This is a genomic window from Pseudomonas paraveronii, assembly GCF_963681955.1.
Lineage (GTDB): Bacteria > Pseudomonadota > Gammaproteobacteria > Pseudomonadales > Pseudomonadaceae > Aquipseudomonas > Aquipseudomonas paraveronii.
In genome coordinates this window covers 5584530-5695443 of sequence record NZ_OY817130.1, presented here as the reverse complement: position 1 = coordinate 5695443, position 110914 = coordinate 5584530, and the positions used below count along the sequence as shown (strand labels likewise).

Annotated in this window: 116 protein-coding genes and 1 pseudogene (2 of these 117 only partly in view); 60 read left to right on the top strand and 57 right to left on the bottom strand. The window is 61.6% G+C overall.

Annotation, left to right across the window (positions count from 1 at the left end; genetic code table 11):
- Nucleotides 1-26, top strand: partial view of a trans-aconitate 2-methyltransferase gene (gene tam, locus U5A08_RS26380; protein WP_253399578.1) — the 3' portion only. It extends 736 nt beyond the left edge of the window; the window shows 26 of its 762 coding nt (coding positions 737-762); its start codon lies off the left edge, out of view; its stop codon occupies nucleotides 24-26.
- A gap of 21 nt (nucleotides 27-47) precedes the next feature.
- On the opposite strand, the gene U5A08_RS26375 is transcribed toward tam, so the two are convergent.
- Nucleotides 48-608, bottom strand: a complete 561-nt coding sequence (locus U5A08_RS26375) for a cysteine hydrolase family protein (RefSeq protein ID WP_253399577.1) — start codon at nucleotides 606-608, stop codon at nucleotides 48-50.
- Between the two features lie 96 nt (nucleotides 609-704).
- Between U5A08_RS26375 and U5A08_RS26370 the strand changes: the two genes are divergently transcribed.
- Nucleotides 705-1676 (top strand): GlxA family transcriptional regulator, encoded by a 972-nt coding sequence (locus U5A08_RS26370; RefSeq protein ID WP_253399576.1) that lies wholly within the window; start codon nucleotides 705-707, stop codon nucleotides 1674-1676.
- A 61-nt stretch (nucleotides 1677-1737) separates the two neighbouring features.
- On the opposite strand, the gene U5A08_RS26365 is transcribed toward U5A08_RS26370, so the two are convergent.
- Nucleotides 1738-1941 carry a hypothetical protein gene (locus tag U5A08_RS26365; protein WP_253399575.1) on the bottom strand — a complete coding sequence of 68 codons (204 nt, stop codon included), beginning with the start codon at nucleotides 1939-1941 and terminating at the stop codon, nucleotides 1738-1740.
- Nucleotides 1942-1992: 51 nt separating this feature from the next.
- Here U5A08_RS26365 and U5A08_RS26360 point away from each other — a divergent pair, with 51 nt between their 5' ends.
- Nucleotides 1993-2877, top strand: coding sequence for a sugar nucleotide-binding protein (locus U5A08_RS26360; RefSeq protein WP_253399574.1), 885 nt, complete (start codon nucleotides 1993-1995; stop codon nucleotides 2875-2877).
- Nucleotides 2878-3013: 136 nt separating this feature from the next.
- Here U5A08_RS26360 and U5A08_RS26355 read toward each other — a convergent pair whose 3' ends face one another.
- From U5A08_RS26355 to U5A08_RS26335, 5 genes are all read right to left on the bottom strand, one after another.
- A complete protein-coding gene (locus tag U5A08_RS26355; protein ID WP_321849161.1) occupies nucleotides 3014-3712 on the bottom strand; it encodes an OmpW/AlkL family protein in 699 nt (232 codons plus the stop codon).
- A gap of 94 nt (nucleotides 3713-3806) precedes the next feature.
- A complete protein-coding gene (locus U5A08_RS26350; RefSeq protein WP_253399572.1) occupies nucleotides 3807-4328 on the bottom strand; it encodes a DUF3299 domain-containing protein in 522 nt (173 codons plus the stop codon).
- An 11-nt stretch (nucleotides 4329-4339) separates the two neighbouring features.
- On the bottom strand, nucleotides 4340-5605 hold the full coding sequence (locus U5A08_RS26345; RefSeq protein WP_253399571.1) for an ABC transporter permease: 1266 nt from the start codon (nucleotides 5603-5605) through the stop codon (nucleotides 4340-4342).
- Between the two features lies 1 nt (nucleotide 5606).
- On the bottom strand, nucleotides 5607-6317 hold the full coding sequence (locus tag U5A08_RS26340) for an ABC transporter ATP-binding protein (RefSeq protein WP_253399570.1): 711 nt from the start codon (nucleotides 6315-6317) through the stop codon (nucleotides 5607-5609).
- A gap of 6 nt (nucleotides 6318-6323) precedes the next feature.
- Nucleotides 6324-6932, bottom strand: a complete 609-nt coding sequence (locus tag U5A08_RS26335; protein WP_253399569.1) for a DUF2796 domain-containing protein — start codon at nucleotides 6930-6932, stop codon at nucleotides 6324-6326.
- 131 nt (nucleotides 6933-7063) lie between these two features.
- Here U5A08_RS26335 and U5A08_RS26330 point away from each other — a divergent pair, with 131 nt between their 5' ends.
- Nucleotides 7064-7414: a hypothetical protein gene (locus U5A08_RS26330; protein ID WP_321849160.1), complete on the top strand. Its 351-nt coding sequence runs from the start codon at nucleotides 7064-7066 to the stop codon at nucleotides 7412-7414.
- A gap of 101 nt (nucleotides 7415-7515) precedes the next feature.
- On the opposite strand, the gene trxA is transcribed toward U5A08_RS26330, so the two are convergent.
- The 3 genes from trxA to U5A08_RS26315 are packed head-to-tail and all read right to left on the bottom strand — an operon-like array spanning nucleotide 7516 to nucleotide 9535.
- Nucleotides 7516-8388 carry a thioredoxin gene (gene trxA / locus U5A08_RS26325; protein ID WP_321849158.1) on the bottom strand — a complete coding sequence of 291 codons (873 nt, stop codon included), beginning with the start codon at nucleotides 8386-8388 and terminating at the stop codon, nucleotides 7516-7518.
- Between the two features lie 32 nt (nucleotides 8389-8420).
- Nucleotides 8421-9083: a class I SAM-dependent methyltransferase gene (locus tag U5A08_RS26320; protein WP_253399556.1), complete on the bottom strand. Its 663-nt coding sequence runs from the start codon at nucleotides 9081-9083 to the stop codon at nucleotides 8421-8423.
- A complete protein-coding gene (locus tag U5A08_RS26315; protein ID WP_253399554.1) occupies nucleotides 9080-9535 on the bottom strand; it encodes a YbaY family lipoprotein in 456 nt (151 codons plus the stop codon). The genes U5A08_RS26320 and U5A08_RS26315 overlap by 4 nt, the downstream gene beginning before the upstream one ends.
- A gap of 139 nt (nucleotides 9536-9674) precedes the next feature.
- Here U5A08_RS26315 and nrdR point away from each other — a divergent pair, with 139 nt between their 5' ends.
- The 10 genes from nrdR to U5A08_RS26265 all read left to right on the top strand — a co-directional run bounded on the left by nrdR (nucleotide 9675) and on the right by U5A08_RS26265 (nucleotide 17129).
- Nucleotides 9675-10145 carry a transcriptional regulator NrdR gene (gene nrdR / locus U5A08_RS26310; protein WP_253399552.1) on the top strand — a complete coding sequence of 157 codons (471 nt, stop codon included), beginning with the start codon at nucleotides 9675-9677 and terminating at the stop codon, nucleotides 10143-10145.
- Nucleotides 10142-11278, top strand: coding sequence for a bifunctional diaminohydroxyphosphoribosylaminopyrimidine deaminase/5-amino-6-(5-phosphoribosylamino)uracil reductase RibD (ribD, locus tag U5A08_RS26305; RefSeq protein ID WP_321849155.1), 1137 nt, complete (start codon nucleotides 10142-10144; stop codon nucleotides 11276-11278). The genes nrdR and ribD overlap by 4 nt, the downstream gene beginning before the upstream one ends.
- A gap of 47 nt (nucleotides 11279-11325) precedes the next feature.
- Complete coding sequence (locus tag U5A08_RS26300) at nucleotides 11326-12003, top strand: riboflavin synthase (protein ID WP_321849154.1); 678 nt, start codon at nucleotides 11326-11328, stop codon at nucleotides 12001-12003.
- Between the two features lie 15 nt (nucleotides 12004-12018).
- Nucleotides 12019-13110: a bifunctional 3,4-dihydroxy-2-butanone-4-phosphate synthase/GTP cyclohydrolase II gene (gene ribBA / locus U5A08_RS26295; protein ID WP_321849153.1), complete on the top strand. Its 1092-nt coding sequence runs from the start codon at nucleotides 12019-12021 to the stop codon at nucleotides 13108-13110.
- A gap of 88 nt (nucleotides 13111-13198) precedes the next feature.
- Nucleotides 13199-13675: a 6,7-dimethyl-8-ribityllumazine synthase gene (ribH, locus tag U5A08_RS26290; RefSeq protein WP_017849577.1), complete on the top strand. Its 477-nt coding sequence runs from the start codon at nucleotides 13199-13201 to the stop codon at nucleotides 13673-13675.
- Nucleotides 13672-14172, top strand: a complete 501-nt coding sequence (gene nusB / locus U5A08_RS26285) for a transcription antitermination factor NusB (protein ID WP_247408426.1) — start codon at nucleotides 13672-13674, stop codon at nucleotides 14170-14172. Before ribH ends, nusB begins: the two co-directional genes overlap by 4 nt.
- A gap of 18 nt (nucleotides 14173-14190) precedes the next feature.
- On the top strand, nucleotides 14191-15156 hold the full coding sequence (thiL, locus tag U5A08_RS26280; protein WP_321849151.1) for a thiamine-phosphate kinase: 966 nt from the start codon (nucleotides 14191-14193) through the stop codon (nucleotides 15154-15156).
- A gap of 142 nt (nucleotides 15157-15298) precedes the next feature.
- Nucleotides 15299-15916 (top strand): GTP cyclohydrolase II, encoded by a 618-nt coding sequence (gene ribA, locus U5A08_RS26275; RefSeq protein WP_247408202.1) that lies wholly within the window; start codon nucleotides 15299-15301, stop codon nucleotides 15914-15916.
- Nucleotides 15913-16332, top strand: coding sequence for an MFS transporter (locus U5A08_RS26270; RefSeq protein WP_247408200.1), 420 nt, complete (start codon nucleotides 15913-15915; stop codon nucleotides 16330-16332). Before ribA ends, U5A08_RS26270 begins: the two co-directional genes overlap by 4 nt.
- The gene (locus tag U5A08_RS26265; RefSeq protein ID WP_321849148.1) at nucleotides 16329-17129 is read left to right on the top strand and encodes a cobalamin-binding protein; all 801 of its coding nucleotides are present in this window, start codon (nucleotides 16329-16331) and stop codon (nucleotides 17127-17129) included. The genes U5A08_RS26270 and U5A08_RS26265 overlap by 4 nt, the downstream gene beginning before the upstream one ends.
- Nucleotides 17130-17157: 28 nt before the next feature.
- On the opposite strand, the gene U5A08_RS26260 is transcribed toward U5A08_RS26265, so the two are convergent.
- The 9 genes from U5A08_RS26260 to U5A08_RS26220 form a co-directional block, all read right to left on the bottom strand.
- Complete coding sequence (locus U5A08_RS26260) at nucleotides 17158-19023, bottom strand: TonB-dependent receptor domain-containing protein (protein ID WP_321849147.1); 1866 nt, start codon at nucleotides 19021-19023, stop codon at nucleotides 17158-17160.
- Between the two features lie 139 nt (nucleotides 19024-19162).
- Nucleotides 19163-21061, bottom strand: a complete 1899-nt coding sequence (dxs, locus tag U5A08_RS26255; RefSeq protein ID WP_321849145.1) for a 1-deoxy-D-xylulose-5-phosphate synthase — start codon at nucleotides 21059-21061, stop codon at nucleotides 19163-19165.
- Between the two features lie 110 nt (nucleotides 21062-21171).
- Nucleotides 21172-22059, bottom strand: coding sequence for a (2E,6E)-farnesyl diphosphate synthase (gene ispA / locus U5A08_RS26250; RefSeq protein ID WP_253399516.1), 888 nt, complete (start codon nucleotides 22057-22059; stop codon nucleotides 21172-21174).
- Nucleotides 22056-22298, bottom strand: a complete 243-nt coding sequence (locus U5A08_RS26245) for an exodeoxyribonuclease VII small subunit (protein WP_003176346.1) — start codon at nucleotides 22296-22298, stop codon at nucleotides 22056-22058. Before U5A08_RS26245 ends, ispA begins: the two co-directional genes overlap by 4 nt.
- A gap of 179 nt (nucleotides 22299-22477) precedes the next feature.
- Nucleotides 22478-23089, bottom strand: coding sequence for a helix-turn-helix transcriptional regulator (locus U5A08_RS26240; protein WP_253399514.1), 612 nt, complete (start codon nucleotides 23087-23089; stop codon nucleotides 22478-22480).
- Nucleotides 23090-23147: 58 nt separating this feature from the next.
- Nucleotides 23148-24116: a Rossmann-fold NAD(P)-binding domain-containing protein gene (locus tag U5A08_RS26235; RefSeq protein WP_321849141.1), complete on the bottom strand. Its 969-nt coding sequence runs from the start codon at nucleotides 24114-24116 to the stop codon at nucleotides 23148-23150.
- Nucleotides 24117-24236: 120 nt separating this feature from the next.
- Nucleotides 24237-24608: a MerR family transcriptional regulator gene (locus tag U5A08_RS26230; protein WP_253399504.1), complete on the bottom strand. Its 372-nt coding sequence runs from the start codon at nucleotides 24606-24608 to the stop codon at nucleotides 24237-24239.
- Nucleotides 24547-25191: an NAD(P)H-dependent oxidoreductase gene (locus U5A08_RS26225; protein WP_321849139.1), complete on the bottom strand. Its 645-nt coding sequence runs from the start codon at nucleotides 25189-25191 to the stop codon at nucleotides 24547-24549. Before U5A08_RS26225 ends, U5A08_RS26230 begins: the two co-directional genes overlap by 62 nt.
- A gap of 80 nt (nucleotides 25192-25271) precedes the next feature.
- On the bottom strand, nucleotides 25272-26144 hold the full coding sequence (locus U5A08_RS26220) for a BrxR family helix-turn-helix transcriptional regulator (protein ID WP_253399502.1): 873 nt from the start codon (nucleotides 26142-26144) through the stop codon (nucleotides 25272-25274).
- 119 nt (nucleotides 26145-26263) lie between these two features.
- Here U5A08_RS26220 and U5A08_RS26215 point away from each other — a divergent pair, with 119 nt between their 5' ends.
- The 8 genes from U5A08_RS26215 to U5A08_RS26180 all read left to right on the top strand — a co-directional run bounded on the left by U5A08_RS26215 (nucleotide 26264) and on the right by U5A08_RS26180 (nucleotide 34492).
- A complete protein-coding gene (locus tag U5A08_RS26215; RefSeq protein WP_247404833.1) occupies nucleotides 26264-26521 on the top strand; it encodes a hypothetical protein in 258 nt (85 codons plus the stop codon).
- Nucleotides 26522-26706: 185 nt separating this feature from the next.
- A complete protein-coding gene (locus U5A08_RS26210) occupies nucleotides 26707-27837 on the top strand; it encodes a YcjF family protein (RefSeq protein WP_247404836.1) in 1131 nt (376 codons plus the stop codon).
- A gap of 98 nt (nucleotides 27838-27935) precedes the next feature.
- The gene (locus U5A08_RS26205) at nucleotides 27936-29063 is read left to right on the top strand and encodes a GTPase (RefSeq protein ID WP_321849138.1); all 1128 of its coding nucleotides are present in this window, start codon (nucleotides 27936-27938) and stop codon (nucleotides 29061-29063) included.
- A 41-nt stretch (nucleotides 29064-29104) separates the two neighbouring features.
- The gene (locus tag U5A08_RS26200; RefSeq protein WP_247404843.1) at nucleotides 29105-29917 is read left to right on the top strand and encodes a GTPase; all 813 of its coding nucleotides are present in this window, start codon (nucleotides 29105-29107) and stop codon (nucleotides 29915-29917) included.
- Nucleotides 29918-29920: 3 nt separating this feature from the next.
- Nucleotides 29921-30334, top strand: coding sequence for a hypothetical protein (locus tag U5A08_RS26195; protein WP_321849132.1), 414 nt, complete (start codon nucleotides 29921-29923; stop codon nucleotides 30332-30334).
- Between the two features lie 102 nt (nucleotides 30335-30436).
- Nucleotides 30437-32146: a GTPase gene (locus U5A08_RS26190; protein WP_321849131.1), complete on the top strand. Its 1710-nt coding sequence runs from the start codon at nucleotides 30437-30439 to the stop codon at nucleotides 32144-32146.
- The gene (locus tag U5A08_RS26185; protein WP_321849130.1) at nucleotides 32143-33690 is read left to right on the top strand and encodes a GTPase; all 1548 of its coding nucleotides are present in this window, start codon (nucleotides 32143-32145) and stop codon (nucleotides 33688-33690) included. The genes U5A08_RS26190 and U5A08_RS26185 overlap by 4 nt, the downstream gene beginning before the upstream one ends.
- An 82-nt stretch (nucleotides 33691-33772) precedes the next feature.
- A complete protein-coding gene (locus U5A08_RS26180; protein WP_247397336.1) occupies nucleotides 33773-34492 on the top strand; it encodes a hypothetical protein in 720 nt (239 codons plus the stop codon).
- 88 nt (nucleotides 34493-34580) lie between these two features.
- Here U5A08_RS26180 and ycaC read toward each other — a convergent pair whose 3' ends face one another.
- Entirely contained in the window at nucleotides 34581-35213 is a 633-nt protein-coding gene (gene ycaC, locus U5A08_RS26175; protein ID WP_247397339.1) for an isochorismate family cysteine hydrolase YcaC, read from the bottom strand.
- A 452-nt stretch (nucleotides 35214-35665) separates the two neighbouring features.
- Here ycaC and U5A08_RS26170 point away from each other — a divergent pair, with 452 nt between their 5' ends.
- Nucleotides 35666-35902 carry a DUF6124 family protein gene (locus U5A08_RS26170; protein ID WP_253399490.1) on the top strand — a complete coding sequence of 79 codons (237 nt, stop codon included), beginning with the start codon at nucleotides 35666-35668 and terminating at the stop codon, nucleotides 35900-35902.
- Between the two features lie 298 nt (nucleotides 35903-36200).
- On the opposite strand, the gene U5A08_RS26165 is transcribed toward U5A08_RS26170, so the two are convergent.
- From U5A08_RS26165 to exaC, 9 genes are all read right to left on the bottom strand, one after another.
- The gene (locus tag U5A08_RS26165) at nucleotides 36201-36974 is read right to left on the bottom strand and encodes a LexA family transcriptional regulator (RefSeq protein ID WP_253399488.1); all 774 of its coding nucleotides are present in this window, start codon (nucleotides 36972-36974) and stop codon (nucleotides 36201-36203) included.
- Nucleotides 36975-37188: 214 nt separating this feature from the next.
- Nucleotides 37189-37716 carry an inorganic diphosphatase gene (gene ppa / locus U5A08_RS26160; RefSeq protein ID WP_048724712.1) on the bottom strand — a complete coding sequence of 176 codons (528 nt, stop codon included), beginning with the start codon at nucleotides 37714-37716 and terminating at the stop codon, nucleotides 37189-37191.
- Between the two features lie 107 nt (nucleotides 37717-37823).
- Complete coding sequence (locus U5A08_RS26155) at nucleotides 37824-38639, bottom strand: M90 family metallopeptidase (protein WP_321849129.1); 816 nt, start codon at nucleotides 38637-38639, stop codon at nucleotides 37824-37826.
- A 6-nt stretch (nucleotides 38640-38645) separates the two neighbouring features.
- Complete coding sequence (locus U5A08_RS26150) at nucleotides 38646-39302, bottom strand: DedA family protein (protein ID WP_321849127.1); 657 nt, start codon at nucleotides 39300-39302, stop codon at nucleotides 38646-38648.
- 310 nt (nucleotides 39303-39612) lie between these two features.
- Nucleotides 39613-40071, bottom strand: coding sequence for a GNAT family N-acetyltransferase (locus U5A08_RS26145; RefSeq protein ID WP_253399483.1), 459 nt, complete (start codon nucleotides 40069-40071; stop codon nucleotides 39613-39615).
- Between the two features lie 94 nt (nucleotides 40072-40165).
- Nucleotides 40166-40999: an ethanolamine ammonia-lyase subunit EutC gene (gene eutC / locus U5A08_RS26140; protein ID WP_253399482.1), complete on the bottom strand. Its 834-nt coding sequence runs from the start codon at nucleotides 40997-40999 to the stop codon at nucleotides 40166-40168.
- Nucleotides 40996-42390: an ethanolamine ammonia-lyase subunit EutB gene (locus U5A08_RS26135; protein WP_253399474.1), complete on the bottom strand. Its 1395-nt coding sequence runs from the start codon at nucleotides 42388-42390 to the stop codon at nucleotides 40996-40998. The genes eutC and U5A08_RS26135 overlap by 4 nt, the downstream gene beginning before the upstream one ends.
- 63 nt (nucleotides 42391-42453) lie before the next feature.
- Nucleotides 42454-43887: an ethanolamine permease gene (eat, locus tag U5A08_RS26130; RefSeq protein WP_253399471.1), complete on the bottom strand. Its 1434-nt coding sequence runs from the start codon at nucleotides 43885-43887 to the stop codon at nucleotides 42454-42456.
- Between the two features lie 185 nt (nucleotides 43888-44072).
- The gene (gene exaC / locus U5A08_RS26125) at nucleotides 44073-45593 is read right to left on the bottom strand and encodes an acetaldehyde dehydrogenase ExaC (protein ID WP_253399469.1); all 1521 of its coding nucleotides are present in this window, start codon (nucleotides 45591-45593) and stop codon (nucleotides 44073-44075) included.
- Nucleotides 45594-45867: 274 nt separating this feature from the next.
- Here exaC and U5A08_RS26120 point away from each other — a divergent pair, with 274 nt between their 5' ends.
- From U5A08_RS26120 to U5A08_RS26100, 5 genes are all read left to right on the top strand, one after another.
- Nucleotides 45868-47784, top strand: coding sequence for a sigma-54-dependent Fis family transcriptional regulator (locus U5A08_RS26120; RefSeq protein WP_321849125.1), 1917 nt, complete (start codon nucleotides 45868-45870; stop codon nucleotides 47782-47784).
- Nucleotides 47785-47995: 211 nt separating this feature from the next.
- Nucleotides 47996-49060, top strand: coding sequence for a hypothetical protein (locus U5A08_RS26115; protein ID WP_321849124.1), 1065 nt, complete (start codon nucleotides 47996-47998; stop codon nucleotides 49058-49060).
- Nucleotides 49061-49273: 213 nt separating this feature from the next.
- Nucleotides 49274-50623 (top strand): UDP-N-acetylmuramate:L-alanyl-gamma-D-glutamyl-meso-diaminopimelate ligase, encoded by a 1350-nt coding sequence (gene mpl / locus U5A08_RS26110; protein ID WP_253399462.1) that lies wholly within the window; start codon nucleotides 49274-49276, stop codon nucleotides 50621-50623.
- Entirely contained in the window at nucleotides 50620-51249 is a 630-nt protein-coding gene (ubiX, locus tag U5A08_RS26105; RefSeq protein WP_010206807.1) for a flavin prenyltransferase UbiX, read from the top strand. Before mpl ends, ubiX begins: the two co-directional genes overlap by 4 nt.
- Complete coding sequence (locus U5A08_RS26100; RefSeq protein WP_253399460.1) at nucleotides 51242-51526, top strand: YceK/YidQ family lipoprotein; 285 nt, start codon at nucleotides 51242-51244, stop codon at nucleotides 51524-51526. Before ubiX ends, U5A08_RS26100 begins: the two co-directional genes overlap by 8 nt.
- 108 nt (nucleotides 51527-51634) lie before the next feature.
- On the opposite strand, the gene U5A08_RS26095 is transcribed toward U5A08_RS26100, so the two are convergent.
- From U5A08_RS26095 to U5A08_RS26085, 3 genes are all read right to left on the bottom strand, one after another.
- Nucleotides 51635-52276: an oxidoreductase gene (locus U5A08_RS26095; protein WP_247401437.1), complete on the bottom strand. Its 642-nt coding sequence runs from the start codon at nucleotides 52274-52276 to the stop codon at nucleotides 51635-51637.
- A 29-nt stretch (nucleotides 52277-52305) separates the two neighbouring features.
- Complete coding sequence (locus tag U5A08_RS26090; RefSeq protein ID WP_253399458.1) at nucleotides 52306-54024, bottom strand: C13 family peptidase; 1719 nt, start codon at nucleotides 54022-54024, stop codon at nucleotides 52306-52308.
- A 105-nt stretch (nucleotides 54025-54129) separates the two neighbouring features.
- Entirely contained in the window at nucleotides 54130-54585 is a 456-nt protein-coding gene (locus tag U5A08_RS26085) for a MaoC family dehydratase (RefSeq protein ID WP_253399455.1), read from the bottom strand.
- A 159-nt stretch (nucleotides 54586-54744) separates the two neighbouring features.
- Between U5A08_RS26085 and U5A08_RS26080 the strand changes: the two genes are divergently transcribed.
- The 4 genes from U5A08_RS26080 to U5A08_RS26065 all read left to right on the top strand — a co-directional run bounded on the left by U5A08_RS26080 (nucleotide 54745) and on the right by U5A08_RS26065 (nucleotide 56750).
- Nucleotides 54745-55107: a CidA/LrgA family protein gene (locus U5A08_RS26080; protein ID WP_253399453.1), complete on the top strand. Its 363-nt coding sequence runs from the start codon at nucleotides 54745-54747 to the stop codon at nucleotides 55105-55107.
- Nucleotides 55104-55820, top strand: coding sequence for an LrgB family protein (locus tag U5A08_RS26075; RefSeq protein ID WP_253399451.1), 717 nt, complete (start codon nucleotides 55104-55106; stop codon nucleotides 55818-55820). Before U5A08_RS26080 ends, U5A08_RS26075 begins: the two co-directional genes overlap by 4 nt.
- A 21-nt stretch (nucleotides 55821-55841) precedes the next feature.
- Complete coding sequence (locus U5A08_RS26070) at nucleotides 55842-56432, top strand: LON peptidase substrate-binding domain-containing protein (RefSeq protein WP_247408691.1); 591 nt, start codon at nucleotides 55842-55844, stop codon at nucleotides 56430-56432.
- Nucleotides 56433-56534: 102 nt separating this feature from the next.
- Entirely contained in the window at nucleotides 56535-56750 is a 216-nt protein-coding gene (locus U5A08_RS26065; RefSeq protein WP_253399449.1) for a hypothetical protein, read from the top strand.
- On the opposite strand, the gene U5A08_RS26060 is transcribed toward U5A08_RS26065, so the two are convergent.
- Nucleotides 56744-58060 carry a bifunctional DedA family/phosphatase PAP2 family protein gene (locus U5A08_RS26060; protein ID WP_321849122.1) on the bottom strand — a complete coding sequence of 439 codons (1317 nt, stop codon included), beginning with the start codon at nucleotides 58058-58060 and terminating at the stop codon, nucleotides 56744-56746. The genes U5A08_RS26065 and U5A08_RS26060 overlap by 7 nt on opposite strands.
- Nucleotides 58061-58177: 117 nt before the next feature.
- Nucleotides 58178-58861, bottom strand: coding sequence for a DNA-3-methyladenine glycosylase (locus tag U5A08_RS26055; protein WP_321849121.1), 684 nt, complete (start codon nucleotides 58859-58861; stop codon nucleotides 58178-58180).
- 174 nt (nucleotides 58862-59035) lie between these two features.
- On the opposite strand from U5A08_RS26055, the gene U5A08_RS26050 reads away from it, so the two are divergent.
- The 13 genes from U5A08_RS26050 to U5A08_RS25990 all read left to right on the top strand — a co-directional run bounded on the left by U5A08_RS26050 (nucleotide 59036) and on the right by U5A08_RS25990 (nucleotide 71510).
- On the top strand, nucleotides 59036-60301 hold the full coding sequence (locus U5A08_RS26050) for a glutamate-5-semialdehyde dehydrogenase (protein ID WP_253399443.1): 1266 nt from the start codon (nucleotides 59036-59038) through the stop codon (nucleotides 60299-60301).
- Nucleotides 60301-60945: a nicotinate-nucleotide adenylyltransferase gene (gene nadD, locus U5A08_RS26045; RefSeq protein ID WP_253399436.1), complete on the top strand. Its 645-nt coding sequence runs from the start codon at nucleotides 60301-60303 to the stop codon at nucleotides 60943-60945. The genes U5A08_RS26050 and nadD overlap by 1 nt, the downstream gene beginning before the upstream one ends.
- A gap of 69 nt (nucleotides 60946-61014) precedes the next feature.
- Nucleotides 61015-61509 (top strand): ribosome silencing factor, encoded by a 495-nt coding sequence (gene rsfS / locus U5A08_RS26040; RefSeq protein ID WP_058412893.1) that lies wholly within the window; start codon nucleotides 61015-61017, stop codon nucleotides 61507-61509.
- Between the two features lie 9 nt (nucleotides 61510-61518).
- On the top strand, nucleotides 61519-61986 hold the full coding sequence (gene rlmH, locus U5A08_RS26035) for a 23S rRNA (pseudouridine(1915)-N(3))-methyltransferase RlmH (RefSeq protein WP_003176297.1): 468 nt from the start codon (nucleotides 61519-61521) through the stop codon (nucleotides 61984-61986).
- Between the two features lie 15 nt (nucleotides 61987-62001).
- Nucleotides 62002-63900, top strand: a complete 1899-nt coding sequence (gene mrdA, locus U5A08_RS26030) for a penicillin-binding protein 2 (protein ID WP_321849120.1) — start codon at nucleotides 62002-62004, stop codon at nucleotides 63898-63900.
- Between the two features lie 31 nt (nucleotides 63901-63931).
- Entirely contained in the window at nucleotides 63932-65035 is a 1104-nt protein-coding gene (gene rodA / locus U5A08_RS26025) for a rod shape-determining protein RodA (RefSeq protein WP_017848344.1), read from the top strand.
- A 17-nt stretch (nucleotides 65036-65052) separates the two neighbouring features.
- Entirely contained in the window at nucleotides 65053-66063 is a 1011-nt protein-coding gene (gene mltB / locus U5A08_RS26020) for a lytic murein transglycosylase B (RefSeq protein ID WP_253399432.1), read from the top strand.
- Nucleotides 66063-67061 (top strand): septal ring lytic transglycosylase RlpA family protein, encoded by a 999-nt coding sequence (locus tag U5A08_RS26015; protein WP_253399424.1) that lies wholly within the window; start codon nucleotides 66063-66065, stop codon nucleotides 67059-67061. The genes mltB and U5A08_RS26015 overlap by 1 nt, the downstream gene beginning before the upstream one ends.
- Before the next feature lie 183 nt (nucleotides 67062-67244).
- A complete protein-coding gene (locus U5A08_RS26010) occupies nucleotides 67245-68402 on the top strand; it encodes a D-alanyl-D-alanine carboxypeptidase family protein (RefSeq protein ID WP_253399422.1) in 1158 nt (385 codons plus the stop codon).
- Between the two features lie 85 nt (nucleotides 68403-68487).
- Nucleotides 68488-68763 (top strand): DUF493 domain-containing protein, encoded by a 276-nt coding sequence (locus U5A08_RS26005; protein ID WP_247398640.1) that lies wholly within the window; start codon nucleotides 68488-68490, stop codon nucleotides 68761-68763.
- Nucleotides 68763-69410 (top strand): lipoyl(octanoyl) transferase LipB, encoded by a 648-nt coding sequence (gene lipB / locus U5A08_RS26000; RefSeq protein ID WP_253399420.1) that lies wholly within the window; start codon nucleotides 68763-68765, stop codon nucleotides 69408-69410. The genes U5A08_RS26005 and lipB overlap by 1 nt, the downstream gene beginning before the upstream one ends.
- A 26-nt stretch (nucleotides 69411-69436) precedes the next feature.
- The gene (gene lipA, locus U5A08_RS25995; RefSeq protein ID WP_321852286.1) at nucleotides 69437-70438 is read left to right on the top strand and encodes a lipoyl synthase; all 1002 of its coding nucleotides are present in this window, start codon (nucleotides 69437-69439) and stop codon (nucleotides 70436-70438) included.
- 151 nt (nucleotides 70439-70589) lie between these two features.
- Nucleotides 70590-71510 (top strand): S66 peptidase family protein, encoded by a 921-nt coding sequence (locus tag U5A08_RS25990; RefSeq protein WP_321849117.1) that lies wholly within the window; start codon nucleotides 70590-70592, stop codon nucleotides 71508-71510.
- A gap of 116 nt (nucleotides 71511-71626) precedes the next feature.
- On the opposite strand, the gene U5A08_RS25985 is transcribed toward U5A08_RS25990, so the two are convergent.
- From U5A08_RS25985 to leuS, 5 genes are all read right to left on the bottom strand, one after another.
- Entirely contained in the window at nucleotides 71627-72952 is a 1326-nt protein-coding gene (locus tag U5A08_RS25985; protein ID WP_321849115.1) for a lytic murein transglycosylase, read from the bottom strand.
- Nucleotides 72953-73013: 61 nt separating this feature from the next.
- Nucleotides 73014-73178, bottom strand: a complete 165-nt coding sequence (gene arfA / locus U5A08_RS25980) for an alternative ribosome rescue factor ArfA (RefSeq protein WP_003176285.1) — start codon at nucleotides 73176-73178, stop codon at nucleotides 73014-73016.
- Nucleotides 73179-73334: 156 nt separating this feature from the next.
- Entirely contained in the window at nucleotides 73335-74372 is a 1038-nt protein-coding gene (holA, locus tag U5A08_RS25975) for a DNA polymerase III subunit delta (protein WP_253399414.1), read from the bottom strand.
- A gap of 39 nt (nucleotides 74373-74411) precedes the next feature.
- Nucleotides 74412-75017, bottom strand: coding sequence for an LPS-assembly lipoprotein LptE (locus U5A08_RS25970; protein ID WP_253399413.1), 606 nt, complete (start codon nucleotides 75015-75017; stop codon nucleotides 74412-74414).
- Nucleotides 75018-75106: 89 nt separating this feature from the next.
- The gene (leuS, locus tag U5A08_RS25965; protein WP_321849114.1) at nucleotides 75107-77713 is read right to left on the bottom strand and encodes a leucine--tRNA ligase; all 2607 of its coding nucleotides are present in this window, start codon (nucleotides 77711-77713) and stop codon (nucleotides 75107-75109) included.
- 262 nt (nucleotides 77714-77975) lie between these two features.
- Here leuS and U5A08_RS25960 point away from each other — a divergent pair, with 262 nt between their 5' ends.
- Together U5A08_RS25960 and U5A08_RS25955 are read left to right on the top strand one after the other, a co-directional pair.
- On the top strand, nucleotides 77976-78293 hold the full coding sequence (locus U5A08_RS25960; protein ID WP_247398652.1) for a hypothetical protein: 318 nt from the start codon (nucleotides 77976-77978) through the stop codon (nucleotides 78291-78293).
- Nucleotides 78294-78401: 108 nt separating this feature from the next.
- Complete coding sequence (locus tag U5A08_RS25955) at nucleotides 78402-79163, top strand: YdcF family protein (protein ID WP_253399407.1); 762 nt, start codon at nucleotides 78402-78404, stop codon at nucleotides 79161-79163.
- A 114-nt stretch (nucleotides 79164-79277) separates the two neighbouring features.
- On the opposite strand, the gene lnt is transcribed toward U5A08_RS25955, so the two are convergent.
- The 5 genes from lnt to miaB form a co-directional block, all read right to left on the bottom strand.
- Nucleotides 79278-80801, bottom strand: coding sequence for an apolipoprotein N-acyltransferase (gene lnt / locus U5A08_RS25950; protein ID WP_321849113.1), 1524 nt, complete (start codon nucleotides 80799-80801; stop codon nucleotides 79278-79280).
- Nucleotides 80802-80809: 8 nt separating this feature from the next.
- Nucleotides 80810-81649: a CorC family transporter gene (locus U5A08_RS25945; protein ID WP_253399404.1), complete on the bottom strand. Its 840-nt coding sequence runs from the start codon at nucleotides 81647-81649 to the stop codon at nucleotides 80810-80812.
- A 42-nt stretch (nucleotides 81650-81691) separates the two neighbouring features.
- Entirely contained in the window at nucleotides 81692-82150 is a 459-nt protein-coding gene (gene ybeY / locus U5A08_RS25940; RefSeq protein ID WP_253399402.1) for an rRNA maturation RNase YbeY, read from the bottom strand.
- Nucleotides 82143-83144 carry a PhoH family protein gene (locus tag U5A08_RS25935; RefSeq protein ID WP_017848326.1) on the bottom strand — a complete coding sequence of 334 codons (1002 nt, stop codon included), beginning with the start codon at nucleotides 83142-83144 and terminating at the stop codon, nucleotides 82143-82145. The genes ybeY and U5A08_RS25935 overlap by 8 nt, the downstream gene beginning before the upstream one ends.
- A 181-nt stretch (nucleotides 83145-83325) precedes the next feature.
- On the bottom strand, nucleotides 83326-84654 hold the full coding sequence (miaB, locus tag U5A08_RS25930) for a tRNA (N6-isopentenyl adenosine(37)-C2)-methylthiotransferase MiaB (RefSeq protein WP_321849111.1): 1329 nt from the start codon (nucleotides 84652-84654) through the stop codon (nucleotides 83326-83328).
- Between the two features lie 131 nt (nucleotides 84655-84785).
- Here miaB and U5A08_RS25925 point away from each other — a divergent pair, with 131 nt between their 5' ends.
- Nucleotides 84786-85112 (top strand): DUF1820 family protein, encoded by a 327-nt coding sequence (locus tag U5A08_RS25925; RefSeq protein ID WP_003194436.1) that lies wholly within the window; start codon nucleotides 84786-84788, stop codon nucleotides 85110-85112.
- Between the two features lie 42 nt (nucleotides 85113-85154).
- Here the strand turns inward: U5A08_RS25925 and U5A08_RS25920 are convergent, their stop codons facing one another.
- The 4 genes from U5A08_RS25920 to U5A08_RS25905 all read right to left on the bottom strand — a co-directional run bounded on the left by U5A08_RS25920 (nucleotide 85155) and on the right by U5A08_RS25905 (nucleotide 88674).
- Nucleotides 85155-85709 carry a tetratricopeptide repeat protein gene (locus U5A08_RS25920; RefSeq protein WP_247403760.1) on the bottom strand — a complete coding sequence of 185 codons (555 nt, stop codon included), beginning with the start codon at nucleotides 85707-85709 and terminating at the stop codon, nucleotides 85155-85157.
- Between the two features lie 224 nt (nucleotides 85710-85933).
- A complete protein-coding gene (gene hemL, locus U5A08_RS25915) occupies nucleotides 85934-87217 on the bottom strand; it encodes a glutamate-1-semialdehyde 2,1-aminomutase (protein ID WP_321849109.1) in 1284 nt (427 codons plus the stop codon).
- A gap of 11 nt (nucleotides 87218-87228) precedes the next feature.
- Complete coding sequence (gene thiE, locus U5A08_RS25910) at nucleotides 87229-87858, bottom strand: thiamine phosphate synthase (RefSeq protein ID WP_253399396.1); 630 nt, start codon at nucleotides 87856-87858, stop codon at nucleotides 87229-87231.
- An 18-nt stretch (nucleotides 87859-87876) separates the two neighbouring features.
- Nucleotides 87877-88674, bottom strand: coding sequence for a hydroxymethylpyrimidine/phosphomethylpyrimidine kinase (locus U5A08_RS25905; protein WP_253399394.1), 798 nt, complete (start codon nucleotides 88672-88674; stop codon nucleotides 87877-87879).
- Nucleotides 88675-88962: 288 nt separating this feature from the next.
- Between U5A08_RS25905 and U5A08_RS25900 the strand changes: the two genes are divergently transcribed.
- The 4 genes from U5A08_RS25900 to U5A08_RS25885 all read left to right on the top strand — a co-directional run bounded on the left by U5A08_RS25900 (nucleotide 88963) and on the right by U5A08_RS25885 (nucleotide 95455).
- Nucleotides 88963-91356, top strand: coding sequence for a hybrid sensor histidine kinase/response regulator (locus U5A08_RS25900; protein WP_321849107.1), 2394 nt, complete (start codon nucleotides 88963-88965; stop codon nucleotides 91354-91356).
- Nucleotides 91357-91423: 67 nt separating this feature from the next.
- Complete coding sequence (locus U5A08_RS25895) at nucleotides 91424-93076, top strand: acyl-CoA dehydrogenase family protein (RefSeq protein WP_253399390.1); 1653 nt, start codon at nucleotides 91424-91426, stop codon at nucleotides 93074-93076.
- 199 nt (nucleotides 93077-93275) lie between these two features.
- On the top strand, nucleotides 93276-94748 hold the full coding sequence (gene amn, locus U5A08_RS25890) for an AMP nucleosidase (protein WP_321849105.1): 1473 nt from the start codon (nucleotides 93276-93278) through the stop codon (nucleotides 94746-94748).
- A 71-nt stretch (nucleotides 94749-94819) separates the two neighbouring features.
- Nucleotides 94820-95455, top strand: a complete 636-nt coding sequence (locus tag U5A08_RS25885; protein ID WP_321849104.1) for a pseudouridine synthase — start codon at nucleotides 94820-94822, stop codon at nucleotides 95453-95455.
- Here U5A08_RS25885 and U5A08_RS25880 read toward each other — a convergent pair.
- Nucleotides 95450-95659, bottom strand: a complete 210-nt coding sequence (locus U5A08_RS25880; protein ID WP_026140189.1) for a DUF2788 domain-containing protein — start codon at nucleotides 95657-95659, stop codon at nucleotides 95450-95452. The two genes, U5A08_RS25885 and U5A08_RS25880, sit on opposite strands and share 6 nt — an antisense overlap.
- A 128-nt stretch (nucleotides 95660-95787) precedes the next feature.
- On the bottom strand, nucleotides 95788-96267 hold the full coding sequence (locus U5A08_RS25875) for an Lrp/AsnC family transcriptional regulator (protein ID WP_003194418.1): 480 nt from the start codon (nucleotides 96265-96267) through the stop codon (nucleotides 95788-95790).
- Nucleotides 96268-96682: 415 nt separating this feature from the next.
- Here U5A08_RS25875 and U5A08_RS25870 point away from each other — a divergent pair, with 415 nt between their 5' ends.
- A complete protein-coding gene (locus U5A08_RS25870; RefSeq protein WP_321849102.1) occupies nucleotides 96683-97765 on the top strand; it encodes a DUF6515 family protein in 1083 nt (360 codons plus the stop codon).
- On the opposite strand, the gene U5A08_RS25865 is transcribed toward U5A08_RS25870, so the two are convergent.
- Together U5A08_RS25865 and U5A08_RS25860 are read right to left on the bottom strand one after the other, a co-directional pair.
- Nucleotides 97762-98655 carry a cation diffusion facilitator family transporter gene (locus U5A08_RS25865; RefSeq protein WP_321849101.1) on the bottom strand — a complete coding sequence of 298 codons (894 nt, stop codon included), beginning with the start codon at nucleotides 98653-98655 and terminating at the stop codon, nucleotides 97762-97764. The two genes, U5A08_RS25870 and U5A08_RS25865, sit on opposite strands and share 4 nt — an antisense overlap.
- Nucleotides 98656-98670: 15 nt before the next feature.
- Nucleotides 98671-99090, bottom strand: a complete 420-nt coding sequence (locus U5A08_RS25860) for a periplasmic Zn2+ metallochaperone PmcY (protein ID WP_253399378.1) — start codon at nucleotides 99088-99090, stop codon at nucleotides 98671-98673.
- 184 nt (nucleotides 99091-99274) lie between these two features.
- Between U5A08_RS25860 and hrpB the strand changes: the two genes are divergently transcribed.
- A complete protein-coding gene (hrpB, locus tag U5A08_RS25855; protein ID WP_253399376.1) occupies nucleotides 99275-101782 on the top strand; it encodes an ATP-dependent helicase HrpB in 2508 nt (835 codons plus the stop codon).
- Between the two features lie 32 nt (nucleotides 101783-101814).
- Here the strand turns inward: hrpB and U5A08_RS25850 are convergent, their stop codons facing one another.
- Nucleotides 101815-102903, bottom strand: a complete 1089-nt coding sequence (locus tag U5A08_RS25850; RefSeq protein ID WP_253399374.1) for an endonuclease/exonuclease/phosphatase family protein — start codon at nucleotides 102901-102903, stop codon at nucleotides 101815-101817.
- Between the two features lie 40 nt (nucleotides 102904-102943).
- Nucleotides 102944-103603 (bottom strand): DUF7847 domain-containing protein, encoded by a 660-nt coding sequence (locus U5A08_RS25845; RefSeq protein ID WP_253399365.1) that lies wholly within the window; start codon nucleotides 103601-103603, stop codon nucleotides 102944-102946.
- A gap of 180 nt (nucleotides 103604-103783) precedes the next feature.
- Here U5A08_RS25845 and U5A08_RS25840 point away from each other — a divergent pair, with 180 nt between their 5' ends.
- The 3 genes from U5A08_RS25840 to U5A08_RS25830 all read left to right on the top strand — a co-directional run bounded on the left by U5A08_RS25840 (nucleotide 103784) and on the right by U5A08_RS25830 (nucleotide 105800).
- Nucleotides 103784-104536, top strand: a complete 753-nt coding sequence (locus tag U5A08_RS25840; RefSeq protein WP_253399363.1) for a DUF2076 domain-containing protein — start codon at nucleotides 103784-103786, stop codon at nucleotides 104534-104536.
- A 129-nt stretch (nucleotides 104537-104665) separates the two neighbouring features.
- Nucleotides 104666-105142: a LabA-like NYN domain-containing protein gene (locus U5A08_RS25835; RefSeq protein ID WP_017848308.1), complete on the top strand. Its 477-nt coding sequence runs from the start codon at nucleotides 104666-104668 to the stop codon at nucleotides 105140-105142.
- Between the two features lie 46 nt (nucleotides 105143-105188).
- Complete coding sequence (locus tag U5A08_RS25830) at nucleotides 105189-105800, top strand: 3'-5' exonuclease (protein ID WP_253399361.1); 612 nt, start codon at nucleotides 105189-105191, stop codon at nucleotides 105798-105800.
- Nucleotides 105801-105955: 155 nt separating this feature from the next.
- On the opposite strand, the pseudogene U5A08_RS25825 reads toward U5A08_RS25830, so the two are convergent.
- Nucleotides 105956-106126, bottom strand: a pseudogene (locus U5A08_RS25825) (DUF3077 domain-containing protein); the annotation flags it as partial.
- Between the two features lie 270 nt (nucleotides 106127-106396).
- Between U5A08_RS25825 and U5A08_RS25820 the strand changes: the two are divergent.
- Nucleotides 106397-106669, top strand: a complete 273-nt coding sequence (locus tag U5A08_RS25820; protein ID WP_253399359.1) for an acyl carrier protein — start codon at nucleotides 106397-106399, stop codon at nucleotides 106667-106669.
- A 99-nt stretch (nucleotides 106670-106768) separates the two neighbouring features.
- Here U5A08_RS25820 and U5A08_RS25815 read toward each other — a convergent pair whose 3' ends face one another.
- A complete protein-coding gene (locus tag U5A08_RS25815) occupies nucleotides 106769-107230 on the bottom strand; it encodes an Lrp/AsnC family transcriptional regulator (RefSeq protein WP_247405006.1) in 462 nt (153 codons plus the stop codon).
- Between the two features lie 160 nt (nucleotides 107231-107390).
- On the opposite strand from U5A08_RS25815, the gene yedA reads away from it, so the two are divergent.
- Nucleotides 107391-108287 (top strand): drug/metabolite exporter YedA, encoded by an 897-nt coding sequence (gene yedA / locus U5A08_RS25810; protein ID WP_321849100.1) that lies wholly within the window; start codon nucleotides 107391-107393, stop codon nucleotides 108285-108287.
- Nucleotides 108288-108347: 60 nt separating this feature from the next.
- Entirely contained in the window at nucleotides 108348-109682 is a 1335-nt protein-coding gene (gene rhlE1 / locus U5A08_RS25805) for an RNA helicase RhlE1 (protein ID WP_321849098.1), read from the top strand.
- 111 nt (nucleotides 109683-109793) lie between these two features.
- Here rhlE1 and U5A08_RS25800 read toward each other — a convergent pair whose 3' ends face one another.
- Nucleotides 109794-110914 carry the 3' portion of a TIGR03862 family flavoprotein gene (locus U5A08_RS25800; protein WP_253399350.1) on the bottom strand. 118 nt of this gene lie beyond the right edge of the window, so only the last 1121 of its 1239 coding nucleotides appear in the window; its start codon lies off the right edge, out of view; the stop codon is at nucleotides 109794-109796.

The following is a 110914-nucleotide window of genomic DNA, read 5'->3' as shown; positions in this document are numbered from 1 at the left end:
GCCTGTTCATCATTGCGACCCGCTAGCGCCACGCCCGCACGTGGCGGTCAGGCCGCCGCTTGGGCCTGCAAGTATTCTTGCGTCGACACCACGCTCGCATACCCAAACGCCAGCGACGCCATATACGCCCCATGCACCTGCGCCGCCGGAATCACTTGCCCGTTGAATTCCTGATCCCGCGTGGCGCAGGCGTCATGGATCAGCGTGACCTTGTAGCCCAGGTCCGCCGCCGCCCGTACCACCGCGTCGATGCACATATGGCTCATGCTGCCGACCACCACCACGTCAGTGATGCTGCGTTGCTCCAGCACCGTGCGCAGTTGGGTTTCGCGAAACGCATTCACAAAGTGTTTAAGCACCACCGGCTCACTGCCTTCGTTCAGCACCTTGGGATGCAGGTGCGCGCCTTCGGAGCCTGGGGTGAAGAACGGTGCATCGTCCGAGGTGAACTCATGACGCACATGAATCACCGCATCGCCCGCCCGGCGAAATGCCTGCAGCACCTGCGCGGCCTTGTCTGCCGCAGCCTCCACGCCGTCGAGAGGCCACTTGCCCTGGGGGAAGTAGTCGTTCTGGATATCGATTAGGATGAGCGCTTGCTTGGCCATGTGTGTTGCCTCGTGATGGGTTGATGGGGCCAGTATCTTAGCTGGCGCGCAGAGCGGGGATTGGCTGCACCGACAATAACAGGGGGAAAACTGACAATGGCCGTGGAGCGCTCGATCATCGAGCTGGGTGTGTTGATCTACCAAGGCGCGCAACTGGCGGCGGTGCATGGCTTGACCGATCTGTTCGGGGTGGCCAATCGGATTGCCGCCGCGCACCAATCCGCGCAATTGCCGCTGCTGCGGGTCAGTCATTGGCAGGTGGCGCCGGATGGCACGCCCGTGCGCATATTCGCCAGCCATCCCGGCCCAGGCCAGCCACTGATGGCCGTGCTGGTGCCACCGTCGATCGGCGAATTCACCGAGGAACAGACGCCCCCCGCGCTGCTGGATTGGCTACGTCAGCAACACGCAGCGGGCACCGTGCTCGGTGGCGTGTGCATCGGCTCGATCATGCTGGCGCGCAGTGGTCTGTTGGACGGGCGCAGCGCCACTACCCACTGGTCTTCCGCCAGCACCTTCGCTGCGCGTTACCCGGCGGTACGTCTGGAAGCGGATAAACCCATCGTCGATGACGGCGACCTGATCACCACCGCCGGGCTGATGGCGTGGTCCGAGCTGGGCCTACGCCTGGTCGACCGCCTCATGGGGCCGAGCGTTGCGGCGGACACGGCGCGCTTTTTGGTGATCGAACACAGCGACAGCGCCAGCCAGTGCGGCAGCAACTTCGCGCCGATTCTCGGGCATGGTGACGGCGCGATCCTGAAGGTCCAGCACTGGTTGCAAGCGAGCGGCGCGGTGGATGTCTCGGTGGTGGCGATGGCGCAGCAGGCGGGCCTCGAAGAGCGCACGTTCCTGCGGCGCTTTCGCGGCGCGACGGGTTTGAAACCCACTGAATATTGCCAGCACCTGCGAGTCGGCAAGGCCCGGCAAATGCTCGAATTCACCAATGGCACCATCGACCATATCGCCTGGACCGTGGGGTATCAGGACCCCAGCGCGTTTCGCGCCACGTTCAAGAAAATCACCGGCCTGGCGCCCAGCGAGTACCGCAGCCGGTTTGGCGTGTGAATCATGCAGAACGCCTCGCCGTTAATACGTCATCGTGCAGAATCAAACAGGTCAAGTGCTATCAGACTTTTGCTAACTGATTGATTTGAAAACCATCCATCAAAGATGCCTCGTCACCCGCTGCGTAGGCCAGAGCTTTATCGGCAATCACGTGTTCAGCTACTGCGGCGAGCAATACCTGGCAAGCCCGCAGTTTATCCGTGACGGTTGCGCTACAAACCCGCAAAATGCAACGATTCTGGCAAACACCCACGGCAAGGCTCAAACGCCTGTCGATACTAACCATCGTTCCAAACAGACCGGGCCTGCTCAATCTATGCGAATGCGCCTTATGTTATTGGGCGGCGGGAATGCCCTCGGGCAGGCGCTGATTCGCCTCGGTGCAGAGGAAGACATCGGTTTCCTCGCCCCCAAACCGCCCCAAGACGGCTGGGATGCCGCGAGCCTTACCCAATTGCTCGACGACACCCGTCCCGATGCGTTGATCAACCTCGCCTACTATTTCGACTGGTTCCAGGCCGAAGCGGTCAGCGAAAGCCGTCTGGCCGCCCAGGAGTCTGCGATTGAACGCCTGGCCGAACTGTGCCAGCACCACAACATCACCTTGCTGCAACCGTCCAGCTACCGCGTGTTCGATGGCTCCCGCGCCACCGCCTACAGTGAAAAGGACGAGCCGGTGCCCCTGGGCCTGCGCGGCCAGGCGTTGTGGCGTATCGAGCAGAGCGTGCGCGCCACGTGCCCGCAACATGTGTTGCTGCGCTTTGGCTGGCTGCTGGATGACAGTGTCGACGGCACCCTCGGGCGTTTCCTGGCGCGGGCCGAGAAGACTGAAGAATTGCTGATGGCCGACGACCGTCGCGGCAACCCGACGCCGGTGGACGATGCAGCGCGGGTGATCATCTCCGTGCTCAAGCAACTCGATTGCGCGGCGCCGCTGTGGGGCACTTATCACTACGCCGGTCACGAGGCGACCACGCCGTTGGCGCTGGGCCAGGCAATCCTCACCGAAGCGCGCAGCTTCCGTGCGCTGGCCATCGAAGCCCCCACCGCCCAGGCCCATGCGGCTCGGCCGGATGCCGGTGAAGAACCACAACACGCGGTGCTGGCCTGCAAGAAAATCCTGCATACCTTCGGCATCAAGCCGCGGGCGTGGCGAGCGGGGTTGCCAGCGTTGCTGGATCGGTTCTACCGCCGTAGCTGAAACACCCCAAAGCAAAATGTGGGAGGGGGCTTGCCCCCGATAGCGGTGGCTCAGTCAATGAATCTGTTGACTGACGCCGCGCTATCGGGGGCAAGCCCCCTCCCACATTGGTTTTGCGGTGTTTGTGAAATATCGCTTAGAACTTGTAGCCGATACCGACCATGTAAACGAATGGATCAACGTCAACATTGACCTTGGCGCGAGTGCCTTGGCCCAGTGCGTTGTTGTCCACGGTGGCCGTGGTGCTGATGTCGATATAACGTACCTGGCCGTTGATCATCCACTTGTCGGTGATCATGTAGTCAGCACCGATCTGTGCGGCCCAGCCCCAGGAGTTGTCGGCCTTGAAGTTGCTGAAACCGCTTTGTTTCGCGCTGCCGCTGAGGCTCTCGTCATAGATCCAGGTGTAGTTGATACCGGCACCCACATACGGTTGGAACTTCGACGCGCTGTCCAGCGGGTAGTACACGACGCTCAGGGTTGGCGGCAGTTGTTTCAGGGAGCCGAGCTTACCGTTGGCTGCGCCCACGGCGGTGCCCTTGAGCTTCACGTCATGCGAGAACGGGGAGGCCGCCAGCAGTTCGATACCCCAGTGGCTGGAGAACATGTAGGCGAAGTTCAGACCCAGTTGCGTGTCGCTGCTCAAGGTCGCTTTGCCGCCCAGGTTTTGGCCTGCCGATGGGCCCTGGTCAACTTTGACGTTGCCGCTGTCGGTATTCGGGTTCACGGTGATTGCACCGGCACGAACCAGGATGTCACCGGCCTCGTAAGCGTGGGCAACGGGGGCAGCGAGGGCGAGGGCGAAGAGGGACGCACCGAGCAGGGACTTGTTCATGGGAGCTCCAGAGGACATTTAAAGGTTGTACATCCAATGGTAAAGATCGTTCCGCTTGGTCTTTTGACGCAGCTCAATGAAAGGGTGATAAGCGCTATTCCGGTAATTCGTAGATGTAAATCTTCTCGGCGTCCATCTGATAGCCCGCGTCAGCCAACTCACTGGACGACGGTTTGACCTGCATCGCGCCCTCGATCCAATACGGCTGATACAGCTCATCGAGCTTTACGCCGACTTCGCTTTTCACATGCACGATCTGATTCGACGGCGGCGGCGGTACGTGGATGCACGCGCCGAAATACGGCACCAGCAGGAACTCGGTGGTGCGGCCTTCTTCACTGACCTCCAGCGGCACGATATAGCCCGGCAGGCGAATATGTTGGCCGTCGAGGCTCTGCACCACCGGCGCGTTGGGCAAGTCCTGCTTGGCCGCTGGTGCGGCCTCGACCGACAAGGCATCGGCCATCTTCGACAGGTCGTGCAGCGGTTTCATATTGGGGATTTCCGGCGGCGCGTCCGGCGGAATCATCTCCTGCCAGGACAAATCCTTGGGCTGATCCTCCGCCCAGGCGGGTGCGGCCAGCAGCAACAACAGGGTAAACAGGGCGCGACGCATCGAAGCCTTCCTCATAAACGTATGGACAGGCCATCGGCCAAGGATTGTCGATAGGCACGCCACGCGGGCACGCTGCCCATCAGCAGCGCCGCCGCCAGGATACCGGCGAGCAAGGTCCACTCATATTCGCTGGGCCAGGCCATCGGCAGGTCCAGGCCGTAGTTGGCCTGCAAATACCCGCGCGAAGCCGCGATGCACACGTACAGCAAACCCACGCCTGCGATCACGCCGGACAGCGCCAGGGCAAAGGCTTCGAAGATCAGCAGCGTCGCGATATGCCACGGGCGTGCGCCCACCGAGCGCAGGATCGCCATTTCGCGACGGCGCTCGTTGAGGCTGGTGAGAATCGCGGTGAGCATGCCGATCAAGCCGGTCAGCACCACGAATAGCGAGATCACAAACAATGCCTTTTCCGCAGTGCCCATCATGCTCCACAGCTCTTGCAGCGCCACGCCGGGCAGAATCGCCAGCATCGGCTCGCCGCGGAATTCATTGATCTCGCGTTGCAGGGCGAAGGTGGAAATCTTGTTGTTCAAGCCGAGCATGAAGGCGGTGATCGCTTGCGGGGTCAGGTCCATGTTGCGCGCCTGATCGGCACTGATGCGGCCTTTGCCCTGGGCCGGCACGCCGTTGTGCCAGTCGATATGGATCGCTTCCATGCCGCCGAGGCTGATATGCAGCGTGCGGTCCACCGGGGTGCCGGTGCGCTTGAGGATGCCGACCACGGTGAACGGTTTGTCATCGTGCTTGACCAGGCTGACCACCGCCACGCCGTGGGCCAGCACCAGCTTGTCGCCGAGCTTGTAGTGCAGCGCTTCGGCGACTTCGGCGCCGAGCACCACTTCGAACGGATCGGTGGCGAAGGCGCGGCCGCTGGCCAGTTCGAGGTTTTGCTTGCGGCCGTACTGGTAGTGCTCGAAGTAGGACGCGTTGGTGCCCATCACCCGGTAGCCGCGATGGGAGTCGCCGAGGGAAATCGGAATGGCCCATTTCACCTGGGGGCTGGCGGCGAAGTGTTCGTAGCTGTCCCAGCGGATGTTGTTGGTGGCGTTGCCGATGCGGAACACGGAATACAGCAGCAGGTTGACCGAGCCGGAGCGCGCGCCGACGATCAGGTCGGTGCCGCTGATGGTGCTGGCGAAACTGTTGCGCGCTTCAACGCGTACCCGCTCCACGGCCAGCAGCAGGCACACCGAAAGGGCGATGGCGAAGGCGGTGAGGATCGCGGTAAAGCGGCGGTTAGCCAGGCTGGCCATGGCTAGACGGAACAGATACATCTCAAACCTCTGCGGGCGTGGCGGCGCGATTGAGTTCGGCCAGCGACAGGTGGCGGTCGAACAGTGGGGCCAGGCTCTGGTCATGGCTGACAAACAACAGGCTGGCGCCGGCGTCGCGGCATTCGGCGAACAGCAGTTGCAGGAAGGCTTCGCGGGCGTCGTAGTCCAGGGCCGAGGTCGGCTCGTCGGCGATCACCAGCTCCGGCTGGCCGATCAGCGCACGGGCGGCGGCCACCCGTTGTTGCTGGCCGATCGACAGCGAGTCGGCGCGGCGCTCCAGCAAATCCTTGTCCTTCAGGCCCAAGTGCGCGAGCAAGCTCGCAGCGGCCTGGTCGACGCTGCCGTGGCGCTGCTTGGCCCGCTGCGCGCGCAGCTTGGAAAAGTGGCACGGCAGCTCGACGTTTTCGCGCACCGACAGGAACGGCAGCAGGTTGAACTGCTGGAAGATGTAGCCGGTGTGGTCGACACGAAAACGGTCGCGGGCACCGGCCGAGAGGTCGGTCAGTTCCTGGCCGAGCAGGCGGATACTGCCTCGGCCGGGTGTCTGCACGCCGCCCAGCAGGCCGAGCAGGGTGGTCTTGCCGCTGCCGCTGGGGCCTTTGAGAAACAGGGTCTCCCCCAGTTCCAGGCGAAACGCGGGGATGTCCAGCAACTGTGGGTGCCCGGGCCAGTTGAAGCCCAGGTCGGACAGTTCGATCAATGCGTGGCTCATGGCTACTCAGAACTTCAGGGTGGCTGCTGTGACCGTCGCTTCCACACCTTGCTGGCCGCTCGGGCCGATCAGTTGTACCTGAATTTTCTGGGTGGCGGGGAAGGTCTTGAACACTTGGCTCAGGTCGAGGTTGCTCAAGGCCGTCGGCGTGGCGCAGGTGAATTGGTAGTGGGCGTGGATTTCGCTGTGGTCGTGATGATGCTCGTGGGCAGCCACGCCTTTGCTGTCGGTGGCGTGGTCGTCATTGTCGTCGTCGTCATGCTCGACTTCGGGCTTGTCGCCGAACAGCGGGCTGTTGAGTTCCTGGGTGCTGACCACGCAACCGGCGGCCTTGGGCAGGTTGAACAGGGCCAGGGGATTTTCCAGCTGTTTGCGCACGGCGGCGACCTTGGCTTTGTCGGCGGCGCTGCTGGCCAGGTGTTCGAAACCCACCAGGTTCATCGCCGGGCTGTCCAGCTCAAGCTCCAGGGCCTGGCCGTCGAGCACCGCATTGAGACGGCCGACCCCGTGTTCATGGGCGCCGAGGCTGGCGTGCTCATGATCATGCTCGTCAGCGGCGTGGGCGATAGCCAGTGGCAGCAGGGCAAACGGCAAAGCAAGCAGCAGACGGCGCATGGGGAAGCTCCAGAACATGAAAGTTATGTTATGTAATCTTATAACAATAATGCCGAGAGTTTGACCGTCCGCTTGGCGTTGCGCAAGCCGCATGGGAGCATGCCCGTCGGAAAAATGCAGGAGTAAGGACGATGTTGCGAATTCGTGGAACCGTCGGCGACCTGCCAGTGGACTTGACCCTGGAGCTGGATGACGCTGATTGGGCGCGACTGAGCGCGCAGTTGCAGGCGACGCCCGTGGCCAGCGCGACCGCCGCGCCGGCCATTGCGGTCAAGCGCAATGATGACCTGTGGCAGAGCGCCCAGGACCTGTTGCGCGCCGCCGGCCAACTCAATGGGCTGGAATTGCTCAATCAACTCGAAGGACTGGCCGGCGATGCGGCGACAGGCAAGCGCCTGCTGGTGCGCCTGCGCCATAGCGGCCAGGTCAAGGTCAGCAGCGGCGGTGATACGCCGCTCTATACCTGGATTGATCCCTCGTAGTAGCGAGCTTGCTTGCGAAGAGCGTCAACCACAACGCGCCCATCCTGAATGAATGCGGTGTCCTTGCGTTTTTCGCGAGCAAGCTCGCTCCTACAGGGCGATTAGTACAGCGCGGCGAACAGCTTGCGGCGGTATGCGGTCACCAGTGGGTGATCATTGCCCAGCAGTTCGAACACCTGCAGCAAGGTCTTGTGCGGCAGGCCCTCGCTGTAGCTACGGTTGCGGATAAACAGCTTGAGCAAGCCTTCCAGCGCGGCGTCGTACTGCTGGCGCGCCAGTTGCTGAATGGCCAACTGATAGGCGGCTTCATCGTCCTGCGGGTTTTGCGCCAGGCGGCTTTTCAGGTCGGCGGCGTCCGGCAGGTCGGCCGCCTGGCGCAGGAAAGTGATTTGCGCCTTGGCGCCGGCGAGGGCGGCTTTGTGATCGTCGCTCTTCACGGCGTCGAGAACGGCTTGGGCTTCACCCAGTTCACCGCGTTCGGCCAGGCAGCGTGCGTACAGAATCAGCGCGGCGGCGTTGCTGTTGTCCTCGCCCAACAGCGCGACCAGCACGGTTTCAGCTTCGCTGATGCGGCCGTCGGCAAACAGCGCCTGGGCCTGCTCCAGTGGGGCCGCCGCGGCTGGCGGCGGCATCTGCACGTGAGGTTCGAGCATCGCCCGCACCGCCGACTCCGGCTGCGCCCCGGCAAACCCGTCCACCGGTTGGCCGTCCTTGAACAGCACCACTGTCGGCAGGCTCTGAATACCAAAGCGCGCAACGATGTCCTGCTCGGCCTCGCAATCGACCTTGGCCAGCAGCAACTCGCCCTGATAACTCTCGGCGATTTTCGCCAGCATCGGCATCAACGCCTTGCACGGCGCGCACCACTCGGCCCAGAAGTCCACGAGCACGGGCTTTTCGAAGGAGTTCTGGATCACCGCCTGGTCGAACGTGGCAGTGGTGGCGTCGAAGATATACGGCGTGGGCTCACTCATGGGGCGTCTCGAATAAAGCGGGAATGGGGCAACTATAAGGGCTGGCGCCGCGAATGGTACAGGCTCACCTTGCGAAACTCCCAAGGCTCCGCCAAGTCCGGCAATGTCAGCGCCTCCAGTATCGCCAGGCGCTGATAATCCGGGTGCTGAAAATCCCGTACCCGCGAATCCGCCACCAGCGCTTCACGCCCGCGCGTGAGGAACTGGTCGAGCAGCGGCAGGTTGGCGCGATCGTAGAGTACGTCGGCCACCAGGATCAGGTCGAAACGGTCGGCCTCGGCGAAAAAGTCCGCCGAATAACCCAGTTCAACCCCATTGAGTTCGGCATTCGCCCGGCAGGACGCCAACGCGAGCGGATCAAGGTCGCAGGCCACCACTTCCAACGCACCGGCTTTGACGGCGGCAATCCCGGCGACGCCGGAGCCGGCGCCAAAATCCAGCACGCGCTTGCCCGCGACCCACGTCGGGTTCGCCGCCAGGTAGCGCGCCAGTGCCAGGCCGCTGGCCCAGCAGAAACTCCAGTAGGGCGGCTCATGCAGGATGCGCCGGGTTTCTTCGGGGCTGAAGGCGCGGTCCATGTTGTCGGCGTCGAGCAGCCACAACGCCAGGTCGGTGCCCGGCAGCGGGCAGGGCACCAGGTGTGCGTCGCCGATCAGTTCGCTCAGCGCCCGTTGCAGGTCCTGCGGTGGCGTCATGGTGCTGTGACGAGTTGCAGGGGGCCGGTGGTCTGGGTGATCGCCTGGGTGATGCGCACGGCGGGCAGGTGCAGGATCAACTGGCCGGACTGGCTGGCGCGCCCGCGCAGTTCAACCCGCGCACCGGCCGGGAACGCGTCGGGGCTGAAGCGCAGGCGGAAGGCCAGGGGTTTGCCGTTGCCGCTCAGCACGCTGCTGGCGAGCAGTTGTTGCGGGCGGCTGCGGTCGTCGATCACCAACAGCGCCATCTCGACTTCGGCGCCGGCGGGCACGTTGGTCAGGCTGCCGTTGATTTCACGCTGGTAGGCCGGTAGCGGGCCGAGGTCTTCAATGCCGGGGACTTTTTTCTCTTGCGCCGGCTGAGGCTGCGGCGTCGAAGGTTTTGGGGCTTCGCTGCTGCAGGCGACCAGAAAACCGAACAAGGTGAGTAAAACGAGTGGTCGTAACTGCATGTACGGCTCCAGAAAGGACAATATCCGTGGCTTAAAAAACATGAAACATAATCGTCAGCCTATATACCGCAAAGGCTATGGCTTGTCTTGCCACGGGGATGCGCTACCATGGCCCTCCCTTTTTTTGTTGCCTGCCACCATGCACTGTCCCTTCTGCGGTGCCAACGACACCAAGGTCATTGACTCGCGTCTGGTCGCCGAGGGCGATCAAGTGCGTCGCCGGCGCGAATGCCTGGCCTCTGGCTGCGGTGAACGTTTCACCACCTTCGAAACCGCCGAACTGGTATTGCCACGTCTGATCAAATCCGACGGCAGCCGCCAGCCTTTCGACGAAGAAAAATTACGCGCCGGTATGCAGCGCGCCCTGGAAAAACGCCCGGTGAGTGTCGAGCGGCTGGAGGCGGCGCTGGCGCACATCAAGCACCAGTTGCGCGCGACCGGCGAGCGCGAGGTCAAGTCCCTGGTGGTTGGAGAGCTGGTGATGGGCGAGCTGCAAAAGCTCGACGAAGTCGCCTATATCCGTTTCGCTTCGGTGTATCGACGCTTCCAGGACCTCAATGAGTTCCGCGAAGAGATCGACCGCCTGGCCCGTGAGCCGGTCAAAAAATGAATCCACCTTCTGCTGAGCAGGCCGTCCTCGACGCCCATTACATGGCCCGCGCCCTCGAATTGGCGCGCAACGGCCTGTACACCACCCATCCCAACCCGCGTGTGGGCTGCGTGATCGTGCGTGACGGGCAGATCGTCGGCGAAGGCTGGCACGTGCGTACCGGCGAGCCCCATGCGGAAGTGCATGCCTTGCGCGCTGCCGCTGACAAAGCCCGCGGCGCCACGGCCTACGTCACCCTCGAGCCCTGCAGCCATTACGGTCACACCCCGCCGTGCGCCGATGCGCTGGTGAGTGCCGGGGTGGCGCGGGTGGTCGCGGCGATGCAGGACCCCAACCCGGACGTCGCCGGACGCGGTATGCAGCGCCTGGCCCAGGCCGGCATCGAAGTACACAGCGGTGTGCTCGAGGTGGATGCGCGGGCGCTCAATAAAGGTTTCCTCAAGCGTATGGAACACGGCCTGCCATTTGTGCGGGTCAAGCTGGCGATGAGCCTGGACGGCCGCACCGCGATGGCCAGTGGCGAGAGCCAATGGATCACCGGCCCCGCCGCCCGCGCCGCCGTGCAGCGCCTGCGCGCCGAGGCCAGCGTGGTGCTGACCGGCGCCGACACCGTGCTGGCCGATGGCGCTCGGCTGACCGTGCGCGCCGCCGAACTCGGCCTGGACGCGCAAACCACCGCCCTGGCCATGTCGCGTCCGCCGCTGCGTGTGCTGATCGACGGGCGCCTGCGGGTGCCGCTCAATGCGCCGTTCTTCAAGGCCGGCCCGGCGCTGGTGATTACCTGCGTCACGGCGGAAAACCAGTTTCCCCGTGGCCCCGAGTGCCTGGTGGTGCCCGGTGTCGATGGCCAGGTCGACCTGCGCTCGGCGCTGGTGGCGTTGGCGGCCCGTGGTGTCAACGACGTGCTGGTGGAAGCCGGCCCAAGCCTGGCGGGCGCGTTCGCCCAGCAGGGCCTGGTGGACGAATACGTAATTTTCGTCGCCGGCAAGTTCCTCGGCTCTGCGGCCCGGCCTTTGCTGGACTGGCCGCTTGAGAAACTGGCCGACGCGCCCCAACTCAAGATCACTGAAATGCGCGCTGTGGGCGATGACTGGCGAGTCACTGCCATCCCTGTGCCAGCAGCGAGCGTATAATTCTGACCGGGCGCTCAAGCGCCCGCCCCGTTTTCCAGGAGAAGGCCATGTTCACCGGCATTATCGAATCCATCGGCAGCATCCGTGCCATGACCCCCAAGGGCGGCGACGTGCGCCTGCTGGTTGACACCGGCAAGCTCGACCTGGGCGACGTCAAGCTGGGCGACAGCATCGCCGTCAGCGGCGTCTGCCTGACTGTCGTCGACTTGCCGGGCAACGGCTTTGCCGCCGATGTCAGCCGGGAAACCCTGGACTGCACGGCGATGAGCGATCTTGCGGCCGGCAGCCCGGTCAACCTAGAAAAAGCCCTGACCCCGACCACGCGCCTGGGCGGTCACCTGGTCAGCGGCCACGTCGACGGCGTCGGCGAAGTGGTGGCCCGCAGCGAAAACGCCCGCGCTGTCGAGTTCCGCATCCGTGCGCCCAAGGCGCTGGCCAAGTACATCGCCCATAAAGGCTCGATCACCGTCGATGGCACCAGCCTGACCGTGAACGCCGTGGACGGCGCCGAATTCGCACTGACCATCATTCCCCACACCCTGAGCGAAACCATCATGGCGTCGTACCAGCCAGGTCGCCGGGTGAACCTGGAAGTCGACTTGCTTGCCCGTTACCTGGAGCGCCTGCTTATGGGCGATAAGGCCGCAGAGTCTGACTCTCGACAAAAGCCTGCCGGGAACATCACCGAAAGTTTTTTGGCCGCTAATGGCTACCTGAAATCCTGACCAAGGGGGTGCCCTGTGGCGCTCAATAGCATCGAAGAACTGGTTGAAGACATCCGCCAAGGCAAGATGGTCATCCTGATGGATGACGAAGACCGTGAGAACGAAGGCGACATCATCATGGCCGCCGAGGCGTGCAAACCCGAGCACATCAACTTCATGGCCAAGCACGCCCGTGGGTTGATCTGCATGCCCATGAGCCGCGAGCGCTGCGAGTTGCTCAAGCTGCCGCTGATGTCGCCGCGCAACGGTTCCGGGTTCGGCACCAAGTTCACCGTGTCGATCGAGGCCACCACGGGCGTCACCACCGGGATCTCCGCCGCCGACCGTGCGCGCACCGTGCAAGCCGCTGCGGCGAAAGACGCCAAGGCCGAAGACATCGTCAGCCCGGGCCACATCTTCCCGCTGATGGCCCAACCGGGCGGCACCCTGGCCCGTGCCGGCCACACCGAAGCCGCCTGCGACCTGGCGCGCATGGCCGGTTTCGAGCCGAGCGGGGTGATCTGCGAAGTGATGAACGACGACGGCACCATGGCCCGTCGTAGCGAGCTCGAAACCTTTGCCGGCGAACACAACCTGAAGATCGGCACGATTGCCGACCTGATTCACTACCGGATGATCCACGAACGTACCGTTCAGCGGATTGCCGAGCAGCCGCTGGACAGCGAACTGGGCCAATTCAACTTGGTGACCTACCGTGATTCGGTGGAAGGCGACGTCCACATGGCGCTGACCCTGGGCACCATCTGCGCCGACGAACCGACCCTGGTGCGCGTCCACAACATGGACCCGCTGCGCGACCTGTTGATGGTCAAGCAACCGGGGCGCTGGAGCCTGCGCGCCGCGATGGCTGCGGTGTCCGAGGCCGGCAGTGGGGTGGTGCTGTTGCTGGGTAACCAGGTGGATGGCGACGTCTTGCTCGCGCATATTCGCGAGTCTGCCGAGCAAACCCAGGTCAAAACGCCGACCACCTACAGCATCGTCGGCGCCGGTTCGCAGATCCTGCGCGACCTTGGCGTGCGCAAAATGCGCCTGATGAGCGCACCGATGAAATTTAATGCGATATCCGGTTTCGACCTGGAAGTTGTAGAATACGTGCCCTCCGAATAAAGGCTGGCGATTGTTGCGCCTTGTTCGCGGTTAAATCATCACTGAGGGACGCACTTTTAGCGTCCCGGCTCTTTAAGAGATTTGTCGAATGACCCTGAAGACCATCGAAGGTACCTTCATTGCCCCCAAAGGCCGCTATGCCCTGGTGGTTGGCCGCTTCAACAGCTTCGTGGTTGAAAGCCTGGTAAGCGGTGCCGTGGACGCCCTGGTTCGCCACGGTGTGAGCGAGAGCGACATCACCATCATCCGTGCCCCTGGCGCCTTCGAAATTCCACTGGTTGCGCAAAAAGTTGCGCAACGCGGTGAATACGCGGCGATCGTCGCCCTGGGCGCGGTCATTCGTGGCGGCACGCCGCACTTCGAATACGTGGCTGGCGAATGCACCAAGGGCCTGGCCCAGGTGTCCATGGAGTTCGGCGTACCGGTTGCTTTCGGCGTGCTGACCGTGGATTCGATCGAACAAGCCATCGAACGTTCCGGCACCAAGGCCGGTAACAAAGGTGCTGAAGCTGCCCTGTCCGCCCTGGAAATGGTCAGCCTGCTGGCGCAGTTGGAGGCCAAGTGATTTCCGACGAGAGCGATCGTTTCAACCCGCGCGACGAGCGTCCGGCGGACGCCGGTAAGCCATCGAAAAGCGAAAAGCGCCGTGCTGCCCGTCAGCTCGCCACCCAGGCGCTGTACCAGCGTCACATGGCCGGCACTTCGCTGAACGAGATCGAAGCGCAATTTCGCGTCGACAATGACTTCGCCTTCGCCGACCAGAGTTACTTCCACGACATCCTGCACGGTGTTCCGGCCAACCTGACCGAGATCGACGCTGCATTGACCCCGTGTCTGGACCTGACTATCGAAGAGCTGGACCCGGTTGAACTGGCCGTACTGCGCCTGTCTACCTGGGAACTGCTCAAGCGCGTCGACGTGCCGTACCGCGTGGTGATCAACGAAGGTATCGAACTGGCGAAAGTCTATGGTTCGACCGACGGTCACAAGTTCGTCAACGGCGTGCTCGACAAGCTGGCCCCGCGCCTGCGTGAAGCCGAAGTGAAGGCGTACAAGCGCTAACCTGCGCTTGAGTCCTGAATGGGCGAGTTTGAGCTGATCCGCAAATACTTCGCCGCCGCGCCCTGTGCGCAGGGCGGCGAGGGCATTGCCCTGGGGATCGGCGATGACTGCGCCTTGCTGGCGCTCCCCGCTGGGGAGCAGTTGGCAATCTCCACCGATACCTTAGTGGCCGGCGTGCATTTTGCCGACCCCTGTGATCCGTTCCTGCTCGGCCAGCGCTCGCTGGCCGTGGCAGTGAGCGATCTGGCCGCCATGGGCGCCCACCCTGTCGCATTTACCCTGGCCCTCACCACCCCCACCGTCGATGCCGACTGGCTGCAACGCTATGCCCAGGGTTTGAACGCCATGGCGCAGAACTGCGGCGTGGGCCTGGTCGGCGGCGATACCACGCGCGGGCCGCTGAGCCTGACCATGACTGTGTTCGGCCGCGTACCGGCCGGCCAGGCGCTGACCCGCAGCGGTGCGCGGCCGGGTGACTTGCTGTGTGTGGGCGGGGAATTGGGCAACGCGGCGGGCGCGCTGCCGTTGGTGTTGGGCCAGCGCAGCGCCGAGGCCAGCATTGCCGATCCGCTGTTGGCGCATTACTGGTCGCCGCAACCGCAGCTGGCCTTGGGGGTGGCCCTTCGGGGCAAGGCGACGTCTGCGATGGATATCTCCGACGGGTTATTGGCCGATTGTGGGCATATCGCCAAAGCATCGGCTGTCAGCCTGCTTGTCGAGCGTCAGGCGCTGCCGTTGTCCCAGGCTTTGCTCGCGTTTGTCGGCGATGACGCGGCGCGGGTGGCGGCCTTGAGTGGGGGCGACGACTACGTGTTGGTGTTCACCTTGCCGCCGGCCGAGCTCGCGCCGTTGCTGGCGGACGGCTGGCCGGTGCATGTGATCGGTCGGGTCGAGGCGGGGCAGGGCGTGACACTGCTCGACGCGAACGGGCACGACATCACCCCGGCCATTCGCGGCTATCAGCATTTTCGCGAGACATCCTGAGCCAGTGTTCTGGCTTGCATAGAACCGAGACGAAGGCCAATCGAACCGATTGATCTTTATCAGTGATAATTCAGCTTAAGCGTCTGTAGGAACGTGCTGTTACAATGCGTGCCTCTGTGAAATCTGAAATCAGGAGCACACGGTGCCCGTCGTTTTCGTCGCTGCTTCCAAGCTGCCTACCCCTTTTGCCTCGTTCACCATGCATGGCTTCCTCGAAGGCGCCAACGGGCGCGAGCACGTTGTGCTCACCCTGGGCGATATCGCCGATGGCGCGCCGGTGCTTGGTCGCATTCACTCCGAGTGCCTGACCGGTGACGCGCTGTTCAGTCAGCGCTGCGACTGCGGTTCGCAACTGGAAGCCGCGATGCGCGCCATCGCCCATGAAGGCCGTGGCGTCTTGCTGTACTTGCGCCAGGAAGGTCGTGGCATTGGCCTGCTGAACAAAATCCGCGCCTATGAGTTGCAGGATGGCGGCGCCGACACCGTTGAAGCCAACGAGCGCCTGGGCTTTGCCGCTGACCAGCGTGACTACGGCATCTGCCTGCCGATGCTGGAGCACCTGGGCGTGAAATCCCTGCGCCTGATGACCAACAACCCGCGCAAGGTCAAAGCCTTGACCGAGATGGGCATCACCGTCGCCGAGCGCGTGCCGCTGCACACCGGGCACAACCCGCACAACAAGCTCTACCTGGCGACCAAAGCCAGCAAGCTCGACCACATGATGGGCAACGAGCATCAGGGCGAGGTCGACCGCGCGTGACCCGAGGCCAGGTGAAACGGCGATTGACCTTCAATTGGTGGCAATACCTGGCGCTCGCGTTGCTGCCTTTGTTCGTGATCAACCTGTTGTTCGGTCGGGCCGAGCCGCTGTTGCCGGTGCTGGCCATGCCGTTCTTCATTGCCGGCGTGGCCTCGATGTTTCTCAGCCTGCGGTATTTCCATGGCTATAAACATGCGTTGATCGCCACGTCCAAAGCCCTCGATACCGCCGAGGAGCCGGCAGCCTGGCTCACCCTTGCCGCCCGTCGCCGCATGGCCTTGCTGATTGCTGCCGTGCCGGCCTGGATTGGCGCGCTGGCGGTGTTTGTCGGCCTGGAAGCGGTGCCGTTGTTTCTGCTCGTGCTGTCGACCCTGGTGTTGTTTTACCTTTACCGCATCCCGCGTCAGTTGGGATGAGGCTTCGCTGGCTGGCGGTCCTGCTGCTGGCGTTCGGTGCCCAGGTGCTGGCGGTCGAGCGGGTGGTCAGCCTGGCGCCGTCGCTGTCGGAAATCGTGGTTGAACTGGGCGCTGCCGACCTGCTGGTGGGCGTGCTCGATGGCGGCGATCGGCCGGTGGCACTGGCGAAGGTGGCGTCGGTAGGCCGCTACGGGCAATTGAATATCGAGCGTTTGCTCAGCCTCAAGCCCGACTTGATCCTGCTCTGGCCCGGCAGTATCGGCCCGGCGCAACGTGAACAGTTGCAGCGCCTGAATATCCCCGTCTATGTCGCCGAACCCCATAACCTCGAACAACTGACCCAGCAGGTCCAGGCCATCGCCGAGCAACTGGGGCGCGCCGACGCCGGCCGGCAATTGTCTACGCAGTTGCGCCAGCGCCTGGCCGAGTTGCGCCAGCGCTATCAGCGTGCCGAGCCCTTGCGGGTGTTTTACCAGGTGTGGAGCCCGCCGCTGTACACCGTGGGCGGTGGGCAGATCATCAGCGATGCGCTGAGTGTGTGCGGCGCACGCAATGTGTTCGACGACCTCACGCTGCCCGCGCCGCAGGTCAGCATCGAGTCGGTGTTGCAGCGCAATCCCGAGGTGATTCTGGCGGCGGATCAGCCGCAGTTGGATGCCTGGAAAGCTTGGCCGCAGGTGGCGGCGGTGGCGCAGGGGCGGTTGCTGTTGGTGCCGGATAAAGGCCTGGAGCGGCCGAGTGGGCAGATGCTGGAGGCGTTGGCGCGGTTGTGTCAGGTGATTGCGCCGAACCGCTGAGGCAATCGCAGGCAAACCGACGTTTCGATCAGAGCGCCGGCGTCCAGGTCACCCCAACCTTCCACACCCGGCCTTCTTCCCGATAGTCCTGATTGTTCAGGAACGCCGGATCGTCATAGCTGTAACGCGCCCGTGCGTAAGTCTTGTCCAGCAGGTTATCGACGTTCAGCGACAGCGCCACCTCCCGACTTACCGCCCAACTGCTGCGCAGCCCGAGCAAGGCATAACCGCTCAGGCGATTGCGATTGGCTTCGTCGTCGTAGCTGCTGCTGATCGCCTGCCAGCTCGCGCCCACGCCGAGTTGATCGAATTGCCGATCCAGGTCCAGGCTTAGGGTGCGTCGCGCGCGGCGGGCCAGGGTGTGGCCGCTGTCGCGGTCACGCGGGTCGATGAACGAGACGCCCAGGTTGCCCTGCCAGCCGAACAGCTCGTGCTTGAGCGCGGCTTCAAAGCCATTGATCCGCGCCGCTGCGACGTTTTGCGGTTTGCCGCCGTCGAGGATGATCGCGTCGCTCAAGTCGGTGCGGTACAGCGAGGCTTCCAGGCGCGTGTGGTCGCCGAGTTGGCTGCGCCATTGCAGTTCGTAACTCTTCGATGTCTCGGGCTGAAGGTTGGGGTTGCTTTTGCTGTACTGCGTTTCCGGGTAATAGAGGTCATTGAAGGTCGGCGCGCGGAAGCCTTCGCTGTAGCTGAGCAGCACATCATTGTCGGGATTGATCGGCACGGTGAGGGTGCCGCTCCAGCTGTTCTGGCTGCCAAACTGTTGGTTCTGATCATGGCGCAGGCCCAGTTCGGTGGAAAACCATGCGCTGTGGAACCGATGCTGCACAAACGCGGCGCGGTTCCAGCGGCTGTTTTCGGTGAAGGTGGTGGAGCCGTGGAAGCGGTCTTCGTACCAGTCGCCGCCGAGGATCAGGCTGTTGCGGTCATTCAGCGTCAGGTCGTTCTGCCAGTTGAGCGAGTCGCGGTAGGTGTTGAACACACTGAACTCATCGCTGAGCGTATCGCGCTTGGTATCGCGGTTCTCGCTGTGGCCCAGCTCCAGGCGCGATTGCCAGCGCTCGGTGAGGCTGGCGTCGACATAGCCGCTGGCGCTGCTCACGGCGTAGTCGGTGTAGGGTTTCTGGCCGAAGCTGACGTCGTACTCCGACTTGCCGCGGCTATCCAACAGATTGAAACCGGCTTCGAATTCGTCACTGAAGCTGTGGCTGAGGTTCAGGCTGACGGACTGGTTGCGGTAGGCATCATGGTCGCCATCGCTGGGAAACGAGGTGCGCGTCGAGTTGATGCCGGCGGTTTCATCCAGGCTCGCGCCCAGGTTGAAGCGCGTGTGTTCGTCGCCGCCGGACAGCCCGAGGCTGCGTTCCCAGCTCTGGTGGCTACCGAAGCCCAGCTTCAGGCGCGGCTGCAGGCCCTGTTCGGCATTGCGCCGGGTGAACACCTGGATCACCCCGCCTATCGCATCGCTGCCGTAGATCACCGAGCGCGAGCCGCGCAGCACTTCGACCCGTTCGATCTGATCGACGTTGAGGTACTGCAGGCCGCTGTCGCCGGAGGTGGTATTGGCGATGCGCTGGCCGTCCACCAGCACCAGGCTTTGCGCGGACTTGGTGCCGCGTATATAGATGCCCGGCAAACTGCCACGGCCTCCAGTGGGCGCCACTTGCACGCCGGGCACGCGGCTGAGCAGGTCGGTCAGGCTGGTGGGTTGCAGGCGGTCGATGTCGTCGCGGGTAAAGACGGTGTTGGCGGCGCTGCTGTCGTTGCGCGCCTGGACCTGGCGGTTGGCGCTGATGACCACGTCGGGGAGTTTCAGCGCGTCGTCGCGGGAGTCGGCGAGCAGGTCGTGGGCTGGCAGAAGCAGCAAGGGCAGGACAAAGCGAAGGTGATTCATGGCTGTCCACAGCGTTGAAAGTTGGCACAAAACCAATGTGGGAGGGGGCTTGCCCCCGATAGCGGTGTACCAGTTAACGTATCTGTCACTGACCCACTACCATCGGGGGCAAGCCCCCTCCCACATTTTGATCCGGTTTCTACAGGCCCAGCAGCGCCATACGTTCGCGTACCGACGCCTCGATCCCGGCTTCATCCAGGCCGCACTCGGCGAGCATCTGCGCCGGCTTGGCGTGTTCGACGTACATGTCCGGCAAGCCCAGATGCAGCACCGACTTGAGGATGTTCTCGCGTGCCAGGAACTCGCTGACCGCCGCTCCGGCACCGCCCATGATGGCGTTTTCTTCGACCGTCACCAGCAATTGATGGCTAGCGGCGATCTCGCGCACCAGGGCTTCATCCAAGGGTTTGACGAAGCGCATATCGACCACGGTGGCGTCGATTTTCTCGGCCACTTTCAGGGCTTCGGCCAGTTGCACGCCGAACACCAGGAATGCGGTCTTGCTGCCTTGGCGTCGCACGATGCCCTTGCCGATTTCGATCGGCGCCAGGTCTTTTTCGATCACTGCATTCGGGCCGGTGCCGCGCGGGTAGCGCACGGCGGCCGGGCCGTTGTAGAGGTGGCCGGTGCTGAGCATCTTGCGCAGTTCGTTTTCGTCGCTCGGCGTCATCACCAGCATGCCGGGGATGCAACGCAGGTAGGACAGGTCGAAGCTGCCGGCGTGGGTCGGGCCGTCTTCGCCGACCAGGCCGGCGCGGTCGATGGCGAACAGCACGTCGAGGTGCTGCACCGCGACGTCATGCACCAACTGGTCATAAGCGCGCTGCAGGAAGGTGGAGTAGATCGCCACCACCGGCTTGGCGCCTTCGCAGGCCATGCCTGCGGCGAATGTCACTGCGTGCTGCTCAGCGATGGCGACGTCGAAGTAGCGCAACGGGAAACGCTCGCTGAACGCCACCAGGTCGGAACCTTCCTTCATCGCCGGGGTAATCCCCACCAGGCGCGGGTCGGCGGCGGCCATGTCGCACAGCCACTCGCCGAACACACCGGAATACTTCGGCCCGCTGGCTTTTTTCGGCGCGGCGGCGGGGGCGTCCAGGGGGTCGAGCTTGGTGATCGCGTGGTAACCGATCGGGTCGACTTCCGCCGGGGCGAAGCCTTTGCCTTTTTTGGTGACGATGTGCAGGAACTGCGGGCCTTTGAGGTCACGCATGTTGCGCAGCGTGGCGATCAGGGTCGGCAGGTCGTGGCCGTCGATGGGGCCGATGTAGTTCCAGCCCAGCTCTTCGAACAGCGTGCCGGGCACCAGCATGCCCTTGGCATATTCTTCGGTGCGCCGGGCGATTTCCCACGCGCCGGGCAGGCGCGACAGCACTTTCTTACTGCCTTCACGCATGCTGGCGTAGGTCCGGCTGGACAGGATCTTCGCCAGGTAGTTGGACAGGCCGCCGACATTGCGCGAGATCGACATGTCGTTGTCGTTGAGGATCACCAGCATGTTGGCGTTTACTTCCGGCGCATGGTTCAGCGCTTCGAAAGCCATGCCGGCGGTCAGCGCGCCGTCACCGATCACCGCAATCGCCTTGCGATCACTGCCTTGCAGGCGCGAAGCAATCGCCATGCCCAGTGCGGCACTGATGGAGGTGCTGGAGTGGCCGACGCCAAAGGTGTCGTACTCGCTCTCGGAGCGGCGCGGGAAGGCGGCGATGCCGTCCTTCTGGCGCAGGGTGCTCATGCGCTCGCGACGGCCGGTGAGGATTTTATGCGGATACGCCTGATGGCCCACGTCCCACACCAGCCGGTCGTCTGGGGTGTCGAACACGTAATGCAGCGCGATGGTCAGCTCGATGACGCCCAGGCCGGCACCGAAATGCCCACCGGTCTGGCCGACCGTGTAGAGCAATTCCAGGCGCAATTCATCGGCCAGGGTTACCAGCTCGGTTTCACCCAGACGCCGCAGGCCGTCCGGCGTGGCAGCACGGTCGAGCAGGGGCGTGGACGGGCGTTTGCGGGGAATCTCTTGAAACGTCGTGGGCATCAGGCGAATCGTTATAGGTATAGAAGAGGCGGCAGTTTACCTCAAGCATCGCAAACTGCCCACGCAGAGCGCCGAACTTGACCGATATGCGGCCGTAATGGCCGCTGTTATCAGTAGCGACGTTCGACGATGTACCGCGCCAGGTCACGCAGGGGCTCGGCCGCCGCGTCGAAAGGTCGCAGGGCGGCCAGGGCCTGGTCGCGCAGTTCCAGGGCGTAGGCCTTGGCGGCATCCAGCCCGAGCAGCGCAGGATAAGTCGGTTTGTCCCGTGCGATATCGGCACCCTGGCGTTTGCCCAGGGTGGCGGTGTCACTTTCTACGTCGAGAATGTCGTCCTGCACCTGGAACGCCAGGCCGATGGCCCGGGAGTAGACCTGCAAGGCCGCCAATTGCGTGGCGTTGGCACGACCACTGGCCAGGGCGCCCAAGTGGACGGCGGCTTCGATCAGGGCGCCGGTCTTGTGCCGGTGCATGTGTTCGAGTGCCGGTTGATCGAGCTTCTGGCCCACCGAACCAAGATCGATGGCCTGGCCGCCGACCATACCGGCAGGGCCTGCGGCCACCGCCAGGGCAGTGACCATGCGCAAACGGATCTCGGCGTTCACGCTGCTCAAGCTCGGGTCCAGCAGCGCGCTGAACGCCAGGCTTTGCAGGCCATCACCGGCGAGAATCGCGCAGGCTTCGTCAAAGGCTTTATGGGTGGTCGGCTGACCGCGACGCAGGTCATCGTCGTCCATCGCCGGCAAATCGTCATGCACCAGCGAATAGGCGTGAATCAACTCCACCGCACAGGCCGCGCCATTGGCTTGTTCGGCGGGCGCGCCGAGGGCTTCGCATGCCGCATACGCCAGCAACGGGCGCACACGCTTGCCGCCATTCATGACGCTGTAGCGCATGGCCTCATAGAGACGTTTGATTTCGGGGCTTGGCGCAACAAACAAGGGCTCCAGCGCCGCATTGACCCGGGCTTGGCTACTGGCCTGATACGCGTCGATCATTCCGGCTGTTCCGCATCGAAAGGTTCTTCGGCCAACTCCCCGTCGCGTTCCAGCAACACCTGGACCTTCTGCTCCGCCTGCGCCAACGCGCTCTGGCAGTCACGGGTCAGGCCGATGCCTTGTTCAAACGCGGTCAGCGAGTCTTCCAGCGACAACTCGCCGTTCTCCAGACGCTCGACCAGGGTTTGCAGGTCGGCGAGGGATTGTTCGAAATCGAGTGCAACTTTTTTGCGGGCCATGGCGGCTATTCCGGTAGACGGTAAACCGGCGCGACACTAGCAGACATGGGGGATGGGGGCAAATGAGCGGGGGGGGGGGCAGACGACCCGGCCATCGCCTGCTGCAGGCTGTGCAACAGGGGTGAGCCGAATACACCGTTTATTCGGCTCATTTTGTGAGCCGATTGTGCGCTCGCCTATTACTGCACCGCAGCGGCACGCAAATAGTTATACACACTGGCCCGGGAAATCTTGAAGTAATCGCCGACGTAGTCGACAAAATTACGCACATCCAGCAAGCCGTGCTCCCGTGCCTGTACCAGCACCTGGATGATTTCCCCTCGGCCGAAATCGGCGGGTTTCAAATGATTCGCAGCGGCGAGGGTTTCGATGATCTCATTGAGTTTTTCCCGCCAATCGCCACTGAACAGCGATTCTGGGCGCGCCTGGGACTGCTGGCCTACGGCAAAGCCGCTGAGCAGTTTCTGCACTTGGGCCAGTGCGGTTACATCGAAGTTCAGGCACAACAAGGCGTTGGGCTCCCCGTTTGCCGCGCGGGCGACGAGGGAGATCGAACGCAACTGACGGCTGTTGAGGCCGGTCTTTTCATACGGCCCGACTACGTCGGGTCCGGCAGCCAACTCAGCCAAATCGGTGATCAGCGATTCATCTCCGACCTGACGTCGGGAAAAGCCATTGGCGATGTGGGCAATACGCCCGCTGCGCAGGTCGTGTACCACGGCTTCCAGGTCCGGATAGAGCAGGGCGGCGATGCCGTCGGCGGTTGCCTTGATGAACGCGATATCGACCATGGGTTAACCGGGCACAGGGAAAAGGAACGGTGATTGTACGCAGGCGTCCGAACAGTTGTCAGTTCACGGCCTGCATGCGCTGCACCGCGAGGGTGGCCAGCGCGATGTCCTGAGCGGCCAGGCCGGTCAAGTCGGCGAGGGTCAGGTCGTCGTCGCTGAAACGTCCGCACGCCTTGCCGGCCAGCACATGGCCGAGGGAAACGTCGGCGTGGTCGCTGATCAAATGGGCCCGTACTGCGTGGCTCATTTCGCCATGGTCGACGCATTGGCTGCGGTCATCGGTCATGAGCACGCGTGCCCGTTGCAGCAGTAGCGGGTCCAGTTCCTGTTTGCCAGGGCTGTCTGCACCCAGGGCGACAATATGCGTGCCTTTACGGACCACGGCGGCCGGCACGAGTGCCTGGGTCGACGGTGTGCAGGTAATCACCAGATTGCACTGTGCGAAAACAGCCTCAACGCTGTCGGCTGTTTGGGCCTTGAACCCCTCTTGAGTCAGTGTCCTGGCGAGATGTTGCGCCTTGTCAGGGGAGCGTGCCCAGATCACTACACGCTCGATTCCCAGCAGTTCGCAGGTCCAGCGTGCCTGCAGTTGCGCCTGATGCCCGCTGCCGATTATCCCTAACGCGCTCACCCGCCGAGGCGCCCCGGCCCGCGCAGCCAGGGCACCGGCGGCGGCAGTGCGGCAACTGGTCAGCCAGCCTTCGTCATTGAGGACGGCGCGGGTCTTGCCGGTGTGAGAATCGAACACCAATACCAGGCCATTATTGGTCTCCAGGCCGTGGGAAGGATTCTCGTAAAAGCCCATCGCCAGCTTGACCACAAACACCGAACCGTCTTTCGCATAGCCGGACTTGATATGACAGTCCCCCGGCGGGTTTTCAAACAGCAACACCCCCGGCGGCGGGGCCACGATGCGGCCGTCGGCGTGGCTGATCAACGCCTGTTCCACCGCGTGCAGCATGTCTTGGCGCGACAGCGTGGCGCGTAACGCACTGAGCCCGTAAACCGCCAGTGGTGCCGCGCTCATCAGGCACGCTCCCACGTGGAAAAGCAGGTTTTGAGCTTGAAATCCGAGGGTGTGGCCATGGCGCGTTCCTGACGATCAGCGGGGCGAAAGCGCGACACTAGCCTGATTTATATTGTTTGTCTAATTTGTATTTATTGTGCAATTGTCGTTTGAGTGTTTAAGCATTGCGTCAAACTCGGCCAGCCCCGCCTGCATCTTCTGCAGTGCCGCCATCTGCCGCGCCAGCTCCTCTTGCTTGCGAGCAATCGCCTGGCTCGCGCGCTCCCAAGGCAGCGCGTCGCCCTGGTGCCCCTGCAAAATGGCTTGCAGCTCCTTGAGTTTGAAACCCAACTGCTGAGCACATTTGATCACCATCAGCCGCTCGACACTCTGCGTCGAATAGACCCGATACCGTCCCTCTCTCTGCGGGGTGGGCAGCAGGCCGATCGCCTCATAGTGACGAATCGCCTTGATGGTCGTGCCCGACAGTTGCGCGGCTTTGCCGATGAACATGAAAACGCCCTTTTTCAAATAATCCGCCGGCCCGCGTCAGCCAGCGATTGCGCTGCGCGGACGTGGAGCCCAGCACCGGGCCGAGCAACAAGGTCTTGGTCACCGTGATGCCGCAAAATTCCAGTGTCGTCTTACGCATCTGATGGATGCCCGGCATGCGGTAGAACCAGCGGTAATACCACGGCGGCGTGTCCATGGTCACCAGTAAATGCGCGGTTCGGCCATGCAATAGTTTGTCAGGAAATGCCTTGCCTGCACGGTACTTGAAGGCAAAGCCGGGTAGGAAAACTCTATCTATGAAGCCCTTCATCAAGGCCGGAATACCACCCCACCAAATCGGGAAGACAAACGCCAAATGGCTGGCCCAAAGGATATCTTCCCGGGCGTCGAGCAAATCGGGCTCCAGGGCTTGAATGTCGTTGTAGCCGTTATGCAGGACAGGGTCGAAAGCCAGCGCGCCCAGCCGTAGGACGCGTACTTCATGGTCAGCGTTTGTTGCCGATTGGATGTAGGTGTCTGCCAGCGCCGAACAGAAGCTGGAACCGCAGGGGTGACCGAGGATGACCAGAATGCGCTGAGCCATGGGGGCGAGTCCTGAAAAGGGGCCTGCAGAGTAGGGGCTGCCGTATAGGGGAGAGTCAAGCGGCGGCGCTGCGGCCTCCGTTAGTCATAGAGCCACGGCCTCAAGTCCTTGAGGTTCGTGACCACAATCTGTTGCGCTTCAGGGTTCGGGTCCAGGTTGCGTGCATCAATCTGATAACGCTGCAGGACATACTTCACCAGCGCCCTGCGGCTGGGCACAACGAGCTGGCCGTCAACCATGCCAAAGTCGGTTTCGATGATTGCCTTTTGTGCCGCGCTCAACCGCCCGTCAGGCGCGATGATCACGGGTATTTCGGTGTTCCAGTCATCGTCCAGCGCCTGGGTGTTCTCTGATCCGTCCAGCAAACCAGGCTCGCCCCGCAGCCGGCTCAGCACAAAATCCCGGTACTCTCGATTCTTCTCACAGTACGCGCGCACGTGCCAGCGCATGCCGGTGTAGACCAGGGTGTGTGGTGCGATCAGGCGGATATCGACCTGGGGCGAATTCAGCGACACATACTCGGTCTCCAGGCGCAGGCCATCGCGGCAAGCCTTCAACAGAGGGCGCAGAATTTCCGGGCGGATGGGCCGATCCGGAACATCCAGAACCTTGGTATGCGCATAGGCCAGCGCCAAACCATCAATGTGGGGCGCGCGCTCGTGGTTTTGATAAAGCAGGTGCAAATAGGCGCTCGCGCTGTCGTCGATGAACAGCGGCTTGAACGTTTTGCTTGGCACATAGCCCTTTATTTTTTTGTCATATGTAAGGTTTTTAGGCGCATGTTCGGTGATGTACGTATTGATGTCTTTGGACGCCTGCTGACGGCTGATACCAAAGCTCTGGATCAAGTGGCCCGTGGTCAGCCGGCCCTCCCACCAGACGACGGTTTCGATCAAACGATAGCGAAGTGCCAGGTCCCAGCGAACCTGTTCGATGGATTGCTTGCGTTTCATACCCTCTCCATGTGCGCGAATACTTTACCTGTATAAGTCTACATTCTAGACCTGTCGTCTATCACTACATATCGTGTGGCTGTCGTTTAAACAAATCGAACACACCCAAGGAAGTACACATGACTATGGCAGAAGCAGTCTCGACAGGGGCGCTGGTAGTGCTGGGGAGCATCTTGCTGGTCCTCCTGCTGCAATACTTGCGGCTGCGTGAACTCTGGAAAATGGCGCTTACCTGCCGCAGAGACGCACGCTGGGGGCGGATCTGGGAGGCTGAGAACCGGGAGCTGCGTTCTGCGCTGCGCGCTGAGAAGGCGCATATCAAGCAGTTGCAGAGGAAGGTGGGGATTTTGCAGGGGGTGATTGCGCAGGGAGAGTAGGGGGATGTCTTGCTCATTGATATTCAGACGAGAGCAGGCGCCTTGAAACCCGATACCCGCAGGAGCCTACGCTTGACACGGATAGTGGCAAAATGCGATTGAGGCTTAAGAATTTTGGATCCAGGGCGAAAACCTTTTTTAGCGCGCACGTTTGCGAGCGCCACGCAGCAACGGAGAAAAGAACGATGGCAAGTATGGAAGCTCAATTGGAAGAGCAGTTCGATAAGGAAATGGCTGCGGTCAAACGCCCGAACCTGATGATTGTCGGCGGCACCGGTGTTGGAAAGAGCAGTCTGATCAATCATATCTTCGGCAAAACGATTGCCGAGGTCGGTACCGGACAGCCCGTCACTCGGGGTTGTCACCGGTACGAAGATGCCAACATCCCTTTGGTCATCTTTGATACCGAAGGTTACGAGGTGACTGAAGGCGGGCCTTCGGCAGGCAATTTTCGGGAAAAAATCATTCCCGAGATCATTCAGCGCAAATCCAAAGTGCTGGATGAGCATATCCATCTCATTTGGTACTGCCTGAGCGTGGCCAACCACCGCGTTACCGATTTTGACTTGGAAAACTTGCGACTCATTACCGGCGAACTGGATATCCCGGTGGCGGTGGTACTTACCCAGTGCGATGCCGAGCCCGTCGATGATGAAGGTCGCGGTGAGACTTCCCAGGCGTTTCGCAAAGTCCTGCGCGAGCATGGTGTTCATTGTGAGGTTTTTGAGACCTGTGCAAATAACCCCAACCATGACCCCGAGCTGAAACTGGACCTTGAAAAGTTGATCGCCTGGTCGAGCGCATCACTCAAGGACGATGCGTTGCGCCAGTCCTTTGTGGCTGCCCAGATTGCCTCGCTACCTGCCAAACGCAGCGAAGCGATGACGATCATCATGACCTACAGCGCCACCACCGCCGCCAGCGCCGGGCTTAACCCGGTGCCGATGTCGGACGCGTTACTCATTGTGCCTCAGCAGATGGCGATGGCCGCATCCCTGGCCAAGCTCTACGGGTTTGGCTCGATGGGTGAAATGGCCGTCAGCATGCTCAAAGGCCAGATCCTCAGCCTGGTGGGGCGCCAGTTGGCAGCCAGCCTGACCAAGATGATCCCCGTGCTTGGGCAGATCATTAACGCCGCTGTCGCCGGGGCGATCACCGGAGCGCTTGGCTTGGCCTTGGTCGAGGTCTATGAACGAGCCGTGGACGGCTACCTGAAGACAGGCAAGTCGCCGGACTGGGCCCGCCTCTTTTCTAATGAGCAGTTCATGCAGGCGTTCAAGATTGCGCTGGGAAAATGGGGCAATCAAAAAGCCTGAAGCCACTTGGCGCACTCTGAAGGCCGTGGCGAGAGACAGATCACGCTGTTTCTGTGCAGGTCTTCATCCCCTTTCCGCGGTTCAGGGTTTAGAGATACATGGATCAGTTCGCGATCAATATCATCGTGCTGGGTAAAAGCGGCGTCGGCAAAAGCAGCTTCTGCAACTATCTTTTCGACCAGGCGGGTTTGTTTGAGACGGGCAGCGGCAAGCCCGTCACCTCCTGGGAGAAAAACTTCCAGTCGCACACCTTCGAGCACCAGGGGCACCTGTTGAATGTGTTCGACAGCGTTGGCCTGGAAGCTGACAACTATGAGCGATGGCTCCAACAGTTCGACCGTTTCATGCAGCAACATCGTGCGCGCCCGATGGAGCCGGAAACCTGGATTCATGGTGCCTTCTATGTGATCAACGCCAGCTCGGCACGCCTGGAACCGGTGGATGTGAACCTGATCAAACGGCTCGGACAGGATGCCAGGATTCCCCTGCAAGTCATCCTGACCAATGCCGACGTTGCGGGCGATAAGGTCGAGGCTCTCCAGCGAGAAATTCACCACCTATGCCCGGGTGTATCGGTGACGCCGCTGTGTTCGGTATCGGTACGCAGGCGTGGTGGCCAGTCGACGCAAGCCTTTGGCCGCGATGAAGTGCTTTCGCTCTACCTGGAACAGTCGCACGCCTTTCTCAGCAAGCGTCTGGCAGCGATGAGCTGTTTGAACTTCAAGGGTGTACTTCGCCAAATGCGCGATACGGTCGTTGCCAAGATCGAAAAGGCAGACCTCAGCATCTTTAGAATCGCGGACCTCGATCTGGATACGGAAATCGAGTTACCCGATTTTGATGAGGTGTTTTCCGATCTGAAAGGCTTCGATGACTACCTCTCATCCTTTGGTTTCATGGGGGACTGGGAGACCAGCGATGAGTTGGAAAACGCAGTGACCCGTGTGTTTGACGACTTCCAGCGCGAGATGGAGGGCCGCTTCAAAGAGATCGAAGACGGGTTCGAGTCCGATAGCCTCCTGCGCAAGGTGGGCGCGCTCTACGAAGCGGCAAAGATCATCCTGACACTGAAGTCGACCATGATCGAATGGCTGGATGAAGGTTTTGGCCGCGTCCACGCAGCACTCGATCAGCTCTTCATCAAATATGCCGAGGACGACAACTTCTTCGCCAGTCATCTAACGGGACGCGTCTTAATCCGCCCCAAACTGTTCGGCATTTTTTAAGCACGGACTGCATCAGCGCTATTTAAGGGAGAGCAGTAACCATGGGGTTCGATACGATTTATGCGGTGCTGCCGGATCAGGTGGCCGAAATAAGCCGCTTGCAGTACCTGTTGGCTGAAGCACGGTTGCCGGTTGTGTCGGTGATCGGCAAATACAACCATGGCAAGAGCTCCTTGCTCAACGCCCTCGTGGAGCACGAGCAGTTCGCCGTGTCCGATGCTCGGGAAACCACCGTATTGAGCTACTTCGAGCATGAAGGCGTGAGGTGGTTGGACACCCCGGGGTTGGATGCTGACGTGGCGCGCGAAGACGACCGCGAGGCGATGAATGGCGCATGGCAGCAATCGGATATTCGGCTGTTCGTGCATTGCGTTCGAGAGGGCGAGTTCGACCAAAGCGAAAGCGAGATGATTGATGCGTTGCAACGGGACGCGTCAGACAGTGGGCGTCAGACCTTGATCGTACTGACCCAGATCGAGCAAGTCGAAGAACAGGCCCTGGCCAATGTTCAGGCGAGCATCAGAAAACAGGCGCCAACGCTGTCGATTATCCCCGTCTCTGCCCACCGTTACCTTCAGGGCTTACAAAGCGGTAGTGCGTTGAAGGTGAAGAAGAGTGGCGTCAAAGCGTTGCGCCAGGCTTTGCAAACGGCATTGGACGATGTGTCGCAAACCCGTCTCGATGAAGTGTCGGCGCTGGGAGAAACCCTCGGTGGCCTCATCGACCAGGGCCTGAGCAACCTGCAGGCGCAGCTTGAACATCGGCAATCCACTCAGCAAGCGCAACTGACTGGGTTTATGGATGACTACAGGCAACTGCACAGCAAACTCCATCAACAACTCAAAGGGACCTGAGCAATGCTTCCACTATTTTTGTTGGCCGGTGCTGCAATCGCTGCCGTCGCTGCGGCGGTGTCCAGCAGTTCGTCTTCGTCTTCGTCCTCTTCTTCTTCGGGGCCTTCCCGCGACTACGAACGTGAAGCGGCTGAAAAAGCGCTCAAAGTAAAACTTCAAGCCAATACCGACGCGGCGGAGCGTCAGCTCAAGGCTTTCCTTCAGAGCAAAGGCATTGAAGTGACGGCCGTGCAGTTTGCGGCATTGATTAAGTCGATGATCAGTCAGCCGGATAGATACCCCAGCGAGACGCTGAAAAAAGCCTTCCAGCGCACCGCCTCCATGCGCGCCATCGATGCGCAAGTCAGCGCATTGGAGCAGCAGATTGCGCAGCGCAGCCAAGCCAAGACCTTCCTTGACAGCTTGCCGATTGGCTGACCGCCTCTTGATACCGGTGTGACGCGTGTTTGCGCTCGCACCGCCCCTTTTTGGACTCTCTGTTCGCGACTTCGAGTGGCGTTAACAGGCAGAGGATTGTGTATGCAGGAAAAAGCATTTATCGACGCGCTCAAAGGGTTTGAATACCTGACCCAGCGCGTGGAAGCCGACGAAAGTGAATTACGCGATTGGCAGGCTGCATTGACGCGCGCGCTGAGCGTTCAGCCATCGCTGGGCAAGCTGAACCGCGATGGCCACCTCGCACGCCAAGCGCAAGGTGTGCGCGAAGTGGTGCAGGTGTGCATTAACGATTGGGGTAAGTCATGGGCGCGCAATCAGCCATCTGCCCAGCTTGCCGAAACCTTTGGCGACAAAGCTGTGATTCTGGTGTTCGGCAAGGTCAATGCCGGCAAGAGTTCGTTCTGTAACTTCATCGCCGAGCGCTTTGCCGCTCAGGGCGAAGCCGTTCAGTACTTTCATCTGGCGAACGATTCGATTGTCGACCGCGACGAGCCGTTCGCCGAAGGCGAGACGGAAACCACGTCGCAGATCCAGGGCATTCGCCTGGGGCAGAAGTTGATTCTCATCGATACGCCCGGCCTGTTGTCGGTGACGGGGGTCAATGGCGAACTGACCAAACGCTACACCGACAGCGCCGATGCGGTGCTGTGGTTGAGCAGCTCCACGGCGCCCGGGCAGGTGCAGGAGTTGGCTGAACTCGAAGGTGAACTCAAGCGTAACAAGCCACTGCTGCCCATCATCACCAAAAGCGACTTCTTCGACGAGGACGAGGTGCCGGGCCAGGACGAACTGGTCAAGGTGCTGCGCAACAAGACTGCGGCAAACCGCAAGATGCAAGAAGAGGATGTGCATAAAAGGGCTGCCGAGCAGCTCACCAACTCCCACCTCGACGCGGCACTGCTTAAGCCGGTCGTCTCTGTTTCGGTGCGCTTTGCCCGCGCACATGCATCGCAGGCGGATGCCTTGGACTCCGCTGGTTTCGAGCGCCTGTTCCAGCAATTGCAGCTGACTGCGCAAGAGGCTCGAACCTACAAAGAAGGCAAGGCGACGCAGTTGATGATCAGCCATCTGGAGAACAACGTACTGCACAGTCTGCGCAGCACGGTGCTCCCCCAGTTGGATGAACTGCGCAATGCGACGCGCACTGCGGTTCATGGCCTCAAGGTGCGTAACGATCAGATCGCCTCAGCGGTGCTCGCCGATGTGCTGCTAAAACTGGGCGACCTGCTGGAGACCCACAAGGCTACGCAGGATGTTAAGGCACTGACCCTGGATGTAAACGCGCTGTGCCAGGCAACGATCGAACATCACCTGACGCGGGAGTTGAAAGACTATGTCAATGAGCTCAAGGGTGCGCTGGTCGATATGTCCAGTGATGACATCGGCAGCTTCGAGGACCTTGGCGTTGACATTGAACGGGTGACCGGCCGAGGCAAACAAGCGGCGGCGGCGGCGAGCGCAAGTGCGATCGGCACCGCGATCGGCACCGCATTTGGCGGCCCGCTCGGTGCCCTTGCCGGTGGCCTGCTGGGTGGGATGATCGGCGGCGCCGTTGGCAAGTACATGGTCGAAACGGAGATGGTCCGGCAAGTCGTCGGCGTCAGTTATGCACGCCTGCATGCCAAGCTTGAAAGCGACCTGCGTGCTCGCTTGCCCAAGGCCGTTAACGTGGCGGTAGACACCTGCATCGAGTCGATCAACCTGGTAGAAGTCGAGGCCATGCGCCTGTTCGACATCATCGCGACCAGCGAACAGGACCTGAAGCAGTTGAAGGAGCGTATTGCGCGATGAACCCTTTTGAACGCTACAAAACCCTACTCGCCAGCGCCTGCGGCATTGCTTCGCGCTACCTGCCAGATGCATCCCAGCGTATCGAACAATTAGTCGAACAGATTGATGAACGCAAAGTACACGTGATGTTGTTCGGTGCCTACAACGCCGGCAAAAGTACGTTGATCAATGCCTTGCTGGGTGAAGAGCGCGCTGTGATTGGCGATATTCCAACCACCGATGCGGTACATCGCTACGATTGGGATGGGCATATCCTGCTCGATACTCCGGGCATCAATGCACCCATTGCACACGAAGAAGTCAGCACCGAGCAGTTGAAACGGGCCAACCTGATTTTGTTCGTGTTGCGCCAGGAAGATCAGGACGCGCAAAACATAATCGAGCGTATTTTTACCTTGATTGCCCAGCGTCGCCCGCTGTTCGTCGTGCTGAACTATGAAGACAGCGACCCTGCCGCTATCGAGCGTATCCAGTCCAGCTTCTCTCTGACATTGCTCAACCATGCGCGCAAAAATGCTATCGATGAGCGCCTGGTTCAACAGTTGCCCGTGATATTGATGAATATCAGAACGGCAAGTCGTGGCCGCCTGGAGGGCAAGGCGAAACTGCTCGAGCACTCGGGTTTTGAAGCCTTCATCGTTCGATTCAAACAATGGCTGCAGCATTTCGACAGTGAGCAACAATTGCTCAAGCAAACCTTCGGAATTATCGAAAGGGCATTGCTGGCGCCAGTGGCCAACTGCATCGACGGCGAAACACCACACGCCCAGCAGTTAGGCGCGATCGACGCTCAGTTGGAGCATATGGCTCGTCAGCAGCAACAGCTGAAAAACAGCGCCAGGCATTTGGTGCGCCGTGAGATTCTCGCGGCACGGCCGGCCATCGAGGCTGCACTCGATCAGTGTACCGATCCCGCGTCGTTGACCCGTGCATTGGAGGTTCAGGCACAGGGCATTGCCGAGAAACTGCAGCAATGGCTGGAAGGCGAGTTGCAGAGCATGCGCAAGGCGCAAATCAACGAGTTGCTGTCGGGCGCCGGGATCGACCCCAAGCTGTATTCGAACATCGAAGAAAGCGAACTGCTGGACAAGTTGTCCGGGCCGATCTTCGCTCAGCTCAAGGGCATCAACCAGGATCACCTGACCTCGTTGCTGGTACTGGGCCGCAAACTGAAGATACCGATGTTGAAAGGCCGTTGGCTCTCGACCTTGCAGAAATGGGCGGGGCGCGCAGCGCCAGTGGTTCAACTGGTATTCGCCATTGCAGAAATTTTTATGGCCGCTCGCAGCGAAGAGAAGGAGAACGAGCGCAACCACAGCCGTGCTCTTCAACGCATACAGTGGATTGAAGAAACAAGCGCCGAGGTGGAGAGCGCCTTGGTCCAAAGTGTCTGTGAGTTGATTGACCAACTCTTCCGCGAGCAGAGAACACCTTACGACGAGAGCCGTACCGCCTTGCAAGGCGCCGCCAGCCAACGTGAAAAAGACTGCAGCGACTGGCGTGAACTGACGCGCACGTTACAGGCGCTGGAGTTCCCAGCTTGAACGCCTGAGTTGAACCCGCCTTTTCGTCGTGACGCCGCCCATACGGGGCGGCTGCTTTTTTTTTGCAAAGGAATGACACTGCATGAATCGAATGTTTGTAAGCCCGTGGTTGTCGGTATCCCCCAACGGCCCGGTGACCTGTGCCCACCCCCAGGCACATGATTATGTGCATTTGCGCCAAGGCGAAATGGATGGCGCCTGTGGACCCTATTGCGTGGCGATGACCTTGATCGCGCTGGGCGTCATGTCTCGCGAGCAGGCTCAATCACTCGACAGCTATGATGGCCGAACTCGACTGGGTCGCTTTCGCGAAAGCCTGCTGGCCTTCGGCGCTCTGGTGTCGGAAGGCACCGACGATTTTGATGTGAGCTGGCTGGTTGACGTGTTCAAGCGCGCCGGGGTTGTGACCGAAGTGCTGGATGCGGCTCCGCGACGACAAACGACCATCCGCAATATTGCCGATGCCGTCGACAACCGCAAAATCCCGATCGTCGGTGTCGATTGGGACGGTGGCCTGGCGGGGCATTGGCTGCTGGTTATCGGCTATCAGGGTTACCAGGCAAACGATGACGATGAATTACAAATCACCCACCTGCTGTGCCTCGACCCCACCAGCGACGCCCCACGGGTGTCACTCTGGAATGCGGTGATCGAAGTCTTCACCGAGGAAGGTAAGTCGGTCAACGAAGGTCGTTATTACTGCCAGCATTGGGGGCCCAACGCCGCGCCGACGGCCTGCCGAATTGCTCAGAGTGTTTTGGTGGGGCTCGATAAAAAAGCGGAGTCCAACTATTTCTACTGAGTAAAGCGCGGGCGCCGCAACGTCCATAGCGGTATTTAACGAAGCAAGCCTGCTTTTTCAAGCAGGCTTATCGTTGACGGCGGTTTTCTTACTTCTGCTGCGCCGTCAGCGCCGCATAACCATTCATCAAGTTGCGATAGTTCGGAATACGCTGGGACAACAGATTGCCCAGGCCTTCGATATCGTTGCGCCAGTCGCGATGCAACTCACACGCCACCGAAAACCAGTTCATCAACTGCGCACCGGCCTGCGTCATCCGGCTCCACGCCGCCTGCTGCACCGTGGTATTGAACGTGCCCGACGCATCCGTCACCACAAACACCTCAAACCCCTCCGCCAGTGCCGACAACGTCGGGAACGCCACGCACACATCCGTCACCACACCGGCAATGATGATCTGCTTACGCCCGGTGGCCTTGATCGCTTTGACGAAGTCTTCGTTGTCCCACGCGTTGATCTGACCAGGACGGGCGATGTACGGCGCGTCCGGGAACATCGCCTTCAACTCCGGCACCAGCGGGCCGTTGGGGCCTTGCTCGAAGCTGGTGGTGAGGATCGTCGGCAGGTTGAAGAACTTGGCCAGGTCCGCCAGGGCCAGCACGTTGTTTTTGAACTCGTTGGGCGAAAAGTCCTGCACCAGGGAGATCAGGCCGGTCTGGTGGTCGACCAGCAGGACTACGGCGTCGTCTTTGTTCAAGCGGTTGTAGGTTGGCGTGCTCATGGTTGAATCCTTTTTTGTTTAAGTGGGTTGGGCGTTGCGTTCAACATGGGCACAGATTAATGGGTGGGACGCGGGGGATAAATCGGCTGGGAGGCGTCTTACTGTCAACTTAAAAGAGACAATTGGTTGAACGGCCAGCAGTATCGATCCCTTTCATTTGCAGGACGTTTCCTAGAGAATCCCAGCCGCTTGCGCCAGCGAAATTCCGTGACTAGGCTGCGGTCCGTCACTGCAAATTCAGTGATCGGGTTTAGTCGCCCGGACTTCGCTAGGCGCACGCGCCATCCCAAAGACAGGTGTCTTCTCATCTGCACTTTATGGTGGCTGTGCGCAGGGCACCTCCGGGTGCGCCGGTGCCTAGCGGCCGGTCGACTAACCTGTGCACAGCCGCCACCTCTGCTCGTTTAGTCGCGAAAGGACGGTGGTATTCACTTACTGCTAGGAGTTTTGCTATGGATAACGTTGTTTCGGATTCACCGTCATCGCCTGCGGCCAACCCCTTTACTGTCAATGAAGAACTGAGCTTCGAGGATGCCTGGGTGCGTGTGGCTGAGTTGCTGCAATGTGCGGTGGCGACATCGCAGGTGCTCGGGGAGCCGCTGGCTGCGCCGCAGAGGGCGGTGATGCATTTGGTGGAGATGGCGAAGCTGGTAGCGGAACGGGCGGTGGAGTGTTTGCAGCCTAGGTGACGCGACTTGAGAGGCGGGCAGGGCGATATGCGGCCCGCTATTGGCTGAATGTTTGGTTGGCGTTGGGTATTTGGATTTCGATGACTGCAGGCATTAAAAAGCCGGCTTGTGGCCGGCTTCTCGGGGACTGCCTCAGCTTGTTTTTGACAAACCTCAGCAGCCTTCAAATCGCTCAGCCAACATCGCGTCTGGCTGAATAGTCGGGGCATCCGCGGGCGTTTTTCCGCATCGCCTGGCAGGGTGAATAGCCTAAAACCAACCCCTGCCAAATGTGCGGCGCATGATACCCACATTCCCCTCAGTTGCCCACCTCCGGATCGGATTTAGAGCCTTCCCAGCCCAGTAGGTGTTCATCCAGCGGCACGGGTGGGCGGCGGTTGTTGAGGGTGGACCACCAGAACACCCAGCCGACGATCTGGAAGTTCTGTTCGAAGCGTTGATCGAAGGTCAGGTATTCGTCGGGGTGTTCGCCGGCGTTGTGGCTGCGCATGCGCAGGCCGCCGCCGGGGCGGTTGTAGAGGTATTTGATGCGCAGCATGTCGTCGTGTTCGACGGCGTAGATTTCGCCGTCGACGATTTGGGTGCGGCCGCGGTCGATGGCGAGCGTGGCGCCTTGTTGGATGATGTCGACCATGCTGTTATCGACCATGTAGGCGCCGAGGGCGCGGTCGGGGTTTACGTTTAAGGTGTCGAGGGTGTGACGGGAGAGGCGGATGCGTTCGGTTGAGGTGAAGGACGGATGGAGGGCGATCTCCACGTCGATGGTTTCCGGAGGACGGACGGGGCCGGTGAGGTATTTGCCGCTTTCTTCGCGGGTGGGCAATGCTTTCCTTGCATCGTGACCTTCCAACAGGAAGTTGGCCGGTGGGTGTTTAGGGCCTACGCCGGCGTGCAGCCAACGGCTGGAGACGCACAGCAGTTCTGCGATTTCGTTGAGTCGGCCCATGGGGACGCCGCGTTTGAACCAGTTGTTCACGTGTTGAGGCGTGACACCGCGGTTCTTGGCGAAGTCGGAAGCGGAAAGATGAACTTCCCGTAATAACGCTTTTAAGCGATCACCTGATGTATTCATAAACGCAGAGTTTACTGGCCGGAAAAACAGATCAAATAAACCATGCGTTCAATTGCCGGTGTAGGTTTTTGCTTAGTTGTAGCCTGATCTTTCTTTGTTGCTTGTTAGTTCAACATAGAGTGTTAAATGTTGAACTTGATGTTTAGTTTTTCCGACAAAAAAAGCCCCGAATGATCGGGGCTTTTTTGATTGCCGCAGCAATGAGGAGCAGGTATCAGCCTTTGTAGGCTGCGACCGACTTCATGATCTCGGCGCGGGCGGCGTCTGCGTTGCCCCAACCTTCGATCTTCACCCATTTGCCTTTTTCGAGGTCTTTGTAGTTCTCGAAGAAGTGCTTGATCTGTTCCAGCAACAGTGGCGGCAGGTCGGTGTATTCCTTCACGTCCACGTACAGCTGGGACAGCTTGTCGTGGGGGACTGCGATGACTTTGGCATCGCCGCCGCCGTCGTCGGTCATGTGCAGGATGCCGACTGGACGCGCGCGGATAACCGAGCCTGGGGTAACCGGGTAAGGGGTTACGACCAGCACGTCGAGGGGGTCGCCGTCGTCAGCCAGGGTGTTGGGGATGAAACCGTAGTTGGCCGGGTAGAACATCGGGGTGGCCATGAACCGGTCAACGAACAGGCAGTCGCTGTCTTTGTCGATTTCGTATTTGATCGGCGCGTGGTTGGCCGGAATCTCGATGGCGACGTAGATGTCGTTCGGCAGGTCTTTGCCAGCCGGAATCTTGCTGTAGCTCATTGGGCGTTGCCCCCGTAGTTGGCCATGGACATGGCCGGATTGGCCTAAAAGTGGCGGCGATTATAGGCATATTCTGACGCCGATGCCATGCACCAGACGTCGTACAGTCATTCGCCTTGCGGCTGATAACGCGGGTCGTGCACTTGCAGCTGGGAGAGGCGGGCTAGAGGGTCCTGGCGGTAAAAGCGGCTCAGTTGCGCGTACACCTGTGGATAACTGTGGATCAGTAAATCCGGTGCGCTGAAAAAATATTCGCTGGTGACGGCGAAAAATTCCGCCGGGTTTTCGGCGGCGTAGGGGTCGATGGCGGTTTCGGCGTCGGGGTTGGCGTCCAACTGGCGATTAAGCTCGTCGTAGGCGCCTTGCATCACGCTGGCCCAGTCTTGCACACGCATGTCGTGGTGCAGCGGCGGCAGGCCGTTGGCGTCGCCGTTGAGCATGTCGAGCTTGTGCGCCAGCTCGTGGATCACCAGGTTGTAGCCTTCCCAATTGCCGCTGGCCAGCACGCCGGGCCAGGCGAGGATCACCGGGCCTTGTTGCCAGGCTTCGCCGCTGTGCTCGCCGTCCCACTCGTGCTCGACGCCGCTGGCATCGCGATGGCGTTGCGGGCTGAGGAAGTCGTCGGGGTACAGCACGATCTCGTGGAAGCCCTGATACCAATCGAGGTCGCCGAGGTTCATCAGGGGCAGTTGCGCCTGGGCGGCGAGCAGCAGGCGTTGTTCCTGGTGCAGCTCGACGCCGGGCAGGGCGGTGAGGTGTTTTTCGGCGAGAAACACCACGCAGGCTTCGCGCAGCCATTGGTCTTGCTCGGCGCTGATGCCGTCGAGGAAGGTCAGGTGCTCGCGCACCCGCTGCCAGGTGTCATCGGCAATCGGGTGCTTGGCCAGCAGGCGCCGGCGACGCCAGGCGCTGAGGGACCACATCGCCGGTTACTGCGGCTTGGCTTCGGAGGACGCGCGGCCAAAGCGGCTGCGGAACACGCTAATGATCATCGGCACCAGCGACAGCAGGATGATGAACACCACCAGCAGCGAGAGGTTTTTCTTGATAAACGGTACGTTGCCGAAGAAGTAGCCGAGGGTCACCAGGCCGCCGACCCAGAAGACGGTGCCCAGCACGCTGAAGCCGAAGAAGCGCGGGTAGGGCATTTTCGCGATGCCGGCGACGAACGGTGCAAAGGTCCGCAGGATCGGCAGGAAGCGCGCCAGGGTCACGGTTTTGCCGCCGTGTTTGTCGTAGAAATCGTGGGTTTTTTGCAGGTAGTCGCGGCGGAAGATTTTCGAGTTCGGGTTGCTGAACAGGCGTTCGCCGACTGTTCGTCCGATCACGTAGTTGGTGCTGTCGCCGAGGATCGCCGCCAACATCAACAGGCCGCCCAGCAGCACAGGGTCCATGCCGCCGCCCGCCGCCACCGCGCCGGCAATGAAGAGTAATGAATCACCCGGCAGGAAAGGCATGACCACCAGGCCGGTTTCGCAAAAGATTACAAGGAACAGAATGGCGTAGATCCACAGACCGTAATTTTTTACCAGCAGGTCGAGGTAGACGTCGAGATGCAGGATAAGGTCAAGCGGGTTGAAATCCATGGATGGCACCTGTGTGAATGGCCCGACTCAGTAGGCCTGTGCGGAGGCTCGGGTAATAAGGCTACAAGTATTTGTCGGGCTTCTTACAACCCTGAAAGGCCGGCATTATACGGATTGGGAAGTGAAAAGAGTGTGTGGGTTTTGTAGCGGGGGATGTCATGGCACTCTGCTCCCAGAGCACCACCGAACCAAATGTGGGAGGGGGCTTGCCCCCGATGGGCACGTGTCAGTTATAAATAGTCTGACTGGCCCACCGCTATCGGGAGCAAGCCCCCTCCCACAGGGATTTTATGGCGCTTGGGGGATTGGGTCAGTCTTCGCTGATCGGCAGCACGTAGTTTTTGAACTCGGTGTCTTCGCGAAACCCCATCGACTCATACGTCTTCTGCGCCACGTCATTGTTGCTGCTGGTCGATACCCGCAGCCTCACGGCATGGGTTTCCTTGGCCATCTTCTTCGCCGTGCGCATCAGGTTATCCGCCACCAGTTGCCGGCGCGCGTCTTCGGCGACGTAGATGTCGTTGAGAATCCACACACGTTTGAGCGACAACGAAGAAAAGCTCGGATACAGCTGACAGAACCCGAGCAAGCGCTTGTCGTCGTCATCGGCCAGGGCCAGGTAGATCACCGACTCCTTGCGGCGCAGGCGCTTTTCCAGGAAGGCCCGCGAGGAGTCCGGGAACGGCAGGGCCCCGTAGAACTCGCGGTATTTGACGAACAACGGGGTCAACAGGTCCAGGTGTTCCAGGGTCGCTTGAGTGATCCGCATGCCAGGCCTCAACTTCCAAAGAGGGGGTACGACCACGCGAGCGGCCGTGACTTGATGCTGCCTAAAGACGCGAAAAAGCGCAATCGTGTGGGGATCAGTCCGTGGGCGGACTGAGCAGGAAATTGCCTTTCATCAAGTCCGGGTCATCTGACTCGAGGGTCTGAAGCTGCGCCTCATCCTTGAGATTGACCCCCGACAACTGTCGACGGCAGGCCTCGCGCATCAAATACAGCAGGCGGTGGGCTGCCATGCCATAACTCAAGCCTTCCAGGCGCACGTTGGAGATGCAGTTGCGGTATGCATCGGTGAGGCCAACCTTGGGGTTGTAGGTGAAATACAGGCCCAGGCTGTCCGGCGAACTCAGCCCCGGCCGTTCACCGATGAGGATCACCACCATCTTGGCGCCGAGTAACTGGCCAATCTCATCGGCCACCGCGACGCGGCCCTGTTCCACCAGGATCACCGGCGACAGGGACCAGCCTTCGGCGTGGGTCTGTTCTTCCATGCGTGTGAGAAACGGCAACGTATGTTTATGCACCGCCAACGCCGACAGGCCATCGGCTACCACCACGGCCAGGTCGACGCCGCCGGGGTTGGCCGCCGCATGGTCGCGCAGGGCCTGGGCCGATGCATCGCTCAGGCGCCGCCCCAGGTCCGGGCGTTGCAGGTAGCTGTGGCGATCGAGGGCGGCACTGTGCAGTAACAGGCTGTCACGCCCGCGTTCGGCAAGCTGAGTGCTGAGGCCGGCGTGGTCGAAGGGCAAGTGGACCGCGTCCCGCGCCTGGGCGTGGGCGAATTGGAAGTCCAACTGCGCGCTGGTCGGGATGCTGGTGCCGGTCCGGCCCAGGGCAATGCGCGCCGGGGTCAGGCGACGCAGTTCCAGCCAAGGGTTTTCGGGTAAGTCTGGTTGCACGGGCGGCTCCTTCATCCCAATTGCGCCAAGGCGTGGCGAAACGCCGGTGGCAGGCTGTTGCCGAAGCGCACTTTGCCGTCGGCTTGCGTGAAAATGCCCATTTTCGCCAGCCACTGTTCAAACTCCGGCGCCGGCTTTAAACCCAGTGTTTGGCGGGCGTACAGGGCGTCGTGGAACGAGGTGGTCTGGTAGTTGAGCATGATGTCGTCGGAACCGGGAATGCCCATGATGAAGTTGATCCCGGCCACGCCCAGCAGGGTCAGCAGGGTGTCCATGTCGTCCTGGTCGGCTTCGGCGTGGTTGGTGTAGCAGATGTCGCAACCCATCGGCACTCCCAGCAGCTTGCCGCAGAAGTGGTCTTCGAGGCCGGCGCGGATGATCTGTTTACCGTTGTACAGATACTCGGGGCCGATAAATCCGACCACGGTGTTCACCAAAAACGGCTTGAAATGCCGGGCCACGGCGTAGGCGCGGGTTTCGCAGGTTTGCTGGTCCACGCCGAAGTGCGCGTTGGCCGACAAGGCGCTGCCCTGGCCGGTTTCGAAATACATCAGGTTCTGCCCCAGGGTGCCACGGTTCAGGCTCAGGCCTGCTTCGTAGCCTTCCTGCAGCAGGCTCAGGCTGATGCCGAAACTGGCGTTGGCCGCCTCGGTGCCGGCGATCGACTGGAACACCAGATCCAGCGGGACGCCACGGTTGATGGCTTCGATGGAGGTGGTGACGTGGGTCAGCACGCAGGCCTGGGTGGGGATTTCGTAGCGCTGGATGATCGCGTCGAGCATCTCCAGCATGGCGCAGATCGAGGCGATGCTGTCGGTGGCCGGGTTGATGCCGATCATGGCGTCGCCGTTGCCGTACAGCAGACCGTCGAGAATGCTCGCGGCGATGCCCGCCGGTTCGTCTGTGGGGTGGTTGGGTTGCAGGCGGGTCGACAAGCGGCCACGCAGGCCCAGGGTGCCGCGAAACCGGGTGACCACGCGGATCTTCTGCGCCACCAGCACCAGGTCTTGCACGCGCATGATCTTCGACACGGCGGCGGCCATTTCCGGTGTCAGCCCTGGTGCTAATGCACGTAGGGATTGTTCATCGGCCGCATCGCTGAGCAGCCAGTCGCGCAGGCCGCCGACGGTCAGGTGGCTGACGGCGGTAAACGCCTGTTTATCGTGGGTGTCGATGATCAGCCGGGTGACTTCGTCGCTTTCATAGGGGATCAGCGCCTCTTGCAGAAAGTGCTTCAGCGGGATATTCGCCAAGGCCATTTGCGCTGCGACCCGCTCGCCATCGTTCTGTGCGGCGACGCCGGCGAGGAAATCCCCCGAACGGGCGGGGCTGGCCTTGGCCATCACGTCCTTGAGGCTGTCGAAGCGGTAGGTCGATGCACCCACCGCGTGGGAAAAACTTGCCATACAGTGTCTCCTGGATGACGCGGGCAACTGTGGGTAAGGCGCCCGCGTCGAGGTTTACGGCATTTAGTGCAAGGCGGCCTCTGCGGCCTGGATCGCCGCGAATTCTTCTTCCGGCGTGCCTGCTACCAAGTGATGCCGGCTGTAGAAAGCAAAGTAAGCAATTAATACTCCATAGATGATCGCCGCGCCAATCACCACCCGCGGGTCGACCAGAAAGCCCGCCACCACGGCCACGCAGGCCAATACCAGCGCCACGCCGGAGGTGAAGATGCCGCCCGGCGTGCGGTACGGACGATCCATTTTGGGGCGACGGATGCGCAGGGTGATGTGCGCGGCCATCATCAGCACGTAGGAAATGGTCGCGCCAAACACCGCCACCAGAATCAGCAGGTCACCCTGGCCGGTCAGCGACAGGCCGAAACCGATAATGCCGGGGATCACCAGCGCCAGGACCGGCGCCTTGCTTTTGTTGGTCTGGGACAGTTTGCGCGGCAGGTAGCCGGCGCGGGACAACGCGAAGATCTGCCGCGAATAGGCGTAGATGATCGAGAAAAAGCTGGCGATCAAGCCCGCCAGGCCGACCAGGTTGACGAAGCTGCCCATCCAGGTCGAGCCGCCATACGACAGCGCCAACGCTTCAACCAGTGGGTTGCCGGACTTGATCAGCGCGTAGGTGCCGGCGCCGCCCGGTGCAATCACCAGGATCAACAGGGCAAAACTGGTCAGCACCACAATGGCGCCGATCAGGCCGCGGGGCAGGTCGCGCTTAGGGTTCTTGGTTTCTTCGGCCGCCAGCGGCACGCCTTCTACCGCCAGGAAGAACCAGATCGCATACGGAATCGCCGCCCACACGCCGACGTAGCCAAATGGCAGGAAGGTGCTGGCGCCCTTGGCTTCGGTCACTGGAATGTCGAGCAGATTGGCGACGTTGAAGTGCGGCACCATCGCCACCAGGAACACACCCAGCGCAATGGCGGCGACGGCGGTAATCACAAACATCAGCTTCAAGGCTTCACCCACGCCAAAGATATGGATGCCGATGAAGATGATGTAGAACGCCAGGTAAATCATCCAGCCGCCAATGCCGAACAGCGACTCGCAATAGGCGCCGATGAACACCGCAATGGCGGCGGGGGCGATGGCGTATTCGATCAGGATCGCGGTGCCCGTCAGGAACCCGCCCCAAGGGCCAAAGGCGCTGCGGGCAAAACCGTAGCCACCGCCGGCGGTGGGGATCATGGACGACAGTTCGGCCAGGGAGAAGCACATGCACAGGTACATGGTGGCCATCAGCAATGTGGCGAGGAACATGCCGCCCCAGCCACCCTGGGCCAGGCCGAAGTTCCAGCCGGCGTAGTCGCCGGAGATCACGTAGGCAACGCCAAGGCCGACCAGCAGCACCCAGCCGGCGGCGCCTTTTTTCAGTTCGCGTTGTTGGAAGTAGTCGGTGCCGACTTTTTCGAAGTCGACGGAAGAACTAGTGGGTTCGCTAGGCATGGGAAAGTACCTTTCATTCTTATTGTTTTGGTCCCGACAAGTTGTCGCCGGGTAATGTAGGAGCGAGCTTGCTCGCGAAAAACTTCAGAGCACCGCGCAGAGCCAGGCTATCCGCGTAATCGTTGAGGTTCTTCGCGAGCGAGCTCGCTCCTACGGGGGGCGGTTATTGCCCCGGCGGTGTTGGGTTAGAAGAAGCCCAATGGATTGATGTCGTAGCTCACCAGCAAGTTCTTGGTCTGCTGGTAGTGATCCAACATCATCTTGTGCGTCTCGCGGCCCACGCCGGACTTTTTGTAACCGCCAAACGCGGCATGTGCCGGGTACAGGTGGTAGCAGTTGGTCCACACGCGGCCGGCCTTGATCGCCCGGCCCATGCGGTAGGCGCGGTTGATGTCACGGGTCCACAGGCCGGCGCCGAGGCCGAACTCGGTGTCGTTGGCGATCGCCAGGGCTTCGGCTTCATCTTTGAAGGTGGTGATGCTCACTACCGGGCCGAAGATTTCTTCCTGGAACACCCGCATCTTGTTGGTGCCCTTGAGCAGGGTCGGCTGGATGTAATAACCGGTGGCCAGATCGCCGGTCAGCTTCTCGACCTTGCCGCCGGCCAGCAACTCGGCGCCTTCGCCCTTGGCGATTTCCAGGTACGACAGGATCTTGTCGAACTGCTGCTCGGACGCCTGGGCGCCGACCATGGTGTCGGTGTCCAGCGGGTCGCCACGCTTGATCGCCTCGACCTTCTTCATCACCACTTTCATGAAGTCGTCGTAGATCGACTCTTCCACCAGCGCACGGGATGGGCAGGTACACACTTCGCCCTGGTTGAAGAACGCCAGCACCAGGCCTTCGGCGGCTTTCTCGATGAATTGCGGTTCGGCGTTCATGATGTCGGCGAAGAAGATGTTCGGCGACTTGCCGCCCAGTTCAACGGTGGACGGAATAATGTTCTCGGCCGCGCAATGCATGATGTGCGCGCCCACCGGGGTGGAGCCGGTGAAGGCAATCTTGGCGATGCGCTTGCTGGTGGCCAGGGCTTCGCCGGCTTCTTTGCCGAAACCGTGTACCACGTTCAGCACGCCTGGCGGCAGCAGGTCGCCGATGACTTCCATCAGCACGCTGATGCCCAGCGGGGTTTGCTCGGCGGGCTTGAGCACCACGCAGTTGCCGGCGGCCAGGGCCGGGGCGAGTTTCCAGGCGGCCATCAGCAGCGGGAAGTTCCACGGGATGATCTGGCCGACCACGCCCAGGGGCTCATGGAAGTGATAGGCGGCGGTGTGTTCGTTGATTTCGGCGCTGCTGCCTTCCTGGGCGCGGATGCAGCCGGCGAAGTAGCGGAAGTGGTCGGCGGCCAGCGGGATGTCGGCGTTGAGGGTTTCACGCACGGCCTTGCCGTTGTCCCAGGTTTCGGTGATGGCCAGCAGTTCGAGGTTCTGTTCGATACGGTCGGCGATCTTCAGCAGCACCAGCGAGCGGTCCTGGGCAGAGGTTTTGCCCCAGGCGTCGGCGGCGGCATGGGCTGCGTCTAGCGCTTTGTCGATGTCTTTGGCGGTGGAGCGTGGGAATTCGGCGATTGGCTTGCCGTTGACCGGCGAGGTATTGGTGAAATAGTTGCCATCGACCGGCGCCACGAACTCGCCGCCGATGTAGTTGCCGTACTTGGCCTTGAACGAAACGATGGCGCCTTCAGTACCGGGGTGTGCGTAACGCATGGTGGGTATCTCCTGGCTTTTTATGTTTATTGGAGTGCAGCGCGGCAAGCGCTTGATAAAGCGTAGAGCAAAGGTCGGGCCACTGCCTTGCAAGTCAGTTAAATCAGGGGGTTGGCGAGTGCTGAAAAGCGCTGCTGTGCCAGCCTTGGTACGGTCGGAGTGACAGTTTGTCCCATCAACGGTACAGCCTGTGACCGGTGGGCCGGCGCGGGATTGCAATGCCCGGGTGGCTGGGGGATGCTGGGCGTTCTCACGCAGGGAGAATAATAAGAACATGCGTCACGATCATTTCAGTCGCCATGCCCAGCAAGTCTTGACCGTCACCCGTGGGCAAGACCTTTCCCAGGGTCCCGGCAGCGACCCGTCCATCGCCCGCTCCTGGCTGCGTTGCCTGGAGGATTATCACCTCGACCCTGCGCTGACTGTCGCTCCCACGGTGCTCGAACATGGCCGTCTGCTGGAAAGCCGCGAGCGCCTGCAGCAGGTGTTGCACATTGCCGGCAGCGAGATGAACAGCCTGCATCAGCAACTGTCGGGCGCCGGCCACGCCGTGTTGCTCACTGATGCGCACGGGGTGATCCTCAACTGTGTCACCGCGCCGTCCGAGCGCAAGATTTTCGAAGGCGCCGGGCTGTGGCTCGGCGCCGACTGGAGCGAGGCCTGCGAGGGCACCAATGGCATCGGCACCTGCCTGGTGGAGCGTCAGTCGTTGACCATTCACCGCGATGAACATTTTCGCGGTCGCCACACCGGACTGACCTGTTCGGCGAGCCCGGTGTTCGATCACCATGGTGAACTGCTGGCGGTGCTGGACGTGTCATCGGCGCGGGAAGCGGTGTCGCGTCAAAGCCAGTTCCACACCATGGCGCTGGTTAACCTGTCGGCGAAGATGATCGAGAGTTGTTATTTCCTGCGTCACTTTGAGCACCACTGGCTACTGCGTTTTCACCTGCAGGCGGAGTCCGTGGGCTTGTTCAGTGAAGGGCTGCTGGCGTTCGACGGGGAAGGGCGCATTTGTGCGGTCAACCAAAGTGCCTTGAACCTGCTGGGGCAGGTGCGCGGCGGCCTGCTGGGGCAGCCGGTGGAAGCGCTTTTCGAATGCTCCCTGGATCAACTGCTGGGCCGCGCCAGCGCCAATGCCACGGCAAGTTGGCCGTTGCTTACGCGGGACGGTCGGCATCTGTTTGCGGCGTTGCGCGGCCAGCCGCGCAGTGTGCCGGTGCCGGCGTCGGTGGCTGCCGCCAAGCCTGAGCGTCGGCCCGGTATCTGCCTGGGCGATCCTGCGTTGCAAAGCGATTTTCGCAAGGCGCTACGCGTATTCGAGCGTGATGTGCCGCTGCTGGTCAACGGCGAAACCGGTTCCGGCAAAGAGGCCTTCGCCAAGGCCGTACACCAGGCCAGCCAGCGTGCGGACAAGGCTTTCGTCGCGCTCAATTGCGCCGCCATCCCGGAAAGCCTGATTGAAAGCGAACTGTTCGGCTATCGCGGCGGTAGCTTCACTGGCGCCCGCAAGGAGGGCATGCGCGGCAAGCTGCAACAGGCGGACGGGGGCACGTTGTTCCTGGATGAAATCGGTGACATGCCGCTGGCCTTGCAAACCCGGCTATTAAGGGTGCTGGAGGATCGCCTGGTGGTGCCCATCGGCGGCGAGCCCCAGGCGGTCAACGTGAGGGTCATCAGTGCCACCCACCGGGATTTGTTGCAACGTGTGCAGGACGGTAGCTTTCGTGAAGATTTGTACTACCGGCTTAACGGTTTTGAAATTGGCTTGCCAGCGTTGCGCGAACGCAGTGATAAGCCGCAAGTGCTGGATTTTTTGCTGGCCCAGGAAGTCGGTGAGCAGACGATAACGCTCGATGCTGGCGCGCGACAGGCGTTGCTGGCGTTCACCTGGCCGGGCAATGTGCGGCAGTTACGCACGGTGTTGCGCACTCTGGTTGCGCTGTGTGAGGGCTCGTTAATCCGCGTCGATGATCTACCGCCGATGATTCGTCCGACGTCCTTGGCTACGGCTGCTGCGGATGTGCCATCCCTGTCGCTGCTTGATGATGCCGAGCGTCTGGCGTTGTTGAACGTCCTGACGCAGCAGCGCTGGCACATGACCCTTGTGGCTGAACGGTTGGGGGTAAGCCGTAATACGCTCTATCGAAAGTTACGAAAACATGGCATTGAACTACGTTCTGCTTTGTAACTCGTAAGTTGTTATCGAGTGTCTATGTGCGCTTTTTAAATGTTGCTTGTAGGGGGCTTTACTTCTAATTATTTAGTTGAGGGGCGTTGCGCGAGTGTGCGCTAACTGTTTGGGTTTGTGAGTATTTTTAATGTTGTCTTGATGGAACTGAGACAGGTATTTTGTCACCCAGTGAATGCAGGTTTTTGATTGATTGACTAAGGTGATGAATATGGATATTGCAGGTATTGCAACTTACACTACAGTACCGTCCGCTGATGCTACTCAAGGTGCTAATAATGCCGGATCGGCAGGCAGTCAGCACGAGGCCGGTTCAGCGACTTGGAAAAATCTTCACGCCGAGCAAACCGACGGTTCTGAACGTTTAAATTCAGACGTACATGTTCGCAGTAAAAGAGGGCTTGGTTTCGGAGGCCTTTTCCGCAGGCCGGCATCGAGAAGGCCCAGCGTGCCGGCTTCGGGGACGCCCGGTCAATATCATCCTGTCTCGGTATCGTCTCCCCCAAACCCCCCTTCCACTCCTGCGACCACCAACACCATTCGAAATCTGATTAATACCAGCTCGCTCAAAGGCACTACCCTTCCTTCCAGGTCTCATCCAGTTCCCAAGACGTTTGGAGAGGTGGCGCAAAACCTCATCACTGCCGATCGCCTGGTCAAGGCCGGCGTGTTCAAGACCGGGCCAGATTTGAAAACCGTGACACGGGACGCTTTCGTGAATGCCGCAGTCAACGGCCTGGTCAGTACGCCATTGAGTATTGGTACTTACGCAGGCTCCGTCTGGAGTGGTGAGCACATCAAGGGGGCGTTCAGCCCGAACACCCCCTTGCTTCCTCCCGTGCATCAGCCTGCCCCGAGTCAACAGGGCAGTGTGGCGGGATCGGCGCCGAGTCCTTCAGCGTCGCAAGATCTTGAATTGCGCTTGGACAATACGGAGTTGAAACTTATCCTGGTCAGTAACACGATCCAGGCATACACCGAAGGGAACGAGGGGCAGGCCTTGGATAAAAGCCCTGATTGGCCAACCGAAACAACTGCCCGGCTTGATATGTTGGAAAAACAATACGACACCGTCGAGTCGAACTTGAAATTAATTTCTACGGAAAATGATTTTATATTCAGGCCGTTTAAACAGGATGCCAGCACTCCCGAGAAAGATCCTGTGCGCCGCCTTGAAATATTGGATCGACGCAATCAAGCGGTTTTAAATCAGATCTCCCGTATCAATACCGTGTTGGAGCCGAAGGGGCTGCCTTCTTCGACGCAGGTTGTCTAATGCAGGTGATATCGGCGCAGGGGGGCAGTTGCTGGCACCCCATGCTGACACTTGTAGATCGATGAGTTCGGTGCGGTAAAGGAATGCGCCGGCGCCGGACTCAACGACTGCACGGGTGGCCGAATTCAGCAGATTGACTCGGCGTATACCGCTAAAAGAGTGCGATTTCCCCCTCCCTGCGCTAACCTGCCTCGATGTTTTACGAGGTCGACCATGCACATTCATATTCTCGGTATTTGCGGTACTTTCATGGGCTCGATGGCGGTTCTGGCCAAAGAGTTGGGCCACCATGTGACGGGTTCCGACGCTAACGTCTATCCGCCCATGAGTACGCAACTGCAAGCCCAGGGCATCGAGTTGACCCAGGGCTATGACCCATCCCAATTCGATCCGGCCCCCGATCTGGTGGTGATCGGCAACGCCATGTCCCGTGGCAACCCGGCGGTCGAGTACGTACTGAACAAAGGTTTGCCGTATGTGTCCGGCCCGCAATGGCTGGCGGACCATGTGCTGCAAGGACGCTGGGTGCTGGCGGTCGCTGGTACGCACGGCAAGACCACCACCAGCAGCATGCTGGCCTGGGTGTTGGAGCATGCGGGCATGAGCCCGGGTTTCCTGATCGGCGGTGTGCCGCAGAACTTCTCGGTGTCGGCCCGCCTGGGCGATACGCCGTTCTTCGTGATCGAGGCCGATGAATACGACAGCGCGTTCTTCGACAAACGCTCCAAGTTTGTCCACTACCGCCCACGCACCGCGATCCTGAACAATCTGGAGTTCGATCACGCGGATATCTTCCCCGATCTGGCGGCCATCGAGCGGCAGTTCCACCATTTGGTGCGCACCATCCCAAGTGAAGGCCTGGTGATCCACCCGACCACCGAACCGGCCTTGCAGCGCGTCATCGACATGGGCTGCTGGACCCCGGTGCAAACCACCGGCGCGGGCGGGCAGTGGCAGGTCAGGTTGCTCAGTGACGACGGCTCCAAATTTGAAGTGCTGTTCGAAGGCGAAGCCCAGGGCGTCGTCGAGTGGGACATGACCGGCCAGCACAACGTCGCCAACGCCTTGGTCACTCTGGCGGCCGCGCGGCATGTGGGCGTGGTGCCGTCCATGGGTATTGCCGCGTTGAGCGCATTCAAAAGCGTGAAGCGCCGTATGGAAAAAGTCGCCGACGTGAATGGGATTACCATCTACGACGACTTTGCCCACCACCCGACGGCGATTGCCACCACCCTTGATGGCCTGCGCAAGCGTGTCGGTGATGCGCCGATCATTGCCATTATCGAACCGCGCTCCAACTCCATGAAGCTCGGCGCACACCGCGATGGTTTGCCGGAGAGCGTCAACGACGCGGACCAAGTGGTCTGGTACGCGCCGGCCAACCTGGGGTGGGACTTGCCCGCCATTGCGGCGCTGTGTCGCGTGCCGTCGAAGGTCTGCGATTCCATCGAAGGCATCATCGAATTCGTCAAGCTACAGGCCAAGCCCGGCACCCATGTGGTGGTGATGAGCAACGGCGGCTTCGGCGGCTTGCACGGCAAACTGGCCGAGGCGCTGAAATGAGCGGGCCGGAGCGCGTTACCCTGGCCATGACCGGCGCATCCGGCGCGCCTTATGGCCTGCGCCTGCTCGACTGCCTGGTGCGCGAAGAGCGTGAGGTGCACTTCCTGATCTCCAAGGCCGCGCAACTGGTGATGGCCACCGAGACCGATGTCGCGCTGCCGCCCAAGGTGCAGATGATGCAGGCGTTCCTTACCGAGTACACCGGTGCGGCGGCGGGGCAGATCAAGGTCTACGGTAAAGAGGATTGGATGTCGCCGGTGGCTTCTGGCTCCGGCGCGCCGGCGGCGATGGTGGTGGTGCCGTGCTCCACTGGCACGTTGTCGGCGATTGCCACCGGCGCCTGCAACAATTTGATCGAGCGGGCCGCCGATGTGACGTTGAAAGAACGTCGTCAGTTGATTCTGGTGCCGCGTGAAGCGCCGTATTCGAGCATTCACCTGGAGCACATGCTCAAGTTGTCAAACATGGGGGTGACCATCTTGCCCGCGTCGCCCGGCTTCTATCACCAGCCTCAGACGATCGATGACCTGGTGGACTTTGTGGTGGCGCGGATTCTCAATCTGCTGAACATTCCCCAGGACATGCTCCCGCGTTGGGGTGAGCATCATTTGAGCAGCGATGAATAAGCTACTGCTGGTCTTGTTGGCCTTGCAACTGACGGGCTGCGCCACCGTGCGCACCCTGGATGCTGCCAAGCCCGGTGCGCCGGTGGTGTACGCCGGCACGCGGCTGGACCTGTACGTCATGAACGGCGGCTGTTGTGCCATGGACCGTTTTGGCGCCGAGGCGCCGAGCTATCCCGGCGTCGACCTGCCGGCCAGCGCGTTGCTCGACACCTTGCTGTTGCCACTGTCGGTGTTGACGGTGGTGGGCGTCGGATTCAACGCCACAGGCGGCCTATAGAAGTGTATTACCTGTGCTGGCCTCATCGCCGGCAAGCCAGCTCCCACATTTGATTGTGGTTCACGCAGTTCCAAATGTGGGAGCCGGGCTTGCCCTGTCACCGCAAAATTACTTACCAAGCTTGCGCAACTCATCCGACTCAACCACGCGCACTCCATCCTGCTCTTCCAGCGCCAGCCGCCACATGGCGCGGGCCAGTTCGCACACTTCGATGCCGTGATACTTGCCGGGAATCAGCCGTGACAGCGGCCCGGCCAATTGCTCGGCCAGGCGCGGTTCGAGGCGCTCCCCCAGCAACAGTGAAGGCCGCACGATGGTCAGTTGCGGCCAACCCTGGGCCTTCAAGGCTTCTTCCATTTGCCCTTTGACCCGGTTGTAGAAGATCGAGGATTTAGGGTCGGCGCCAATCGCGCTGATGACGATCAGGTGTCGCGCGCCCATTTCCCGCGCGCGCTTGGCAAACTCCACGACCATGTCCAGGTCGACGGCGCGAAAGGCCTCTTCGGAGCCGGCTTGCTTGATCGTGGTGCCCAGGCAGCAGAAGGCGATATCCACCTGGCCGCGCAGTTGCGGCAAGAACACCGCCGGGTCGCCCACCGGGTTTTCCAGGCGTGGGTGTTCGGCCAGTGGCTTGCGGCTGGGCGCCAGCACGCGGGTCACGGTGGGTTCATTGAGCAGGCGATCGAGCAGGTGTTCGCCGGTCAGGCCAGAGGCTCCGGCGAGCAAGATATGCTGAGGTGTCAGGTACATGGTGTTTCCCCCCTATTACACGTTACAGCTTAGTTGCCTTTAGCTTCCTTGCTATTTAGTGAGACGCTTTCGAGCGCCTTTCGTGCTTGCTGCTTGCGTAATAGTTGCCAATGGGCGATCACGCCTTTGGGGGCCCAGATCTGCGGTTCGGAGGCTTCGAAGTTGTCTGCCTGCTCGCGTTCGGTCACGTGCAGTTGCGCCAGCTTGAAGGCTTGCTGCAAGTCGTCGGTCTGGTTGAAAGCCTGGGCGAAAAGGGCATCGCCGAAGTAGGTAAAGTCGGCTTCCTCGGAGCAACCGAATGACACGCGGTCGGCGCGGGAAGCGGTCATGATCAAGGTGTGCTCGTCTTTCAGTGCCGGAATGAAGCCACCGGAGTAGCACGCGGAAATCACCACGATCTTGTCGCGGTTCTTCAGCGGCGCGAGTACTGCGGTCAGCTCATCGGCCGGCAGGTCGGCCAGTTCCATGCGCGGTTGGTCGAGCACCAGTTCGTGTTCGTGGGTGCCGTGGCTGGTCAGGTAGATAAATACCAGGTCCTCCGGCCCGCTGCGTTCGGCCAGGGTCTGCACCGCACGCCGCAGGCTTTCGCGGGTGGCCAGGGGACGGTCGGTGATATGGTCGCGATGGTTGACCAGGCGAATCTGTCCGCGCGCCCCGAAGCGGCTGGCGAGCATATTGCTGACGTAATCGGCCTCGCGCAGGAACACGCTTTGTTTGCCGTCGCCGGCCAGTACCAGGGTGTACAGCTCCACGGCGGGGGTCGAGGCGGGCACGGCGGCGAGGGCGGCATCGAGCAGGCGGCCCTGGGCCAGCACGCCGATTTCCAGCGGGTCGGGCAACAGCTTGCCGTCGGCGTCGCGCACGCGCATGCCGTTGACCCAGGTGCCCGCTTGCACGGTGCCGTCGGTAAGCACCAAGGTGCCACGACCCTGGTAGTTGTCGCTGTCGAAACCGCCGATATAGAAGCTGCCGTCGGGGAGGTTCAGGCGGCCTTCGCCGCTGAAGCGCCAATCGCTGAACTGGCCGACGTAGTGGCTGCTATCGACGCCGATCAACTCGCCCTTGCCGCTGAGGGCGCCTTCCTTGAACTGGCCGATCCACACGTCGCCGTCGGCGTTTTCGTAGCGACCCTTGCCGTTCAGTTGGTTTTGTTTGAACTGGCCGATGTAGATGTCGCCGTCAGCGCTGTTGAAGGTGCCGTTGCCTTCCAGTTGGCCGTCGACGAAGTGGCCGCTGAACTGGTTGCCGCTGTCATCGTTGCGCTGACCTTCGCCGTTGGGCTTGCCGTGGGCGAACTGGCCCTGGTATTGGCTGCCGTCGGCCAGCTCCAGGCGCCCGAGACCGGAATACTGATCGTCCTTGAATTCGCCGCGATAGGTCATCTGCCCCTCTTTGAGGGTGCCTTCGCCGTTGCGCCGGCCTTGTTTGAAACCGCCGACATACTGGCTGCCCGCAGTGGTCAGGCTCCCCTGGCCGTCGAACAGGCCTTGCTGGAATTGACCTTTATAGACTTCGCCGTTGCTGCCGTGCCATTCGCCCTGGCCGTGCCACTGGCCTTTGTCGAACTGGCCGGTGTACCAGCTGCCGTTGGGGTAGTCCACGCGGCCCTGGCCCTGCAGCAAGCCATTGACCACATCACCCCGGTAACGGCCGCCATCGGGCAGGCGCGCATCGGGCGGCAACAGCGATTCGCCGTCTCCGCAAGCGGTGAGCAACAGGGCAAGGACAAGGGGAGCGAGTGGGCGCATAGCGGGATCCGGATAATTGAGCGCCGAGTATGCCGCAGCTACGACTTACATACATAAATTTACGTGCCCTGTGGTGAGTTTCAGCGCCTCACCACAGGGTGGCGCTTACACGAAGCAGAGCGACAGCGACTCGGCAATGTAAGCGGGTTTTTCCTGGCCTTGGATTTCCAGGGTGGCGGTGGCCTTGAACAGCCATTGGCCGGGCTTTTTCTCGGTGACGTCGGTGAGCGTCACGTTCAGGCGCACCTTGGAATTGACCTTCACCGGCTGGATAAAGCGCACGCTGTCCAAGCCATAGTTGACCGCCATCTTCAGGCCTTCGGGCATGATCAGGATGTCTTCCATCAACTTGGGCATCAGCGACAGCGACAGGAAACCGTGGGCGATGGTGCTGCCGAACGGGGTTTGCGCGGCCTTGACCGGGTCGACGTGGATGAACTGATGGTCGCCAGTGGCTTCTGCGAACAGGTTGATGCGGGCCTGGTCGATGGTGAGCCAGTCGGAACGTCCCAGTTCCTTGCCGACATAATCTTTGAGCTGCGCTACAGGTACATAGGGCATTGCGTCTCTCCTTGGTTCATCGGTTTTTATTGATGTGCGAGAACGATGTTAGATCATCATGGGCAACTAGCCCGGTCAATCCACCATGCTGATTGCGAATGCCTGAGCATAGCGCGGGCATGTTTATAATGCGGGCGGGTCTTGAGGGGGGAAGAACGGATGCTGTTACGCGGTCTGACATGGCTGGTGCTGTTTCAATTGATCGGCACGGCGATCAACCATTTGCTGATACCGGTGTTGCCTGGGCCGATCATCGGTTTGCTGTTGATGCTGGGTTATTTGGTGTGGCGCGGCGAAGTCGCTGAGCCCCTGAGCCTGGCGGCCAGCAGCCTGCTGCGTTACTTGCCGTTGCTGCTGGTGCCGCCGGCGGTGGGGGTGATGGTGTATGCCAAGGATATTGCCGCCGACTTCTGGGCCATCGTCGGCGCGTTGGTGTTGTCGCTGGTGATCGCCATGGGGTTCGTCGGCGTGCTGATGCAAAAGCTGGTCAAGCGCCAGGCGCAGAAGGAGGAGCAATCATGACCTTCGACTGGCAAGGCGCATGGACAGCGGTGATTCATCATCCGCTATTCGGCATCGGCATCACCCTTGGCGCCTATCAACTGGTACTCGCGGGCTTCGAGAAAACCCGCTGGATCTTCCTGCAGCCGGTGCTGGTGTCGATGCTGCTGGTGATTGGCGTGCTGCTCACCTGTGGCCTGAGTTACGCCGAGTATCGCAAGAGCACCGAGATCATGAGCATCCTGCTGGGCCCGGCGACCGTGGCCCTGGCGGTGCCGCTCTATCTGAACCTGCGACGGATTCGTCAGTTGTTCTGGCCGATTTTTACTACGCTGGTGATAGGTGGCGTGTTGGCCACTGGCCTGTGTGTGTTGCTGGGCTGGTGGTTCGGTGCCGAACACAGGATGTTGATGACCATGGCGCCCAAGTCGGTGACCTCGCCGATTGCCATGCTGGTGGCCGAGCAGATCGGCGGCGTGGCTGCATTGGCTGCGGTGTTTGTGCTGATCACCGGGGTGATCGGGGCGATGATCGGCCCGGCGTACTTGTCGCGCCTGGGCGTGCACAGCCCCGAGGCGCGCGGCATGGCCCTGGGCATGACCGCCCACGCCGTCGGCACGTCGGTGGCCCTGCAGGAAAGCGAAGAATGTGGCGCCTTTGCGGCGCTGGCCATGAGCCTCATGGGCGTGGCGACGGCGGTGTTCCTGCCGTTGGCCGTGTCGGTGATTGTTTGAATCGGGGTTAAGGAAACCTTTATGAGTCTGGCGCTGTTCCCGCTCAACACTGTGCTATTTCCCGGCTGCACCCTCGACCTGCAATTGTTCGAGGCGCGTTACCTGGACATGATCAGCCGCTGCATGAAAAAGGGCGAAAGTTTCGGCGTGGTGTGCATCCTCGATGGCAAGGAGGTAGGCACGGCTGCGGAAGGCTACGCGCTGATCGGCTGTGAAGCGCTGATACGTGACTTCAAGCAGCAGGATAACGGCCTGCTGGGCATTCGCGTCGAGGGCGGGCGCCGCTTCCGTGTCCGCGACGCCGAGGTGCAGAAGGACCAGTTGCTGGTGGCCGAGGTGCAATGGCTGGAGGAACTGCCGGACCACGCGCTGGAAGAGGAGGACGCCGACCTGCTGGCCCTGCTCCAGGCCCTGGCCGAACACCCGATGGTGGCCTCGCTGGACATGGGCACCCATGCCGATGGCCAGCAGGCCCTGGGCAATCAATTGGCGTATTTGCTGCCATTCACTGAGGCCGACAAGATCGACCTGCTGCAACTCGATGATCCGCAGCAGCGGCTGGATGCGATCCAGATGCTGCTGGATGAGTTGCAAGGCGAGCTGTTCACCTGATCTTCGGAATTGTCTGGCGCAGCTTTCAGACTTTCCTGCGTTGCTCCCATCGCACTGGCTGAAATAGTTTCCGATCACACAACCACTGATCAGGGGATGAACATGATTCGGCTAGTGCAATCGGAGCAGGCGGCCTGGGACGTTTTTTTTGCCAGCATTACTTCGCAGTTGCTTGCGCAGGATGCAACGCGTAGTCCGGAATACATCGCCGAGCGCGGCGCAGAAATTGCCGACGAAATGCTGCTGGAGCGGCGCGAACGCTGCGTCGAACGCCGAACCGCCCCAGTTGACTGGATCGGTCCGGCCAAGGGTCAGTAGGCGTACCTGAGCAGAGCGTGCGGGGTGCCGGTAAAGGCGATGAAACCGAGCGCCGCCACTACGGCGGGCAATACCAGCCACCAGGCTTTCTGCGGCATGGGTGGCAGCGGGCTGCGGTACTGAACCACGCTCAGGCTGAATGCGCAGACGGTCATCCCCAGCAGTGTTCCGGCCAGGATGTCGGAGGGCCAGTGGACGCCCAGGTAGACCCGCGACAGCGCGATGAATGCAGCGGGGATGCAGCCCAGCAGCAGCCAGGTCAGGCGCAGGCGCGTGGGTTGCCCGCGCCCGGCCAGTACCGCCAAGGCCAGGAAAAACGCGAATGCGCCGGAGGCGTGGCCGCTGGGCATGCTGAAGCTGGTCAGCGGATCGGTGAGGACTTCCGGGCGACCACGGGCAAAAAACAGCTTGCTGGCGGTATTGATCACTGCGGCGCCGCCCAGTGTGACGCCGACAAACAGTGCGTGGCGCGATTGTCGTGCCAGTAACAACAGGCCGGTGAACAAGGCGCTGGCGACAAACATCTGCTTGAACTCGCCCAGTAGGGTGAGCCTCACCATGGTCTCGTCCAGCCAGGCGCTGCGATGCTCCTGCACCAGGCTGCTCAGCCCCTGGTCGAAGTCGTTGAGGTGTGGGTAGCCGATAAACAGCGCGATCAACAGGATCAGGCTGACGCAACCGGTCCACAACGTGGCCTGGCGATGGCCGCGCAGGCTGCTGTTCAAACTCAACCCCAGCAACACCGCCAGGCATGCCGCGACAATCCCCGCTTCGGGCCAGAACCCCGCCGGCAACGGCAGGCGGAAGGCCGCGCCGGTCGCCCAGCCCGGCAGCAGGTAGGCGACCGTCCAACTGGCCGCCGCGACAATGCTGACGAGAGCAAAGCGCGGGAACGGCATGTCGCACATGCCGGCCACCATCGGCAGCATGGGGCGCAACGGGCCAATGAAACGCCCTACCAGCAGGCTGGCAATGCCGTACTTGTGGAAGTAGGTCTCGGCGCCGTTCATCCATTCAGGGTGATGCCGCAGGCCGGGCAGGCGCCGGATGTTCTGGTGGAAATGTCGCCCCAGGAAGTAGGACACCCCATCGCCTAACAGGCCGCCGAGAAAGCCCAGTAGCAGGGTTTCACTCAGGGGCAGCGCACCGCTGCCGGCCAGCGTGGCAATGGCGAACAGCAGCACCGTGCCGGGCACGATCAACCCGGCAATGGCCAGGCATTCTACGCACGCGACGATAAATACCGCCGCCGCCAGCCATTGGGGGTTCAGCGTCAGCCAGCCAGTGATGCTATCGAGCCATTGGCCCATACAATCCACTCCACTTATGCAGTTTTTTCAATTGGCAATCCACCGACGATCAGCGCCCGCAGAGGATCGGTTGCGTTGCAGGTAGCCATTTCCAGCAGGAACAGCCGGTTCAAGCCTTCAAAGCAAAAAATAGTCGCGGCCTTCGACCTGGCCCCGGCGCAGCGGGTTCCGCGTGCAATAGGGCGCATAGCCGGCATCGACGAAGCGGTACATCAAGTGTTCATCCCTGCCGCTGGGAATGCCCAGGCGAGTGGTCTGGATAATGTGCATCGGCACCTGGCCGACGTCTTCCACATAGAGCCGCTCCTGTTCGAAGCGCTTGGCATCCCACATCGGCACTTTCAGGCCCAGCGCCTTGCACAGCAAGGTCTGGCCGGCGCAGAGCTTCTGCGAGGGGCGCGGGCCGCCGTTGGCGTCCGGGTTGTTCAGCAGCATCTGCGCCAAACTCGCCGGGCCGGAGATGTCATCGACCCAGGGATAGGCGGATTTGATCAATACCGCATTGCCCGGGCCTTGGGCGCTGAAGTTCAGCGAATCGCCGCCACGGGCGTAGTACATATAGATATGCCCACCATCCAGAAACAAAGCCTTACGCTTTTCTGTGTAGCCCAGTGAGGCATGGCTGCCTTTTTCGGCCACGTAATACGCTTCGGTTTCAATAATCCGTGCCGAAAGCCAGACATCTCCGACACGATGGCGGATGACTTTGCCGAGCAATTCCCGCGCAAGGAGTTGCGCATCGCGGTCGAAGAAGCGGTCGGGCAGGGCGCTGGCGGGGAGTTGGGGGGTAGCACTCGACATGGCGTTCAGGGTAAATACGGCTAAATGTGACGGAATAATAACAACTCCAACCTTAATTACGGCTGAACCCCAGGTTTTTACAGTTCATTTCGACCATCCGCCCCTCACCGCTGTCAGTCGGGCGGCGTCACAGCTATAATCTGCCGCTTTCCTCTTTGCCAAGACTCCCTGACCATGACTGAGTCCGTTCTTGACTACATGACCCGCCTGGGTCGCGCTGCCCGTCAGGCCTCGCGGTTGATCGCCCGTGCGAGCACCGCGCAGAAGAACCGCGCCTTGTTGGCCGCCGCCGATGCTCTGGATGCTTCGCGCTCCGAGTTGACCGCCGCCAACGAACTGGACCTGGCCAACGGCCGCGCCAATGGCCTGGAGCCGGCGTTGCTCGACCGCCTGGCGCTGACCCCTGCGCGTATCGACGACATGATCGAAGGTCTGCGTCAGGTCGCCAAGCTGCCTGATCCCATCGGTGAAATCCGCGATATGCGTTACCTGCCGTCCGGCATCCAGGTCGGCAAGATGCGCGTGCCCCTGGGCGTGATCGGCATCATCTATGAGTCGCGCCCGAACGTGACCATCGACGCCGCGAGCCTGTGCCTCAAGTCCGGCAACGCCACCATCCTGCGTGGCGGTTCCGAGGCGATTCATTCCAATCGCGCGATTGCCGCCTGCATCCAGCAGGGCCTGGCCGTGGCCGAGTTGCCGGCCGAAGTGGTGCAAGTGGTGGAAACCACTGACCGCGCCGCCGTCGGCGCGCTGATCACCATGCCGGAATTCGTCGACGTGATCGTGCCGCGCGGTGGCAAGAGCCTGATCGAACGCGTCAGCCGTGATGCCAAGGTGCCGGTGATCAAGCACCTGGATGGCGTCTGCCACGTTTACATCGACATCGCCGCCGACATCGACAAGGCGATCCGCATCGCCGACAACGCCAAGACGCACCGTTACGCCCCGTGCAACACCATGGAAACCCTGCTGGTGCACGCCGGCATTGCCGATCGCGTGCTGCCGCCGCTGGCTGCCATCTACCGCGACAAGGGTGTTGAGTTGCGCGGTTGCGAACGCACCCGTGCGCTGCTCGGTGCGGACGTGATCGAAGCCACCGAGCAAGACTGGTACACCGAGTACACGGCGCCGATCCTGTCGATCCGCATCGTCGACGACCTTGACCAGGCCATCGAACACATCAACAAATACGGCTCCAAGCACACCGATGCCATTGTTACCGAGCATTTCAGCGATGCCCGGCGTTTCCTCAACGAAGTGGACTCCGCTTCGGTGATGGTCAACGCCTCGACGCGTTTTGCCGACGGCTTCGAGTATGGCCTGGGGGCGGAGATCGGTATCTCCACCGACAAGCTCCACGCACGCGGCCCGGTTGGCCTGGAAGGCCTGACCAGCGAGAAGTATGTAGTGTTCGGCGACGGTCATGTGCGCACTTGATGGGTAAACGCATCGGGTTGCTCGGCGGCACTTTTGACCCCGTGCATATCGGCCATTTGCGCAGCGCCCTGGAAGTCGCGGATGCCCTTGCGCTGGATGAATTGCGCGTGATCCCCAATGCCCGGCCGCCGCACCGCGATACGCCGCAGGTGTCAGCGCAGCAGCGCCTGGAAATGGTGCGCCTTGCCGTCGCTGGCATACCGCCGTTGGTGGTGGACGACCGCGAGCTCAAACGCGATAAACCGTCCTACACTGTCGACACCCTGGAGCTGATGCGTGCCGAGTTGGCCGCAGACGACCAGTTGTTTCTGCTTTTGGGTTGGGACGCATTTTGCGGCCTGCCCTCTTGGCATCGCTGGGAGGAACTCCTCCAGCATTGCCACATCCTGGTTTTGCAACGCCCGGATGCCGACAGCGAACCGCCGGATGCCTTGCGCAACCTGCTGGCCGCGCGGTCGGTAAGTGACCCCTTGGCCCTGACCGGGCCGAACGGGAATATTGCATTCGTCTGGCAGACCCCGCTTGCGGTGTCCGCCACCCAGATCCGTCAACTGCTGGCCAGCGGGAAGTCGGTACGTTTCCTGGTGCCTGACGCGGTCCTGGCCTACATCGATGCGCACGGACTTTACCGTGCGTCGAACTGAAAAGGCGCGCTTGAACGCACGAACAGTCGTGCAGCGAGCGCCCGAACATACGAGCAAAACGAGTTTTATATGACGAACAAAGACGTAAGCAAAGTTAAGCGCAAAGGCACCTTCAAAAGCGCGCCACTGCCGGTTGAAGCCCATGTTGGCCCGGAACTGGCTGGCGAAGAACTGGTGAAAGTCGCCGTGGCTGCCCTGGAAGACGTCAAGGCCCAGGACATCCAGGTGCTGGACGTGCGCGACAAGCAGAGCATCACCGACTTCATGATCATCGCCACCGGTACCTCCAACCGCCAGATCGGCGCGATGCTCGACAAAGTGCGCGAAGCCGTCAAAGCCCAAGGCGTGAAGCCGCTGGGTGAAGAAGGCAAGGGCGACAGCGACTGGGTGTTGCTGGACATGGACGACGTGATCGTTCACATGATGACCTCCAACGCTCGTCAGTTCTACGACCTGGAGCGTCTGTGGAAAGGCGCCGAGCAGAGCCGCGCGGCGGATGGCAAGCACCACAACCCTGAAGTGGGCCATGCGCACTTCGACAAGCTCAACAAAGACCAGGAATAAGGAACGGCTGTGCGCCTGCGTCTGATCGCTGTCGGTTCACGCATGCCCAAGTGGGTGGAAGAAGGCTGGCACGAATATGCCAAGCGTCTGCCCGCCGAGCTGTCGCTTGAGCTGGTGGAAATACCGCTCAACACCCGGGGCAAGAACGCCGACGTGGCTCGCTTTATCCGTCAGGAAGGCGAAGCCATGCTGGCCAAGGTCGGCCCCAACGAGCGCATCGTCACCCTCGAAGTCCACGGCAAGCCCTGGAGCACCGAGCAATTGGCGGTGGAACTGGATCGCTGGCGCCTGGACTCGCGCACCGTCAACTTCATGGTCGGCGGCCCCGAAGGGCTGGCGCCGGAAGTCTGTGCGCGGGCGGACCAACGCTGGTCGCTGTCGGCGCTGACGTTGCCGCACCCGTTGGTAAGGATTCTGATCGGTGAACAGCTGTATCGCGCCTGGACAGTTCTGTCCGGGCACCCTTACCACAAATAGTCTGCGCCCCTCCCGATGACTCAGCCGATCCGCATCAAGGACCACGAGAAAGACGCACGTCTGGTGCGCTCGCGCGTGGTTTTTGGCGCGATCATGGTGGTGACGTTGATCGGGGTGTTGATCGCGCGCCTGTATTTCCTGCAGGTGATCCAGTACGACTATCACTCCACTCTGTCGGAAAACAACCGGGTGCATGTGCAGCCGATTCCGCCGACCCGTGGCCTGATTTTCGACCGCAACGGCGTGGTCGTCGCGGACAACCGGCCCAGCTTCAGCCTGAGCATGACCCGCGAACGTTCCGGCGACTGGCAGCAGGTCCTCGATGTGATCGTCGACGTGCTGCAACTGACTCCGGAAGACCGGGTGATCTTCGAAAAGCGCATGAAACAGGGGCGTCGGCCGTTCGAGCCGGTGCCGATCCTGTTTGAGCTGACCGAAGAGCAGATCGCCCGGATTGCGGTGAACCAGTTCCGCCTGCCGGGCGTGGAAGTGGTGGCGCAACTGGTGCGGCATTACCCGCAAGGGCCGCACTTCGCGCACTCCGTCGGTTATATGGGGCGGATCAACGAGAAGGAGCTGAAAAGCCTCGACCCGGTCAATTACAGCGGCACCCACCATATCGGCAAGACTGGCATCGAGCGCTTCTACGAGCCCGAGCTGCACGGCCAGGTGGGTTACGAAGAGGTCGAGACCAACGCTCGCGGCCGCGTGCTGCGGGTGCTCAAGCGTACCGACCCGGTGCCGGGCAAGGACATTGTGCTGAGCCTGGACATCAAGTTGCAGGAAGCCGCCGAGATGGCCCTGGGTGGGCGCCGTGGTGCTGTGGTGGCGCTGGACCCGAGTACGGGCGAAGTCCTGGCCATGGTCAGCCAGCCCAGTTTCGACCCCAACCTGTTCGTGACCGGGATCAGCTTCAAGGCCTACGCCGAGCTGCGCGATTCCATCGACCGGCCGCTGTTCAACCGGGTGCTGCGCGGCCTGTATCCGCCGGGTTCGACGATCAAGCCGGCAGTGGCGATTGCCGGCCTGGACGCGGGCGTGGTCACGGCGTCGAGCCGCGTGTTCGACCCTGGCTATTACATGCTGCCTAATTACGATCACAAATACCGTAACTGGAACCGCACCGGTGACGGCTATGTCGACCTGGACACCGCAATCATGCGCTCCAACGACACCTATTTTTATGACCTGGCCCACAAGCTGGGGATCGATCGCCTGTCGGCCTACATGGGCAAGTTCGGGCTCGGTCAGAAAGTCTCCCTGGACATGTTCGAAGAATCCCCAGGCCTGATGCCGTCGCGCGAATGGAAGCGTGCCACCCGCCGCCAGGCGTGGTTCCCCGGCGAGACGCTGATCCTCGGTATCGGCCAGGGCTACATGCAGGCCACGCCGCTGCAACTGGCCCAGGCCACGGCACTGGTCGCCAACAAAGGCATCTGGAACCGGCCGCACCTGGCTCGCACCATCGAGGGCGAAAAGCCGGTGGATGAAAACCCGATTCCGGACATTGTGCTGCGTGACCCGTCGGACTGGACCAAGGTCAACCACGGCATGCAGCAGGTGATGCACGGCGCCCGGGGCACGGCGCGCAAGGCGGCGATCGGTGCGCAGTATCGCATCGCTGGCAAGAGCGGTACGGCCCAGGTGGTCGCGATCAAGCAAGGCGAAAAATATGACCGTTCCAAGGTCCAGGAGCGCCACCGCGACCACGCCTTGTTTGTCGGCTTCGCCCCGGCGGACGACCCGAAGATCGTGGTCGCCGTGATGGTCGAGAACGGCGAGTCCGGTTCGGGCGTCGCGGCGCCGGTGGTCCGTCAAGTGATGGATGCCTGGCTGTTGACCGACGACGGCAAGCTCAAGCCCGAATATGGCGGCGCCCCTTCAAGCACCGAGGTTACGGCCAGTGAAGAGTAATTTTGACCGCATCCTCTCCAGCGAGGATGTGATGCGTCGCCGCGCGACATTGCTGCAGCGCATGCACATTGATGGCCCGTTGCTGATCCTGCTGCTGACCCTGGCGGCCGGCAGCCTGTTCGTGCTGTATTCGGCCAGCGGCAAGAACTGGGACCTGCTGATCAAGCAAGCGTCGTCGTTCGGCCTGGGCCTGTTGTCGATGGTGGTGATCGCCCAGTTGGAGCCGCGTTTCATGGCGCGCTGGGTGCCGCTGGGGTATGTCGCCGGCGTGTTGCTGCTGGTGGTGGTGGACGTGATGGGCCACAACGCCATGGGTGCGACCCGCTGGATCAACATCCCGGGGGTGATTCGCTTCCAGCCGTCGGAATTCATGAAGATCCTGATGCCGGCGACCATCGCCTGGTACTTGTCCAAGCGCACCTTGCCGCCGCAACTCAAGCATGTGGGGATCAGCCTGATCCTGATCGGCGTGCCGTTCATCCTCATCGTGCGCCAGCCGGACCTCGGTACCTCGCTGCTGATCCTGGCGGGCGGCGCGTTCGTGCTGTTCATGGGCGGCTTGCGCTGGCGCTGGATTCTCAGCGTGCTCGCCGCCGCCGTGCCGGTGGCCGTGGCCATGTGGTTCTTCTTTATGCATGACTACCAGAAGCAGCGGATTCTCACGTTTCTCGACCCGGAGAGCGACCCGCTGGGCACCGGCTGGAACATCATCCAGTCGAAGGCGGCCATCGGTTCTGGCGGTGTGTTTGGCAAGGGCTGGCTGATGGGCACCCAGTCGCACCTGGACTTTTTGCCCGAGAGCCACACCGACTTCATTATTGCGGTGATGGGCGAAGAGTTCGGCCTGGTGGGCATTTGCGCGTTGCTATTGATCTATTTACTGTTGATTGGTCGTGGCCTGGTGATCACCGCGCAGGCGCAGACGTTGTTCGGCAAATTGCTGGCGGGTTCGTTGACCATGACTTTTTTTGTTTACGTTTTCGTCAACATCGGTATGGTCAGTGGCCTGTTGCCGGTGGTTGGGGTGCCGTTGCCGTTCATTAGCTACGGCGGAACTTCGCTGGTGACATTGATGTCAGCGTTTGGGGTTTTGATGTCGATTCATACGCATCGCAAATGGATCGCACAGGTTTGAATAAGGTGAAGATGTCAATGCAAGTAATGCGCGGCTGGGCGACTCGGCATGCGTCCTGGATGAGCCTGATTGGGCTGCTGGGCGCCATGCACGAGGCGCGGGCCGGTGACTACGATGGCTCACCCCAAGTCGCCGAGTTCGTCGGTGAGATGACCCGCGACTATGGCTTCGCCGGTGAACAGCTGATGGGCGTGTTCCGCGAGGCGCAGCGCAAGCAGGCGATCCTCGACGCCATCTCCCGCCCGGCCGAGCGCGTGAAGCAGTGGAAGGACTATCGCCCGATGTTCCTGACCGATGCCCGCGTGGCACGGGGCGTGGACTTCTGGCGCCAGCACGAAGCCGCGCTGGCTCGCGCCGAGCAGGAATATGGCGTGCCCGCCCAGGTGATTGTCTCGATCATTGGCATTGAAACCTTCTACGGGCGCAATACCGGCAGTTATCGGGTGATCGACGCCTTGTCGACCCTGGGCTTCGATTACCCGCCCCGCGCCGATTTTTTCCGCAAGGAACTGCGCGAATTCCTGCTGCTGGCCCGCGAAGAACAGGTCGACCCGCTGACCCTCAAAGGCTCCTACGCCGGTGCGATGGGCTTGCCGCAGTTCATGCCGAGCAGTTTTCGCGCCTACGCGGTGGACTTTGACGGCGACGGCCATATCAATATCTGGAGCAATCCGGACGATGCCATCGGCAGCGTGGCCAGCTACTTCAAGCGCCATGGCTGGGTGGGCGGCGAACCGGTGGTCAGCCGTGCCGACGTGAGCGGTGAGCGCGCCGATGAAGGTCTCACCCAGGGTATCGAGCCGGCCAAGACGGTCGGGGAGTTGCGGGCGCTGGGCTGGTCAAGTCATGATGCGCTGCGCGATGATATGCCGGTTACGGCTTTCCGCCTGGAAGGCGAAAACGGCCCTGAATACTGGATGGGCCTGAAGAATTTCTACGCAATCACGCGTTATAACCGCAGTGTGATGTACGCCATGGCCGTGCATCAACTGTCTGACATGCTGGTCCAAGCACGGGGCAACAAGTAATGCGGGCATCGCCGTTGAAAAAACCGCTCAAGCTGGTGGCGTTTGCCGCGTTGTCCTTGCTGGTTGCCAGTTGTTCCACCAGTCGTGCGCCGACGCAAAAGTCCGGGGGCTCCGCCGTTCGTTCCCAGCCGGGCCTGGACATCAACCGCGCGCATAAAGACGGTGCACCGTGGTGGGACGTCGACGTGTCGAAAATCCCGGATGCCACGCCAACCCTGCACACCGGCCCGTACAAGGCCAACCCCTATACCGTGCTGGGCAAGAATTACTTCCCGCTGCAGGATTCCAAGACCTACGTACAGTCGGGTACGGCGTCGTGGTACGGCACCAAGTTCCACGGCCAGAACACGGCCAATGGCGAGGTTTATGACCTGTACGGCATGAGCGCGGCCCACAAGACCCTGCCGCTGCCCAGCTATGTGCGCGTGACCAACCTGGACAACAATCGCACGGTGATCCTGCGGGTCAACGATCGCGGGCCGTTCTATTCGGACCGGATCATCGACTTGTCCTACGCTGCCGCGAAGAAACTCGGTTATGCCGAAACCGGCACCGCGCGGGTCAAGGTCGAAGGGATCGACCCTGCGCAATATTGGGCCCAGCGTGGCAAGCCGGCGCCATTGATGCTCAACGAGCCGCAGGCCGCGCAACCCCAAATGACGGCATCGACCGGCAAGATCGAGCAGTGGACGCCACCTGCGCAACAGCACGCCCCTGACACGGTCGTCGTGCCCCGCGCTGCACCGGGTGCCTCGGCTGCTGGCGGGCAATACCTGCAAGTGGGCGCTTTCGCCAACCCGGATGCGGCAGAGCTGTTAAGGTCCAAGCTGAGCAGCATGGTCAATGCGCCGGTCTTCATCAGTTCCATCGTGCGTAATCAACAGACCCTGCACCGCGTGCGCATGGGCCCGATCGGTTCGCCGAGCGAGGTCGCGCAAGTGCAGAACAGTGTGCGCCTGGCCAACCTGGGGCAGCCCAGCGTGGTCAGCGCCGAATAAACCGTAAAGGATTGATGGTTCAGGTTCGTGCGCGGGCCTGAGCCCTGGTTGTTGGCTCGTTGAACAATAAAACCCAGGGGCAAGGGGTGAGCAGGCAACCGAACACGCGACAGACTGGTAACGGGCTGTCTGAATAAGTTTTGCCCGCGAGGGCAAGTTTCCATACGTAATTTCGAGAGACGGATGAACATCATCACCTTAGCCAAACGCACGTGCCTGCTTATCTCGCTGATCATCACCCCTGCCGCCTGGGCGGTTGAAATGGTGCCGGCTTCACCGCAACTGGCCGCCAAGGCCTGGGTCCTCATGGATGCCGCCAGTGGCAACGTGCTGGTGGAAAACAACGGTGACCAGCGCCTGCCACCCGCCAGCTTGACCAAGCTGATGACAGCCTACATTGCGACCCTGGAAATCCGTCGCGGCCAGATCGGCGAAAACGACCCGGTGACCGTCAGCGAAAACGCCTGGCGCACCGGCGGTTCGCGGATGTTCATCAAGGTCGGCTCGCAGGTGACGGTCAGCGACCTGCTGCACGGCATCATCATCCAGTCCGGTAACGACGCCAGCGTGGCCCTGGCCGAGCACATTGCCGGCAGTGAAGACGCGTTCGCCGACATGATGAACAAAACCGTGGCCGACCTGGGCATGACCAACAGCCACTTCATGAACCCGACCGGTCTGCCGAACCCAGAGCACTACTCGTCGGCTCATGACATGGCGATCCTGGCGCGCGCGATCATTCGTGTCGACCCGGTCCACTACGCGATCTACTCCCAGAAGGAATTCTTCTGGAACAACATCAAACAGCCTAACCGCAACCTGCTGCTGTGGCGTGACAAGACCGTCGACGGTCTGAAAACCGGCCACACCGAAGAAGCCGGCTACTGCATGGTGTCGTCCGCCGTGCGTGATGGCCAGCGCCTGATCGCCGTGGTCTTCGGCACCAACAGCGAGCAGGCCCGTGCGGCCGAGACGCAAAAACTGCTGACCTACGGTTTCCGCTTCTTCGAAACCCAGACCTTCTACCAGAAGGGTGCTGAACTGGCGACCGCGCCGGTATGGAAAGGCGCGACCTCGCAAGTCAAGGCCGGCCTGGCTGAAGACCTGACCCTGACCATGCCTAAAGGCCAGCTGAAAAAGCTCGCTGCCAGCATGACCATGAACCCGCAATTGGTTGCGCCAATCGCCAAGGGCGACGTGATCGGCAAGGTCGAAGTGAAACTGGACGATAAAGTGGTACACAGTGCCGACCTGATCGCCCTGGACGCCGTCGACGAAGGTGGTATCTTCCGCCGCGTGTGGGATAGCATCCGCCTGTTCTTCTACAGCTTGTTCAACTGATAAGTGTGCACCTGCAAAGCCCCGTGTTGATCCGACACGGGGCTTTGCCCGTCGCCACGGCTTACGCTTACGAGGCCGTTACGCCATGACCGATAAAGAAGTAAAGGCGCCAAAGATCGAATTCCCAAACGTGGATTATCCCGTCAAGGTGATCAGCGATACCGGTGTGGGCAACAAAGACACGATTATCGACATCGTGCGTAAACACGCGACGATCAATGACAACCGGGTGGACGAGCGTTTGAGCTCCAACGGTAAGTACACCACGATCCAGTTGCACATCGTTGCGACCGGTCAAGACCAGCTCTACGACATCAACAGCGAACTGCGGGCCACCGGCTTCGTACATATGGTGCTGTGATGCCACAGGTCCTGGGCTTTCGCGAGCTCGGTCGGATGGACTACGAGCCCGTCTGGCATGCCATGCAGCGCTTCACCAACGAGCGCGGCAGCTCGGCTCCCGATGAAATCTGGCTGGTGGAGCACCCGCCGGTGTTCACCCAGGGCCAGGCCGGCAAGGCCGAGCATCTACTACTTCCGGGTGATATTCCGGTGGTGCAGGTCGACCGAGGGGGTCAAGTGACTTACCATGGGCCCGGTCAACTGGTGGCGTATCTGCTGCTGGACGTGCGCAAGCTGGGGTTTGGCGTGCGCGACCTGGTGAACCGCATGGAGGCTTGCCTGATCGAGCTGTTGGCCAGTTACGGCGTGAGCGCCGTGGCCAAGCCCGATGCACCCGGTGTGTATGTGGATGGCGCGAAAATCGCCTCCCTGGGGCTGCGCATTCGCCACGGGTGTTCGTTTCATGGCCTGGCGCTGAATGTGGACATGGACCTGGCGCCGTTCCGGCGTATCAACCCGTGCGGTTATGCCGGGTTGGCGATGACCCAGTTGAGCGACCACGCCACACCGATTAAATTTGCCGAGGTAAGTGCCCGGCTGCGTGCGCAGCTCGTCAAACACCTCGACTATGCTGAGCAGACGACCCTTACGGGCGGAATCGACTGACTATGACTACTGATGCAGTGCAAACCATGATCCCGACGCTGGACGTCACCGAGCGTCCGGCCCCGGCCCCGCGTGCCAAGGTGGAAGCCGGCGTCAAGCTGCGCGGCGCCGAGAAGGTTGCACGTATCCCGGTCAAGATCATCCCGACCACCGAACTGCCGAAAAAGCCTGACTGGATTCGCGTGCGCATCCCGGTCTCGCCGGAAGTCGACCGTATCAAGGCACTGCTGCGCAAGCACAAGCTGCACAGCGTGTGCGAAGAAGCGTCCTGCCCGAACCTGGGCGAATGCTTCTCCGGCGGCACCGCCACCTTCATGATCATGGGTGACATCTGCACCCGTCGTTGCCCGTTCTGCGACGTCGGCCACGGCCGGCCGAAGCCGCTGGACGTCAACGAGCCGGAAAGCCTGGCCAGCGCCATCGCCGACCTGAAACTCAAGTACGTAGTGATCACCTCGGTCGACCGCGACGACCTGCGTGACGGCGGTGCCCAGCACTTTGCCGACTGCATCCGCGAAATCCGCAAGCTGTCGCCGGACGTGATGCTCGAAACCCTGGTGCCGGACTACCGTGGTCGCATGGACGTCGCGCTGGAAATCACCGCCGCCGAGCCGCCGGACGTGTTCAACCACAACCTGGAAACCGTGCCACGCCTGTACAAGGCTGCGCGCCCAGGTTCGGACTACCAGTGGTCGCTGACCCTGCTGCAGAAATTCAAGCAGATGATGCCGCACATCCCAACCAAGTCCGGCCTGATGCTGGGCCTGGGCGAAACCGACGAAGAAGTGATCGAAGTCATGCAGCGCATGCGCGAACACGACATCGACATGCTGACCCTGGGCCAATACCTGCAACCATCGCGCAGCCACTTGCCGGTGCAGCGTTTCGTGCACCCGGACGTCTTCGCCTGGTTCGCCGAGGAAGGCTACAAGATGGGCTTCAAGAACGTGGCGTCGGGCCCGCTGGTACGTTCCTCGTACCACGCCGACGAGCAGGCCAAGCTGGTCAAGGCTAGCCTGGTTTCGTAATACCGATCTGCGCAACACCGCAGGTCCAATGTGGGAGGGGGCTTGCCGCCGATTGCAGAGTGTCAGTCACTGCCTCTGGTGACTGAACCACCGCTATCGGGGGCAAGCCCCCTCCCACATTTCGTTCCGCGTTGATTAGGGAGAATCGTCGATGACCGCCGCCGTACCTGCATTGCGTTCTGACGCCACCATCGGCCTGATCGCGCCCGCCGGCCCTGCCGCGCTGGACGTGGAAAAAGCCGGGCAATGGATGCGCGCCCGTGGCTATGAGCTGCGCATCTTCCCCGGAGTATATGAGCGCGACGGCTACCTGGCCGGCAGCGACGAGGTGCGCCTGCGCGACCTGCACGCCGCCTTCGCCGATCCCGCTATCGACGCGATCTTCTGCCTGCGCGGCGGCTACGGCACGCCCCGCCTGCTGGACCGCCTGGACTTCGACCTGCTACGCGCCAACCCCAAGCCTTTCGTGGGTTACAGTGATATCACTGCGCTGCACCTGGCAATCAACCGCTATGCCGGTTTTGTGACCTTCCACGGCCCGATGCTGAATGCCGACCTGCTCGGCGACAAGCAGCCCCCCACCGAGTCGTCGTTGTTCAACATGTTGCGCGGCCAGCTCGGTGCAGGCAGCGTGCTGACGCACCCGGCGGCCTACCCGTTGACCACGATCGAGCCCGGTATCGCCTGTGGGCGCTTGCTCGGCGGTAACCTGTCGATGATCGCAGCGGTGATGGGGACGTCCTACGAACTCGATGCCGAGGGCATCATTCTGTTTATCGAAGACGTCAACGAGCCGATCTACCGCATCGACCGCTTGCTGACGCATCTGCGCCTGGCCGGCAAGCTGGCCCAGGTAGCGGGTGTGCTGGTGGGGGATGTGGCGGGGGTGGATAACGCTGCGTTGGCGCGGCTGCTGAAGCAGACCTTCGAACCGCTACGCATCCCGGTACTGTCCGGCTGGCGCAGCGGGCATTGCGATCCGAACCTGACGCTGCCGATGGGGGCGTGGGTGCGGTTGGATGCGGGGGAGCAGCGGGTGGTGTTGGAGCAGGATGTGGTGTTCAACCGCTGAATCAACCGCTATCGGGAGCAAGCTCCCTCCCACATTTGGACCGCGTACATCCTTTGAAATGCAGTCAAATGTGGGAGAGGGCTTGCCCCCGATAGCGGTAGTCGCCATAAGCCGATCTAACGGTTCTGCAACGACTCCAGCAATTTCACCGTCGGATAACCATCCGCCGGCCAGCCCAGTGACTGTTGCGCCGCACGGATCGCCTTGCGCGTGTTGGCGCCGATAATCCCGTCCGGGTTGCCCGCGTCATAGCCGTTGGCGCTGAGTACGGTCTGCAGATCAATACGCTGGGAACGACTCAGCGGCAGTTCATCTTTCGGCCAATCGCCCCGAATCACACCGCTTCCGCCGAAGCGCTCCGACAGCAGGCCCACGGCCAATGCGTAGGACGACGAATTGTTGTACTTGAGGATTGCGCGGAAGTTATCCAGCACCAGGAACGCCGGGCCACGGTAACCCGCCGGCAGCAACAGGGCGGCGGAGAGCTGGTCGACGTTAGGCGGCATGCTCGCCCCCGGCGGCAATTGGATGCCCAGTTTCAGCCAGTCGGCGACGGTCTTGCGCACGCCACCGTCGGCCAGGGCGTAATCAAAGTTGATCGGCAGTTGTTTGACTTCGAAGCCCCACGGCTGGCCTTTCTGCCAGCCGGAGCTTTGCAGGTAATGCGCGGTGGAGGCGAGGGCGTCGGCTGGGCTGTTCCAGATATCACGGCGACCGTCGCCGTCGAAGTCCACGGCGTGGGTGTTGTAGGTGGTCGGGATGAACTGGGTCTGGCCCATGGCGCCGGCCCAGGAGCCGCGCATCTGGTCGGCCTGGATGTCGCCGTGCTGGATGATCTGCAGCGCCGCGAGCAATTGCGCCTGGGCAAAGGCTGGGCGCCGACCTTCGTAGGCCAGGGTCGCCAGGGAGCGGATCACCGAGTTATTGCCCTGGAACTGACCGAAGTTACTCTCCATGCCCCACACCGAGACGAGCGCCTGGCGGTCGACGCCATAACGTTGCTCGATGCTTTGCAGGGTGTCGGCGTACTTGATCAACAGTGCCTGGCCATTACGCACGCGTACTGGTGACAGCGCGCCGTCGAGGTATTCCCACACCGGGCGGGAAAATTCCGGCTGGCTGCGGTCGGCGCGGATCACTGCCATGTCCGGGGTGATATTGGCGAAGGCCATATCAAAGACGGCTGGCGTAATCCCGGCCGCCAAGGCTTGCGCACGGAAACCGGCCTGCCATTCGGCAAAGGTCTGGGTGGGCTGGATGTCCAGGTTGTCCACGGCCAGCGGGGCCACGACAGCGGGTGCAACGACCGGTGCGGTCGACAGTGTTGGCAGGGGTTGAGCATCTGCGGCGGTGGGTTTTTCCGCGCAGGCGACAAGCAGAATGAGGCTGGAGGCAGCGATCAATTGGCGAAGGTGCCAACGACGGGGAAGACTAGAGGGCATGCACAGGTCCAGGGATTACAAATCAAGTGCTGACCTTATCATGCCGGAGGGCCGCTTGCCTTCAGGCAGCCAGAAAGTAAGAAGCCTCCCAGCTATTAGACTGGAAGGCTTCGCGGCGGTAGCTGCCTTTGCCCTTGCCGGCGCGTTCCTGACGGCTGCGGAACAGTGGCTGGGCGATGATGGATTTGGCCTTGTTGGGGCCATGCTTAGATGGCTTTTTGCTCATGATCGTTACTCTCTTCAGGTGGGATGCAGCGGTGCAAATCATCTGCCGAAGTCTGGCCGCTGTAAAGCCTGACAAATTTTTTGAAATGAAAACACCGCCAACATGTGGGAGGGGGCTTGCTCCCACATTGGTTTTGCAGTGTTTTTAAGAGGGGGGTTATTCGGCAGGTAATGTCAGGCGCTGGCCAGACATCAACAGTGACAAACGACTCAGGCTCATCCACGGCGAACCGGCTGCCTGGCCTTTGATTTGTGCATCGATGCGCTGGGCCTCCAGCAACAATTGCGCCCAGCGTTGTGCCGAGTGCCGTTGCAGGGCTTTGCTCATCAGCGGTTTGCGTTTGTCCCAGACCGGCGGCCGGGCCTGGCTGAAGCATTTGTCCAGCGGCGTGCCCTGGCTGTATTGCAGCGCAATATTGGCCAGCACCCGCAGCTCGCGAGCCAGCGCCCAGAGAATCACCGGCGGTTCCACGCCTTCACCGCGCAACCCTTCGAGCATGCGCAGGGCATGGGTGGGCTCGCCATTGAGGATGGCGTCCACCAGCCCGAACACGTCAAAGCGCGCACTGTCAGCCACCGCGCCTTGCACGGTTTCGACGGTGATCTGCCCGTCTTCGGCCATCAGCTTGAGTTTTTCGATCTCCTGGGCGGCGGCAAGCAGGTTGCCTTCGACCCGGGCGGCGATCAGCTCCACGGCGTCCTGCGTGGCCGACAGCCCGGATTGGGACAGGCGCTGACGAATCCACTGCGGCAACTGATTGCTGTCCACCGGCCAGATCTGGATGAACTGGGTCTGTGCCCCTTCCACCAGCGCTTTGCCCCACTTGGTTTTCTGCGCGCTGCCGTCGAGCTTGGGCAGGCTGATCAGCAACACCGTGTCTTCGGCAGGCCGCGAACAGTACTCGATGAAGGCCGCCGCGCCCTTGTCCCCCGGCTTGCCCGACGGCAGACGCAGTTCCAGCAGGCGTTTCTCGGCAAACAGCGACATGCTTGCGCCGGCTTGCAGCAGCGTGCCCCAGTCGAAACTGGCGTCGGCGCTGAACACCTGGCGTTCGTCGAAGCCTTGCTGGCGTGCGGCGGTGCGAATGGCGTCTGCCGCTTCCTGGCACAGCAACGGGTCATCACCGCTGATGATATAGACAGGCGCGAGAGCACCTTGCAGGTGTTTGGCGAGTTGGGCGGGGGCGAGTTTCATAGGCGCGATGAACGGGGCGCCTGGGGCGCCCCGTCTGGCTTAGTCTACAGGGACTTCAACAGGCGATTGTTTCGGCGTGTTGTTTTCGTACTCTTGCGCGGCTTTCAGGGCATCGGCGTCAGCCTTGGCCTTGTTGTCGGCAGCCTGTTGCAGCAGTTCCAGTTTTTCCGGCGTCAGCTGTTGCAGGCGCAGCATCACGCGCTGGACCAGCTCACGACGCATTTCTTTGCGCACCTGGGTCATTTCCGAGTCCGAGCCCACCAGGTTGTTGCCATCGTGGCTTACGACCTTTTGCACTTCGATCTTGTCACCCATCAACGGCAGATGGTCGCGGCCCTGCATTTCAAAAACCAACGAGGTGTTCAGCTCGATATCGGAGGCGCGGCCGGCGCTGGCGTAGCTGAGGTTACGCTGGGTTTCTTTCTCGTCTGCCAGGTACAGCTTGTAGGTCGCGCCGGTGTAGACATGCACGCCACTGTTTTCCAGTGTGTCGCGCAGTTGCACAACAGTTTCGCCATAGGCGTTGCGGGCGCTGACGTCCAATTCCTTGATGGTCAGTTCATTGGTGCCGGTACCGCGCAGCTGGAAGCCGCAAGCGCTCAGCAGCACAGCAAGGCCCATCACCAGCAAATTGCGTTTGATCATTTTATTGCTCCCCTTGAAACCATGCGGGCCTTATCGAGGCCCTGAAGGTTTAGTTCGGCGCAGTGCTCAAGCCCTGCGCCCGATCCGATTTAGCTGGCGACGATGTTGACCAGTTTACCCGGCACCACGATCACTTTGCGGATCGTCAGGCCTTCGGTAAAGCGCAGCACGTTCTCGTTGCAGCGTGCGGCCGCTTCGACGTCCTCGCGGCTGGCGCTGGCTGGCATGTCGATCTGGCCACGCAGTTTGCCGTTGACCTGGATCACCAACTGCAGCGTGTCCTGTACCAACGCGCTGTCATCCTGCACCGGCCAGCGGGCATCAATGACGGCATCGCTGTGGCCCAGGCGGTTCCACAGTTCATGGCTGATGTGCGGCGTGATCGGGGCCAGCAGCAGGGTGACCGTCTCGAGGCCTTCGTGAACCAGCGCACGATCCTGTTCGGTCACTTGTGGCGCTTTTTCCAGCACGTTCATCAGTGTCATCACCTGGGCGATGGCGGTGTTGAACTTGTGGCTCTGGCCCACATCCTGGCTGGCTTGCTTGATGGCCAGGTGGGTGCTGCGGCGAATGACTTTCTGCTCGTCGCTCAAGGCCGCCACGTCCAGCTTGCCCGGCAGGCCCTGGCTGACATGGGCGTGCGCCAGGCGCCAGACGCGCTTGAGGAAACGGTGCGAACCCTCGACGCCGGAGTCGGACCATTCGGCGCTCATGTCAGGCGGCGAGGCGAACATCATGAACAGGCGGCAGGTGTCGGCGCCGAACTGGTCGATCATCGACTGTGGATCGACGCCATTGTTCTTCGACTTGGCCATCTTCTCGGTGCCACCGATTTCCACCGGCAGGCCGTCGGCGATCAGCTTGGCGCTGACGACCTTGGCTTTGCTGTCGCGCTCGAGCTCGACATCGGCCGGGTTGAACCAGGTGTAACTGCCATTGGCTTCGCGGCGGTAATACGTCTCGGCGATCACCATGCCCTGGGTCAGCAGGTTCTTGAACGGCTCGTTGGAGCTGACCAGGCCTTCGTCGCGCATCAGCTTGTGGAAGAAGCGCGCGTACAGCAGGTGAAGAATGGCGTGTTCGATACCGCCGATGTACTGATCCACCGGCAACCAGTGGTCGGCCGCCGATTTCTCGACCAGGCCGCCCTCGTAGTGCGGCGAGGCGTAACGGGCGTAGTACCACGAGGACTCGACGAAGGTGTCCATGGTGTCGGTTTCACGCTTGGCAGGCTGGCCGCATTTCGGGCAGTTGCACGCATAGAACTCGGGCATGCGCGCCAAAGGCGAGCCGGCGCCGTCCGGCACCACGTCTTCTGGCAGGATCACCGGCAACTGGTCTTCCGGCACCGGCACGTCACCGCAGGTCTCGCAGTGGATGATCGGGATCGGGCAGCCCCAGTAACGCTGGCGGCTGATGCCCCAGTCGCGCAGGCGGAACTGGGTGCGCGAGGCACCGAGGTTTTTCTTGATCAGCGCGACTTCGATGGCGTCGAAGGCGCCGGCGAAGTCCAGGCCGTCGAACTCGCCGGAGTTGATCAGCTCACCGTGCTCGCCGTAGGCGTCTTGCCACGGGGCTGGGTTGGTGTCGCCCGAGCTGGTGCGCACCACGGACTTGATCGGCAAGTTGTACTGGGTGGCAAATTCGAAATCGCGTTCGTCGTGGGCCGGCACGGCCATTACTGCGCCATCGCCGTAGTGCATCAGCACGTAGTTGGCGACCCATACCGGCAATTTTTCGCCGGTCAGCGGGTGCTCGACGAACAGCCCGGTCGGCAGGCCTTTTTTCTCCTGGGTGGCGACGTCGGCTTCAGCCACGCTGCCGCCTTTGCATTCGGCGATGAACGCCTGCAGCTCAGGGTTGTTCTGTGCGGCTTGGCTGGCCAGCGGGTGTTCAGCCGCGACGGCGACGTAAGTCGCGCCCATCAGGGTGTCCGGACGGGTGGTGAAGACTTTGAGGGTGCCCGCTTCGCCGATCGAATCGACGTTGTACGGGAACTGCACTTCCATGCCCTTGGACTTGCCGATCCAGTTGCGTTGCATGGTCTTGACCTGTTCAGGCCAGCCCGGCAGGTCGTCGAGGCTCGACAAGAGTTCATCCGCGTAGGCGGTGATCTTGAAGTAGTACATCGGAATTTCGCGCTTTTCGATCAGCGCGCCGGAACGCCAGCCGCGACCGTCGATCACCTGCTCGTTGGCCAGCACGGTCTGGTCGATCGGGTCCCAGTTCACGGTGCCGTTCTTGCGGTAGATCACGCCTTTTTCGAACAGGCGGGTGAACAGCCATTGTTCCCAGCGATAGTAGTCCGGCTTGCAGGTGGTCACTTCGCGGGACCAGTCCACCGCCAGACCCAGGCTGCGCAGTTGGGTCTTCATGTAGGCGATGTTCTCGTAGGTCCACTTGGCGGGCGCTACGTTGTTCTTCATCGCGGCGTTTTCCGCCGGCATGCCGAAAGCGTCCCAACCCATGGGTTGCAGAACATTCTTGCCTTGCATGCGCTGGTAACGGGAAATCACGTCGCCGATGGTGTAGTTACGCACGTGCCCCATGTGTAGCTTGCCGCTGGGGTAAGGGAACATCGATAGGCAATAGAAGGTCTCTTTGCCTGGCTGTTCACTGACTTCAAAGGACTTTTGCTCGTCCCAGAAGGATTGGGCGGCATTTTCTATTTCACGGGGCTGATATTGTTCGTGCATGGCTACTTTTGAACTGAATAGGGGTGGCCTAATCCTCTTCGGTACATTGTCCGGGTCGAGCGACACCAAAAAGCGCCGCGTCCGTGCCCAAACCCTGCGGGAAGTGGAGTTACAGGAAGCGCCGTAGCATACATGACCCCACTCTATCGAGGGAAACCCTGATTGCTCGGTCGAGGCCGTCTGTCGCGGCGCCGGGCAGGCGCAGCCATGGGGGCTACGCTGTTTATTGGGGAGCAAGACTTATCTTCAATGAGGTGAGGGGATGGTGGAATCGCAGCGAATGTTATCTAAATCGGATGTTTACCAAGGACTCATCGACCGCTTGGGTCGAGCATTGGATGCAGCAAGTACAGCGGGCCGGTTGCGTGATGAACAGCCCGTCGAGTTGGAACTGCGAGGCTTGAGCCACGCGGAGATGGAACTGATCAAGGCTTACCTGGCAAGGAACGAACGCTCGGCTTCTGTCGGCGTGGCTTGCACGCCACCCAATGAGCCTGTGCGGTCGGCCAAGGTGGTGTGGCTCAAGGATGTGTCAGCCGCTCGCGGTCCGGAAAAACATCGGGCCGTGCGGTTCAAGTAATACATGCCCCCTTAGCTGCCTGATCATCGCTGACACTGCTTCGTTCTTGTAAAGATTGTCGCTAAACCCCGTTACACCTTAGGCTTCGGGCATCTATGGAGATGCTCGATGCCTATTCGTTATTTCATCAAACAATTGTTGCTGCCGCCCGGCATTCTCTTGCTGTTGCTGGCCCTTGCCTGGTGGTTTCGGCGCAGCCGCCCGCGCTTGGCCGGGTGTTGCTTTGCCCTCGGGTTGGGCGGGATGTGGCTGATGAGTCTACCGGTCATGGTGGAGTGGAGTGCTCGCGCCCTGGAGACGGCGCCGCCGTTGGCCCGGGAGGACTGGTCGAGCCTGGCCCAGCACGCCGATGCCATTGTGGTACTGGGTTCGGGGCGCGAGCGTGGGGACCCAGCCTGGGGTTCGGACCAGCCAACCGGCATCGGGCTGGAGCGTCAGCGTTACGCCGCACGATTGGCCAAGGCCTCCGGGCTGCCGGTGTTGACCAGCGGCGGTTTGCACTACGGTACGCCGCCCAGCGAGGCGGAGTTGATGGCGCTGTCGATGCGGGACGACTTCGCTGTGACGGTGCGCTGGAAGGAAGAGCGCAGCCGCACCACCTGGGAAAATGCACAGATGAGCGCCGAGATTTTGTTGCCCGAAGGGATCAAGCGCGTCGTGGTGGTGACCCAGGCCTGGCATATGCCGCGTGCGGTGTGGAGCTTTGAAAAAGCCGGTTTCAGCGTGGTGCCGGCGCCGGTCGGCTTCCTCGGCCAGGATAACGCCAGGCCGCTGGGTGGCTGGATGCCGGAGTTCAAGTCGGTGTGGCAGAGCGGGCAGTTGCTCAATGAGGCGGTGGGGCAGGTGGGGTATCGGTTGTTCTACCGATAGCACCGCAAATCAAAATGTGGGAGGGGGCTTGCCCCCGATTGCGGTGTATCAGTATCAAATCTACTGACTGATACACTGCTATCGGGGGCAAGCCCCCTCCCACATTTGATTCTGTTAGACGGTTTTGGACATCCGGCCGGCCAACAGCGCCCAACCAAACAACACCAGGCACACCACGATCAGCGGCCACGACCGCCATTGCAGATACGGCGTGAGGTTGTGCATCGGCACCACTTCGCCGTAGAGGATACCGCGCTCGAACTGCGGGATCTGCGCGGTGATCTGCCCATACGGGTTGATCAGCCCGGTCACGCCGTTGTTGGTGGCGCGGATCATCCAGCGACCGGCTTCCAGCGCACGCATCTGCGCCATTTGCAGGTGCTGCAACGGGCCAATGGAGGTGCCGAACCAAGTGTCGTTGCTGATGGTCAGCAGCAGGTCGCTTTGGGCTGAGAGGCTGGCGGCAAATTCGGGGTAGACCACTTCATAGCAAATGAACGGCGCGATCTGATAGCCCTTAGCCTGCAGCATCGCCTGGTCGGACGGGCCGCGGGCGAAGTCCGACATGGGCAGGTCGAAGAAGGCAATCAAGCCGCGCAGCATGTCTTGCAGCGGCACATATTCGCCGAAGGGCACCAGCTTCTGCTTGAGGTAGGTGCCGTCGCCTTCGCCCATGACGGTGATGCCGTTGAAGTAGCGCTTCTGGTGATGCACTTCCTGGCGAATCGGCACGCCGGTGATCAGCGCGGTGTGCCGCTCGGCGGCGAACTTGCCCATCATTCCGAGGTAGCCCTCGACGGAGTCCTTGAGCACCGGCACGGCCGTTTCCGGCCATACCAGCAGGTCGACGCGCTTGGAGCTGAAGCTCATGTCGCGGTACAGCGCCAACTGCGCATTGAGCTGCTCGGGGTCCCACTTCATGCTTTGTTCGACATTACCCTGGATCGCAGCCACGCTCAGCGGGTCGCCGGACGGTGAAGTCCAGGCGTGATGCTTGAGGGCCAGACCGATGGCCCAGGGCGCTACCAGCAGCAACAGGCCGGCGCCGATGAAGGCATTGCGCTTGGTCGCCAGCAGGCGCGGCAGGTTGCACAACACGGCGGCGGTCAGGGCCAGGGCGAAGGAAATCAGCCACATTCCGCCCAGCGGCGCGAGGCCGGTGAGGGGGCCATCGAGTTGACTGTAGCCGGAGTACAACCAGGGAAAACCGGTCAGGAACCAGCCACGGAACGCTTCTTGGCCGACCCACAATGCTGCAAATGTCAGGGCATCGGCCAATGGCGCTTCATTGCGGCGCAGCCAGCGCGCCCACAGCCAGGCGGGCAGGGCGAAGAACAAGGCAATGGCGGCGGTGAACGCCAGCATCAGCAAGCCGGCCAGCAGCACCGAAGCGCCGCCGAAGTGGTGGATGCTGTAGTAGATCCAGCTAGTGCCAGCGCCAAACAGGCCGAAACCGAAACACCAGCCACGGCCGAGGGCTTGGCGTGGGGTCAGTTCCCGCAGCCCGATATAGAACAATCCGACTGCCACCAGCGCAAACGGCCACAGATCGAACGGCGCCAACGCCAGGGTGGTGATGGCGCCGGCCACCACGGCCAGCAAGTTACCGGGCCAGCCGGGAGCGATGAAACGGCGCATGTCAGTCCTTAACGGGCAATAGGTGTCAGGCGAATCAGATGAATCCGGCGGCTGTCGGCATTCAGGATGCGGAAGCGATAAGCGCCGATCACGGTGGTCTCGTTACGCTTAGGCAGGTGCCCGAACGCACTCATCACCAGGCCGCCGACGGTGTCGAACTCGTCGTCGGAGAATTCGCTGTCGAAGAACTCGTTGAAGTTCTCGATTGGCGTCAGCGCCTTGACCAGGAAATCACCGCTCGGCAGCGGCTTGATGTAGCTGTCTTCTTCGACGTCGTGCTCGTCTTCGATATCGCCGACGATCTGTTCCAGCACGTCTTCGATCGTCACCAGGCCCGCGACGCCGCCGTACTCGTCAATCACAATGGCCATGTGATTGTGGTTGGCGCGAAACTCGCGCAGCAGCACATTCAGGCGCTTGGATTCCGGGACGAAGGTGGCCGGGCGCAGCAGGTCCTTGATGTTGAAGCTGTCGCCGTTCTCCTTGAGGATCAGCGGCAACAGGTCCTTGGCCAGCAGGACACCCATGACGTCGTCATGGCTTTCGCCGATCACCGGGTAGCGCGAGTGCGCCGAGTCGATCACGGCCGGGAGGAATTCCCGTGGGGTCTGGGGCGCCTTGATGCTGATCATCTGCGAACGCGGGACCATGATGTCCCGAACTTGCAGGTCAGCCACCTGGATGGCGCCTTCGACGATGGCCAGCGCTTCGCTGTCCAGTAACTTGTTCTGATGGGCCTCGCGCAGCAGCTCCAGGAGCTCCTGGCGGTTTTTCGGCTCATGGGCAAAAGCCTGGGTCAGTTTGCCCAGCCATGACTTTTGCCCGTTGCTCGATCGGTCTTCGCTCATAGCGATTACTCTAAATCCTTTGATGTTTCAGTTGAGTGTTAATCAGTTTTCGTCATCTGCATACGGATCAGGGTGACCCAATTCTGCAAGCAACGATCGTTCCAGTGCTTCCATTTCTTCGGCTTCGTCATCGTCTATATGGTCGTAACCCAAGAGATGCAAGCAGCCGTGGATGACCAGATGAGCCCAATGGGCCTCAAGGGCCTTGCCTTGTTCCTGCGCTTCACGTTCGACGACTTCGACGCAGATCACCAGGTCGCCCAGCAGTGGGATATCCAGTAGCTCGTCGGGTACGTCGGCGGGGAAGGACAGCACGTTGGTCGCGTAATCCTTCTGGCGCCAGGTGTGATTCAGTTCGCGGCCTTCGGGTTCGTCCACCAGACGGATGGTCAGCTCCGAGTCGGCGGTGCGCTGGCGCAGGGCCAGGGTGCACCATTGACGGAACTGCTCTTCACTGGGGGCGTGCGCGTCGGTTGCCAGTTGCAGGTCAAGCTCAAGCATCGCGGCGGGTGTCCTTGGCTGGGGCGTCGTCGCGATGTTCGAAGCGCTCGTAGGCTTCGACAATGCGCTGGACCAGCGGGTGGCGGACCACGTCCTTGGGCATGAAGTGCGTGAAGCTGATGCCTGGCACGTCTTTGAGCACCTCGATCACCTGGGCCAGGCCCGACTTGGTGCCCTTGGGCAGGTCGACCTGGGTGACGTCGCCGGTGATTACGGCGGTGGAGCCGAAACCGATACGGGTCAGGAACATTTTCATCTGCTCGACGGTGGTGTTCTGGCTTTCGTCGAGAATGATGAAACTGTTGTTCAAGGTCCGGCCGCGCATGTAGGCCAGCGGTGCGATTTCGATCACCTGACGCTCGATCAGCTTGGCCACGTATTCAAAGCCGAGCATCTCGTAGAGTGCATCGTAGAGCGGGCGCAGGTATGGGTCGATCTTCTGGGCCAGGTCGCCGGGCAGGAAGCCGAGCTTTTCGCCGGCCTCGACCGCCGGGCGTACCAGCAGGATGCGGCGCACTTGCTCGCGCTCCAGGGCGTCGACCGCGCAGGCCACGGCCAGGTAGGTCTTGCCGGTACCGGCAGGGCCGATGCCGAAGTTGATATCGTTACCGAGGATTTCTTTGACGTAGCGCTGCTGATTCAAGCCGCGTGGGCGAATCATGCCTTTTTTGGTGCGCAGGGCCACGCTGGCTTCGGCCACCGGGTTGTTGGCCAGGTCTTCCACGGCAGATTCCTGCAGGTACAGGTGGACCGTCTCCGGCGACAGCTCACTACCCTTGGTTTCGCGGTAGAGGCGGCGGAGCAGGTTTTCTGCAGACGTGGTGTGCTGGGGTTCACCAATCAGCTCGAATTGATTGCCGCGGTTGCGGATCTCGATGCTCAGGCGTTGTTCGATCAGGCGCAGGTGCTCGTCGAACTGTCCGCACAGATTGGCGAAACGGCGAGCCTCAAACGGCTCGAGGAGAAAACGATGGGGTTCGATGGGTGCGTTCAAGGTCGCTTTTAGCCGCCCTTTGGCTGTTGAGGTGAAAGAGAGGATAACGCCACGCGCCAGTGTGCGAAAGCACTTATCCAACCCGATCCAGTGTGGGAGGGGGCTTGCCCCCGATAGCGGAGTGTCAGGCAGCTCATGTGCTGCTGATGTACCGCAATCGGGGGCAAGCCCCCTCCCACATTTATTGCACCAGAGACCCACGCAACGAGTGCGGTTGCGCCGCATCGATGTGGACATCGGCAAACTGGCCGATCAGGGTCGGGTTGTCGCAACGGAAGTTGACGATGCGGTTGTTCTCGGTGCGGCCTTGCAGTTCGCCCGGGTCTTTCTTCGAGTAGTCGGTGACGAGGATGCGCTGGGTAGACCCCACCATTTGTCGGCTGATCTCGAAGCCCTGCTGATTCAGGCGATGCTGCAGGGCGTTCAAACGCTCTTTTTTCAACGCTTCCGGGGTGTCATCGGCCAAATCGGCTGCCGGGGTGCCGGGGCGCTGGCTGTAGACGAACGAGTAGGAAAAGTCGAAACCGACGTCTTCAATCAGCTTCATGGTTTGCTGGAAGTCTTTCTCGGTCTCGCCGGGGAAGCCGACGATAAAGTCCGAGCTGATGCAGATGCCCGGCACTGCCGCACGCAATTTGCGCAGTTTGGATTTGTATTCCAGGGCGGTGTGGTTGCGCTTCATTGCCGACAGGATGCGGTCCGAACCCGATTGCACCGGCAAGTGCAGGTGCTTGACCAGTTCCGGCACCTCGGCATGGGCCTGGATCAGGCTGTCGGAGAATTCCAGCGGGTGTGAGGTGGTGTAGCGAATACGCTCGATGCCATCCACTGCGGCGACGACACGGATCAGCTCCGCGAGGTCTGCCAGGCGCCCGTCCTGAGTCTGGCCGCGATAGCCGTTGACGTTCTGGCCCAGCAGGGTCACTTCGCGCACGCCGTTTTCGGCCAGGTGGATGATTTCTGACAGCACATCGTCAAACGGCCGGCTGACTTCTTCACCACGGGTGTAGGGCACCACGCAGAAGGTGCAGTACTTGCTGCAACCCTCCATCACCGACACGTAGGCGCTCGGCCCATCGATGCGCGGTTCGGGCAAATGGTCGAATTTTTCGATTTCCGGGAATGAGACGTCGACCTGAGGCAGCTTGGTGAGGCGCGCAGCGTCGATCATTTCCGGCAGGCGGTGCAGGGTTTGCGGGCCGAAGACCACATCCACGTAGGGCGCGCGGTCGCGGATGGCGGCGCCTTCCTGGCTGGCGACGCAACCGCCGACGGCGATCACCATCTCCGGGTTGGCCAGTTTCAATTCGCGCCAGCGGCCCAGCTGCGAGTACACGCGGTCTTGGGCTCGTTCGCGGATCGAGCAGGTATTGAGCAGGATCACGTCGGCATCTTCGGCGCGAGCGGTGACTTCCAGGGCCTGATGTTCACCCAGCAGATCGACCATGCGCGAGCTGTCGTACTCGTTCATCTGGCAACCGTGGGTTTCAATGTAGAGCTTCTTGGCCATGGGAATCGTCAACTGGTGGTAAAGAACCGCGCATTATAGGGGTCATGTCCATCGGTTCCTAGCACTGTGCATCGGGCGCCATGCTATAGTTCGCGCCCTCTTTTAAATCCCCGATGTGTTCCCCGCCCACCATGACCAAACGTGAAGCTCCAATCTACAAGGTGATTTTCCTCAACCAGGGCCAGGTGTTCGAAATGTACGCCAAGCAGATCTATCAAAGTGATCTGTGGGGCTTCCTGGAAGTGGAAGAGTTCGTCTTTGGCGAGCGCACACAGCTGGTCGTCGACCCGGGCGAGGAAAAACTCAAGGCCCAGTTCGAAGGCGTGGTGCGCAGTTTTGTGCCGATGCATTCGATTGTGCGCATCGATGAAGTCGAGCGCCTGGGTACGCCGAAGATCAGCGAAGCCCGTGGCACGAGTAATGTCATGCCGTTTCCGATGCCGATGCCTGAGAAGTAGGGCGTTTGCAGCGAGGGGGAAAGCACTCTCGCCACCGGTCGATCAGGGCAGGGGCGAGAACGGCGAACGCCCATCCGCGCTCTGCAGTTCCTGCAGGTAGTTGCGGAAGATCTGGCCCAGCACCTGGGTTGCCAGTTCCAGTTCATCGCGCTGCATGTGCTCGGCGACTTCGTCGGCCGTGTCCAGCGCGTCCTCGGCGCCGTTGACCGCGGCCATTTTCAGCACGATATACGCCTGGACGTTATTGGCCGGCACGCCTTCACCATGGAAGAACATGGTGCCCAGCTGGAATTGTGCCTGGGCGTGGCCCTGCAGCGAGGCTTTCTCGAAGTAGTTCAACGCTTTGTTGAGGTCGCGCGCGGGGTTCTTGCTGTCGTGGTAGTACTCGCCCAACTCGTATTGCGCCTGCGCATCCCCGCCGTCGGCCTGTTTATGGCACGCGCTCAGCGCTTCGGCCTGGCTGTCTGGCTGGGTATTGAGGGTGCAACGACCCATCGCTGGGATTAACAACGAGTTGCCGCCTGCTTGTGCATGTGCCAGCAGCGGCTGAAGGAGCAACAGGCAGCCCAGGACCAGGGTGCGGCCGGTGCGTTTCATGGGAATCGACTTACCTCTGACGGGGCGCGCGGACCCTCGGGGGTCCAATAAGCGCGCATTATGAAATAAGCAGGCCTCTGCTTACAAAGTCTTTACTCGTTTTTCTGCTGCTTAGGCAAGTTATCTGCCGGATTGCAGGAGTTTTCTCGAAAAAGTTAGGAAAAATCTGTAAGCAAAGTAGCAAATCTGACGCCGCCCGGGGCCGCGTCAGATTTTTGTGTCAGTTATTTCAGTGCGGCGAAAGCGCGTTCGGCAGCGTCCAGGGTCAGTTTCAACTCGGCGTCGCCATGGGCGATCGAGGTGAAGCCGGCTTCAAAGGCGCTCGGTGCCAGGTACACGCCGCCATCCAGCATCAGGTGGAAGAAGCGCTTGAACAGGTCGGCGTCGCTGCCCATCACGTCCTCAAAGGTGACGATATTGTCGGCACCGCTGAAATACAGGCCGAACATGCCGCCTGCTTGCGTAGTGACAAACGGAATGCCGGCGGCATCGGCGCGCTGTTGCAGGCCGTCGAGCAGGCGGGAGGTGTAGTCGGTCAGCTCGGCGTGGAAGCCCGGGCGGCTGATCAGACGCAGGGTGGTCAGGCCGGCGGCCATGGCCAGCGGGTTGCCGGACAAGGTGCCCGCCTGGTACACCGGGCCCAGCGGCGCGATGTGCTGCATGATTTCGCGCTTGCCGCCGAAGCAGCCCACCGGCATGCCGCCGCCGATGATCTTGCCGAAGGTGCTCAGGTCCGGCGTCACGCCGTAATGCGCCTGAGCGCCACCGAGGGCCACGCGGAAACCGGTCATCACTTCGTCGAAAATCAGCACCACGCCGTGCTTGTCGCATTGCTCGCGCAGGCCTTCGAGGAAGCCCGGGGCCGGCGGTACGCAGTTCATGTTGCCAGCGACCGGTTCGACGATGATGCACGCCACTTCCTTGCCGACTTCATTGAGCATCTGCTCGACGGCCGCGATGTCGTTGAACGGCAGGGTCAGGGTATGTTTGGCGAAGGCCGCCGGCACACCGGCCGAGCTTGGCACGCCTTGGGTCAGCAGGCCGGAACCGGCTTTCACCAGCAGGCTGTCGGAGTGACCGTGGTAGCAACCTTCGAATTTGATGATGCTGTCGCGACCGGTGAAACCACGGGCCAGGCGAATCGCGCTCATGGTGGCCTCGGTGCCGGAGCTGACCATGCGCACCATCTCCATCGACGGCACGATCGCGCAGACCAGATCGGCCATTTCGGTTTCCATCGCGGTCGGGGCGCCGTAGGACAGGCCGTGTTCCAGTTGCTTGCGCACCGCATCCAATACGTCCGGGTGGCTGTGGCCGAGGATCATCGGCCCCCAGGAACCTACGTAATCCACATAGCGCTTGTCGTCTTCGTCGGTGACGTAGGCGCCTTCGGCATGCTTGAAGAACAGCGGCGTGCCGCCCACGCTCTTGAACGCACGCACGGGGGAGTTCACACCACCGGGGATGTGTTTCTGGGCATTGGCAAACAGGGTTTCGGAACGGGACATGATCGGGCTCTCTAAACTGAATATTTAAGAAGATCGTTGAAGGCGCGGGCGCGGCGCGTGACTTCCTGGGTGCTGTCGGCACCAAACAGGCCGTGGACCACCGCGAGCAGGTCGGCACCGTGGGCCACCAGCGGTTCGGCATTCTCCAGGGTGATGCCACCGATCACGCAGATCGGCAACTGCAAGCGCGCGCGGGCCTGGGCCAGCATTTCGACGCTGGCGGCGGGGGCGCCGGGCTTGGTGCTGGAGTTGAAGAAGCGGCCGAAGGCGACGTAGCTGGCGCCTTCTTTCGCGGCCTGCTCGGCCAGTTCGATCTGGCTGTGGCAGGTGGCGCCGATGATCGCCTTGGAGCCCAGCAACGCACGGGCTGTGGTCAGGGGGCCGTCGGTCAGGCCCAGGTGTACGCCGACGCCCAGGCGCGCGGCCAGCTCGGCGTCATCGTTGATGATCAGTCGGGTCTTGTAGCGCGAGCACAGTTCCCGCAGCTTTTCAGCTTCACGCAGACGCCGGGCCTCGTCGCTGCTTTTGTCGCGGTACTGCAACAGGGTCACGCCGCCATCCAGCGCCGCTTCGACGTAGGCGAGGAATTTGCCGGCCAATAATTGGCTGTCGGTAATGGCATAAAGGCCACGTAGTTTCATCGGGCAGGCCTCTTGGTGTTACGAGCAGAAATCCAGCGGCAGCCGGCGAGGCACGAACTGGCCCTGGCCGAGTTGTTCGGCGTCACGCAGGGTGCGCCAAGTGTAGTTGAGGGCCGATTGCACGGCGCTGACCAGGCCTTCACCCTGGGCGATCCGGCCAGCCAGCGCGCTGGCCAGCGTACACCCCGAACCGTGATAGCTGCCGGGCAGGCGCTGGCAGGTAAAGGTCTGGCGCGTGCCGTCGCGGCTGTATAGGCGGTTGTGGACTTGATGCTCATCGCCATGGCCGCCGGTAATCAGCAGGTGCTTGATAAACGGCAACAGCTTTTCAGCGCATTCGTCCGCCGTGCCCTCAGGCAGTTCGGCAAGGATGCGCGCTTCGGGCAGGTTGGGCGTGGCGATCAGCGACAGCGGCAACAGCCGCTCGCGCATGGCGTAGCCGACTTCGTCCTTGCCCAGGCTGCCACCGCCACCGGCGCGCAGCACCGGGTCGCACACCACCGGCAAGTGCGGGTGCGCCTGCAGCAGTTCGACCACGGTGTCGACCATCGCGGTGGAACCGAGCATGCCCAGCTTGACCGCCGCCACTTGCGAATCGCCGAGTACGGCATTGGCCTGGGCCAGTACCCACTCGCGGTCGAGCACGCGGAAATCGCTGACATTGACGGTGTTCTGCACCGTCAGCGCGGTAACGGCCGGAGCCGCATGGCAACCCTGGGCGAGCAGGGCTTCGATATCTGCCTGCAAGCCGGCGCCACCACTGGGATCATGGCCGGAGAGACAGAGGACAACGGGGCGAGAGCTGTAGATATTCATGGTGCGCGAGCTTACCACCAAACGCTTTTGGCGTGGCCGTCTGGCGATGCCTGAATTTTGTCTGTATCCGTGGGTATTTATGGCTGTTTGCTAGTATCGATTTTTAGTTGAAAAAATCGCCGAAAGCCTTGTTCTAGAGCCTCTGTAAAAATTATCTCGATGGTGTCCAATGGCCTTTAACGGCTATGCTAAAGTGGATTCAAATAACTTACTGTATCGCCGGTATACGTCTTCTCAAAAGGAATGGGGGGCTATTTGACATAACCGGACAGGCCACGCTGGGGCTCTATGCGCTATTTGCTGATTTTATTGTTGTGCGGGCTACCGTTGTTCGCCAACGCCATTGAGTTCACCCAAGACACTCGAAGCCTGCCCTTGGGCCGTGCCATGCAAGTGCTCGAAGACCCGACTAACGCCCTGACCATCGCCGATGTGAGTGCTCCCGCCGCCGCCACACAGTTCAAACCCCACGACAAGGACACCCTCAACGCCGGCTATTCGCGCTCGGTGTTCTGGCTCAAGGTCAACCTGCGCTACCTGCCCAAGCAGCCTGAAGCCCAGCGCACCTGGCTGCTGGAGTTAGCCTATCCGCCCCTCGACCACCTTGACCTGTACCTGCCCGACAGCACCGGCAACTACCGCCTGGCCGGTCGCACCGGGGATGCCCTGCCGTTTTCCAGTCGCGAGATTCGCCAGAACAACTACCTGTTCAAGGTCGACTTCACGCCGGGCGAAACCAAGACCGTCTACCTGCGCCTGCAAAGCGAAGGCTCGATCCAGGCGCCGCTGACGCTGTGGTCCAGCACCGCCTACCTTGAGCAGCAACCGCTGCGCCTGTACGTATTGGGCCTGATCTATGGCGTGTTGCTGGGGATGCTGGTGTACAACCTGTTCATCTACCTCAGCGTGCGCGACACCAGCTACCTTTATTACATCTTCTACATCGCCTCGTTCGGCCTGTACCAGTTGTCGGTGAACGGCGCGGCGGTGGAGTATTTCTGGCCGAACAACCCCTGGTGGGCGAATGCTGCGACGCCCTTCCTGATCGGCTCGGCGGCGCTGTTTGGCAGCTTATTCGCCCGCAGCTTCCTGCACACGGCCCAGCACAGCCGCTGGATCAATCGCCTGTTGCTGGGGTTGGTGGCCTGCGGCGCGGTGGTGATGCTGCTCTCGCTGATGACCAGCTACGCCCTGGCGCTGCGCCTGGCGACCGGTCTGGCGCTGGTGTTTACCGTGACCATCTTTGTCGCCGCCATCAAGGCCTGGTACTGCGGGCAGCGGGTGGCGCGCTATTTCATCATTGCCTGGTCGGCGTTCCTGCTGGGCGGTGTGGTCAACACCCTGATGGTGCTGGGCTACCTACCCAACGTGTTCCTCACCATGTACGCCAGCCAGATCGGCTCGGCGATCGAAGTGGCGCTGTTGTCCCTGGCCCTGGCGGACCGCATCAACAGCATGCGTGAGCAACAGGCGCAGACCCTCTACGACGCGAGCCAGAAGCTCGAAGTGCTCAACCAGCAGTTGGCCCGCAGTAACCGGCTCAAAGACGAGTTCCTCGCCACCCTGACCCACGAACTGCGCACGCCGATGAATGGCGTGATCGGCTCCCTTGAGCTGATGCAGACCGTGCCCCTGGACGACGACCTGGCGCAGTACCAGCAAACCGCCGCCGGCTCGGCGCGGGACATGATGCGCATGGTCAATGGCATTCTCACCCTCACCGAATTGCAGGCCGGACGCCTGAGCGCCCAGCCCAAGGTGTTCAGCCTGCGCGGCGTGCTCGACACCTTGCGTCAGCAGTTCAGCGCCAGCGCGCAGAGCAAAGGCCTGGCCTTTTCCATCGATGTCGCCGACGAGTTGCCCGACCGCCTGCGCGGTGACGCCGACAAACTCAGCCAGTGCCTGGATTGCCTGTTGGACAACGCCTTCAAGTTCACCCACGAAGGCGCCGTGCGTCTGCGGGTGGTCGGCGTGCCCCTGAGCGACGGCGGCGTGCGCCTGAGTTTTATCGTCACCGACACGGGCATCGGCTTTGCTTTTCTCGACGAGGCCACCCTGTACCAGCGTTTCTTCCAGCTCGATGGCTCGACGACGCGCGAATACGGCGGCCTGGGGATTGGTCTGGCGATCTGCCGGCAACTGATCGAATTACTCGGCGGGCGCCTCACCCATCATTCCGAACCACGCAAGGGCAGTCGCTTCCAGTTGGAACTGGCGGTCGCCGCGCTGCAGCTCGAGCCACGCCCGGCGAGCCCTGAGCGCGAACGCGCGCCTGCGCAGTGCACCGTGCTGTTGGTGGACGACAACAGCGTCGGCCAGTGGGCGGTGCGTGGCATGTTGCTCAAGCTCGGTTATCGGGTGAAAACCGTCGACAGCGGGCCGGCAGCGTTGGCAGCGTTGCAGGGGGAAACCTTCGACGCGGTGCTGTTGGATACACCTGAAGACGGCTTCTCGTTGTGCTGTCAGATTCGTGCGTTGCCCGGCTGCGGCGAGTTACCGGTGATCGCCCTGGGCGCCACGCTGAATGTGTCTGAACGTGAGCGCTGCCATGGCATCGGCATCACCGAACGCCTGGTCAAACCGGTACGTTTCGACGCGCTGCAGGCGGTATTGGAGCGCCGGCTGTTGTGCCACTCAGAGGGCGAAAGCGCCGGACATTCGGCGCGTATGCCACTTTTTTAAGCGAGATGATGGTGCTTAACTGAAATTCGGGCCGCAACCCAGATGGCCTTTTTCCAGGAGGCCCGTCATGAACCTGCATCAGTTCGCCGAAACCCACGACGTCACCAACCAGCCGCCCTCCCTGGACGGCGTCAACCTGTACCGCATCGACGTGCCGCTGCAAGACTGGTCGCGCCGCTTCGGCGCCGGCTGGGCCGCGCCGCGCATCGATGCCTACGGTGCGCTGGCCGGCGGGCCGCTGATGGCGGCCGGGTTTCTGGCGAATCAGAACAAACCACAGTTCAGCAGCCATGACCGCTATGGCCATCGTATCGACCTGGTGGAGTTTCACCCGGCCTACCACGAGCTGATGCGCACTGCCGTCGAACATGGCCTGCCATCGCTGCCGTGGGCGCATCCACAATCCGGCGCCCATGTGGCGCGTGCCGCCCTGACTTACCTGCACAGCCAGGCCGAAGCCGGCACTGGCTGCCCGTTGACCATGACCTTCGCCTGCGTCCCGGCCCTGCGCCTGCAACCGGACCTGGCCCAGACCTGGCTGCCGAAAATCCTCAGCACCGACTACGACCCGCGCAATGTCGGCATCGCCCACAAGGCCGGCGCCACTATCGGCATGGCGATGACCGAGAAACAGGGCGGCACCGACGTGCGCGCCAACACCACCCGTGCTTACCCCGTGGGCGCGGGCGGCCCCGGCCAAGCCTATGAACTGGTGGGGCACAAGTGGTTTTGCTCAGCGCCGATGTGCGATGCGTTCCTCACCCTGGCCCAGACCGACAAGGGCCTGACCTGCTTCCTGCTGCCCCGGCACCGTCCGGATGACACGCGCAACCAGTTCTATATCCAGCGCCTGAAAAACAAACTCGGCAATTGCTCGAACGCCTCCAGCGAAGTCGAGTTTCGCGGCGCCCTGGCCTGGATGGTCGGCGAAGAAGGCCGTGGCGTGCCGACTATCATCGAAATGGTCGCCATGACCCGCTTCGATTGCATGGTCGGCTCCAGCGCCTTGATGCGCCAGGCGCTGACCCAAGCCAGTCACCATTGCGCCCATCGCTCGGTCAGCGGTCGCGTACTCAGCGAACAACCGCTGATGCAAAACGTGCTGGCCGACCTGGCGCTGGAAAGCGAAGCCGCGCTGGCCTTGAGCCTGCGCATGGGCCGCGCCCTCGATCATTTGGGGGATGAGCAGGAAGCCAAGTTCTCCCGGCTGGTGACCGCGGTGGGCAAGTATTGGATCTGCAAGCGCGCGCCCGCGATGATCAACGAAGCCGCCGAGTGCATGGGCGGTGCCGGTTATGTGGAGGACAGCATCCTGCCGCGCTTGTATCGCGAGGCGCCGGTGAATTCGACGTGGGAAGGTTCCGGCAATGTGCAGTGCCTGGACGTGCTGCGCGCATTGTCGAAAGAGCCGGGTGTGCTGGAAGCGCTGTTTGTCGAACTGGGTGACGGGCATGGCGACAGGCGGTTGGCGCAGCATATCGAGCAACTGAAAGCGGCGTTCATGGACACCCAGGACATCCAATACCGCGCACGGCAACTGACCGAGGACATTGCCGTGGCGTTGCAGGCCAAGTTGTTGCTGGAGGCCGGGAATGCGGCGGTCAGCGATGGGTTCATCGCCAGCCGGCTGGGTGAGTCGTCGGGGCGCGTGTATGGCGCCTTGCCTCGTGGGGTGGATGTTGAGGCGATTGTCGCGCGGTCCACGCCACAGGCCCTTTGAATACACGCGGTCAACATGTGGGAGCTGGCTTGCCTGCGATCGCGGTGTGCCAGCCTCCCGTTATGGCAATGACCCACCGCTATCGCGGGCAAGCCCGACTCCCACAGGGACTGAGCTCTTCTTGAGTAGGCATGCCAATTCAAAGTTTGCGTCTGACAGGGATACAGGCAAGATAACGGTCTGCAAGTCAGCACACAGGATGCTTACCGTGACCGAAGCTTTTGTTGTCGTTCAAACCGCCGAAGAAGCCGTCGACCGGCTGGCGGCTCTGCATGAGCGTGCTACCGGCGCGCTCAATCAAGCCCTCAAGCAATACCTCAAGGACCGCGTCGAGCCCGACGCCGAACAACGCGCGATGTTTCGCTACCCGGAGCTGCGCCTGACTTACCAGTGCCACGGCGAAGTCCCACAGACCACCCGGGCATATGCCAAGGTCCAACTGCCGGGGACTTACAGCGTAACCGTCACCCATCCGTCGGCGTTCCGTAAATACCTGCTGGAACAATTGGTGCCGTTGATGCACGACTTCACCGTGACGGTGGAAGTCGGCGTCAGCCAGCAGAATATTCCTTACCCCTATGTGGTCGAGCAGGGCGACGAACTGGCCGGCTCCGGCGTGACCGCCGCGACCCTGGCCCGTGTGTTCCCCAGCACCGACCTGTCGGCCGCCACCGATGGCATCGCCGACGGCCTGTACGACTGGGAAAACACCGACCCGCTGCCCCTGGCCCTGTTCGATGCGGCCCGCGTGGACTTTTCCCTGCGCCGCCTGGTGCATTACACCGGCAGCGACTGGCGCCATGTGCAGCCGTGGATTCTGCTGACCAACTACCACCGCTATGTCGACCAGTTCATCCTGCATGGCCTGGAGCAATTGCGCAGCGACCCGCGTTTTATCCGCATGGTGCTGCCGGGCAATGTGATCATCGACAAGAGCATGGATCACGGCGAAGCGTCCGCCATTGCCGCAGGCGTGGTCTGGCACCGTTACCAGATGCCGGCCTACCACCTGCAGGCCATTGACGGTCACGGCGTGACGCTGGTCAACATCGGCGTCGGCCCGTCCAACGCCAAGAACATCACCGATCACCTGGCCGTGCTGCGTCCGCATTGCTGGCTGATGATCGGCCACTGCGGCGGCCTGCGCCAATCCCAGACCATCGGCGACTACGTCCTGGCTCACGCCTATATGCGCCGCGATGGCATTCTCGACCGCGTGGTGCCGCCGAACATTCCGATTCCGGCCCTGGCCGAAGTGCAAATGGCCTTGCAGCAAGCGGCGGCCAACGTCACCGGCGAAAAGGGCGAAGAACTGAAAAAACGCCTGCGCACCGGTACCGTGCTGACCTACGACGACCGCAACTGGGAACTGCGCTGGGCCCAGGAGCGTCCGCTGATCAACCTGTCCCGCGCCGTCGCCGTGGACATGGAAAGCGGCACCATCGCCGCCCAGGGCTACCGTTTGCGTGTGCCCTACGGGACCTTGTTATGCGTGTCGGACAAGCCGTTGCACAGCGAGATCAAGCTGCCGGGCTCGGCCAACGCGTTCTATGAGCGGGCGGTCAGCCAGCACTTGAAGATCGGCATCGAGGCGGTCGACCTGTTGCGCACCGAGCTCAACTCGCTGCACTCGCGCAAACTGCGCAGCTTCGACGAGCCGCCGTTCCGCTAAGCGGTTGGGATGGTCATTTAGCGGTCAGGCCACTAGCATTGTCGGTCCTGACCGTTAGATGTTCCTTCGCCATGTCCCGTCCCACCCGTCCCGATTCGCGCCGCCCTGGCGTGAAAGCCCCGTATTCCGCAGCTCGTCGCGTCGCCAAGGCGCCACCGGCCGAGCCGAAGCTGATCCTGTTCAATAAACCGTTCGACGTACTGACCCAGTTCAGCGACGAAGGCGGGCGGGCGACCCTCAAGGATTTTATCGACATCCCCGGCATCTACCCGGCGGGCCGCCTGGACCGTGACAGCGAAGGCCTGTTGTTGTTGACCAACGATGGCCAATTGCAGGCGCGCATTGCCGACCCCAAGCACAAGTTGGCGAAAACCTACTGGGTGCAGGTGGAAGGCGAACCCACTGAAGAACAACTGCAACGCCTGCGCGACGGTGTGCAACTCAACGACGGCATGACCTTGCCCGCCGAAGCCCGGCGGTTGGACGAGCCTGAGTTATGGCCACGCAACCCGCCGGTGCGCTTTCGCAAAAGCGTGCCGACCCACTGGTTGGAGTTGGTGATTCGTGAAGGGCGAAACCGCCAAGTGCGGCGCATGACGGCGGCGGTGGGGTTGCCCACCTTGCGCCTGGTGCGCGTGCGGATTGGCGAGTGGTCCATCGACGGCCTGGATCAGGGCCAATGGAAGGCCGTACCGGCGCGCTTATAAGGCGCCGGACTCGATCAGGCCGATCACCACGCTCTTGATGACGAACGCGGCCACGCCCAGGCCCAGCACGAAAAACAGGATGAACGAGCCGAAACGCCCAGCCTTGGATTTCTTCGCCAGGTCCCAGACGATAAAGCCCATGAAAATGATCAGGATCGTGACCAGACCGGTCATCATCCATTCTTCAAATAGCGCGGGGTCAATCGAGTTCATTGGTTTCTTCCGACGGGGCAGGCGGCAAGTATACGGCAGTGCTCGGGCTAGGCATTGACCTGCGTCGGTGCGTCGCAGGCAGACTTAAATCCCCCTCCCACATTTGACCTTCACCGATCTTAAGTGCGCAGGTGGGTCAGTGGTAACTCGGTGCTGTTGAGCACCTGGTTCAGCACAAAGCTCGAACGCACGCTGGTGACGCCTTCAATGCGGGTCAGGTGGCCCAGCAGCAGCTTCTGGTAGTGATCCATGTCCGGCACCACGACTTTCAATTGATAGTCGGCATCCATCCCGGTCACCAGGCTGCATTCCAGCACCTGGGGCAGGGTGCGGATGGCCGCTTCGAAGTTCTCGAAGCGCTCGGGGGTGTGTCGGTCCATGCCGATCAGCACGTAGGCGGTGAGGCTCAGGCCGAGCATCTTGCGGTCGAGCAGGGCGACCTGGCGGGCGATGTAGCCGTCGTCCTCCAATTGCTTGACCCGGCGCGAGCAGGGCGACGGCGACAGCCCGATACGCTCGGCCAACTCCTGGTTGGAGATCCTCGCGTCGCGCTGCAATTCCGCCAAAATACTCAGGTCGTATCGGTCAAGTTTGCTCATGGGGCTGGCCTTTGTCGTAACTATTGCGGTGAATTATCCCTTAAGGGTTAAAAATTGCGCAAGCACTGTTTATTGACGCAATCTTCGCAATCATCTGCCGGAGCGCTGCGCCTATGATTACCAACAGAATCACCGCCTGGACATAGTCCACAGCAGCTCGCCCAATCAGGCCCGCTGCGGCCGCCACCCCAGCAGGGTTGAGCCGGCCTCCAGGCTGCACACTGTCCACAAGACGGCGTGAGGTGAGCCAACGTCATAAGCGTTGAGCCCGGACGAAGTTCTCAAGGGGTGGCCGACGGGTCGCCCCTTTCTTTTTGCCTTAAGAAAATTGTTCTCGTGACTGATAACCTGTGCCAGAACCGGGCGAGGCTTTTCCAGTCTCATTGATAAGCCCTAAACCGCAGTGAGGAAGAGCATGAAGCGCATCTGGCGAATGGCAGGTGTTGGTTTGCTGGTGGTCAGCGTCAGCGCGCAGGTAACGGCCGACGAACGTGATAATTCACCCGGTCAGGGCCAGGGGCAGCGGCCGCAGGGCGGCGGCGGGCAGCATGAACGCGGCCCTGAAGGTGGCGGGCGGCCCGAGAATAATCAGCCGCGTCCGCAGACCGCGCCGTCACGGCCTGAGAACAATCAACCGCGCCCGGAGAACCCGCATTTTGATCGCGGTGGGCCGAACGGCGGCGGTCAGGGGCAAGGCCGGCCACAGGGCAATGAGCCGGGTCGCCCGGCGCCGCAGCCACAACCATCGAACAGCCTGCCGATCCAGGGTCGCCCCGATACCGTGCGCCAGACCCAGGAGCCGCGCCAGGGTTACTACCGCGACATCCCGCGCCGCAACGACGGCAATCAACATTGGGAGGCGGGCGGCCCCGGTTCACGTCCAGGCAACAACGACGGCGGCTACCACAATGGGCGTCCCGGTGATAATCGCTGGCCAGGTCGTCCCGATGGGCACGGCAACGGTTGGGGCCCCGGTCCGCAATATCGCCCGGGCTATATGGTGGATCGCTTTCCCGAGCGTAATTACCGTGTGCCTTACCGTGGTCAGGATTATTTCTTCTCCGGCGGCTACTGGTATCGCCCGCAAGGCCCGCGCTATGTGGTGGTGGCGCCGCCGTATGGCATTCGCGTGCATTACCTGCCGGACTACGCGCGCGAAGTGTGGGTGGGCAGCGCGCTGTTCTTCCTCGCGGCGGGTGCCTATTACACCTACGAAAGCAGTTCCCAGCAGTACGTGGTGGTGGAACCGCCGACCGCGGTACCGGCACCGCAGCCGGCGCCCCAGGGCAATGGCTATGACGTGGTGGCCTATCCCGCCAACGGCCAGTCACCGGCGCAGGTGCAGCAGGATGGTTACGACTGTTATCGCTGGGCTGTGCAGCAAAGTGGCTTTGACCCGCAAGCGGTCACCTACGCCCCGGACCCGGCAGTGGTGCAAACCTACCGCCAGGCCCAGGGCAACTGCTTGAGCAGTCGCGGCTACCAGGTGCAGTACTAGGCCTGGGCGCCGCTCACCACGTCCAACGGGTCGGCGTGTACCAGCACTTCGGCCCGTGGGTAGGCAGCGTGAATGGCATCGGCGGCCTGGTCGCTGATGCCGTGGGCGACAGACAGCGTCAACTCTCCCGGCAATTCCAGGTGCAACTGCACAAACCAGTGGTTGCCGGAGATCCGCGTGCGCAAGTCGTGGGCGCCCAGCACGCCGGGTACGCCACGGGCCAATTCCAGCATGTGCTGGCTGACGTCCGGCGGCAGTTCTTCGTCCATCAACACGGCAAAACTTTCCCGGGCGATCTGGATCGCGCTCCACAGAATGTAGGCCGCGATGCCCAGGCCAAACCAGGCGTCGATCTGATGGAAACCGAAACCGGCCAAGACCAGCGCAATCAAAATGCTGCCATTGAGCAGCAAGTCCGAGCGGTAGTGCAGCGAGTCGGCGCGCACGGCGCTTGAGCCGGTTTCCCGCACCACGTGGTGTTGCAGGACCAGCAGGGCCACGGTCAGCGCCAGGGACAAAATAATCACCCCAATGCTCAGCCACGGCGCCCCCACGGGCTCGGGATGCTTGATCCGTTCAAATGCCTGCAGCGCAATCAGCACCGCACTGCCGGCGATAAACAATGCCTGCGCCATACCGGCCAGCGACTCCGCCTTGCCATGCCCATAACGGTGATCGTCATCGGCCGGGCGCAGGGCGTAATGCACTGCCAGTAGGTTGAGCAGTGAGGTGACGCCATCGAGCAGTGAGTCGGTCAACCCGGCGAGCATGCTCACCGAGCCGCTGAGCCACCAGGCGATGCCCTTGGTCACAATCAGCACAGAGGCCACGCCAACCGAAGCGCGGGTGGCCAGGCGCAAGAGCCGGGCGTGTTCGGGACTGCTGGTCATAAGTGGATCAGATCCTTAGGCGGACGGTTGTAAGCCGAGGGCGGCCAGTTGTTGCACGCTGCCCTTGAACTGGATCATGCGCGGGTCGTCCAGCGGCAAGGTGCGGCCGGTTTCCTGCTGGATGATGGTCTGCAGCTTGGCCGTGTCGACCTTGCCGTCGGCGCCGATGGCTTGGTGCAGTTTCTCCGGGGCGACTTGTGCGGTCTTGCCCGGTTCGAAGTAGATCGCGCCGGTGGCGAAGTCGACGCCGAAGGCGATCAGGCCAGGGATCACGTAGAACAGCAGGCCCACGGCATCGAGCACGGCAATCGTCGGGTCGATCTTGCCGTCGATCTGGCCGCGGCGGTCAGGGTAGAAAATCGAACCGCAGGCCGTCAGTTGGCTCAGCAGCGTGACGGCGACGATACCGCCGATGACCCGGGAAGCGATACGCATGAGAAAAACTCCTGTCAGTTACTGTAGGAGCGAGCTTGCTCGCGAAAGACGTTAACGATACCGCGTGCTGCCTGAATGTGCGTGGTGCTCTGTGATTTTTCGCGAGCAGGCTCGCGCCTACGGGAGACCACCACCGGTATCCGACAGTTCGCCGTTATACTCGCCGCTCTGCTTTGGAGCCAGTATGAATTCGTTGCCGATCGATGATGTTTTACCCGCCTTGCGTGACGCCTTGGCGAATCGCCATGAAGCCGTGCTGGAAGCGCCGCCCGGCGCCGGTAAAACCACCCGCGTACCGTTAGCCTTGTTGAATGAGCCTTGGCTGGCCGGGCAGACCATCCTGATGCTCGAACCGCGACGCCTGGCCGCGCGCGCCGCCGCCGAGCGCCTGGCCAGCGAGCTGGGGGAAAAGGTCGGTGAAACCGTCGGTTATCGCATCCGCCTCGACAGTAAAGTCGGCCCCAACACGCGCATCGAAGTGGTTACCGAAGGCATCCTCACCCGCCGCCTGCAGGACGACCCGGCGCTGGACGGCGTGGGCCTGCTGATCTTCGACGAGTTCCACGAGCGCAGCCTCGACGCCGACCTGGCGCTGGCCCTGAGCCTGAATGGCCGCGACCTGTTTCGCGACGAGCAGCCGCTGAAAATCCTGCTGATGTCCGCCACCCTCGAAGGCGAACGCCTGGCCGCGTTGTTGGATGACGCGCCGATCCTGCGCAGCGAAGGGCGCATGTTCCCGGTGCAGATGCGCTGGGGGCGGCCGTACCAGGTCGGTGAGTTTATCGAGCCGCGCCTGGTGCAGACCATCCTCGACGCGCTGCAGGACGAAACCGGCAGCGTGCTGGTGTTCCTGCCCGGCCAGGCGGAGATCCGCCGGGTCAACCAGCAACTGGCGGACGCTCTGGGTGATCGCGCCGATGTACTGCTCTGCCCGCTGCATGGCGAACTCGACCTGAACGCCCAGCGTGCCGCCATCGACCCGGCGCCCGCCGGCAAGCGCAAAGTGGTGCTGGCTACCAACATCGCCGAGACCAGCCTGACCATCGATGGCGTGCGCGTGGTGATCGACGCCGGGCTGGCACGTGTGCCGCGTTTCGACCCCGGCAGCGGCATGACTCGCCTCGACACCCAGCGCATCTCCCGCGCCAGTGCCACCCAGCGTGCCGGTCGGGCCGGGCGCCTGGAGCCGGGCGTGTGTTATCGCCTGTGGTCCGAGGACCAGCACGAAGGCCTGGCCGCCTATGGCAGCGCGGAAATCCTCGCGGCCGACCTCGCCGGGCTGGCCTTGCAACTGGCGCGTTGGGGCGTTACGCCCGCGCAGTTGGTGTGGCTCGACGTGCCGCCCACTGCCGCGTATGCCCAGGCCCAGGACCTGCTGCAACGCCTTGGCGCCTTGAATGACGACAAACTGACCGCCCACGGCCAGAAGATGGCCGAGCTGCCGGCCCATCCGCGCATCGCCCATCTGTTGCTGCGTGGGCAGGATTTGGGGCTGGCGGCCACCGCGTGTGATGTCGCGGCGCTGTTGGGCGAGCGCGATATCCTGCGCGGGGGCGGGGCGGATTTGCACAGTCGCCTGGCGTTATTGTCCGGTGAAGAACGCGCACGCGGCACCCAGGGCGGTGTTCAGCGCGCCAAGCAGTTGGCCCGGCAATATCGCGGCTATTTGCGCGGCCAGGCGACCAAGCCGGTGGCCGACCCCGAACATCCGCGTTGGCTCGGTGCGCTGCTGGCGTTGGCGTATCCCGACCGCGTGGCCCAACAACGCCGCCCCGGCGGCGCCGAATACCGCCTGGCCAATGGCCGCGCCGCAGTCTTCGCCGAGGCTGACAGCCTGATGAAACAAGCCTGGCTGGTGATTGCCGACCTGGGCAGCCGCCAGGGCCAGCGCGAAGAACGCATCTACCTGGCGGCGGATTTTGATCCGACGCTGTTCGACACGGTGCTCGCCGAACAAGTGCGCAACGTCGATCAATTGGATTGGGACGAGCGCGAAGGCGTGCTGCGCGCCGAACGCCAACGCAAAGTCGGCGAACTGGTGCTCAGCCGCGAACCCCTCAGCGGCCTCGACGAAAATGCGCGCAGCCAGGCGCTGGTCAACCTGGTCCGGCGCAAAGGCCTGGAGCTGTTGCCCTGGACCCCGGAACTGCGCCAATGGCAGGCCCGCGTGAGGCTACTGCGCGAGCTCGACACCGGCAAAACCAGCGAATGGCCCGACGTCAGCGACAGCGCCTTACTCGCCAGCCTGGAACACTGGCTGATGCCCTACCTGGGCAAGGTCTCGCGCCTCAGCCATTTCGCCAACCTGGATATTTCCAGCTACCTGCACAACCTGTTGCCCTGGCCGCTACCCCAACGCCTGGACGAACTGGCGCCGCAGCATTTGAAGGTGCCGTCGGGCTCCTCGGTGCGTTTGGACTACAGCGAGCATCCGCCGATTCTGGCGGTGCGCCTGCAGGAATTGTTCGGCCTGGCGGATACACCGCGCATTGCCGGCGGGCGCCAGGTGGTCAAGTTGCACCTGTTATCACCGGCACGACGGCCGGTGCAGGTGACCCAGGATCTGGCGAACTTCTGGCGCAGTACCTACGCCGAGGTGAAGAAGGATCTGAAGGGGCGCTATCCCAAGCATTACTGGCCGGATGACCCGTTGGTGGCCGAGGCGACGGCGCGGATCAAACCCAGAAAGTAAGCGTGACAGCGATTCAAATGTGGGAGGGGCGGTTACTGCGCGGCCGGCAGCAGAAACCGTGCAATGACCGGCAAATGGTTGGAAATGCGCAACGTATCCGCCTGGCGCACCTTCGCCTCCACCCGCTTGATCCGCGAACTGTAGAACAGGTAATCGACGGTGCGATCCGGCCCGTCAAGGCTCGGGTCATTGGGAAAGTGCGTCAGCCACTTCTCACGATCAATCCCGCTGGATTCGCTGTTGCTCGGGATCATCGGGTATTTGTCCCACAGCAGATGCAGTTCGCTGTCTGGCGAATACTGCCCGCGTTTACCGGCATCCAGGCGCAGGAATTGCCCCAGTGGCAGCACATTGAAATCCCCGCCGATCAACCAGGGCGTCCCGCGGCCCTCGAATTTGTCGAGTAGTTTCACCGTGGCCTGGACTTGTTCCTGCACCGCACTACGACCCGGCTCGTCGCCTTCCAGACGGGTGTTGAGCACCGCCAGTTGGCCGCCGTCACTCAGCGGTAGGTAGGTCAGCAGCAACGCCGGTTTGGGTTGGAACTGACGGCTGATGAAGTTGGCGTGCGGCACGGGCAGTTGCAGGCGTTCGGCGTGTTCGATCTGGTAGCGACTGAGGGTCACCAGCTTGCGGCCGACGCTGCCAAAGATATGCAGGTTGGGGATAAAGTCGGCTTTCCAGTCGAACGCCTGGGCGCTGCAGGGGTAGAGGTCGGCCAGGCGCTCCTGGAGCAGCTTCACCTGGTCTTGGTAGTGGGACGGCTTGGCGCCTTCATCGAGTTCCTGCAACAGCAGGATGTCGGGCTGTTCGTCGCGAATCACCCGGGCCACCTCGTCGAGGCTGAAGGCCATGTCTTCGACGGTGGGGCGGTCGTCCGGGCCGCTGCCGTCGGCGGTGTCGTACCAGAACACGTAGTTCTTGCCGGCCAGGTACTGCACGTTCCAGGTCATCACCTTGAGCGCCTGCCCGGGCAGCAGGGTCGGCGCACGCGGCGCGATGCAGCTAACGGGCAGGGTTTGCTTGTCGGCGGGGCGCCAGGTCAGGCTGTAGATCAGGGCCGTCAGCAGGCCTGCAATAAGCAGCAGGCCCAGCAAGGTGATGCGCAAGAAACGGGTCATCGGCTCGGCTTATAGCGTGTCAGGAGTGGCCCCGAGCATATCACCGCACGTCGGCATCGCCACCGATCAGCATGAATAAACGGAACAGCACCACACTGGTAAACAGCTGCAGGAAGCTGTGCGCACTGTCGATCAGCACCCCCAGCAACGGCGCGGGCTCGGGATACGCCGCCATGCTGGCGCCTTTGAGCAGCCACAGCGGCGTCATTACGCACAGCAGGCACACCAGGATTCGCCAGAAATGCCCACGGGTCAGGCGTAAACTTTCCTTCATCGCCTGCAGTGCGGGCATACCGCGCAGCACCAGCAGGTACTCGGCAAACGCGAGCACCACCATCAGCCACAGGCCCGGTAGGAAATACAGCGACAGCCCGAGCAGTATCAGCAGCGTGCTCATCGCCGTCAGCAGGGCGAAGCGCGGCCACAGGGCCAGGGCCATGGCCCACACATCCTGGGTGCGCGGCGATTCGCCACGGGTGCGGGCGTCGAGAAACAGGATCAGCGCGCCGGTGTACAGCGGATACACCAGCAACCCCACTATCACGCTGTAGCCGGGGAATGCGTCCGGGCCGAGCGTATGGTCGAGCACCTGTTGCAGCAGGGCTTCGAGGATCACCAGCGGCAGGCATAGCTGGACGATGGCGCCCAGGTTGTGCCGGGTGAAGCGGAAGGAGTCGCGCAGTACGTCTAACGGATTCATCAGAGTCATCACAGGCCGAAAAAAGCAGGGGCACACTTTAACCGATAGGTGCCGTGAGCAAGCAAACGTAAACCTTGAGTAAAGACCATTGAAACAACTGGTAACACCCCCATAACTAGGAGGACCGGGCCTGATCACAGGCCGGACCATGATTTCTACCGGCAATCTAACGAGGTCGCCATGAACAGCGAAGAGCAAACCCTGATCGATGGACTGTTTTCACGGCTGCAACAAGCCGAAACGGATTCAGCCCCCCGCGACGCCCAGGCCGAAGCGCGGATCAAGGAGCATATGACGCGCCAACCGGCGGCCGGGTACTACATGACCCAGTCGATCCTGGTGCAGGAACACGCGCTCAAGAGTCTCGACGCGCAGAACAAGCAACAGGCGCAACAGATCCAGCAATTGCAGGATGAACTGCAGCGGGCCAAGTCCCAGGCGGCACAACCGGCGCCGAGCGGTGGTGGCTTTCTGTCGAGTATTTTTGGCGGCGGTCCCCGAGATACACAACCGACACAGAGCGCTCCGGCCTCTTCGGGCGGCGGCTGGCGTGAACCGGCACGGCCCGCTTTTGGACAGCCCGCGCCGCAACAAAACTACGCAGCGCCGCAGCAGAATTACCAACAGCCACAACAACCCGCCGCCCCAGTCGGCAGTGGTTTTCTCGGTGGCGCCCTGAAAACCGCCGCAGGCGTAGCCGGTGGCGTGATGCTGGCTCAAGGTATCAGCAGTCTGTTCAATCACAACTCGCAACAGCCGCAGGTTGTGGAAGAAATCATCCGTGAAGAGCCGGCGCCCGCCAGTGACAACGGCAACTGGGGCAACGATGACCAGAAATTCGCGGGCAATGATAGTTGGGGCAGCGACAACGCCTCGGACAGCTTCGCCGATAGCGATTCCTCTTCCTTCGACGACGACGATTCCTTCGTCTGACGCACCCAGGCCCGGGGCGCTTTGCCGCCCCGGGCTGATTTTTCCCGGAAACTTTCCCGTGACTGGCATACTGGCAACCTTTGCGGACCTTCGCGTCCGGGGTCCAAGCGGCAGTCATGGGGAAGTGCGGTGAAGAAAATTGCAGTGTTCGCCGATGTGCAAAACCTCTACTACACCGTGCGCCAGGCGTATGGCTGTCACTTCAACTACGCGGCCCTGTGGGCTGACATCAGCTCGCGCGGGCAGATCGTCGAGGCGTATGCCTATGCCATCGACCGTGGCGACAGCAAGCAGCAGCAATTCCAGCAGATCCTGCGCAACCTGGGCTTTACCGTGAAGCTCAAGCCCTACATCCAGCGCAGCGACGGCTCGGCCAAGGGCGACTGGGACGTGGGCATCACTATCGACATCATGGACGCCGCCGCTAACGTTGACGAAGTGGTGTTGGCGTCCGGCGACGGTGACTTCGACATGCTGCTCGACCGCATCATCCACAAGCATGGCGTCGAAGCCGTGGCCTACGGCGTACCGGGGCTGACGGCCAACTCACTGATACGCGCCGCCAGCCGCTACGTGCCGATCGAAGGCGCGTTGCTGCTCAAATAAGCGCTGCGGCTCAATAAATAAATGCTTAGACGGAGTTGGAACAGGTTTGGAACGTATAGCGGTCATCGACTTTGAAACCACCGGCATCACCCCGAGCAGCCACTGCCGGGCCACGGAAATCGCGGTGGTCATCCTTGAGCGCGGCCAAATCGTGGACCGTTACCAGAGCCTGATGAACGCAGGTGTGCGCGTGCCGGGCTTTATCGAACAGCTCACCGGCATCAGCAACGCCATGCTGCGCAGCGCGCCACCGGCCGAGCGGGTGATGAACGAAGTCAACGAGTTCGTCGGCACCACGCCGCTGCTGGCGCACAACGCCGCGTTCGACCAGAAGTTCTGGGACTTCGAACTGGGCCTGATCCGCCGCACCCGCCTGCAAAAATTCGCCTGCTCGCTGCTATTGGCCCGTCGCCTGATGCCTGCGGCGCCCAACCATAAACTCGGCACCCTCAACAGCTACGCCCAACTGCCCCACACCGGCCAGGCGCACCGGGCCATGGCGGATGCGGAGATGGCGGCTAACTTGACGGCGCACCTGGCCGAGCAACTGCGGCGTACCCATGGCTTGCGCGAGCTGTCCCATGACTTGTTGTGTTCGTTGCAGAAAGTGCCGGCGGCGAAGATCAATGAGCATTTGAAGAAGCATCGCGGGTTCTGAGCCCGAGCGCGCTTTCAAGAACAATGAAACTCCAAATGTGGGAGGGGGCTTGCCCCCGATAGCAGTGGATCAGTCAGCTTATGTGTAGCTGACCCACCGCAATCGGGGGCAAGTCGAATCGTCGCACCGCCCCTCCCACATTCGTTATGTGTGGTTCAACGAGGTTGCACACACTCCAGCGCCCGATCCACCACCCCCTTTGCCATTTCCACCAAATGCATCACCGCCCGTTGCTGCGCGTTCATCGCCTCTCCCGGCAAGTGCGCAGTTTTCACCGCGCAATGCAGCAAGTCCGCCGCATGGGCGAGGGCATCTTCGAGGCTCATGAAAGGGATTGGTCTTGCTGGCCATTGAAATAGCGGCTCTTTGTGGGGGGCTTTTATCCGCTGTTTGAATAGTCAGTAGGCTTCAACCTGCTGCCCCGTCGGACCTTTCTGTATTTCCCCTCCTCCCGTCAATCGCCTTTTGCTGCGATTTAACATCTTGCCCTTCATATACGAACAAGGACTACATCGGACGAGGCATTCCCTTCGTGGCTGCGGGGTTGGCTGTCTTTGATCTAATCAGTATTGGTAAGTGTGCCTATGAGGCAAGAAATGCAAAGTAATCTGACCCGAGCCGAGATCAGCGAAAAGGTCATTCAACTGTTCGTCGATATCATCGGCTTCATCGACCGCAGCCAGGTGACGGAGCAAACGGATTTCATCCATGACTTCAAGATCATCGATGACGATTTGACTTGCTTCGTCATGCAGATCAAGTGGCAATTCAAACTGCGCGCGACGCAGGCAGATTGGGATCACATCACCACCCTTGAGCAAATTGTCGACTTGATCGTTCAGCGTTCAAGTCTGCAGTGCGGCCTCTGACGCCATCGGGGGCAAGCCCCCTCCCACCTTAATAGATGAACACATTCAAAATGTGGGAGGGGCGGTGCTACGATTCGATTTGCCCCCGATGGCGCTGGATCAGCCACCACTTTTCCCATTCCCCTCCAACTGCCCCAACGGCACCCGCCGCTCTATCGCGCTCGACAAAATGATCGAGGTCTTGCTGAACCCGAACTTCGCTATCCGATTAATCAAACTCTCCAGCTCCGGCATCGAGCCCACTGCCGCTTGCATGATGACGCACGGGTCGCCGGTCACCCGGTGGCATTCGGTCAGTTCGGGGATTTCGGCCAGGGCGTCGTACACCTTCTGGCTGCCATGGTTGGTCAGGCGCAGTTCGATCACACACTGGATCGGCAAACCCACTTTGGACAGATCCACCTTGGCCTGGTAGCCGGTGATCACGCCGCTGGCTTCCAGCTTGGCCACGCGTTCGGCCACGGCGGGGGCGGAGAGGTTGACCGTGCGTGCGAGTTGCGCGAAGGAGGCGCGGCCGTCTTCGAGCAGGGCACTGAGGAGCATGCGGTCGTATTTGTCCATGAAAAGGCTCCAGCGCTAAGCGGCTTTCGAAAACATGGTTTATAGCCCTCATAACCATGCTTTGAAAAGTGTATGGGCGGTTTAAACAGGTTTTGTAACTTATGTTTATGCGCCTGCCTTTTTAGAATAAGCCTCTCTTTTTCTGCCGCAGAGCTGCCCAATGCCTGGCCCACGTCGCTTTCCCTTACCGTTGATCGCCGCCTTTTTTGCGTTGTACGTGATTTGGGGGTCTACCTACCTAGTGATCCGGATCGGTGTGGAGTACTGGCCGCCGCTGTTGCTGGCGGGGATTCGGTTTTGTACGGCGGGTGCGCTGATGTACGCGTTTTTGCGCTGGCGCGGGGTGCCGGCGCCGACGTGGGCGCAATGGAAAGCTGCCGGGATGATCGGGATTTTGCTGCTCACCTTCGGTAACGGTGGTGTCACATTGGCGGAGCATGCGGGCGTGTCGTCCGGGGTCGCCGCGCTGGCCGTGGCGACCGTGCCGCTGTTCACCTTGCTGTGTGGTTACTTCTGGGGCGCGCGCAATACCCGGCTGGAATGGGCGGGGGTGATTCTGGGCATTGTCGGCATCGCCATGCTCAACATGGGCAGCACATTGCAATCGAGTCCGATCGGCGCGGCCTTGCTGCTGTTTGCCGCTGCCTCGTGGGCGTTCGGTTCGGTGTGGAGCCGGCAACTGTCGCTGCCCCAGGGCGCCATGGCCAGTGCAGCGGAAATGCTGGTGGCCGGTGTGGCGCTGTTGATTGGCAGTGCGCTGTCCGGTGAGCACCTGCAAGCCATGCCGCCGCTGGAAGGCTGGCTGGCCCTGGCCTACCTGACGGTGTTCGGTTCGATCATTGCCTTCAACGCCTACATGTACCTGCTCAAGCACGTGCGCCCGGCGGCCGCGACCAGCTATGCGTATGTCAACCCGGCAGTGGCGGTGTTGTTGGGGATCGTGTTTGTCGGCGAGTCCATCGGTATCGAGGAGGCACTGGCCATGTTGGTGATCATCAGCGCCGTGCTGTTGATCAGCCTGCCCCAGTGGCGAAAGCCTGGGCCGAAAATAAGGTAAACTGCCGCGCATAACGCCTTTTTACCCGCTTAGGCGCTGAATTTTCCCTACGGTAAACACATGACTTTCGCCACACTTGGCCTGATCGAACCCTTGCAGCGCGCCCTTGAGACGCTCGGCTACCAGACCCCGACGCCGGTGCAGGCGCAAGCCATTCCGGCGGTGCTGGCCGGCCGCGACCTGATGGCCGCCGCCCAGACCGGCACCGGCAAGACCGCCGCTTTCGCCGTGCCGCTCTTGCAACTGCTGACCATGGAAGGGCCGAAAGTCGCTGCCAACTCGGCGCGTGCGCTGATCCTGTGCCCGACCCGCGAGCTGGCCGAGCAGGTTCACGCCAGCGTTGCTGAGTACGCCCAAAACCTGCCGCTCACCACCTACGCGGTGTACGGCGGCGTGAGCATCAACCCGCAGATGATGAAGCTGCGCAAAGGCGTCGACGTGCTGGTCGCCACGCCTGGCCGCCTGATCGACCTGTTTCGCCAGAACGCGCTGAAACTCAATCAACTGCAAACCCTGGTGCTCGACGAAGCCGACCGCATGCTCGACCTGGGCTTCTCCGAGGAGCTGGCGAATATTTACCGCATGCTGCCGAAAAAGCGCCAGACCCTGCTGTTCTCCGCGACCTTCTCCGATGAAATCCGCACGCTCGCCGGGCAAATGCTCAACGACCCGCTGAGCATCGAAGTCAGCCCGCGCAACGTCGCCGCCAATACCGTCAAGCAATGGGTGGTGCCGGTCGACAAGAAGCGCAAGCCGGAGCTGTTTGTCCACCTGATGCGCAAGGGCCGCTGGAAGCAGGTGCTGGTGTTCGCCAAGACCCGCAACGGCGTGGATGCGCTGGTGGATAAACTGCAGGGCTTGGGCATCAATGCAGACGGCATCCACGGCGACAAGCCACAGGCGACCCGCCAGCGTGCGCTGGACCGCTTCAAGTCAAGCGATGTGCAGATCCTGGTGGCCACCGACGTGGCGGCCCGTGGCCTGGATATCGAAGACCTGCCGCTGGTGGTCAACTTCGACCTGCCGATCGTGGCTGAGGACTACATCCACCGTATCGGCCGTACCGGCCGCGCGGGCAACACAGGCGAAGCGATTTCCCTGGTGTGTGCCGATGAAGTGAGCATGCTGTCGGCCATCGAGATGCTGACCCGTCAGACCTTGACCCGACATATGGAGCAGGATTTCGAACCGGAACACCGTGTGCCGGATACCGATGCCAGCGGGCAGGTGGTGAAGAAGCCGAAAAAGCCGAAGAAACCCAAGGCTTCCGGTGGTGGCGGTAAGCGCAACCTGGGCAAGTGGGTGGACAGTGGTGAGGTAGCGCCGGCGGAGCCGTCGATCAAGCCGGTGCGCAAGGTGCCGGTATTCAATACTGGGCCGCGTAAGAAGAAGTGATTTTGCGGCGTGGCTGATGGCCTCATCGGGGGCAAGCCCCCTCCCACATATTGATCGGGTTCACATAGTCAAAATGTGGGAGGGGGCTTGCCCCCGATGACGGACTTGAGTTCACCGCAAATCTGAAGTGTTCAACCATTCCAACATCCCCCGCCCGGCCGCTCTGCCACTGGCAAAACACCCCGTCAGCAAATACCCGCCGGTCGGCGCCTCCCAATCCAGCATCTCTCCCGCACAAAACACCCCCGGCAACTGCTTGAGCATCAACCGCTCATCCAGCGCCTCAAACGGCACGCCACCCGCCGTACTGATCGCTTCATCCATCGGCCGGGTCTGCACCAGGCTCAGGGGCAATGCCTTGATAGCCACAGCCAACTGCGCCGGGTCGTTGAAGTGTTCGGCGGGTGCCAGTTCGCGCAACAACGCCGCCTTCACCCCATCCAACCCCAACTGGCTGTGCAAATGCTTGCTCATCGAACGCGAGCCACGCGGTTTCGCCAGCGCGGCCTGGACCTTGTCCAGCGGCTTGCTCGGCAGCAGGTCGATATGCACCGTGGCCGCGCCCTCGCGATTGATCGCTTCACGGATCGGCGCCGACAGCGCATAGATCAGGCTGCCCTCGATGCCGGTGGCGGTGATCACGCACTCGCCCAGGCGTGGCTTGTCATCCCCCAGGCCAATGGCGACGTTTTTCAACGGCGCGCCGGCGAATTTGCTGACCATCAGTTCGCTCCAGGCCGACACCTCGAAGCCACAATTACTTGGCTGTAACGGCGCGCAGGGCACGCCTTTAGCTTCCAGCCGCTTGAGCCAGGTGCCGTCGGAGCCCAGGCGCGACCAACTGCCGCCGCCAAGGGCGAGCAGCACGGCGTCGCTGTGGATGGTTTTTTCGCCGTCCGGGCTGTGGATAAGTAAACCGCCGTCCGCGCTCCAGCCCAGCCAGCGATGGCGGGTGTGGATAACCACGCCGTGGTCGCGCAGGCGCTTGAGCCAGGCACGCAACAGCGGGGCGGCTTTCATGTCTGTAGGAAACACCCGGCCGGAGGTGCCGACAAAGGTCTCGATGCCCAGGCCATGAATCCATTCGCACAGCGCTTGCGCACCAAACGCACGCAGCAACGGCGCCATCTGCGGCGCACGTTCGGCGTAGCGTGACAGGAACGCCGGGTAAGCCTCGGAGTGGGTGATGTTCATGCCGCCCACGCCGGCCAGCAGGAACTTGCGCCCCACCG

Bases quoted from the DNA above. Each gene is read 5' to 3' on its own strand.
- U5A08_RS26075 (WP_253399451.1), top strand. From the start codon at position 55,104: ATGACCTTCGACTGGCAAGGCGCATGGACAGCGGTGATTCATCATCCG.
- mpl (WP_253399462.1), top strand. From the start codon at position 49,274: ATGCACATTCATATTCTCGGTATTTGCGGTACTTTCATGGGCTCGATG.
- U5A08_RS26350 (WP_253399572.1), bottom strand. From the start codon at position 4,328: ATGCGTCGCGCCCTGTTTACCCTGTTGTTGCTGCTGGCCGCACCCGCC.
- U5A08_RS25920 (WP_247403760.1), bottom strand. From the start codon at position 85,709: ATGAAACGCACCGGCCGCACCCTGGTCCTGGGCTGCCTGTTGCTCCTT.
- dxs (WP_321849145.1), bottom strand. From the start codon at position 21,061: ATGCCCACGACGTTTCAAGAGATTCCCCGCAAACGCCCGTCCACGCCC.
- U5A08_RS25885 (WP_321849104.1), top strand. From the start codon at position 94,820: ATGTCCCGTCCCACCCGTCCCGATTCGCGCCGCCCTGGCGTGAAAGCC.
- U5A08_RS25860 (WP_253399378.1), bottom strand. From the start codon at position 99,090: ATGCGTATCGCTTCCCGGGTCATCGGCGGTATCGTCGCCGTCACGCTG.
- U5A08_RS25945 (WP_253399404.1), bottom strand. From the start codon at position 81,649: ATGAGCGAAGACCGATCGAGCAACGGGCAAAAGTCATGGCTGGGCAAA.
- leuS (WP_321849114.1), bottom strand. From the start codon at position 77,713: ATGCACGAACAATATCAGCCCCGTGAAATAGAAAATGCCGCCCAATCC.
- U5A08_RS25960 (WP_247398652.1), top strand. From the start codon at position 77,976: ATGGTGGAATCGCAGCGAATGTTATCTAAATCGGATGTTTACCAAGGA.
- U5A08_RS26065 (WP_253399449.1), top strand. From the start codon at position 56,535: ATGATTCGGCTAGTGCAATCGGAGCAGGCGGCCTGGGACGTTTTTTTT.
- nadD (WP_253399436.1), top strand. From the start codon at position 60,301: ATGGGTAAACGCATCGGGTTGCTCGGCGGCACTTTTGACCCCGTGCAT.
- miaB (WP_321849111.1), bottom strand. From the start codon at position 84,654: ATGGCCAAGAAGCTCTACATTGAAACCCACGGTTGCCAGATGAACGAG.
- U5A08_RS26120 (WP_321849125.1), top strand. From the start codon at position 45,868: ATGCGTCACGATCATTTCAGTCGCCATGCCCAGCAAGTCTTGACCGTC.
- U5A08_RS25990 (WP_321849117.1), top strand. From the start codon at position 70,590: ATGACCGCCGCCGTACCTGCATTGCGTTCTGACGCCACCATCGGCCTG.
- U5A08_RS25845 (WP_253399365.1), bottom strand. From the start codon at position 103,603: ATGAATCCGTTAGACGTACTGCGCGACTCCTTCCGCTTCACCCGGCAC.
- U5A08_RS26320 (WP_253399556.1), bottom strand. From the start codon at position 9,083: ATGACGCCACCGCAGGACCTGCAACGGGCGCTGAGCGAACTGATCGGC.
- rhlE1 (WP_321849098.1), top strand. From the start codon at position 108,348: ATGACTTTCGCCACACTTGGCCTGATCGAACCCTTGCAGCGCGCCCTT.
- U5A08_RS26100 (WP_253399460.1), top strand. From the start codon at position 51,242: ATGAATAAGCTACTGCTGGTCTTGTTGGCCTTGCAACTGACGGGCTGC.
- ppa (WP_048724712.1), bottom strand. From the start codon at position 37,716: ATGAGCTACAGCAAGATTCCGGCTGGCAAAGACCTGCCGAACGACATC.
- U5A08_RS26180 (WP_247397336.1), top strand. From the start codon at position 33,773: ATGAATCGAATGTTTGTAAGCCCGTGGTTGTCGGTATCCCCCAACGGC.
- U5A08_RS25870 (WP_321849102.1), top strand. From the start codon at position 96,683: ATGAAGCGCATCTGGCGAATGGCAGGTGTTGGTTTGCTGGTGGTCAGC.
- U5A08_RS26070 (WP_247408691.1), top strand. From the start codon at position 55,842: ATGAGTCTGGCGCTGTTCCCGCTCAACACTGTGCTATTTCCCGGCTGC.
- U5A08_RS26260 (WP_321849147.1), bottom strand. From the start codon at position 19,023: ATGAATCACCTTCGCTTTGTCCTGCCCTTGCTGCTTCTGCCAGCCCAC.
- ubiX (WP_010206807.1), top strand. From the start codon at position 50,620: ATGAGCGGGCCGGAGCGCGTTACCCTGGCCATGACCGGCGCATCCGGC.
- U5A08_RS25820 (WP_253399359.1), top strand. From the start codon at position 106,397: ATGCAAAGTAATCTGACCCGAGCCGAGATCAGCGAAAAGGTCATTCAA.
- U5A08_RS26195 (WP_321849132.1), top strand. From the start codon at position 29,921: ATGCTTCCACTATTTTTGTTGGCCGGTGCTGCAATCGCTGCCGTCGCT.
- U5A08_RS25875 (WP_003194418.1), bottom strand. From the start codon at position 96,267: ATGAGCAAACTTGACCGATACGACCTGAGTATTTTGGCGGAATTGCAG.
- U5A08_RS26005 (WP_247398640.1), top strand. From the start codon at position 68,488: ATGACCGATAAAGAAGTAAAGGCGCCAAAGATCGAATTCCCAAACGTG.
- U5A08_RS26060 (WP_321849122.1), bottom strand. From the start codon at position 58,060: ATGGGCCAATGGCTCGATAGCATCACTGGCTGGCTGACGCTGAACCCC.
- lnt (WP_321849113.1), bottom strand. From the start codon at position 80,801: ATGCGCCGTTTCATCGCTCCCGGCTGGCCCGGTAACTTGCTGGCCGTG.
- U5A08_RS26330 (WP_321849160.1), top strand. From the start codon at position 7,064: ATGTTGCGAATTCGTGGAACCGTCGGCGACCTGCCAGTGGACTTGACC.
- U5A08_RS26015 (WP_253399424.1), top strand. From the start codon at position 66,063: ATGCGGGCATCGCCGTTGAAAAAACCGCTCAAGCTGGTGGCGTTTGCC.
- U5A08_RS26370 (WP_253399576.1), top strand. From the start codon at position 705: ATGGCCGTGGAGCGCTCGATCATCGAGCTGGGTGTGTTGATCTACCAA.
- U5A08_RS26220 (WP_253399502.1), bottom strand. From the start codon at position 26,144: ATGAAACGCAAGCAATCCATCGAACAGGTTCGCTGGGACCTGGCACTT.
- U5A08_RS25850 (WP_253399374.1), bottom strand. From the start codon at position 102,903: ATGACCCGTTTCTTGCGCATCACCTTGCTGGGCCTGCTGCTTATTGCA.
- trxA (WP_321849158.1), bottom strand. From the start codon at position 8,388: ATGAGTGAGCCCACGCCGTATATCTTCGACGCCACCACTGCCACGTTC.
- holA (WP_253399414.1), bottom strand. From the start codon at position 74,372: ATGAAACTCGCCCCCGCCCAACTCGCCAAACACCTGCAAGGTGCTCTC.
- U5A08_RS25985 (WP_321849115.1), bottom strand. From the start codon at position 72,952: ATGCCCTCTAGTCTTCCCCGTCGTTGGCACCTTCGCCAATTGATCGCT.
- U5A08_RS25865 (WP_321849101.1), bottom strand. From the start codon at position 98,655: ATGACCAGCAGTCCCGAACACGCCCGGCTCTTGCGCCTGGCCACCCGC.
- U5A08_RS26300 (WP_321849154.1), top strand. From the start codon at position 11,326: ATGTTCACCGGCATTATCGAATCCATCGGCAGCATCCGTGCCATGACC.
- hrpB (WP_253399376.1), top strand. From the start codon at position 99,275: ATGAATTCGTTGCCGATCGATGATGTTTTACCCGCCTTGCGTGACGCC.
- U5A08_RS26170 (WP_253399490.1), top strand. From the start codon at position 35,666: ATGGATAACGTTGTTTCGGATTCACCGTCATCGCCTGCGGCCAACCCC.
- ybeY (WP_253399402.1), bottom strand. From the start codon at position 82,150: ATGCTTGAGCTTGACCTGCAACTGGCAACCGACGCGCACGCCCCCAGT.
- thiE (WP_253399396.1), bottom strand. From the start codon at position 87,858: ATGAAACTACGTGGCCTTTATGCCATTACCGACAGCCAATTATTGGCC.
- U5A08_RS26205 (WP_321849138.1), top strand. From the start codon at position 27,936: ATGGATCAGTTCGCGATCAATATCATCGTGCTGGGTAAAAGCGGCGTC.
- U5A08_RS26245 (WP_003176346.1), bottom strand. From the start codon at position 22,298: ATGGCCCGCAAAAAAGTTGCACTCGATTTCGAACAATCCCTCGCCGAC.
- U5A08_RS26135 (WP_253399474.1), bottom strand. From the start codon at position 42,390: ATGGCAAGTTTTTCCCACGCGGTGGGTGCATCGACCTACCGCTTCGAC.
- rsfS (WP_058412893.1), top strand. From the start codon at position 61,015: ATGACGAACAAAGACGTAAGCAAAGTTAAGCGCAAAGGCACCTTCAAA.
- yedA (WP_321849100.1), top strand. From the start codon at position 107,391: ATGCCTGGCCCACGTCGCTTTCCCTTACCGTTGATCGCCGCCTTTTTT.
- amn (WP_321849105.1), top strand. From the start codon at position 93,276: ATGCTTACCGTGACCGAAGCTTTTGTTGTCGTTCAAACCGCCGAAGAA.
- U5A08_RS25815 (WP_247405006.1), bottom strand. From the start codon at position 107,230: ATGGACAAATACGACCGCATGCTCCTCAGTGCCCTGCTCGAAGACGGC.
- U5A08_RS26115 (WP_321849124.1), top strand. From the start codon at position 47,996: ATGGATATTGCAGGTATTGCAACTTACACTACAGTACCGTCCGCTGAT.
- U5A08_RS26010 (WP_253399422.1), top strand. From the start codon at position 67,245: ATGAACATCATCACCTTAGCCAAACGCACGTGCCTGCTTATCTCGCTG.
- U5A08_RS25970 (WP_253399413.1), bottom strand. From the start codon at position 75,017: ATGATCAAACGCAATTTGCTGGTGATGGGCCTTGCTGTGCTGCTGAGC.
- U5A08_RS26230 (WP_253399504.1), bottom strand. From the start codon at position 24,608: ATGTTCATCGGCAAAGCCGCGCAACTGTCGGGCACGACCATCAAGGCG.
- U5A08_RS26080 (WP_253399453.1), top strand. From the start codon at position 54,745: ATGCTGTTACGCGGTCTGACATGGCTGGTGCTGTTTCAATTGATCGGC.
- mrdA (WP_321849120.1), top strand. From the start codon at position 62,002: ATGACTCAGCCGATCCGCATCAAGGACCACGAGAAAGACGCACGTCTG.
- U5A08_RS26235 (WP_321849141.1), bottom strand. From the start codon at position 24,116: ATGAGCGCGGCACCACTGGCGGTTTACGGGCTCAGTGCGTTACGCGCC.
- lipA (WP_321852286.1), top strand. From the start codon at position 69,437: ATGATCCCGACGCTGGACGTCACCGAGCGTCCGGCCCCGGCCCCGCGT.
- U5A08_RS25840 (WP_253399363.1), top strand. From the start codon at position 103,784: ATGAACAGCGAAGAGCAAACCCTGATCGATGGACTGTTTTCACGGCTG.
- ispA (WP_253399516.1), bottom strand. From the start codon at position 22,059: ATGATCGACGCGTATCAGGCCAGTAGCCAAGCCCGGGTCAATGCGGCG.
- U5A08_RS26335 (WP_253399569.1), bottom strand. From the start codon at position 6,932: ATGCGCCGTCTGCTGCTTGCTTTGCCGTTTGCCCTGCTGCCACTGGCT.
- U5A08_RS26225 (WP_321849139.1), bottom strand. From the start codon at position 25,191: ATGGCTCAGCGCATTCTGGTCATCCTCGGTCACCCCTGCGGTTCCAGC.
- U5A08_RS26315 (WP_253399554.1), bottom strand. From the start codon at position 9,535: ATGCAGTTACGACCACTCGTTTTACTCACCTTGTTCGGTTTTCTGGTC.
- hemL (WP_321849109.1), bottom strand. From the start codon at position 87,217: ATGTCCCGTTCCGAAACCCTGTTTGCCAATGCCCAGAAACACATCCCC.
- U5A08_RS26340 (WP_253399570.1), bottom strand. From the start codon at position 6,317: ATGAGCCACGCATTGATCGAACTGTCCGACCTGGGCTTCAACTGGCCC.
- rodA (WP_017848344.1), top strand. From the start codon at position 63,932: ATGCGTCGCCGCGCGACATTGCTGCAGCGCATGCACATTGATGGCCCG.
- U5A08_RS26085 (WP_253399455.1), bottom strand. From the start codon at position 54,585: ATGCCCTATGTACCTGTAGCGCAGCTCAAAGATTATGTCGGCAAGGAA.
- U5A08_RS26215 (WP_247404833.1), top strand. From the start codon at position 26,264: ATGACTATGGCAGAAGCAGTCTCGACAGGGGCGCTGGTAGTGCTGGGG.
- U5A08_RS25895 (WP_253399390.1), top strand. From the start codon at position 91,424: ATGAACCTGCATCAGTTCGCCGAAACCCACGACGTCACCAACCAGCCG.
- eutC (WP_253399482.1), bottom strand. From the start codon at position 40,999: ATGAAGGAGCCGCCCGTGCAACCAGACTTACCCGAAAACCCTTGGCTG.
- U5A08_RS26165 (WP_253399488.1), bottom strand. From the start codon at position 36,974: ATGAATACATCAGGTGATCGCTTAAAAGCGTTATTACGGGAAGTTCAT.
- U5A08_RS25925 (WP_003194436.1), top strand. From the start codon at position 84,786: ATGACCAAACGTGAAGCTCCAATCTACAAGGTGATTTTCCTCAACCAG.
- thiL (WP_321849151.1), top strand. From the start codon at position 14,191: ATGGGCGAGTTTGAGCTGATCCGCAAATACTTCGCCGCCGCGCCCTGT.
- ribD (WP_321849155.1), top strand. From the start codon at position 10,142: ATGAATCCACCTTCTGCTGAGCAGGCCGTCCTCGACGCCCATTACATG.
- U5A08_RS25900 (WP_321849107.1), top strand. From the start codon at position 88,963: ATGCGCTATTTGCTGATTTTATTGTTGTGCGGGCTACCGTTGTTCGCC.
- U5A08_RS25955 (WP_253399407.1), top strand. From the start codon at position 78,402: ATGCCTATTCGTTATTTCATCAAACAATTGTTGCTGCCGCCCGGCATT.
- U5A08_RS26265 (WP_321849148.1), top strand. From the start codon at position 16,329: ATGAGGCTTCGCTGGCTGGCGGTCCTGCTGCTGGCGTTCGGTGCCCAG.
- U5A08_RS26150 (WP_321849127.1), bottom strand. From the start codon at position 39,302: ATGGATTTCAACCCGCTTGACCTTATCCTGCATCTCGACGTCTACCTC.
- U5A08_RS26240 (WP_253399514.1), bottom strand. From the start codon at position 23,089: ATGGTCGATATCGCGTTCATCAAGGCAACCGCCGACGGCATCGCCGCC.
- U5A08_RS25905 (WP_253399394.1), bottom strand. From the start codon at position 88,674: ATGAATATCTACAGCTCTCGCCCCGTTGTCCTCTGTCTCTCCGGCCAT.
- ycaC (WP_247397339.1), bottom strand. From the start codon at position 35,213: ATGAGCACGCCAACCTACAACCGCTTGAACAAAGACGACGCCGTAGTC.
- U5A08_RS26155 (WP_321849129.1), bottom strand. From the start codon at position 38,639: ATGTGGTCCCTCAGCGCCTGGCGTCGCCGGCGCCTGCTGGCCAAGCAC.
- U5A08_RS26375 (WP_253399577.1), bottom strand. From the start codon at position 608: ATGGCCAAGCAAGCGCTCATCCTAATCGATATCCAGAACGACTACTTC.
- U5A08_RS26145 (WP_253399483.1), bottom strand. From the start codon at position 40,071: ATGCGGATCACTCAAGCGACCCTGGAACACCTGGACCTGTTGACCCCG.
- U5A08_RS26185 (WP_321849130.1), top strand. From the start codon at position 32,143: ATGAACCCTTTTGAACGCTACAAAACCCTACTCGCCAGCGCCTGCGGC.
- U5A08_RS26095 (WP_247401437.1), bottom strand. From the start codon at position 52,276: ATGTACCTGACACCTCAGCATATCTTGCTCGCCGGAGCCTCTGGCCTG.
- arfA (WP_003176285.1), bottom strand. From the start codon at position 73,178: ATGAGCAAAAAGCCATCTAAGCATGGCCCCAACAAGGCCAAATCCATC.
- U5A08_RS26050 (WP_253399443.1), top strand. From the start codon at position 59,036: ATGACTGAGTCCGTTCTTGACTACATGACCCGCCTGGGTCGCGCTGCC.
- exaC (WP_253399469.1), bottom strand. From the start codon at position 45,593: ATGCGTTACGCACACCCCGGTACTGAAGGCGCCATCGTTTCGTTCAAG.
- U5A08_RS26055 (WP_321849121.1), bottom strand. From the start codon at position 58,861: ATGTCGAGTGCTACCCCCCAACTCCCCGCCAGCGCCCTGCCCGACCGC.
- U5A08_RS26210 (WP_247404836.1), top strand. From the start codon at position 26,707: ATGGCAAGTATGGAAGCTCAATTGGAAGAGCAGTTCGATAAGGAAATG.
- mltB (WP_253399432.1), top strand. From the start codon at position 65,053: ATGCAAGTAATGCGCGGCTGGGCGACTCGGCATGCGTCCTGGATGAGC.
- U5A08_RS26345 (WP_253399571.1), bottom strand. From the start codon at position 5,605: ATGTATCTGTTCCGTCTAGCCATGGCCAGCCTGGCTAACCGCCGCTTT.
- U5A08_RS26090 (WP_253399458.1), bottom strand. From the start codon at position 54,024: ATGCGCCCACTCGCTCCCCTTGTCCTTGCCCTGTTGCTCACCGCTTGC.
- ribH (WP_017849577.1), top strand. From the start codon at position 13,199: ATGACCCTGAAGACCATCGAAGGTACCTTCATTGCCCCCAAAGGCCGC.
- nrdR (WP_253399552.1), top strand. From the start codon at position 9,675: ATGCACTGTCCCTTCTGCGGTGCCAACGACACCAAGGTCATTGACTCG.
- eat (WP_253399471.1), bottom strand. From the start codon at position 43,887: ATGCCTAGCGAACCCACTAGTTCTTCCGTCGACTTCGAAAAAGTCGGC.
- lipB (WP_253399420.1), top strand. From the start codon at position 68,763: ATGCCACAGGTCCTGGGCTTTCGCGAGCTCGGTCGGATGGACTACGAG.
- U5A08_RS26190 (WP_321849131.1), top strand. From the start codon at position 30,437: ATGCAGGAAAAAGCATTTATCGACGCGCTCAAAGGGTTTGAATACCTG.
- U5A08_RS26200 (WP_247404843.1), top strand. From the start codon at position 29,105: ATGGGGTTCGATACGATTTATGCGGTGCTGCCGGATCAGGTGGCCGAA.
- U5A08_RS26355 (WP_321849161.1), bottom strand. From the start codon at position 3,712: ATGAACAAGTCCCTGCTCGGTGCGTCCCTCTTCGCCCTCGCCCTCGCT.
- U5A08_RS26360 (WP_253399574.1), top strand. From the start codon at position 1,993: ATGCGAATGCGCCTTATGTTATTGGGCGGCGGGAATGCCCTCGGGCAG.